The sequence below is a fragment of the Massilia sp. Leaf139 genome (assembly GCF_001424165.1).
In the GTDB taxonomy this organism is placed as follows: domain Bacteria; phylum Pseudomonadota; class Gammaproteobacteria; order Burkholderiales; family Burkholderiaceae_D; genus Telluria.
The window spans coordinates 1-115343 of sequence record NZ_LMOJ01000002.1 but is presented as its reverse complement, the minus strand read 5'-3'; the positions used below and the strand labels follow the sequence as shown (position 1 = coordinate 115343).

The following is a 115343-nucleotide window of genomic DNA, read 5'->3' as shown; positions in this document are numbered from 1 at the left end:
CGAAATTGCCGAAGCCCACGGCGGGCGCATCCTGCTGGCAAACCGCGAGGGCGGAGGCCTGGCCGTGACGATGATCCTGCCCGCCCTCACCTCTCACTAAAGGAAACCGCATGCTCAGGATTATCGGAAAGCCGACCTCGATCAACGTACGCAAGGTGCTGTGGACCTGCGTCGAACTGGACTTGCCGTTCGCGCGCGAGGACTGGAACGAGGCGCACGCGCCGCTCAACCCGAACCGGATGGTGCCGGTGCTGGTCGACGGCGATTTCGTGCTGTGGGAATCGAATACGATCTGCCGCTACCTGTGCGCACGCGCACAAGAGCAGGCCCTGCTGCCCGCCGGCGCACAGCAACGCGCCCGCGTGGAACAGTGGATGGACTGGCAGGCGACGGAGCTGAACAACGCCTGGCGCTACGCCTTCATGGCGCTGGTGCGCGCCAGTCCCGCGCACGCCGATCCGGCCCAGATCGCGGCCGGCGTCGCCAACTGGAACCGCCACGTCGGCATCCTCGACGCCCAACTGGCCGCCACCGGCGCCTATGTCGCGGGCGAGCGCTTCACGCTGGCCGACGTCGTCATCGGCCTGTCCCTCAACCGCTGGTCGATGACGCCGATGGAACGCCCGGATTATCCCCACGTGGCCGCGTATCTGCAGCGCCTGGCGGCACGGCCGGGCTACCGTGCGTGGTGCGCCAACGGCGTGCCCTGAATGCGCCCTCGAAATGCGGCTCTGGTAAGATCGCCCCTCACCCGCGCCGCCGACCATGCCTGACAACGTTCCCTTCGATCCCCGCTTCAGCCAGCCCGGCCATCCGCCGGCCACGATCACCGAATTCGAGGGCGTACGCTCGCTCCACCTCGGCACCTCCTGGGAGCAAGGCGCGATGCGCCTGGCGCGTCCGGATGCGATCGAACTCGAATACGTGCAGATGATGATGGCCTGGCTGCTGTTCCAGTCCGCGCCGAAGCACATCGTGCAGCTGGGCCTGGGCAGCGCGGCGCTCACCAAGTTCTGCTACCGCCGCTTTCCCGAGGCGCGCGTCACCGCCGTCGAACTCAATCCGAACGTGATCGCGATCTGCCGCGCCCTGTTCGAACTGCCTCCCGACGATGCGCGCCTGCGGGTGCGCGAGATGAATGCGCTCGACTTCGTGCTCGATCCGAGCAACCACGGCACGGCCGACGCGCTGCAGGTCGATCTCTACGACGAGGAAGCGCGCGGCCCGGTGCTCGACACGCCCGAGTTTTATCGGGGCTGCTTCGACTGCCTGACGCCAAGCGGCATCATGACCGCCAACGTGTTCGGGGAATTCGGCAACTACGACAAGAACCTGGAAGCGATGACGGAGGTGTTCGACGCCGTCGTCTGGCTACCCGAGGTGCACGACGCGAACATCGTCGTGATCGCCTTCAAGGAGGCGCCGCAGATCGATTTCTCTCTGCTGTTCGAACGCGCGGGCGAGATCAAGCGGCGCCTGAATTTGCCCGCGAAAAAATGGGTGGAAGGCTTGAAGGAGTGGATGCGCGACCAGCAGGGCTGAGCTGGGCGCGCCACCCCGATCCATGCCTCAATGGCAGCCGCGCGGCATGGCTTGCGGCAGAATGCCTTCGGCCGTGCAGTCCCAGGCGATGCGCTTGTGTTCGTCCATCGACGGTTCGAACACCAGCACGCCGGCGCCATCCTTGCCGTCCACACTGGTGACCACGCGCAGCACGGCGGTGTCGGGGTCGAGGCTCATCTCGCGCACGGCGCCGCCGCCTGGCGCCACGCCGGCCTGGGCCAGGGTCGGGATCTTGCCCTGCTGGGCGAGATAGGTTTCGACTTTGGCGCTGGCTGCGCGCCCGGCCGAATAGGCGCCGGCCACGGCCGCCTTCTGCTGGTAACCCTGGTAGGCGGGCACCGCCACCGCCGCCAGGATGCCGACCACGGCGATGGTCACCACCACGCCGCCCGCGCCGCCGGCCACGCCGAGGCGCGGCACGAACAGCGCCAGCAGGGTCGCCAGCAGGTGGCGCCGCGGCTGCTCGGCTTCGCGTCCGGCCGCCAGTGCGCGCACCGCCGCCATGCGTTTCACCAGCCACGGATAGTCGCCCACCAGTTCGTGGAAGGACATCCAGAAGCCTTCGGTCTCGCGCGCCTGCTCGATGAAGGCGCTCTTGTTCATGGTGCGCCAGCGGCGCCCGCCGGCCGCCAGCGCGGCCAGGCCGAATTCGGCATTCAAAGGCTGCTCGCAGGCGGCCAGGCCGTGGCGGTCGCAGGTGTATTCGCGGGCGCGCGAATAGGCCGCGCCGATCAACGGCAGCAGCGAGGCCGGCAGCAGCACGGTGCCCCAGTTCAGGTGCTTGCGCTTGATGTGGCCGATCTCGTGGCCGATGTAGAAATTCAGCGCGTCCGGATTGTCATGCAGGCCGTCGACCACGTCCGAATACAGGACGAGAAAATCGCGCCCCAGGAAACGGGTGGCGAAGGCGTTCAGCGAGCCGCCCATCTGCAGCAGGTAGGCTTCCGGCTCGCGCTCGAGTCCCAGCTTGGCGCAGCAGGCGGAAATCTGGCGTTCGAGGTCGGGGAACTGCTCGTGCGTGATGCGCACGCCGGTGCCCTTGATATAGGAAATCAGCGCCGACTGCGCGAAGCAGTAAAACAGGAAGAACATCAGCGCATAGCCGAGCACCATCCAGCCCATGCCGGCCACCAGCCCCCCCCAGGCCAGCAGCGAAAACACGAGCATCAGCGCGAACAAGGTCTTCTCGTTCTTGTAAACCAGATCCATATTGCCTCTTTCAGTAGTTTATTTGTTATCTCAACATACTAACTTATTGTTGTTGGGAAACATACTGGTAGGGCAGCTAGTGTTGCCGACTAGATACATGTGCTCCGGTCATCCTGAGAGCCTTGACATAGCACAAGTTCGCAGGAGGAACGCCGGGCAAGATTCGTCAATCACTGACACTCTTCAACGGGAACCACGATGATGCACAAGACCCTGCAACCGACCCTGCTCTCTGCCGCGCTGCTGGCCGCCTTTCCCTACGCCCAGGCGCAGACAGCCGATGAGGAAGCGGCGCAGAAGGTGGTCGTGGTCGGCTCGCGCGGTGCGGCCCGCACCGCGCTCGACACGGCGGTGCCGGTCGGCCTGGTGAGCGCGAAAGACCTGGCCTCGACCGGCAACCTGGAGCTGGGCAAGGCGCTGCAGGAGCTCGACCCTTCGTTCAACTTCAGCACCACCTTCATCAGCGACGGCACCGACATCATTCGCCCTGCCACCCTGCGCGGCCTCGGCCCCGACCAGGTGCTGGTGCTGGTCAACGGCAAGCGGCGCCACCAGCAGGCCCTGGTGAACGTCCAGCAGACGGTCGGGCGCGGCTCGGCCGGCACCGACATCAACGCCATTCCGATGGCGGCCATCGCCCGCATCGAGGTGCTGCGCGACGGCGCCGCCGCCCAGTACGGCTCGGATGCGATCGCCGGCGTGATCAACATCGTGCTGAAGGAAGGCGCCGGCAAGGGCGGCGCCAGCCTCAGCGCCGGCACCACGGCCGAGGGCGACGGCGACACCTACGGCGCCAGCGCCTGGCACGGCTTCGCGCTCGGCAATGCCGGTGGCTACCTGAACCTGGCGCTCGAGGGCCGCCGCCGCGGCGAGACCAACCGCGCCGGCCTCGACACCCTGCGCGTGAATCCGCCGCGCGTCACCCAGCGCATCGGCGACAGCCTGGCGCGCGACGCCTACCTGTGGACGAACGCCGTGCTGCCGGTCGGGCATGGCGGCGAACTGTACCTGTTCGGCGGCGCCTCGCGTCGCACGGGCGACGCGGCCGGCTTCTTCCGCCCGCGCGAGAATGCGCGCAACGTGCCGGCCGTGTATCCGGACGGCTTCCTGCCGAATATCCGCACCGAAGTACGCGACGCCTCGCTCGCCGTCGGCTACCGCGCCGATCTCGGCGGCGGCTGGAAGTTCGACACCAGTTTCAATCACGGCGGCAGCGAACTGGTATTCAACGAGCGCAATTCGATCAACGTCAGCTACTGGTACGAGCCGAACTGCGCCTGCGACATCCGCGGCGAATCGCCGCGCGAAGCCTATACCGGCACGCTCGGCTTCCAGCAGTCGACCTTCAATTTCGACCTGAAAGGCCAGGTGTTCTTCGTTGGCCAGCCGATCCTGGTGGCCACCGGTTTCGAATACCGGCGCGACAGCTACCGCATCGAGGCGGGCGAGCCGGTGTCTTACCAGTACGGCCGCACCAACAATCCGGCGATCGTCATCCGCGACCAGCTGGGCGGCATCGCCCAGGCCGGGATTCAGGGTTTTCCCGGCTATACGCCGGCCACCCAGGTTTATGAAGGGCGCCACAACACCGCCTGGTATCTCGACCTCGAGCACAAATGGAGTCCGCAGCTGACGCTCGGTTCGGCCCTGCGGCACGAGCGCTATTCAGACTTCGGCAACACGACCACGGGCAAGCTGATCGCCCGCCTCGACCCGAGCCGCGCCTTTGGCCTGCGCGCCAGCGCCTCGACGGGCTTCCGGGCGCCGTCGGTGCAGCAGAAGTTCTACAGCTCGGTATCTACCAATCTGAACAATGGGGGCGTGCTGACCGAGACCCTGACCGCGCGCGAAGGCAGCGCCGTCACCCGGGCCTTCGGCATCGCCCCGCTCAAGGATGAGACTTCGCGCAGCGCCAGCATAGGCATGGTGCTGCGTCCGGTCTCCAATTTTTCGGTGACGGCGGACGTCTACCGCACCGACATCGATGACCGTATCGTCTTCTCCAGCACGGTCGCGCCGGAGAGCGGCGCCTGCCCGACGGCCGCCGCCTGCCCGATCCGCGCCATTCTCGATCCGCTGCGCGTGGGCCAGGCCCAGTTCTTCACGAATGCGATCGATACCGAGACGCTGGGGCTGGACGTGGTGGCCGAGCACACGACGCGCAACCTGGCCGCCGGCACCTTGAAACTGTCCGGGCAATTGGGCCTGAACCGCACCACCGTGAAAGCGCGCCACTCGTCCTCGCCGGTGCTGAACGGCTTTCAACTGTTCGACGACGCCCAGGTGACGCTGATCGAACGCGGCCAGCCGCGCCAGCATCATGTGGTCGCGGCCGACTACGCGCGCGGGGCCTGGGGCGCGAACCTGCGCGCGAACTACTACGGCCGGGTGCAGGGACAGGGCTTCACGGCGCCCTTCGTGCAGACCTGGGAAGGAAAATGGCTGATCGACCTGGCGCTGCGTTTTGCTTTCACGCGCAATCTGAGCCTGACGGCCGGCGTCGACAACGCCTTCGACCGCTACCCGACGCGCTGGGACACGGCCCGCGCCGCGCCCTTCCCGCAGATGGGCTTCACGCACTGCTGGGAGACCTGCCCGTTCGGGATCAACGGCCGCACGATGTATGCGCGGGCCGAGTATACATTCTGAGGAAGAGCGGCGGCCCGCCCGGGCTGCCACGCATGCTTATTGCTGGTAGGTGTGGCCGCACTTGTGGCACAACCAGCTGCACTGCCACTGCCGGTATAGAACCGGTCATTCGCGGCTGTTGAAGCGGATCGCCTCATAGATTTTCCAGGCGCCGAACACCATGATGAGGAAGCCGATCGCGTCATGCTCCTCGCTGCGGAACAGCCCGAACCCGATCAGCGCCACCACCGACACCGCCATCAGCTTCTTCTTTTCCGGCGGGGCGGCGCGTTGCGCGAGCACGGAACTGGACACGCCGGATGTCGTCGTCGTCAGGCCGGTCAGCCGCAGGGAGTCGCTGAGATCCATGACCTCGCCGGTATGGCTCCTGGTGCTGATGAGCTGCGTACCGCCCTCATGCACCAGCTGCAGGCGCTGGGTGTGATCCGATCCACAATGCGTACACTGCATGTCCGTTCCTTGGTTTTTTTGATTAGCGCGCCGCGTGGCGGCACTCGGGCATCGCGTCGGCGGCAGGAGCCAGCACGATGCGGTCGCGGCCTGCTTCCTTGGCCTCATATAGAGCCTTGTCGGCGCGGCTGATGGCGTCGGCGAAGGGCTCGTCGGCGCGGCGGCTGGCCAGTCCGGCGGAAAAGCTGATGCGGCGGCCGTCGAGACCGGGCACCGTCATGCCGCGCACGCGCTCGGCCATCCGTTCCAGCACGGCGCGCGCATCGCCCAGCGAGGCGTCCGGCAGCAGCAACAGGAACTCCTCGCCGCCCCAGCGCGCCAGCACGTCGTTGGCGCGCAGCGAGGCGCGCGCGGCCGCCGAAAACAGGCGCAGCACGGCGTCGCCGGTGGCGTGGCCGTACTGGTCGTTCACCTGCTTGAAGAAATCGATGTCGATCAGGGCGATGCAGGTATCGGTACCCGGCGCCTGGCGGCGCTGCTCGCGCTCGAGCACTTCGTTCATGTGGCGCCGGTTGATCAGCGAGGTCAGTTCGTCGACGGTCGCCAGCACGCGGATGGTGTCGAGGGCGTCCGACAGTTCGCCCTTCTGGCGCTTCATGCGCGAACGCAGCTTGCTCATCTCGCCGCTCAGGAGCGCGGTCGACACCAGCGCGCCGGCCAGGTAACCGAAGGTCAATGCCTCGGTCAGGGGTGGATAGCGCAGCGGGTCGTGCGCCTGCAGCCACCACATGGTCGCGCCCATGCCGGCAATCGCGGCGGCCGACAGCATCAGCGTCTGGCGCGGCCGCAGGGCGAACATGCAGAACACGATGATCACGACCGTCATCGCCAGCATCGAGGCGCGCAGCGGCCCGGAAATGGCATAGGCCCAGACGGCGCACGCCAGGGAAAACGCGGCCTGGAACACGGCCAGCTGGTCGGGCGCCAGCCTGAACAGGCTGTGCGCGCGGATCAGCACATAGAAGACCAGCGCGCCGCCCGCGCCAAAGGCGGCCAGGCCGCGCGCCGCGCCGGTATGGATCACGCCCTGCTCGACCTGCACCATCAACAGACCGATGCAGATCACGTAGAGCACGCAGGTCGCGGCCCAGTACTGGAGCATGCGGTGCAGACGCGGATCGCTGCCGCAGAGCAGGATGGCGAGACGGCGCAATGCGTTCACGGCAGCGTCCTGCAGGGCATCGTTGCGGCGGGGATCCGATAAGGCATGCGGCCAATCTCTAAGAATCTGGTAAGCAGTCGTGGCGGTCGTGGCCAGCCAGCCCGCGGCGCTGTGACAGATATAGACAAGCGCGGGCGATCAAACTTTACCGAAGGCAATAAAGAATGTCGAGATATTTACTTGCGGTAACGAAACAGACCACTGGTGGTCGTTGCAATGTGACAACGACTGCTGAACAGGGGCGCCAGCGCCGCCTTAGCGCCGCTCGCGCCACCACAAGCCCAGCATCGCCAGCGCGAACAGAACCCCGAACGGCCATTGAGGCAAGGCCTGCCGGCTGGCCGCTGCCGCCGGCGCCGGCGTGCGCGCCGCATAGCGCGCGCTGGCGTCGCGCCGTTCGGCCGCCTGCCACAGCGGCCAGTCCTCAGGCGCGTACACATACACCTGGCTGCGTACCGGTTTGGATCCTCCGGTTTCCATCTGTAGCCAGCCCGGCGCGCGCGGCCAGACGGCGACGCAGGACGCGTCCACCCGATCCGGGCGGCGCTGCCAGTCGAGCGTCAACCCGAGCGCCGGGAAGCCCAGCTTGCCGCGTACGCCAAGCGCGCAAACTTCCAGGCGCTGGCCCGGCAGCGGCATCTCGCGCGGCGCCAGCCATTGAATGTCTTCCGTCCGTTCGACGCGCACCGCGTCGAGCATACCCTGCCACCACAGGGCCAGCGCGCGCGGCTCGCTGATCGCCAGACGGTGCCAGTCGGCGGCGCCCAGCCAGCCGATCCGCCCATTATTCCACTGGCGGGCCCAGAGACCCGCTTCGTTGCCCTGCCAGGGGCCGGCCTGGCGTGTGGCCGGCGCCAGCGGCGCCACCGGCAGCGGCAGCGGCCCGCCGGTCAGCTTGTCGGCCGGCTGCGCCTGCAGCGGCAGTTGCAGGCTGCGCGACCAGACGCCGGCGTCATTTGCGCTTGCGCCCAGCACCAACAAGGCGGCGCCCTGCCCGACCTGCTCCAGCAGGGCCGCGCGCGCCGGCGCGTTCGCGCGTTCGAACCAGGCGGCGTCGACCACCAGCAGATCCGGCTTCTCCATTTTTTCGCGCGCGCTCTCGCTGCGGGTAACGGTCTTACCGAGCGTGACCTGCCAGTCGACCAAGGCCCGGCTTTGCGTCAACAAATCGTTCAGCACACGCACGTCGAAGGAGGGCGCGCTGAAGCGGCCGCGTACCGCCAGCGGCCGGGTCTCGGCGACCAGCACCGGCACCGGCCCTTCGGCCACTAACCTGTTCTCGCCGTCCAGCAGGCGCGCCTTTAAAAGCAGTGTCTCGGCCAGCGGCGGCAGCCAGGACACCGTCAGGTCGCCGGCGCCGCGCGCCTCGGCCAGCAATTGTCCGTTCTCGGCCAGCAGCTGCAGGCGCGCCGGCGCCGCGCCGCTGCGGCGTACGGTCAGCGCGAACAGGCGCCCGAGCGCCAGCTGGCGCGGAAATTCCAGGCGCAGCACGGGCGTCGCGGGCGGCGTCCAGGCCAGCGGACGCGCCGGCAGATCCTGCCACTGGGCGGCGCGCAGGCCGTCGCCGTTCAGGCTCAGGCTGCGCACGCCTGCGAGCGAGGCCGGCGGGTTACGGGCATCGATCGCCAGCGTGGCGCCAGACTCGCCCGGCATGCGCAGATCCGCCGCCAGTAGCGCCAGCGCCGCGGTGGCGACCAGTGCCAGCAGCGCGTCGAAGAAGCGCCGCCGCCACAGATACAGCAGCACGCTGGCCGCGCCGATCAGGCTGATCGCAATGATCATTTGGCGCCTCCATCGATCCAGGCGCGTGTAAACGGCGTAGCGGTGACGGGCTGGGCCTGCAGCAGCACCGGCGCGTTCTCGACGCCGGCCCTCAGCCAGGCGCGCAGGGACGGGCGGCAGCGCAGGCAGCCGTCCTGCACGTCCTGGATCGCGCGCTGGGCCGCCAGGCGCTGCTCGTCGTCCTTCAGACGCTCGCGCACCCAGTCGTGCGCCGTGCGCGTCCATAAGGCCGGCAGCGCGCCCTCGTTCGAGAGCGCCGCCACCAGCGCGCGCAAGTCGCTCGGGATCGCTTCGTTCGCACCGCCCTGCTCGCGCGTATAGCTGACCGCGCCGACGACATCGCCCGTCATGCGCAGTTCTTCCCGGATCGGCGGCGGCACGAAGGCCGTCTTGTGCAGGTAGATGCGGTCGGCCTGCTGCAATTCCTTGATCGCCGCCAGCGCCTTGTATTCCGGCGCGAGCGCCGTTTTCGGCGAGATGGCGCGCAGCGCTTTCTCGGCGTCCCACATCGCCACCAGGGCGCGGCGCAGCACCTTCTTGGTCTCCTCGTCGTACAGGGTCGCGTTCTCCGCCTCGTCGTGAGCGTGGCCGAACTGGTGCAGCACGTCCATCTTGCCGGCCTCCCCTGCGTGGTCGTCGTCGTGCTCTTCGCCGCCGAACAGGTTCGATTCCTCGCCCAGGAACTGGCCGTAGCGGCGCCGCAGTTGGCCCTGGTCGAGTGCGATCGCTTCGCTGCGTTCGCGCACCGTCTCCGCGCTCATGCGGGTGGCGCGCATGTCGGCGATCAGCTGCTCGGTATCGATGATGATCTGGCGCTGGCTGCGCAGGCTTTGCGGTTTCACCAGCATCGGCATGGCCGCCGTCTGCTCGCTGTCTTCCACTTCCGGCGCCGGCAGGCGCAACGTGTAGGTGGGCGACTGCACCGTGTGGGCACGCGTGGCGTTGTCGGCCGCGCGCACGAAGAAATACAGCTCGTCGCCCGGCTCCATGCCCAGTTCGGCAAGCGTCCAGGATTTCGCCCAGTTGCGCTGGCGCGGATTGTTCGAGGCCGGCAGCGGCATTTCGCGGTCGGTGAACTTGATGTTCTCTCCGCTGCCGCGCGCCAGGGTCAGGTGCAGGGTGGCGCGCTGCACCCGGTAGTCGTCCTGCACCGACAGGGCCATGGCGGCCGACGTGGCGTCCGGTTTGAGTTCCTGGATCATCTGAACCGGCTGGGCGATGGTGATCGTCGGCGGCGCATCCGGCGTCACCTTGACGGTATACCGGGCGCCGCGCCAGCGCCAGAACAGGGATTCGGTGGCGACCAGGGTCGCGCATCGTTCGCCCACCTTCAGCGTACGGCCGTCGCTCAGTTCCAGCGTCGTCGCGCCCGCCTCCGGATTTTTCAGGCACCAGGCGAGGCTGCCGCCTTCGGGCAGGCTGATGTCGCGCGGCGCGCCGCTGCTGGTGGCGGCGCCGGTATAGGCCGGCGGCGTCGCGGTGACCGTCAATTGCGGCACGGCCGCCGCTTTGGCCGCCGCGCTGACAGGCACAGGGGCAGGCGCCGATACGGCCGGCCGCTGGCCGAAGAACCAGACCACGGCTGCCAGCGCCAGCCAGGGCAACAGCCACATGAAGCCGGTGCCGATGTGCGGATACACGGCGCGTCGCATCGCCGGCTTGTCGAGCGCGGCGTCGATCCGGGCCAGCAGGCGCTGGCGCTGCAGGCGCGCCAGCGGCGTGTCCGCTTCGATCAGCAGCGCGCTGCTGTCTTCCAGGCTCGGCACGGCCGCGTCCAGCCAGCCGCTCCAGCCGTGCGCGACCTGCCGGCGCAGGCGCGCCGCATCCCACATGCACCAGGCGACCCAGGCCAGCAGGCCCGGCAGCAGGCGCAGCGCCAGCCAGGGCAGCGTGCCGAGTAGCCACAGCGGCAGGCGCCGCAGCAGGGCCGCACGCCATAGGCGGCGCAGGATGTCAGCGTCGCCGTGCATGGGTCAGGATCCTCTCGATAGCGAACAAGGCGACCAGCGCCCACATCAGGAAGTCGCGCAGGGCGCCGCTGGCGTAGGTGCGCGCGGCAGCCGCGCTAGGGGCAAAGGCCTGCGGCGGCGCCGTATAGGGCACCGGTGCGTAATGCAGTTCGCGCCAGGTCTCCAGCAGCGCGCGCGCCGCGCCCGGGTCGGCCGGCGGCCAGGCGTTCGAGGCCCAGACCCGCCCGCGCGCGCCGTCGGCATAGCGGATGCCGCCCACCGCCTTCGATTGCGCCAGTTCCGTAAACGCGCCGGTATCGGTCGTCCACCACAGCGGCGCGCGCATGCCGGCCGGCGGCGCGTCCGGCATGTCCCAGACGATCAGTTCGGTCTTCGGCCCCGGCGTGTTCTCGAGCACGACGCGCAGCGGGCCGTCGAGCGCCGCGAACATGCGCCGCCATTCCGGCGCGCGCGCGCTGACGATGGCCACGCGCGCTTCCAAGCGCGGCACGGGCGCCGCCAGCGTACGCAACGCGACCGGCCGGCGGAAGGCCGGCAGGCCGGCCGGCATCGGGATATCGCCCAGCACCAGGAGGCGCGCCTCCGGCTTGAATTCGCGTTCGTGGGCGCCGATCCAGGCCAGCGCCTCGTGCGCCGGCAGCGGCAGGCGCGCCGCCTCGACGTAGCCGGCGGCTTTTATTTCGCGCTCGACCCAGCGCGCATCCGTCCCCTGCGCCACCACGACCGTGTCGCCGCGCCAGGGGAAGACCGGATCGGCCAGCCAGGCGATCGCACAGACCAGCAGCAGGCAGCGCACGATCAATAGCAGGATATCCGACCAGCGCCAGACGCGCATTTGCCGCGGTTCGGTACGCGGCAGGAAGCGCGCGCTGGCCAGCGGTTCGGCCTTCACCTGCACGCGCTTCTTGCGGTGCCACCAGATCGGCAGCAGCAGGGTCGGCAAGGCGAGCCACCACAGGCTGGTCATCGGCGCCCTCCATTACCGCCCCGTGGGCGCAGCCACTGGCGCAGGATCTCGCCCGGCGCCCCCTCGATGCGCGCGTTCACCAGCGGCACGTCGTTGGCGCGCATGGCGGCGTTCACGCCATCGAAATGCTGTGCGCGCTTGCGCAGATAGCCCTCGCGCAGGTCGGCGCCGAAGCGGAACACGGCAGCGTCCCGTTCCGGGTCGCGGTAGGCCGGGGCGCTATCGAAACTGCCCTCGCACTCGGCCGCGGTCTGCAGGCAGGCGGCGCGCACGTCGTGACGCATGTGGCGCAGGCGCACCAGCGCTTCCGACAGCGGCGAGGGCCAGTCGAGAAAATCGGTGGCGGCGAAAATCAGGGAAGGAGAGCCGGCGAAGCGCAAGCCGCTTTTGAGGACGGCGGCGTCGGGCAACTCGCCCTCGGCTTGCACTTGCGTCAGTTTGGCCAGCACCCGCTGCAGCTGGCGCGGGCCGCGCGCGGCCGGCACGAACTGCACCCGGCCGCCGGACAAGACCGCAAGCCCGAAGGCGTCGCCTTGCCGCTGCGCGATCGCGGCGACACAGGCCAGCAGCGTGCGCGCATAGCCCAGCTTGTCCAGGCCCGGAATGCTGCGGCTCGGTTCCGCCATCGAGGCGCTGGCGTCCAGCAGCAGCCAGACCGCCACGTGGCTGTCGCGCTCGGCCTCGCGCACGTAATACCGGTCGGCGCGCGCCAGCAGTTTCCAGTCGACGCGGCGCCACTCGTCGCCCGGCGCATAGGCGCGGTACTCGGAGAATTCGACACCGGAGCCGCGCTCGCGGCCGGCGTGCACGCCCTGCCCCAGTCCCGCCAGCACGTGGCGGATGACGAGGTCGAGGTCGGTCGTATGCGCGATCAGCGCGGAACTGGCCAGTGCCATTAGCGATCAGTCGACCCGGATCTCGGCGCGGATCGCCTGCAGGATGTCGGCCATCGCCACGCCATCGGCTTCGGCCTCGAAATTGCGCAGCACGCGGTGCGCCAGCACCGGCAGCAGCATGGCGCCGATGTCTTCGCGCGTGACGGCCAGGCGTCCGGCCATCAGGGCGCGCGCTTTCGCCGCCAGCACCAGGGCCTGGCCGGCGCGCGGGCCGGCGCCCCAGCCGACGTGTTTTTTCACAGCCGCGACGGTCGTCTCTTGCGGACGCGTCGCACGCACCAGTCTCGTGGCGTAGCGCAGCAGATGCTCGCCGATGGCGATGTCGCGCACCAGCTGCTGCAAGCGCAAGAGCGTCTGCAGATCCAGCGCCGGTTCCGCATCCTGCAGGTTCGATTGCGTCGTCATCGCCACCATCGCCACTTCTTCGTCCTCGGTCGGATAAACGACGTCGATGCGCAGCAGGAAGCGGTCGAGCTGGGCTTCCGGAAGCGGATAGGTGCCGCTCTGCTCGATCGGGTTCTGCGTGGCCAGCACGAAGAAGGGGCGCGGCAGCTTGTGGGTCTGGCCGGCGAAGGTCACGGAGCGCTCCTGCATCGCTTCCAGCAGCGCCGATTGGGTCTTGGGCGGCGCGCGGTTGATCTCGTCGGCCAGCAGCACCTGCGTGAACACGGGGCCTGGCTGGAAGCGGAACGAGCGCTGGCGCGTCGCTGCATCTTCTTCCAGGATCTCGGTGCCGACGATATCCGAGGGCATCAGGTCAGGCGTGAACTGCACCCGGCGGAACTGCATGTCGGTGGCCTGCGCCAGCGATTTCACCAGCAAGGTTTTACCGAGACCGGGCACGCCTTCGACCAGGGCGTGGCCGCCGGCCAGCAGGCAGGTCACCAGCAGGTCGACCACTCCCTCCTGGCCGATGATCACGCGCGCCATGCTGGCCTTGAGCGCCCCTACTTTCGCCACCAGGTCGCTCACTTCGGACTCGCTCCAGCTTACCGTGTCATGCTCTGCCACTTCATGCTCCCAACGCATATTGAATGATGTTCACCGCAAAGCGGGTATTGTCCACCGCGAGAAACCGTTTATTCCGAAAGTCGTAATCCCACTCGCAGCCGTAATCCTTGTTCGAGTACAGCACCCGCACTCGCCCGCCGATCTCGATCGCCTTCAGGTACTCGTGCACCAGGTCGTCGCCCCAGCCGTTGAGCTCCACCGAGGTGTTCGGCGGGCCGTCGAACTTGAAGAAGCTCGAATACACCGGGTGGTTGTTCGGGATCTTGCGCAGCGCCGAGGCGCCGAAAATCTTCGCCATTTCGGCTTCGAAGGATTTGGCGAACAGCCCGTCGACGTCGTGGTTGCAGTCGTCGACGAACACGAAGCCGCCGCCGCGCACGTAGCGCTCGAAGTTCTTGCGCTCGGCGGGCGTGAACTGCACCAGCTTGTGTCCGGCCAGGTAGCAGAACGGCGCTTCGAGCACCTTCGGGTCGGACAGCGCGATCATCCGCTCGGCCGGATCCACCTTCAGGGTGGTGTACTCGACCAGCGAATTGAGCACGTTGCTGGGCATGCGCACGTCCACATCCCAGTCGCCCGACTCGTACAGCAGGCGCGTGAAGTAAAAATCGTAACGGGCCATCTAGCGAACTTCTTTACACGGCATCCGACAAGGAGGTGAAGTTAAAGTCGCGCACCTTCATCGACGGCAGCACCATCTGGTACGGCACCTCGTCGCCGCCGATCACCTGCGCCACGCCGAGTTCCTCGACATTGTTCAGGATCGTGACCGGGCTCTCGTTGAAGCGGAAATTCTTGATCGGGTACTTGATCTTGCCGTTCTCGACATAGAAGGTGCCGTCGCGCGTCAGGCCCGTCAGCAGCAGCGACTGCGGATCGACCATGCGGATGTACCAGGTGCGGGTCACGACCACGCCTTTTTTCGTCGAGGCGATCAGCTCTTCCAGCGACTTGGTGCCGCCCGCCATGATCATGTTGCCGTGGCCGGCCGTGGCGACCTTGCCCTGCTTCTGCGCCCAGTAGCGCGAATAGTCGAGCGAGGCGATGCGGCCATTCTTGATGATGTCGGTGCGCTGGCGCGCCAGGCCCGATTGGCCGTCCCAGGGCAGCACCGGCACGTCCGTGTTCCACGGATCGGCCCAGACGTTGATCTGCTCGTCGAACAGCTTGTCGCCCAGGCGGTTCTTGCCGCCCTTCTTGGTGAGGAAGCTGCGCCCCTCGTCGGCGTCGCGCGCGCTGAAGGAGCTGAACATATTGCCCAGCACCTCGGAGGTCGCCGCCGGCTCCAGGATCACCGTGTAGCGGCCCGGTTCCAGGGCCTTGGCTTCGACCGAACGCAGCGCCTTTTCAATGGCGACGGCGGCCGCCTCGCGCGCGTCGAAACGGCTGGCGTCGGTGGCCGAACGCGTGACCCAGCCCGAGCCGCGCCCGTCTTCGGTGCGCACGGTGCAGGTGTAGGCCAGATCCGTCATTTCCTGGAAGCCGAACACGCCGTTCGAATTGGCGGTGGCATTGAAACGCTTGCCGTCGTTGAAGAAGCCGGCCGTCACCAGGCCGGCCTTCTTCGCCGCTTCGATGCTGTAGGCCGCCACTTGCGCGCGGTATTCCGGGTCGATCTCGGCGGTGGCGCGGGCGAAGGTCGGCGAGGCCTTATAGTCCTGCTTGCCGACGGCCGGCATGAATTCCGGATTCTCCGGCGCCAGGCGCGCCAGTTCCTCGGCGCGGCGCACGGCCTTTTCCAGCGACTTGTCGTCGAATTCGTTGAGCTGGGCGATGCCGGATTTTTTACCGAAGGCGACCTGCACGGTCAGCTGCATGTCTTCGTTCGAGCCCGCGGTCGAAATGCTGTTGCGGGCGAAGCGCACGTTGCCCTCGCGCTTGCCGCTGATGTCGACGCTGCATTCGTCCGCCTTCGAGAACTTGATGACGCGCTCGCAGATGCGTTGTGCTTCTTCCTTGTTCAGCTGTTTCATCGTTTTTCCTGTCTATCCCTTAAGCGATCTTGCGGGCAGTGTTAATCACGTTGATGCCGTTGAAGCGCGTCGTGCTCGAACCATGCGAGACCGCGCTGACCTGGCTTGGCTGGCCCTTGCCGTCGAAGAAGGAGCCGCCCATGCGCCAATCGCGCTCGTCGCAGATGGCGCTGCAGGCATTCCAGAATTCCTGGGTGTTCGACTGGTAAGCGACGTCTTCCAGCGGATTGGTGATCTTGCCGTTCTTGATCTCGTAGAACAGCGTGCCGCCGAACTGGAAGTTGTAGCGCTGCTGATCGATCGAGTAGGAACCGCGGCCGACGATATAGATGCCCTTCTTGACGTCCTTGACCATCTCGTCAGGCGTCAGGCGCGCCTTGCCCGCTGCGAGCGAGACGTTCGGCATGCGCTGGAACTGCACGCTGCTCCACGAATCGGCGTACGAGCAGCCGTGCGATTCCTTCTCGCCGATGATGTGGGCCTGGTCGCGCGTGGCCTGGTAGTTCACCAGGACGCCGTCCTTGATGATGTTCCACTCCTTGGCGCGCACGCCTTCGTCGTCGTAGCCGATCAGGCCGAGCGAACCCGGGCTGGTGCGGTCGGCGATGAAGTTCACGCGCTCCGAGCCGAACTTGAAGTTCTTGCTCTGCCATTTGTCGAGCGTGGCGAAGCTGGTGCCGGCGTAGTTGGCTTCGTAGCCGAGCACGCGGTCGAGCTCCGTCGGGTGGCCGACGGCTTCGTGGATGGTCAAGAACAGGTGTTCCGGCGCCAGCACCAGGTCGTACTTGCCCGGCTCGACGGATTTCGCCGACAGCTTCTCGCGCGCCTGCTTGCCGGCCAGGCGCGCGTCTTCCACGACGTCGTAGGATTTCGTGTACAGCGTGGTGACGCCGCCGGCGGCGCGCACCTTGCCGCCGCCTGCCACGTCGAAGTATTCGTAGCCCATGCTGACCGGCGAACCGAGGCCGGCGCGTGAGCGGAACTTGCCCGTGTTCTTGTCGACGGCAGTCGCGTTGATCGGCGCCCACAGACGGTGGATGTCCTGGTCGATGTAGGAGCCGTCGGTCGAGGCAAAATATTTTTGCTGGTTGATCTGGAAAAGGTTCGCCGTCATGAAGCTGGCGCCCGCTTCCAGGCCGGCCTTGTTAGCGGCGATCAGCATCTCGGCCTTGTCTTTCACCGGCACCGCGCGCCAGTCCTTCTTGATCGGCGTGGCCCAGGCGACTTCGCCCACGCCCTTCACCGGCGCCAGCTGCACGGGTTCCAGCTGCAGCTTGGCGTTGGCTTTCGCAATCGCCACGGCCTGGCGCGCGGCGGCGGCCACGGCGTCCGGGTTCATGCTGTTGGTGGCGGCGAAGCCGTAGGCGCCGCCGGCGATGACGCGCACGCCCACGCCGGTCGATTCGGTATTCGTGATGTTCTCGACGTTCAGGTCGCGCGTCGTGATGAACTGGTTCAGGTAGCGGCCGATACGCACGTCGCAGTAGGACGCGCCGGCCTTGGTGGCCGCGTTCAGGGCGGCGTCGGCCAGCGATTTCTTGAAGCTCAGCGCCATGGGGCTGAGCAGGTCTTCGGCCGCGATCGCGTTGCCGAACACCGGCACCACCATGGCGCCCGCCGTGCCGGCGCCGATTTTTAAGAAGGTACGTCGTTCCATTGTGTCTCCGTTGCCGCGGTGTCGATCGTCACGCGGCGTTTCCGCGTACGGTGGACGGCGCCGCCGTCCACCGCACAATCATCAAACCGCGTCCGACAGCGAGGTGAAATTGAAGTCGCGTACCTTCATCGCCGGCACCACCATCGGGTTCGGGCCTTCGTCGCCGCCGAGCACCACCGACTTGCCGATTTCCTCGATGTTGTTGAGCATCGAGACCGGGCTCTCGTTGAAGCGGAAGTTTTTAATGGGGTGCTTGACCTTGCCGTTCTCGACATAGAAGGTGCCGTCGCGGGTCAGGCCGGTCAGCGCCACCGATTGCGGGTCGACCATGCGGATGTACCAGGTACGGGTGACCAGCACGCCCTTCTTGGTGTTGGCGATCAGCTCGTCGAGGCTCTTGTCGCTGCCGCCCATGATGTAGTTGCCGGCGCTGCCGATGGCGCGCTTGTTCTTCTGCTTGGCCCAGTACAGCGAGTACTCGAGGTCGGCCACGCGGCCGTCCTTGATCCACTGCTGGCGCTCGCGCGGCAGCATGTTCTGATCCCATGGCAGCACCGGCACCAGCGGATCCCAGGGATCCGACCAGATGTTGACCTGCTGGTCGAACAGCTTGTCGCCGACGCGGTTCAGGCCACCCTTCTTCGACAGGAAGCTGCGGCCCTCGTCGGTGTTGCGCGCATTGAAACCGTTCATCATGAAGTTCATCAGGTCGCTGGTGGCGGCCGGTTCCAGGATGACGGTATAGCGGCCCGGCTCCAGCGCCTTGGCATCGACCGAACGCAGCGCCTTTTCGATGGCGACATCGGCCGCTTCACGCGGGTCGAAGCGCGCCAGGTCGCGCGCCGAGCGGCGCACCCAGCCCGAACCGCGGCCGTCTTCGGTGCGGATGGTGCAGGTGAAGTCGAGCGAGGTCGAAGCCTGGTGGCCGAACACGCCGTTCGAATTGGCCACCGTCTGGAAGGAGGTGGTGTCGGTCAGGAAGCCGGCGCTGACCAGGCCCTTCTTGCGGCAGGCCTCGATCGCGTAGGCGGCGGCCTGGGCGCGGATCTCGGGGTCGATGTCGGCGGTCTTTTGGACGAAGGTGTTCGAGGCCTTGTACTGCTGCTTCGAAACGGTCGGCATGAACTCCGGATTTTCCGGGGCCAGGCGCGCCAGGTCTTCGGCGCGGCGCACGGCCTTTTCCAGCGATTTGTCGTCGAACTCGTTGATGGTGGCCGTGCCCTGGCGCTTGCCGAAGGCGACGCGCACGGTGAGCGTGGTGTCGTCGGTCAGGCCGGCGGTCGAGACGGCATTGCGCGCGAAGCGGATGTTGCCGTTGCGTTCACCACCGATGCTGACGATGCATTCGTCGGCCTTCGAGAGCGACAGCACGCGGTCGCAGATGCGTTTGGTTTGTTCCTGGGTCAGGATGGTCATGGTCTTCCTTAGCCGATCTTGCGGGCGGTGTTGATCACGTTGATGCCGTTGAAACGCGCGGTCGAGGAACCGTGCGAGACGATGCTGATCTGCGGCGGCTGGCCCTTGCCGTCGAAGAAGGAGCCGCCCATGCGCCAGTCGCGCTCGTCGCAGATGCCGGCGCAGGCCGTCCAGAATTCCTGGGTGTTGGCCTGGTAGGCGACGTCTTCCAGCATTTGCCCGATCTTGCCGTCCTTGATTTCGTAGAACAGCTGGCCGCCGAACTGGAAGTTGTAGCGCTGCTGGTCGATCGAGAACGAACCGTCGCCGACGATGTAGATGCCCTTCTTGATGCCCTTGACCATGTCGTCCGGGCTCATCTTCTTTTTACCGGCCGCCAGCGACACGTTCGGCATGCGCTGGAACTGGACGTTGCTCCACGAGTCCGCATACGAGCAGCCGTGCGATTCCTTCTCGCCGATGATGTGGGCCTGGTCGCGCGTGGCCTGGTAGTTGACCAGGATGCCGTCCTTGATGATGTCCCACTGCTTGCAGCGCACGCCTTCGTCGTCGTAGGCGACGGCGCCCAGCGAACCAGGGGTGGTCTTGTCGGCGTACAGGTTGACGATCTCGGAGCCGTACTTGAATTTCTTGGTTTCCCACTTGTCGAGGGTGGCGAAGCTGGTGCCGGCGTAGTTGGCTTCGTAGCCGAGCACGCGGTCGAGTTCCGTCGGGTGGCCGACCGATTCATGGATGGTCAGGAACAGGTGTTCCGGCGAGAGCATCAGGTCGTACTTGCCCGGGGTGACCGATTTCGCGGTGAGCTTACGCTTGGCGTCGCGGCCGGCGGCGCGCGCGTCCTCGATCATGTCGTACGAATTCGTGTAGAGCGTGGCGACGCCGCCGGCGGCCTTGACCTTGTGCTCCGGACGCGCGTCCAGGTATTCGTAGCCCATGCCGACCGGCGCACCCAGGCCTTGCCTCGAACGGAACTTGCCGCTGGCCTTGTCGACCGCGGTGGCGCTGAACGGCGCCCACAGGCGGTGCAGATCCTGGTCGATGTAGGAGCCGTCGGTCGACGCGAAATACTTCTGCTGGTTCACTTGGAACAGCATCGACTGCATGAAGTTGGCGCCGCTGTCCATGCCGGCCTTGTTCGCCGCGATCAGCAGCTCGGCCTTTTCCTTGATCGGCACCGCGCGCCAGTCTTTCTTGTACGGCGTCGCCCAGCTCACCTCGCCCACGCCCTTGACCGGTGCAAGACGCACCGGCTCGGTCTGCAGCTTGGCGTTGGCCTTGGCGATGGCCACTGCCTGGCGCGCCGCGCCGGCGATGCCGTCCGGGGTCATGTCCGAGGTGGCGGCAAAGCCATAGGCGCCGTTGCAGATCACGCGCACGCCGACGCCGGCCGATTCGGTATTGACGACGTTCTCGACGTTCAGGTCACGGGTGGTAACGAACTGGTTCAGATAGCGCCCGATGCGCACGTCGCAGTAGGAAGCGCCGGCCTTGGTGGCGGCGTTCAGCGCGGTGTCGGCCAGGGCCTTCTTGGCGGCGACGGCCATGGGGCTGAGCAGTTCTTCGGCCGCGATCGCACGGCCGGCGACGGGAATGAGCATCGAGCCAAAGGCCAGCGTGCTGATGTTGAGGAAAGTACGACGTTCCATGCTGTCTCCTGAATTCCGCTTCTTCGGGGGCGGCGCAGCCGCATATGTATGTGGTGAACTCGTGGTGCCATCGCGCATTACCTGAATGGCAAACCGTTAAACATTAGCAGCAACCAATGATTTTGAATAGGCAATCTTTATACCAGTCGCAAAGTGGCTGCGAACTGGCTGTGGTATGCGGTTTTTGGGCGTACGTACGTTGTCCACCAGGTGTCCGCCTGTCCGCCCGGACACCCGCCGGACAGTGCATATGCACCGGTTTCGCTTGACTGGCCGGGTTGCTTGTTCGATCATCGGCGCGGCAACGGCCACCGCGGCCACCGGCCCATAACCCCTACGGAGACACCGACCCATGAAACGACTGATCCTGGCCGCCCTGCTGGCCGCGAGCGCCGCCGGCGCCGTGCAGGCCGACGACGCCCTGAAAGCCGTCATCGCCGGCGAACACCGCGCCACCAACGCCGCCCGCGACGGCGCCCGCCATCCTTACGAAACCCTGACCTTCTTCGGCATCAAGCCGACCATGACGGTGGTCGAACTGGTGCCGGGCGGCGGCTGGTACACCGAGATCCTGGCGCCCTACCTGCGCGACAAGGGCAAGTACATCGCCGCCGGCCAGGCGCCCGAGAAAAAGGGCGCGCAAGCCTTGCGCGCCAAGCTCGACGCCAATCCGGCCCTGTACGGCAAGGCCGTCACCGCCGTGTTCGAGCCGCCGAGCCGTTACGAGATCGCCCCGGCGGGCAGCGCAGACATGGTGCTCACCTTCCGCAACCTGCACAACTGGGTCGGCAATGGCGAGGCAGCACTGCAGACGACGTTTAAAGAGATCCACAAGGTCTTGAAGCCGGGCGGCGTGCTGGGCGTGGTCGAGCACCGCCTGCCGGCTGCGATGCAGCAGGACGAAAAGGCCTCGAGCGGCTATATGCACGAGGCTTATGTCATCAAGATGGCCGAGAGCGCGGGCTTCAAGCTGGCCGGCAAATCGGAAGTGAACGCCAATCCGAAGGACACGGCAAATCATGAGAAGGGCGTGTGGACGCTGCCGCCGGTGCTGGCCAACAAGGACAAGGATCGCGAGAAGTACATGGCGATCGGCGAGAGCGACCGGATGACCTTGAAGTTCGTGAAGCAATGATGGCCGGTTGACTCCGCAAACCGCGTGGGCTCGGGGCGCCCACCCTACACGGCTTGACGGCGACGTAGAGCCGTGTAGGGTGGGTCCCCGTGCCCACGTGTTCGACGCACGCCGGCACAGAGGTAAAAAAAACGGGGCCGCGGCCCCGTTCTGTTTTACAGCTTCGCCTTCGCCGGTTTCACCGGCGTGAACAGCAAATCGTGGAAGTCGTAGCTGAAGTCGGTCTCGGTCGACACCGCCTTCATCTTCACATGCTCGATAGCGCCTTCGTGATCCAGCGCGAAGGTGACGTAGGCGTCGGCGTTGAAGTTACGCTCCTTCCAGCGCACGATGAAGGTGTCGTGCTGGAAGTGCTCCATCTCGCCGGTGAGATCCGGCGTGCGCGTAAACGACAGGATCATCTTCTTGCCCTCGCGCTTGATGGTCATGGCGCCATACCACGGATCGGTGTACTGGCCTTCGTAGGACGCCAGCGCCAGCGAGGGCTTCGAGGCAGCGACGCGCGTGGTCGAGGTCTTCTTCAGGCGCGCCAGTTCCTCGCTGTGCCTGCGGTCTTCGTCGTCGGCGATCAGCTTGATCCAGTCGGTCGGCGCACTGCCCGTCATGTACTGGTCGAGCAGGCGGTATTGCAGGGCATTCAGGGAGCCGCCGCTTTCCGCATTGGTGAGGATGGCCACGCCCAGCTTCGATTCCGGCACCAGCAGCACGCGCGAATAGAAGCCCTGCAGCGCGCCGCCGTGCATGGCGACCAGCTGGCCCTTGTAGTCGCGCAGCTGGAAGCCCAGGCCGTAGGCGTAGAAGTTCGGACGCGCCGCCGCCAGCGGGCCTTTCGGCTGGCTGATCTTCATCGGCGTCTGCGCCGTCCACATCTCGCGCGACTGCGCCTCGCTCCACAGGCGCAGCTCCTTGCCGTCCGCGCCCTTGGCACCCTGGATACGGCCGCCGTCGAGCAGCACCTTCATCCACTTGGCGATGTCCTCGGCATTGGTATTGATGCCGACCGCACCGACCGCGTTATCGACCGGCATGGACTTCACGGCGGCGATCTTGTCGTTGATCTTGCTGTGCGCGTTGGAGGCGTTCGGGTTGCCGGCGTTTTCGGCCAGGCTGGTGGTGGTCGTATTCATGCCGACGGGCTTCAGGATGCGCTCGCGCACCGTGTCGCCCCAGGTTTTACCGGACTTCCGGGCGATGATCTTGCCGGCCACGATATACAGCAGGTTGTCGTAGGCATAGCTGTTGCGGAAGCTGGTCGCCGGTTTTACATAGCGCAGGCGCTCGATGATCTCGTCGGTGCTGAAGTTCGTCGTCGGCCACCACAGCAAATCGCCCGCCCCGAGGCCCAGGCCGCTGCGGTGGGTCAGCAGGTCGCGCACCGTCATTTCGCGCGTCACGTAGGCGTCGTACATCTGGAAGTCCGGCAGGTGTTTGACCACCGGGTCGTCCCATTTCAGCTTGCCCTCGTCGACCAGCATCGCCAGCGCGGCGGCCGTAAACGCTTTCGAGTTGGAGGCGATCTCGAACAGGGTCTGGCCGTCGACCTTGGCCGGCTCGCCGAGCTTGCGGACGCCGAAGCCGCGCGCGGCGATGACTTGTCCATCCTTGACGACGGCGATCGCAATGCCGGGCACGTCGAAGGCTTTCATCACGCGGGTGACGTCCTGTTCGAGGTCGTAGGCCGGGGCGACGGCCGACGCCGCCGGCGCTGCGGTCGTCTGCGCGATGGCGTGGGCGCCGAGGGCGGAAAACGCGATCAGGATCGCGGCTGCAATGCGGTTCATGGGTTGCACTCTTCTAGTCCTTGTTAAACGGGCCGTCTCCCGGCCCTTGGCTCATCTGCTTACTTTTCTGCTTATTTCGTCAGCGCGCGGTCGACGCTACCCTGCGTTTCCGGGTGATAGCGCTCGCGCGCGGTTTTGTAGACGTTTTCGGCCCAGGCACGATCCTCCGCATTCGCGCGCAGCGCCGCATACAGCGGCACCACGAACTTCTGGCGGCCGACGCTCATCAGGAAAGCCTGCAGCTGCGGGCGCACGGCGCGGTAGCCGGCGTGCACGGCCGCGCGGTAGAAGCGGAAGGCGACTTCGTTGTTGCCGGTCTTGGCCAGGCCGAAGGCGGCGTCGAGCTCTTTTAATCGGGCGGCGTCGGCCTTGTTGTCGATGTCGTTCAAAAACTTCATCCACTCGAGCGCGCTCCAGCCTTTGGTGTCGAGCTGCGCGGTCGGCAGCGTGCCCTTCAGCCAGGCGGCGGTCGTCGCATCGAGCGCCACCAGGCGCTGCGAGCTTGCGTACTTGGCGCCGGCCGGAATGCCGGGGCCGTACAGCCACTCGTCGAGTTCGGCCTCGCTCATCACCTGCGGGTGCTTCGCCAGCAGATTGGTGCGCAGGTAGGCGACGAACTGTTCGGTCGTCACGCTCTGGAAGGCATGGCCGTCGAACCAGCCGCGCAGGAAGGGATCGAACACGGCGCGGCCGGCGCGCTGCTCCAGGGTGCGCAGCAGCCAGGCGCCCTTCGGGTAGGCCAGGTCTTCGCTGGTGTAGGTGGCGGACGAGGTATCCGGGTCGCGCGTGAGCAGCGCCTGCTTCTCTTTCGAGATCTCCGCCAGCGAGGCGATCGCCTCTTCCTGCTCGAGCTGCAGGTTCATGGTGGCGACTTCTTCGCCATACAGCTTTTCGAGGATGCGCGTCGTCACGTAGGTCGTAAAACCTTCGTTCAGCCACCAGTGCTTCCACGAGGCGTTGGTAACCAGGTTGCCCGACCAGCTGTGCGCCAGTTCGTGGGCGATCAGGTCGACCAGGCTGCGGTCGCCCGCGATCATGGTCGGCGTCAGGAAGGTCAGGCGCGGATTTTCCATGCCGCCGATCGGGAACGAAGGCGGCAGCACCAGCATGTCGTAGCGTCCCCAGCGATACGGGCCGTAGAGCGATTCGGCGGCGGCGACCATCTTCTCGGTGTCGGCCAGTTCGTAGGCGGCGGCCTCGATCCGTTTCGGTTCGGCGTAGACGCCGGTGCGTCCGCCCAGCGTACGTGCCTCCAGTTCGCCGATGCCGATCGCCAGCAGGTACGAAGGAATCGGCTGCGGCATGCTGAACTTCCAGCCTCCCTTCCCCGTCGCCTTGGGGTCGTTATCGGCGCTCATCACGACGCGCAGGCCTTCCGGCGCGTCGATGCGGGCCGTGTAGGTGAAGCGCACCGCGGGCGTGTCCTGCACCGGCGCCCAGGAACGGGCGTTGATCGACTGCGACTGGCTGAACATGAAGGGACGCTTGCCCGACAGGGTCTGCGCGGGCGTCAGCCATTGCAGGGCACTGGCGGTGGGCGCGGTGCGGTAGTGGATGCGCACCTTCGGCGCCTGCGCCGCCAGGTCGATGCGCAGGGCCTGGCCCTTCTCCTTGTCGAACGGGGCCAGCGTGTAGTGCACCGGCGTCCAGCGGCCGCGCGCGTCCTGGGCTTCGATCTTCGAGATGGCCAGTTCGCGCGTGTCGAGCACGAGGCGGCGCGCGTCCTTGTCGAGCCAGTCGAGCGTCAGTTCGGCGTGGCCGGCCAGCGTCTTCTTCTTGAAATCGGCTTTCAGGTCGAGGTGCAGGGCGCGCGTTTTGACCTGTTCCACATTGGCATAGCTGAGCGGGTCGAAGGCAAAGGCGGTGGCGCCGTGCAGGCCGAGAATGGCGCAGGCGGTGGCGCGCAGGAGGGAGCTGGTCATGTGCTTGATGGTGAATGGCAGAGCGGAGGCGCGAGAAGAATAGCATGCGCGCCGCGGCCGCGAAAGCGCGCCCTTACGCCTGTATTGACACTGAGTGACACTGAGTGACGCTGAGTGACGCTGCGCCGAGGCCGGCTCTGCTATGATGCGCGCTCTGCCTTGATCACGTATTTATCCGCTGCTCCCATGGATGCCTTTCTTGTCGCAACCGGCATCGTCGCCCTCGCTGAAATCGGCGACAAGACGCAGCTCCTCGCCTTCCTGCTGGCCGCCCGTTTTCGCCGCCCGCTGCCGATCATCCTCGGCATCTTCATCGCCACCCTGCTCAACCACGCCTTTGCCGCCGCCGTCGGCGCCCTGGTGAGCGAACTGCTCGGCCCTTCCGTAATGCGCTGGGTGCTGGGCCTCTCCTTCCTCGGCATGGCGATCTGGGCGATGATCCCCGACCAGATCGACGAGACCGAAGCCTCGTTCGCCAAGTTCGGCGTCTTCATGACGACGCTGCTCGCCTTCTTTGTCGCCGAGATGGGCGACAAGACCCAGGTCGCCACCGTGGCCCTGGCCGCGCGCTATACCGAGATCGCCGCCGTGGTGGCAGGCACCACGCTGGGCATGATGATCGCGAATGTGCCGGCCGTGCTGTTCGGCGAGCGCATCGCGAACAAGGTGCCGCTGGCGCTGGTGCACGGGATCGCGGCGGTGATCTTCATGGGGCTGGGGATGGCGACGCTGATGGGGGCCGGGCAAGGGTTCGGGTTTTGATAGCACCCGCGGCGGTTGCGTAACGTAGGGTGGGCACCCCGTGCCCACGCGTTACGGGCGTGTCCGACATTGTTGACGGGAGCGTGTCGCTCCGCAGCGCATGCAAGTGACCGATCGCGGCACGGGCATGTCTTGCGAGCGATATGTCATCGCCGGCGAATCAATCATACGTGCGTAACGCGTGGGCACGGGGTGCCCGGTGAACCCGTCATTGTGGCCATTGGCCACAATGACCCCGTACGGTGCGCATCCGTGCGTAGCGAGACCCGGTACGTTACACCGACGCCAGCATGAAAATCCTCAACGCCAGCGCGTCATCCACTGATCGTAGAAGCCCAGATCGCGCGGGACGGCGCCGGGAATCGCGCAGATCGCGCCGGCGAATTCGTTGGCGCGTGCGAGCGTCGATTCGAGCGGCCAGCCGCGGGCGCGGCCGAGCAGGAAGATCGCGGAGAAGGCATCCCCCGCCCCGACCGTGTCGATGACAAAGGCCGGCGGGGGCGTGTCGCGGGTGTCGATCGTGACGCCGCCGGCGCCGAAATACACCGAGCCGCGATGCCCGAGCGTGACGATCAGCGCCTGCAGCCCGAACATCTGCAGCAGCGCGGCGCAGGCCGAACGGGTTTCGTCGGCCGCCATCGGCGGGTCGTTCGGGCCGAGCTGGAAGTACCAGCCGAACAGCGCCTGCAGCTCGTCTTCGTTGACCTTGGCGATGTCGGCCGCGTGCAGCGAGTCGGACACGGTGCGTTCGTCGACCTGGCCATCGCGCATGTTCACGTCGAGGAAGCGCAGGCCGGACGTCGCTGAGAGCAGCGCCTTCAGGGTGCCGCGCGAACGCTCGGCGCGCTGGGCCAGCGTGCCGAAATACAAGGCGCCGGCGTCGACCGCCTTGGCGGCGGCCAGCGCGTCCTCGCGTGCGATGTAGTCGTAGGCCTGGTTCGGCACGATGACGAAGCGGTGGCCGTGGGCGCCGCGCTCGACGATGACGCGGCCGGTTTCCTCGATGCTGTCGCGCTGCAGGCCGGCCTGCGACATGGCGAAGCGCTCGAACTCGGCCGCGATGGTCTCGCCGTTATGATCCTTGCCGACGCGCGTGATCATCAGTTGCGGCGCCATGAAGGCGGCCAGGTGGCGCGCGACGTTGAAGGGCGCGCCGCCGACGACTTGCTCGGTGGCGAAGTCGTCGACCAGGGCTTCGCCGAAGACGATGGTGGTGGCGGTAAGGTTCACGCCGCTCATGCTTCGAACGGCGCCGTGTCGCGGAACGAGGGCCGCTCGCTGAGCTTGTCGAACAACTTGGCCAGGTTCGGATAGTCGTCACGCCAGGCGATGCCGGGGAAACGGAAGGACAACCAGCCGAGCGCGCAGCCGACGGCGACGTCGGCCAGCGTATAGGCCTTGCCCATGCAGAACGGCTGCTCGCCGAGTTTGTCGGACATGACGGCCAAACCCGCATGCACCTTGCCCATCTGGCGCTCGATCCACTGCGGGCTTTGCTGCTCTGGCGGGCGCAGCGTCTTTTCCAGGCGCACCAGCACGGCCGCGTCGAGCACGCCGTCGGCCAGCGCTTCCCACACTTTGACATCCGCACGGTCGCGGCCGTTGCCGTTGGCGGGCAGCAGCTTGCAGACGGGCGTGAGGGTATCCAGGTATTCGGCAATCACGCGCGAATCGTAGAGGGCATTGCCGTCTTCCATCACCAGGCAGGGCACCTTGCCCAGCGGGTTGGACTGGTGCACCTGGGTCTCGGCGCTCCACACGTTGTCGAGCTCGAATGCGTAGTCGAGCTTCTTTTCCGCCATCACGACGCGGACTTTGCGCACATAGGGGCTGGTGTTCGAACCGATGAGTTTCATAGATGCTCGAGATGTCATGTTTAATAGGAGTATAACATCGGGCCGCTTGCCGAAAACGGCCGCGCAGGCCCGTTTCGCTGTGCCCGCAACAAGGCCCCGGGGGCGCTACGGTGGTAAAATCCGCGTTTTTGCACGGACTGCCCGCCATGACCGCTACCGCCCCACTTTCCTCCCTGTCGGCACTGTCGCCGCTGGACGGCCGCTATGCCGCCAAGACCGACAAGCTGCGTCCGATCCTGTCCGAAGCCGGCTTCATGCACCATCGGGTAAAGGTCGAGATCGCCTGGCTGCAGGCCCTGGCACAGGCGGGCTTCGACGAGATCAAGCCGTTCTCGAACGAAGCGAGTGCTCACCTCGACGCGCTGGCGGCAAATTTCAGCGAGCAGGACGCCGCCCGCATCAAGGAAATCGAAGCGGTCACGAATCACGACGTCAAGGCGGTCGAGTACTGGCTCAAGGAACAAGTCAAGGACGTGCCGGAACTGGTGGCAGCCAGCGAGTTCATCCACTTCGGCTGCACTTCGGAAGACATCAACAACACCAGCCACGGCATGATGCTCAAGGCCGCGCGCGACGGCGTCATGCTGCCGGCGCTGCAGGCCATCATCGCCAAGCTGACCGAGATCGCCCACACCAACGCGGCGCTGCCGATGCTCTCGCGCACCCACGGCCAGACCGCCAGCCCGACGACCCTGGGCAAGGAATTCGCCAATGTCGTCGCCCGCCTGCAGCGCGCCGTGAAGCGCATCGCCGACGTCGAGATCCTCGGCAAGATGAACGGCGCGGTCGGCAACTATAACGCCCACCTGTCGGCCTATCCGGGCTTCGACTGGCCGGCCTTCTCGAAGGACGTGATCGAATCGCGCCTCGGCCTGACCTTCAATCCGTACACGATTCAAATTGAGCCGCACGACTACATGGCCGAGATGTTCGACGCCATCGCGCGCGCCAACACCATCCTGCTCGACCTGAACCGCGACATCTGGACGTATGTTTCGCTGGGCTATTTCAAGCAGAAGCTGAAGGCCGGCGAGATCGGTTCGTCGACCATGCCCCATAAAGTCAACCCGATCGACTTCGAGAATTCGGAAGGCAACCTGGGTCTGGCCAACGCCGTGCTGCGCCACATGGCAGAAAAGCTGCCGGTCTCGCGCATGCAGCGCGACCTGACCGATTCGACGGTGCTGCGCAATATCGGCGTCGGCTTCGGCTACGCCCTGCTCGCCTACGACAGCTGCCTGCGCGGCCTGAACAAGCTGGAAGTGAACGCGGCGCGCCTGGAACAGGATCTGGACGCGAACTGGGAAGTGCTGGCCGAGCCGGTGCAAACCGTGATGCGCCGCTACGGCATCGAGAATCCGTATGAGCAGCTCAAGGAACTCACGCGCGGCAAGGGCATCACCAAGGAAGCGCTGCGCGAGTTCATCGGCACGCTGGCGGTGCCGCAGGAAGCTAAGGAGCTGATGTTGGCGATGACGCCGGCGAATTACACGGGCTTGGCGGCGGAGTTGGCGAAGAAGATTTAAGTGGTTCGTGCTTCATGAAAAAGCCCGCGTCAGAATATGGCGCGGGCTTTTTATTGACGCGGCGGTTATGTAACGTAGGGTGGGCATGCCCACGCGTTACGCACGGCTCCCGGTCGAAACGCAGGACGTAGTCCGCACGCTTTGCCACGCGTGGGCATGCCCACCCTACGTTACGCGACCGTTCCAGATCAATGCTGCCAGACGAGTTTCACGCCTACCTCGCGCCCCAGCTCCGCCCGCGTCGCCATCGGCCCATACTCCCCATGGCTGCCGTTCAAATTCCGCCCGACCAGCGACAACTCCAGATGACGGTTCAAACGCCAGCCGAAGCGCGCGTCCAGCGCCCAGTAGGACGGCACGGCCGGGTTTTCGAGCGCGCCCACCTTGCGCAGCCCGACCTCGAGATCGCGCTGGTCGTCGAAGCTGTAGTGCGAGCGCAGCTGCAGCGTGTGGTCGGGATCCTTGCCCGCATTGCCCGGCCCGGCGGCGTCGTTGCTGGCGGGTTTCAGGCGCAGGCGCTCGCGCAGGGCCGTGTAGCCAGCCGACATGCGCCAGGCCTCGCTCAGCTGGTAGCTGCCCCACATCTCGATGCCGGTCGCGTCCCCCTCCATCAGGCTGCCGAAGGTAAGGAAGGTGCGGGTCGGGTCGATCTCCTGGGTGCGCAGGTGGTCGTACTCGTTATGGAAGATCGTGGCCGAATACGACAGCCCGGCGAGCGGCTGGCCGCGGTAGCCGAGTTCGAACACCTTGGCCACTTCCGCCCGCACTTGCTGGCCGCCGCGCAGCAGATAGGGTGGGCGGCCGGGAATGAAAGCATCGACGTCGAGCCGGGTCGGCGCGCGCACGGTGCGCGAGAGCGCCGTCCACAGCGCATGGCGCGGGGTCAGGCGCCAGGACAGGCGCGCGGTCGGCAGCAGTTCGTTGCCGGTGTAATCGTTGCGTTCGATGCGGGCGCCGAGCGTCAGGCTGAGGTCGGGACGCAGCGCGATCTCGTCCTGGGCGAACAGGCTGGCCCAGGTCTGTTGATCCTTCGGCGGCAGGAAGGCGATGATCTCGCTGTTCGTCACCTGATCCCAGCTATGGCGGTAGTTGGCGCCCCAGACCAGGCTATGCGCGCCCCAGGCCGGCAGCGAATGCTGGAACTGCAGGTCGGCGATATTCAGCGATTCGGTGAAGGTCGGCGGCACCTGGCGCCGCGTATGGTCGAGATAGGCCTGTACGCTGAGGCGGCCGCCGTCGGCCAGCACGCGTTCCCAACGCCCCGTCAGGTTGGCGCCGTGGGTGTCGATGTCGCCCAGGCGCAGGGCGGTGCCGGTGACGGAGATCGCGCCCGGCTCGGGTTGTTCGAGCTCGCCGCGGTAGGCATTGCCGTTCAGGCTGAAGACGTCGTCGCCGCGCTCCCAGTCGGCGCGGAAACCGACTTGCGCCTGGTTCCAGGCATCGTTGACGCGCCCGCCCGCGGCCGTCTCGCCGTGCGCGAGCGTAAATGCCTTGCCATAGACGCGCCAGCTGGCCTCGCCTGCGCGGCCGCCCTGGCGGAAGGCCAGGCCGCCGCCATCGGTGGCGTTGCTCACGACGGCCAGGCTGCCCTGGGTGGCGTGCGCCGAGCGCGTGGTGATGTTGATTACCCCGTTGACCGCGTTCACACCCCACATCGTGCCGCCGGGCCCGCTGATGACCTCGATGCGTTCGACGTCTTCCAGCACCACGTCCTGCTGATCCCAGAACACACCCGAGAACAGCGGCGCATACACGGAGCGGCCGTCGATCATCACCAGCAGCTTGTTCGGCGCGCTGTTGCCCGATCCATTCAGGCCGCGCGCGCTGATAGAGTACCCACTGCCGCTGAGCTGGCCGATGTGCAGGTTCGGCGCCAGGCGCAGCGCGTCCGGCAGGCTGCGCGCGCCGGCGCGGCGGATGTCCTCACCCGTGATGACGAACACCGAGGCCGGCGCGTCGAGCAGGCGCTCGGGCCGTTTCGACACCGAGGTCACCTGGATGTTTGCCAGCTCCTCGATCGACAGGTCGGCGAAGTCGGCCCCTTGCGGATCGGCTGCATGGGCATGCTGCGCGAACGCGGCGGCAAGCAGCAGAACCAGCGCACGCAGGTTTGGGCGGCTTGGGGAACAATTGTGCATACGACTCCTCGACACGGGCTGGCCCGTTTTTATTGTGCGCTCTTTTTGGCCGGATTCACTGGGGGCAGTGTGCCGTTTCATTGTGAATCTGCGCCTGTTTCGATTTTACATTCACCCACGCCCCTGCTGTGCACGTTTAATAAACCATGCTAGTGTACGAAGAGAAACATGCAGCTGACGAGCGGTGCCCATTCTTTTTTGTTATAGTTTAGTTCTAATCAGTACTAACACGCGACGGCAACCATGCAGCGTTATTCCCTTCCCGCGATCGTCCTGCACTGGCTGCTGGCGCTCCTGATCATCGGCACCTTCACGCTGGGCCTGGTGATGACCGACATCCCGGGACTGACGCCGACCAAGCTGCGCTATTTCTCATGGCATAAATGGGCCGGCGTGACCGTGCTTGCGCTGGCCACCTTGCGCCTGCTGTGGCGCCTGCGCCGCCGCCCACCTGCCTATCCCGGCAGCATGCCCGCCTGGGAGGGCCGCGCCGCCCATGCGCTGCACGCCCTGCTGTATGTGGCGATGTTCGCGGTACCGCTGTCCGGCTATTTCTATAGCCTGGCCGCCGGCGTGCCGGTCGTGTATTTCGGCCTGTTCCCCTTGCCGACGCTGATCGAGGCCGATCCGGTACTGAAACCCGTGCTCGGCGCCCTGCACTACTGGCTGAATATGGGCCTGGCCGCCCTGGTGGCGCTGCACGTGCTGGCCGCCTTCAAGCACCTGCTGATCGACCGCGACGGCATCATGGGACGCATGCTGCCCTTTTCGACTAAATAAGGAATCAATTCAATGAAACCCGTGCGCGCACTCGCCCTCGCCTCGCTGTTTGCCAGCGCCTTCGCCGGCGCCGCCGTGCTGAAAACCGATCCGGCCAAGAGCAGCGTGGCCGCTGTCTTCAAGCAGATGAACGTGCCGGTTGAAGCGAAGTTCAAATCGTTTACGGCCCAGATCGACTACGACGCCGCCCGTCCCGAAGCCTCGAAAGCGACGGTCGAGATCCAGACCGCCAGCATGGATCTGGGCGACGCCGAGTACAACCGCGAGGTGGCGAAAAAGGAATGGTTCAATACGGCCCAGTTCCCGAAAGCGAGTTTCGTCTCGACCGCGATCAAGCCGGCCGGGCCGGGCAAGCTGAACGTGGCCGGCAAGCTCACGCTCAAGGGCAAGACCGCGGACGTGCAGTTTCCGTTGACGGTGAAGAGCGAAGCGAACAAGCAAGTATTCGAAGGACAGTTGCCGATCAAACGGCTGGCTTTTAATATCGGCGAAGGCGAGTGGAAAGACACGAGCATGGTCGCCGATGAAGTTGTCATCAAGTTCCGCGTCACTGCGGGCCAATAATTTTATTTACCAAGGGAATCCCATGAAACTCAAGCTCCTGATCGCCGCCACCCTCGCCACCAGCGCCGGCTTCGCCTTCGCCGCCGCCGACACCTATAAAATCGAACCGAACCACACCTACCCGAGTTTCGAAGCCGACCACATGGGCATCTCGGTCTGGCGCGGCAAGTTCACCAAGACCGACGGCACCATCACGCTCGACCGCGCCGCCAAGACCGGCAGCTTCGACATTACCGTCGACATGAGCAGCGTCGATTTCGGCCACGCCAAGATGAACGAGCATGCGAAGAAGCCGGACATTTTCGATGTCGCCCAGTTCCCGACTGCGACTTTCAAAGGCAACAAGCTGCGCTTCGAAGGCGAGAACCTGGTGGCCGTCGAGGGCAACTTCACCCTGCACGGCGTGACGAAACCGCTGACCCTGAACATCGCCAAGTTCAAGTGCATCCAGCACCCGATGCTGAAACGCGAAGTCTGCGGCGCCGATGCCCACGGCTTCTTCCTGCGCAGCGACTACGGCATCAACTTCGGCCTGCCGAACTTCTCGCCGGAAGTGAAACTGGCGATTCAAGTGGAAGCCGTCAAGCAGTAAAAGTCGGCCCTATAAAAAAAGCCCCGCTACCTTCCGGCAGCGGGGCTTTTTACTTGGTAGAACCTAGACCGTTGAATTAACGGCCGTCACGATCCAGGTCGCCCGGGATGGCGCGCTCGACCTTATGCCAAGCGGCACGGCTGGCCGACTTGGCCTGCTCCCACGACAGGCGCGAATTGCCCTTGGTCGTGTTCCACTCGTCGGCCAGGTAGGACTCGTTCTGCTCGTAGCTGCCTGGGTAACGGCTCTTGCCGTTATAGCCCAACGCGTATGCAGGCTGGTAGTCGTCGTAGGTGTAGCCCGGGGTGTAGTGCGACTCGGTCTGGTAGTTGTTGCGCCAGTGTTCGTCTTCCTGCGCTGGGTTGACCAGGCCGCCGACGCCCTTGCCGGCCATGCCGCCGATCGCCGCACCCACACCCGCACCGACAACCGCGCCGAGCGGGCCGCCGACGGCGCCGATCGAGGCGCCCGCTGCCGCGCCGCCGCCGGCGCCCACGCCCTTGGCCAGGTTATGGTCGCTGCGGTCGTCTTCCGGCTTCGAGTTGATGACTTCGCCTGCGCCCTTGCCGGCCGCACCGCCCGCCAGGCCGCCGATCACGGCGCCCGCTGCCATGCCGACCGGGCCGGCTGCAGCACCGATCGATGCGCCGGCGACTGCACCGCCGGCACCACCGACGCCTTGCGCCAGGTTATGGTCGCCCAGTTCGTCGTTGCCCTTCGGGTTCACGACTTCGCCCGCGCCACGGCCGGCTGCGCCGCCCGCCAGGCCGCCGACGACGGCACCGGCCGCCATGCCGATCGGGCCGCCGACGGCGCCGATCGCGGCACCGGTAGCCGCACCGGCGCTGGCGCCGACGCCCTTGGCCAGGTGGTGTTCGTTCAGGTCGTCACCGGTTTTCGGATTGACGACTTCGCCCACGCCCTTGCCGGCCATGCCGCCGGTGACGCCACCGATGGCGGCGCCGGCGATGGTGCCGACTGGGCCTGCAGCCGAACCGATGGCGGCGCCAGCCAGCGCACCGCCGACAGCACCGACGCCGGTACCGATGACGTGCGAACCGCCGTGTTCGGTCCACGAACGTTCGATGTGGGCAGCGTCTTCGTCGTTGCGGGCGTTCACGCCCATTAGGATGCCACCGCCCTTGATGCCTTCTTCATAGTGTTTAGCGCGTTCTTCAGGGATACCTGCACCGATCAGCGCGCCGATCAGGCCGCCGGTGATGCCGCCCGCGCCGGCGCCGGCCAGGGCCGCGGCCAGTGGGCCGGCGACCACCAGGCCGAAGCCTGGCAGCACGAGGGTGGTGCCGACGGCGGCGATGCCAGCCAGGACGGCGCCGATGGTGCCGCCGATGCCTGCGCCGATGCCGGCGCCTTCAGCGGCCTTGCTGCCCAGTTCGGTATCGGTATCGCCGAAGTGGGTCTTGCGGGTCGAGTCCGACATCATCAGGTTGACGTCGTCCTTGCTGTAGCCACGGTCCGAGACCGAGCTGTAAGCGCGTTCTGCGCTGGCGCGGTCCGGGAACAGGCCGGTGACCATGCGCGAATTTTGCTTATTCGTATCGTAGCTCATGATGTATCCCTTTCAAAGGTTCGTAGTGCGGTCAGGTCTTGCAACATTGGGTTGCCAGTAGCCGAACAATATGCCCCGCCGTCAGGCCCTTCTGTTCGCTGACGCACTCACTTCGGGACATTCCAGACGGCAATCAAAATCGCGAAAAAACGGGGTGCGGAACACGATTTGCAGATTCGTCGTCTAACGTTCGTTGCCGCACCGACCCGCGATGTTGGCGATCTGTAGACTTTTTCACATGGCCACCGGAATCAATTGGCCTCGGGTAGGTTTTTTTTACTATGAGGAGGAACTAAAATGCTATTCATTATCTGGATCGTCGTCGGTGGTATCCTGGGCTGGCTCGCAAGCATGGTCATGAAGACCGATGCGGAGCAAGGCATGATTCTGAACGTCGTGGTCGGTATCATCGGCGCCTTCCTGGGCGGCTGGTTGCTCTCCCCACTGTTCGGTACGGGCACAATCAATTCGGATGACTTCAGCGTTTCGTCGCTGCTGGTCTCGTTCCTGGGTGCTGTCATCCTGCTGGCTATCGTCAACCTGCTGCGTCGCGGCCGCGTGCGTTAATCAGTGGACTGCTCCACCTAACCAACGCTTCCACGCGTTGGTTTTTTTTTGCCAAAAAATCTTATGAGCGCCAGTAAAGTCACCGTTTCGATTGTCACCAGCCTGCTGACATTGTTTGCCGGCTTTCTGGCGCTCAATTTCATGCCGAGCGAAAAGCAGATCGAGACCCAGCTCGTGCGCCAGTACGACGTGCACGACGCCCAGTTCCGGCGCTCGATGGGCGTGCTGCTGGGCCCGCCCATCATCGAGGGCAACCGGGTCGAGGCCCTGGTCAACGGCGACCGGATCTTTCCCGCCATGCTGGACGCCATCCGCGGCGCCAAGGAAACGATCACCTTCGAAACCTATATCTACTGGTCGGAATCGATCGGCGAGGAATTTTCCGCAGCCCTCGCCGAGCGCGCGCGCGCCGGGGTCAAGGTGCATGTCATGCTCGACTTCATCGGCAGCATGAAGATGACGGACGAGGCCATGCAAAAGATGCGCGACGCCGGCGTGCAATTGCAGCGCTACCATAAGCCGGCCTGGTGGAAGCTGGCGCGCTTGAACAACCGTACCCACCGCAAGCTGCTGATCGTCGACGGCCGCGTCGGTTTTACCGGCGGGGTCGGCATCGCCGATCAGTGGCGCGGCAATGCGCAGGACGAAAAGCACTGGCGCGACACCCATTTCCGCGTCGAAGGCCCGGTGGTCGGCCAGATGCAGGCCGTGTTCACCGACAACTGGACGAAATCCACCGGCGTCGTGCTCGACGGCCCGCTGTATTTCCCGCCCCTGAAGGCGGTGGGCAGCATGCCGGCCCAGATGTTCTCCAGCTCGCCGACCGGCGGCAGCGCCAGCATGCACCTGATGTACCTGATGGCGATCACCGCCGCCCGCACCTCGATCGACTTGTCGGCCTCGTATTTCGTGCCGGACGAACTGACCATCCGCGCCCTGGCGTCGGCCGCCAAACGCGGCGTCAAGGTGCGCATCATCTTGCCGGGCAAGGAAATCGATGCGGGCATCGTGCGCCTGGCCTCGCGCGAACGCTGGGGCGACTTGCTGAAAGCCGGCGTCGAGATGGCCGAATACCAGCCGACCATGTACCACGTGAAAGCACTGGTGGTTGACGCGCTGATGGTCTCGGTCGGCTCGACGAACTTCGACAACCGCTCGTTCAGCATCAATGACGAGGCCAACCTGAACGTGCTCGACGCCGATTTCGCCCGTGCCCAGGTCGCCATTTTCGAGGACGACTGGAAGCGCGCGCGGCGCATGACGCTGGCCGCCTGGAACAATCGCTCCTGGACGGAGAAGCTGAGCGGCGAATTCGCGTCGCTGTTCGGCTCGCAATTGTAAATACCGTTCACGCGGGCGCTGCGCGGGGCGGAAATATATCGGTTGACGAGCTGGTAAGGGATTACGGATACTCTCGGGATGCTCCACCGGAGCCGACGTTTTCCCGAAACCATCCTGATCGATCGCGAATGAAAAAGACTCTCCTCTCGCTGGCCATCCTGACCAGCTTCGCCGCACACGCGGACGAAGGCATGTGGATGCCGCAGCAGCTGCCACAAGTAGCCCAGCAACTGAAAGCCGCCGGCCTCGAGCTGGATCCGGCAACCCTGACCAAGCTGACCGAATTCCCGATGGGCGCGATCGTCAGCCTGGGCGGCTGCTCGGCCTCGTTCGTCTCGCCGCAGGGCCTGGTGGTCACCAACCACCACTGCGTCTACAACAGCATTGCCGTCAACTCGACGCCGCAGAAAGACCTGCTGGCCAACGGTTTCCTGGCCAAGACCCTGGGTGAAGAAGTGCCGGCCTCGCCAGGCAGCCGCGTGTTCGTGACCGAGGAAGTGGCGAACGTCACCGACCAGATCATCGACGCCAAGGTCGCCAAGCTGACCGGCAAGGCACGTATCGATGCGATCGAAAAGAACCAGAAGGAAATGGTTGCAGCCTGCGAAAAAACGCCGGGCTACCGCTGCACCGTGGCCAGCTACTACGGCGGCCTCGAGTTCTACCGCCTGAAACAGCTGGAAATCCGCGACGTGCGCCTGGTGCACGCGCCACCGTCGGGCGTCGGTAAATTCGGCGGCGACACCGATAACTGGATGTGGCCACGCCACACCGGCGACTACGGTTTCTACCGCGCCTACGTCTCGAAAGACGGCAAGGCCGCCGACTACTCGGCCGACAACGTCCCATACGTGCCGAAACACCACCTGAAGATTGCCACCGAAGGCTCGAAGGAAGGCGATTTCATCATGGTGCTGGGCTACCCAGGCCGCACCAACCGCCACCGCCTGCCGTCGGAAGTGCAGTACACCTTCGACTGGAACTACCCGGCCTTCGTGCAAGCCTCGGGTGACGTGCTCGCCATCATCGAGCGCGAAACCAAGAACGACCCGGCAGCCAAGCTGAAGTACGCTGGCCAGATCGCGGGCGTCAACAACTACTACAAGAACCGCAAGGGCATGCTGACCTCCTACGAGAACAGCGATTTCCTGCAGCGCAAGACCGCCGAACACAATGCGATGAAGGCCTGGGTCAACGCCGACGCTGCTCGTAAAAAGCAGTTCGCGGGCGACATCGACGCCGTGGAAAAGCTGATCGCCGAGCGCGACAACAGCACCAAGGAAGGCTTCTACCTGGGTTACGCCCAGCCACGCTTCCTGAGCTCGGCACGTACCCTGTACCGCCTGGCCAACGAGCGCACCAAGCCGGACGCCGCACGTAAATCGGGCTACCAGGAACGCGACATGGCGCGCATGACCTCGGTCATCACCGGCCAGGATCGCACCTACGACGAAAAGGTCGACAAGGCGCTGGTGCTGCACTTCCTGACCAAGTACCTGGCCCAGCCGGCGAAAGAGCAGGACACCGCCTTCAACAAGGCCTTGGGCATCCGTTCGGGCATGAGCCAGGACGAACTGAAGGCCGCGATCGACACCATGTACGCCGGTTCCAAGCTGGCCAACAAGGACGAGCGCAGCGCCTGGCTGAAGAAGACCCCGGCCGAGTTCAAGGCCAGCAACGACAGCTTCATCAAGGCTGCCGTCGCCATGTATGACGCCGACCTGAAGGACGAAGCCAAGGGCGAAGAGCTGGGCGGCAAGATCCAGAAGGCCTACTCGGGCTACATGAAAGCCAAGATCGCCTACATGAACAGCAAGGGCCAGGCCGTTTATCCGGACGCCAACGGCACCCTGCGCGTGACCTTCGGCAAGATCATGGGCCGTGAACACGGCGCCGACGGCACCGGTTCGTGGACCGCCTTCACCACCGTGAAGGGTGTCGTTGCGAAGCACACCGGCGAAGGCGAGTTCAACGCCCCAGCCGCCCAGCTGGCCGCCATCAAGGCCAAGGACTTCGGCAAGTATGTCGATCCGGCGCTGAAGACCGTGCCTGTGAACTACCTGGCGACGCTCGACATCACCGGCGGCAACTCGGGTTCGGCAGCACTCAACAAGCGCGGCGAACTGATCGGCCTGGCCTTCGACGGCACCCTGGACTCGATCATCTCGGACTGGGACTTCAATGCGGCCAACACCCGCGACATCCAGGTCGACGTGCGCTACATGCTGTGGAACATGAAGCATGTGGACAAGGCCGACAACCTGCTGAAGGAAATGAACGCGCTGTAATGCGTTATGAGGCGCCGCGGCGCCTCGTTGAATCAAAAGCCACGCTGCCGAGAGGCGCGTGGCTTTTTTTCGTCCCGCTTAATTGACGGGCGGCGGGGCGGCCTCGCGCACCGCGGCCATGCAGGCGGTGTAATCGCCGATAAAGCGGTCGCGCAGGATGGCGTATTCCTCGAAGTTCTGGAAAGCGCGCCGTTCCGGTTTCTGGTTCAGCAAGTAGGCGGTGGCGATGACGCCATGTACATCGTCGAACCACACCACCATGCTGACGACACCGGGCGTCAAGGTGCGGTTATTCAGCGCCACGACTTCGAGCCCGCGTTCGACACGCTGCACCCTGTCGCCGGACTCCGGTGGCGCCTTCCGCTCGATCATGCGCAGCTGCGCCATGATCGCCGCCTTGTCGGCGGCATAGTGTCCGGCGACCGAGCGCTCCAGCTTGAGGTTCACGAACGGGTCGGTGCCGGGATAGGCCAGCATCACCCTCTGCCCCATCGCGACGGAGACCGACTGCTTGCCGGCGTCGGTATCGACGGTGCGCGTAAAAGGGCCCGGCACCCGGGTGAAGGAGACCGGTTTCAGGTCGTCCTGCCAGGGACAGGCGGCAGGCGAAGCCAGGGCATCGTCGGCGGCAAGCGCGGGAAGCAGGTGGAACAGCGGCGCCAGCAGCAGCGCTCGGAAGAAATTATTCATGGTGGACAGGCCCGGCGGCGGGCGGCGTGTTGTCGAACCGCCAGTATGCTGTCCGCCACATGGCTTTGCGCGCCTGGCTGCAAAGGCGCGTGACATGGCCATCGGGGTAGCGCGCCATGCTACCCGGCGGCCGCTTTCGACAGCAGGCCGCGCACCGCGCCCGCCAGATCCTCGCGCGCATACGGCTTGCTGAGCAGGTTGACGCCGTCGGCCAGGCGGCCGTTGTCGATCACGGCATTTTCCGTATAGCCCGAGGTGAACAGCACGCGGATGGCCGGATGAAGGCGCCGCGCATGCTCGGCCAATGCCGTGCTGCTCATCTCGCCCGGCATGATGACGTCGGTGAACAGCAGGTCGATGCGCGTTTCGGCGTCGAGCAGGCGGGCCGCGGCGTCGGCGCTAGCGGCCGTCAGCACCTTGTAGCCGAGCTGGGTCAGCATGGCGGCGACGTTGTCGAGGATCTCGGCCTCGTCGTCCACCGCCAGGATGGTCTCATTGCCGCCGGTGACGGGTACCGCCGTCTCGCTCTTGCGCGCCGTTACTGTTTCGTTCGTGCGCGGCAACAGGACATGCACCGTCGTGCCCTGCTCCGGCACGCTGTCGATGTCGATATGGCCGCCGCTCTGCTTGATGAAGCCATAGGCCATGCTCAGGCCCAGGCCGGTGCCTTTCCCTACGCCCTTGGTCGAGAAGAAGGGTTCGAAGGCACGTGCCTTGACCTCGTCCGTCATGCCGATGCCGCTGTCGCGCAGCGACAAGCGGACGTAGTCGAGGCCTTCATGCAGGGTGTTGGTCACGCTGGCCATCAGGCTGCCGCCCTCGGGCATCGCATCGCTGGCGTTCAGGACGAGGTTCAGGATCACGTTTTCCAGCTGTTGCGGATCGGCCTCGACATTCCATGCATCGGGCGCGATCTCGAAGCGCATCTCGACGCGCTCGCCGACGGCCCGCTTCAGGAGCAGGTCGATGCCGGTCAGCACCTCGCCCAATTGCAAGGGCGCCGGCTGCAGCGGCTGCTTGCGGGCGAAGGCGAGCAGCTGGGCCGACAGCTTGGCGCCGCGCCGCACCGCTGTCTGCGCGGACTGGCAGCGCTCCTGCACCTTGGGGTTGGCCGCGCTGAGCATCTTGATCAGGTCGACGTTGCCGTTGATGATGTGCAGCACGTTATTGAAATCGTGGGCGACGCCGCCGGTCAGCTTGCCGATCGCCTCGAGCTTTTGCGCATGCATCAGCGCCGCCTGCGTTTCTTCCAGCGAGCGCGTGCGTTCCAGCACCAGGCTTTCCAGGCGGCTGCCGTGGCGCTCGAGCTCGACCCGCGCCAGGTACTGTTCGGTCACGTCCTGGCCCTGGATGAAGACCCCTGCCAAGTCCCCGTCGGCACCGATGTTCGGCTGGAACAGCACGTCGATCACGCGTTCCTCGGCGCTGCCGCCCGGCCCCCGGCGCAGGTTCAGCTTCATGCCGCTGACCACCTGGGGCTGCTTGCTGCGGACGACCTCGTCGAGACAGTCGAACCAGCCTTGCCCTTCCAGCTCGGGCAAGGCCTTGCGGATCGGCAGGCCGACCAGCGCGCGCTTGCCGACCAGGCGCCCGAAGGCGGCATTCACGATCTGCAGGTGGCATTCGTCGTCGCCGAGCACGGCGACGAAGCCCGGCGCCTGCTCGAACAGGCTCAACAGACGAGCGTGTTCGCTGGCCAGGCGTTCGTTGGCCTGCGCCAGCAATTGCGCATGCTGGGCGGCGCGCAGGTAGACCCGGTTTACTTCCTTCAGGTACAGGCCCAGCATCACCAGCGCCGCCACCAGCGCATTGACACGTCCGATGTACCAGCCGACCGACAGGCGGGTGCCGCCCGCCATCGTGATCGCATTGTCGAAGGCCAGCGCCACCATGGCCACGCCGATCCAGGCGCTGATCGGGGTCTGGAAGCGGGTCGCACGCCACAGCATCGCGATCGCCGCCATGATCACGGCCTGGATGAAGGGGGCATAGCCGCTGTGGGTGATGCGGTTGAAGTCGCCCGCGATGTCAACCACCGGCAACAGCGGTTCGAAGGTGGTCACGCCGGCCAGCGTGGCCAGCACGGCCGCGGCCGTCCAGGCCAGGCAGCGGCGGAAGGCGGCGCCGCGGTCAGCGGAGACCCGCCCTGGCGCGCGCAGCTCGGACAGCGCGTAGCAGAACAGCATGCCGGTTGCGCTCAGGTGCCAGAAGAACCACAGCCAGCTCGTCGTCTGCCCGCCGCCCAGCAAGCGGGTGCCGGGGACGAAAGCGCCGGGCACCGACAGGAACTGGGCCGTCAGGATCGCCGCCGTGTACACCGAACCGCCCCACAAGTACAGGATGGCATGGGTGCCGATCTGCCTGAAATATCCGTACAGCAGGTAGGCTGCCACCGAATACGCGCCGATGATCGCCGTCTGGTAGGCCGGCAGGAAGGAAGGAATGGCCGGCCACTTGGTGGCCGCGATCGGCATCAGGAGCGCAGTCAGCACCGCGATGGCCAGGGCGGCGCACAGCGCCTGGCGCTGGAATGGCGGCAGCTTGCCGGCGAAGCGGTTGGCGCCGGGCGCGGCGGAAGCGGTCTGGGTCATTGCTTGCTCGTAGAGTACTGCCGTGAAAGCAAGATCCGGTCGCTGCCGACAACGGCGTCAGGGCGACGCCGTCCTTGCAAAGACATGGAGAATAGCACCTTTTGCCGGATGCCTGGTCATCCGGCAAGGCCGCCATGCACCGGGAAAACGCGACGGCGAGGACGACGCCACATCCCACACTGCGGCGCAGGATCTCAATCCAGCGCGCGGCTGGTCGGCTTGGCGAACAGGACGATGAGCCAGCCGACAAACGACACGGCTTTCCAGATGCCGAGCAGGCAGAAGAAATACACGATCCAGCGCGCCAGGTTCTCGGCGGGCCAGGCGTCCGCGCTGCGCAGCAGGAAGATGGTCAGCATGGGGCTGATCACGATCACCGGCAGGATGAACCACCATTTTTTCTCGAGCTGCGACATGCTTCTCCTTGATGATGGTTAGCGCTACAGCCTCGCAGCGGGCGCGGCGCAATGCCTCGTGCGCGCTAGCTGCTGCCGAGATAGCGTCCGGCATGATCCGGGTGCGGCAGCGCGCAGTAATCGTATTTCCCGAACAGCGCATAGCGGTTCAATGCGATGCGGTCGTACAGCCAATTCCTGAACGGTGTCGGCAGCACGCTGAATACGCAGGCCGCTTTCCATGGGAACCCGAGTTCGCGCATCACCGCAAAGAAGGCCTCGCTTTTCTCGAGGCAGGCACCGGCACGCACGACCAGCATGGTGTCGAAGTAATCGGTCGGATACGCAAAATGGGCCAGGATCGCCTGCCCTTCGGGCGACTGGACACTCGCCAGCCTGAAACGGCGCCGGTGGTCGTGCTGGATAATAAAATTACTCCACGCATTGCATAGTTTGCAGACACCGTCGAACAGGATCAGGTTTTCCCCATCGCGCAAATGCGGGATCTTGTCAGCGGCTTTCATGGTTTCTCGGCTGTTTATCCAGGTCTCGCCACAACATAAACAATCGTCCAGTACAGGTCAATGGGCCGGCAAAAAAAACGCCGCGTCGAGCGCGGCGTGGCATGCGATGGCAAGGGCGATCAGCCTTTCTTGTTCAGGCGGCTATGACGCACGCTGTACAGGAAATAAGTGGCGACGGCGGCCGCCATCCAGATGAAGAACACGCGGAAGGTCGCCAGCGGCAGATCCTTCATGATGTACAGGCAGGCGGCGATCGACAGGCCCGGGATCACATACGGCCCGAACGGCACGCGGAAGCCCACTTCGGCGTCCGGCCCCTGCTTGGCGCGGATCACCGGCACCGCGATCGAGACCACGATAAAGGCCGTCAGCGTGCCCATGCTGACCATGTCCCAAAGAAAAGTAGAGTCAACCAGGCCGGCGATCAGGCCCACCACCAAGCAGACGATCAGGGTGTTCGACACCGGCGCGCCGCTCTTCGGGTTCACCTTCTGGAAGGTTTTCGGGATCAGGCCATCGCGGCTGATCGCATACAGGATGCGGGTCTGGCCGTAGATGGTCACCAGGGTCACCGAGAACACGGAGACGACGGCGCCGGCCGACAGCACCAGCGCCGGCCAGGTTTTACCCGTGACGTTTTGCAGGATCACCGACAGGCCGGCCTGCTGGCCTTCGAACATGTGGGCCGGCTGCGCGCCCATCGCGGCCAGCGCAACCAGCATGTAGAAGGCAGTGACGATGATCAACGCAGCCAGGATGCCGATCGGCACATTGCGGCGCGGATCCTTGACTTCCTCGCCGGCGGTGGCGATGGTGTCCAGGCCAATGAAGGAGAAGAACACGGTGCCGGCGGCAGCGGTAACGCCGGCCATGCCGGCAAAGCCTTTCGAGTTATCGGTATTGAAGAAAGGCGTGAAGTTGGCGGCATCGAAACCGCTGAAGGCGATTGCGGAGAAGAAGGCGAGGATCGCCAGTTTCACGACCACCATGATGGCGTTGGTCGTGGCCGATTCCTTGGTGCCGCGCACCAGCAGGATGCAGCACATGACGATCAGGAGCACCGGCGGCAGGTTGAAATTGCCCGAGTGGACGGTCAGGTTGCTGTGATCCGAAACGAACATCGGCGAGCGCAGGTGGGCGGGGATCTCCCAACCGAAAGCGTTCTGCAGGAAGTTGTTCAGGTAGTCAGACCAGCCGATGGCGACCGCGCTCCCCGCTAGCCCATATTCGAGCAGGAGGCAGGCGGCCACGACAAAGGCCGCGAACTCGCCGACGGTGGCGTAGGCGAAGGAATACGAGGAACCCGAGGCCGGCACCCGCCCCGCCAGCTCGGCGTAGCACAGGGCGGTCAGGCCGGCGGTGATCGCGGCGATCAGGAAAGACAGGATGACGGCCGGGCCGGCTTTCGGCACCGCTTCGACCATGGTGAAGAAGATGCCGGTGCCGACCGTGGCGCCGACGCCGATCATCGTCAGCGGGAACAGCCCCAGCGTGCGGTTCAGGCCGCCACCATGGGCCTGGCTGTCTTCGTGCGCGCGCTCAGCCGGTTTGGTACGCATCAGCTTCTGGCTCAGTGTCGGATTCACGGTGTTTCCTTTGTCGCTAAATAGAGAAATGGCTGAGCTCGAAACGCCGCCAAAGTTGGCGATTATAGGGCCGATCAAGCGTTGTTGAGAAAATACTTTTCGCTAAAGCTGCATTTGCGATACTGGTTTTTGGGCTAGAATGGAGACGTTCTTTCCTAGCGACATTTTATGCGTCTGACCCGCTTTTCCGACATTGGTTTGCGCGTGCTGATTTACCTCGAGCGCGCCGGCGAACGCCCGCATCCGGTAACGGCGGCCGAGATCGCTTCCCAGTTCGCCATTCCGCACAACCACATGGTCAAGGTCGTCGGCCACCTGGCGCGCGCCGGCTGGGTGCGCGCACTGCGCGGCCGCAACGGCGGCCTGCGCCTGTCCGCCGACCCGCAAGTGCTGACCGTCGGCCAGGTGCTGCGCGAACTCGAAGGCGACGACGAACTCGTCGACTGCGAAGCGACGCGCTGCGCGCTCAGCCTCGACTGCCAGCTGCGCGGCGTGCTCAAGGCGGGCATGCGCGCCTTTTATGCGGAGATGGATCGCCACACGCTGGCCAGCATCACCGGCGGCAGCACCGGCGAGCAGATCGTCAAGATGCACAGGATGTTCTGGAGCGGAACAGACGCCAGCCCGGCTACCTGAGCCGGCGGCCCGGATACGCGCCCATCGACATGGGCGTTTTTTTGAATTTTAAACTTGCATTTGAAATGCCTTATTAATGAGGAGTACACCACGATGATCTCTGCCGCTTCCCGCCCCTACATCGATGCCAGCGTCCCCGTCCTGCGCGAACATGGTCTCGCCATCACGACCCTGTTCTACAAGAACATGCTGAGCGAGCACCCGGAACTGACGCGCGTGTTCAACATGGGCAACCAGGCCAGCGGCGCCCAGCAGGGTTCGCTCGCATCGGCCGTGTTCGCCTACGCGGCCAACATCGGCAATCCGGAAGCGCTGGGGCCCGTGGTGAAACGCATCGTCCACAAGCACGTCTCGATCGGCATCCGCGCCGAGCACTACCCGATCGTCGGCCGCCACCTGCTGGCCGCCATTTCGCAGACCCTGGGCGAGGCCGCCACGCAGCCGCTGCTCGACGCCTGGGCCGAAGCCTATGGTTCGCTGGCCAATCTGCTGATCCAGGCGGAAGCCGAGATGTACAGCACGGCCGGCATCGAGCCGGGCGAGACGCGTCCGATGCGCGTGACGGAGGTAAAGCGCGAGAGCGAGAACGTGCTGTCGATCCGTTTCGTGCCCGCTGACGACAGGCCGCTGCCGCCGTTCAAGGCCGGCCAGTATGTCAGCGTCGCCGTCGATCTGCCAGGCGGGCGCCATCAGCTGCGCCAGTACAGCCTGTCCGACGCGGCGGGCCTGGACAGCCTGCGCATCTCGGTCAAGCGCGAGGACGCGCTGGACAAGGCGCCGGCTGGCGAAGTCTCCAACTGGATCCATGCGAACGTCAAGGAAGGCAGCGTGCTGCAGGTGACGCACCCCTTCGGCGAATTCACGCCGGACACCGAGTCCGAAGCGCCGATCGTGCTGCTGTCGGCCGGCGTCGGCATCACGCCGATGGTCTCGACCCTGAACCGCATCGCGCGGGTGGCACCGCAGCGCCACGTGATCTTCGCCTATGCCGCCCGCGATAGCGCGCACCATCCGCTGCAGGACGACGTCGCCGCCGCCCAGGCGCGCATGCCGAACCTGCACGTGGTGAGCTTCTATGAAAACGTGGGCGACGCCGCCGGCGTGCTGGCCGGCCGCATGGAGATCGCGCGCCTGCCGCAGTGGGATCATGCGCAGACCGACGTCTGGCTGTGCGGCCCGTTGAAATTCATGCAGGCGCAGTGGCTGGCGCTGCTGGACGCGGGCGTGCCGGCGGCGCGCCTGCACCGCGAGGTGTTCGGGCCGGATTTGCTGGATCACTTGCTGTAATCAACGGATGGCGTGCGGGCGATGTGTCGATGCCGCCGGGGCGCATCCTTGCACCGCGCACCATAAAACATCGCCCGCACGGCATCACCGTGCCGCGATCGTCCTCACAACATCTGCACCCCACGCCCGCCCACATCGCGCTGGGCCGGCTGGCCGTACACGCGGATCGGGCCGGAGCCGCTGGTGCGCGCATACACCGACTGGCGCACGGTGGCCGAGATGCCGCCCGAACCGCTGCTGGCCAAATCTCCCTGATCCGCCGTCAGGCCGGCCAGGTCGGCGCTGCCCGAGCCGCTCACGCGCACGTTCAGCGAACGCACCGCGCCGTTGGCGTGCATCCCGCCTGAACCGCTGATCTGCGAGCGCAGGTAATCGCCGCGCACCTGCCCGAGCACGACCCCGCCCGAGCCGCTGACGCCGACGTCGGCGCTGCGCGCACGCAGTTCTCCCGCCTCGATCTTGCCCGATCCCGACACCCGCGCATCCAGCTCGGCGACCTCGCCCGACAGGCGCGCCACGCCCGAGCCGCCCAGGCGCACCGACAGCGGCTCGCCCTTCAGGTCGCGCACCGTGACATGGCCCGAGCCGCCCGAATTCAGGTGGCTCAAGCGCGGCACGGTATAAGTCACTTTCAAAGGCGTGGTGCTGCGCAGGCGGTGTTCGGTGCCGATGTGGAGGGCGCCGCCGCGCGCTTCGGTTTTCACGTACGGCAGCACATTGCTGTCGCCCTCGACCACGACCGAAGGCGCGCCGCCGACACGCACCTCGACGATCATCGAACCGCCGACATCGAGCCCGGTGAGGGCCGCCACGTTGCGCGTATCGCGCGCGGCGACGCCATTGCCCTCGATGGTCTGGCCGCTGAAGGGCGTGTAGACCTGGTAGTCCTTTCCGCCGGTGCCGGTGGGCGTGGCGATGACGACGCAGCCGCCGAGGGCGGCGATACAGGCGAGGGCGAGCAGAGTACGCATGAAGTAAAACCTTTCTTGTCGTGGGAAGGCGCGTGCGCGCCGATGATCCCACTCTAAGCCGCGCCCTCCCCGCCGTCGCCCCCGCTGCGACGGACTGCGCATTTCATGGGGTGAACGGTGATGCTCAGCGCTGGCCGAGGCGCGTCTCGCCGAACAGCGTCTTGTACTGGCGCGGCTGCGAACGCCAGTACTGCGGCGGCGCCGCCACCTGCGCGCCCAGCTCGGCGGCCGCATGCCAGGGCCAGCGCGGGTCGTACAGCATGGCCCGCGCCAGCGCCACCATGTCGGCCTGCTGCGAGTTCAGGATGTGCTCGGCCTGCTGCGGCTCGGTGATCAGGCCGACGCCGATGGTCGGCATGGTGGTCTCGCGCTTGATGCGTTCGGCAAAGGCGATCTGATAGCCGGCGCCGACCGGGATCTTCTGGCGCGGCGAGACGCCGCCGCTGGACACGTGGATGAAGTGGCAGCCAAGCTTTTCCAGTTCATGGGCGAACTGCACGCTCTGCTCGATGTCCCAGCCGCCCTCGACCCAGTCGGTGGCCGAGATGCGCATGCCGACGCACATCGCCGGCACCGCCGCGCGCACGGCGGCGAACACTTCGAGCGGGAAGCGCATGCGGTTCTCCAGCGAACCGCCGTAGTCGTCCTCGCGCCGGTTCGCCAGCGGAGAAAGGAACTGGTGCAGCAGGTAGCCGTGGGCGCCGTGCAGTTCGATCGCGTCCAGGCCGAGCGCCTGCGCGCGCAGGGCGGCGTCGACGAAGCCCTGCTTGATGCGCTCCAGGCCCGCGCGATCCAGCGCCAGCGGCGCGCTCTCCCCTTCGGCATGCGGCACAGCCGATGGCGCCACCGTCTGCCAGCCGCGCGGCTGATCCGGCGCGATGTTGGCGCCGCCCTCCCAGGGCACGGCGCTCGAGGCCTTGCGCCCGGCGTGGGCCAGCTGGATGCCGATCTTGATCGGCGAATGGCGCCGCATCGCCTCGATGACGGGGCGCAGCGCCGCCGCATGCGCGTCCGACCACAGGCCGAGATCGTCGGCCGAGATGCGCCCTTCCGGCGTGACGGCCGTCGCTTCCAGGATCAGCAGCGCCGCGCCCGACAGGGCCAGTTGGCCGAGGTGAATCATGTGCCAGTCGGTGGCCAGGCCCTCGTCGGCCGAGTATTGGCACATGGGGGCGATGGCGATGCGGTTAGCGAGGGCCAGCGGGCCGAGTTGGTAGGGGGTGAACAGCATGCTCATGGGACGGCTCCATTCTTGATCGAATGGGCCAGTCTAGCGAACATGGGGGGATTCTGCAGGCGGCCGTCACGCGGGCATGCCCGCCCTACGGTATGCGAAAGCCAGCGGCCGCCGTGTAATGTAGGGCGGGCATGCCCGCGCATAAAAACGCGATCAATCGGGAAAATAAAAACGCCGCGATGTCGCGGCGTTCTGCTCAATTCACACGCACCACCATCAAGCCGGCGCGCAAGCCAACCCTTACATCCGGGTTCGGAAACACCACCATCTCCTCCTCGTGGAAGACCGAATACACGGTCTCGCCGTCGGTGGCGATGACGTCGCCGCGCTTGAGCGAGGCGAAGTTCGGGGTCTCGCGGCTGAAACCCATCTTGAAATCGTCGGACAGCTTGACGATCTCCTGTGCCACCTTGAACACGTGCGGTTCGGTCTTCGCCGCTACCTGTTCGCCGCGCAGCAGGGCGTCGAGGGCGCTTGATGCGTCGACGAACTGGGCCATGTTGTTCTGGCCCAGCGTGCCGACCCGTCCCAGCTCCACCGTGCTGCCGGCGGCCGCATGGTGTTCGCTCGAATAATAGCTGTAGGTGCCGGCCGACTTCGGGTTCATGACGATGGCGCCAATGGCCGCCTGTCCCAGCCAGTCGATCAGCGCCTCCTTGCCGTGTTCGGCGATCAGATCCGGCACGATCGCGAACATCGGATAGTGCGAGGCGCGGATCGCCGTGTGCAGGTCGAGGTGCCAGCGCACCGGGCCGGTGCCGGCAAAGAAGGCGTCGGTCGCGGCGATCAGCTCGTCGGCCCGGGCACTCTCCGCGGTGCCGGCCAGCGCACCGCGATCCGGCTTGAACATGCGGTTCAAGTCGGCGTCGATGAAGCGCTTGCCGGCGGCGATGGCGTCGATGTTGCCGACGCAGAGCATCAAGTCCACCGCCAGCGCCTGCGGCGCGCGCGACAAGGCTTCGATCACGTGCGCGACCATTTCGATCGGCCCGGTCTCATCGCCATGCACGCCAACCGACAGCAGCACCGCCGGCCGGGTCACGGGCTGCACACCCTTCACCGTCAGGATGCCTTTCGCAGGCAGCCCGACGACGAAGCCGGCGTCGCGGAAGCGCTGCGCGACCGTGCCGAAATCGGCTTCGGCCAGCGCGCGCACCGCGTCAGGCACCAGGGAATGAACGGGTGCGCTCATCGCTTACGCTGCCAGGCGTTCCGGATTGGAGCCTTCCGACAGCGACCAGACGTCCAGCATTGCCTGTTCGAGGTCAGTGGCCGGCGCGTAGCCGCTCAAGCCCATCTCGGAGGTCACCTTGTCGACGGCGGCCAGCGCATCGCCGCTGCCGGCACGCTCGATCACCTGCAGCAGCAGGCGCTGCTGGGTGCGGCGCAGTGCCTGCATCGCGTAGTTGCGCAGCTGTTCCTGCGACTTGCTCTGCGGCGGCAGCTTCAGGCCGCGCTCGAGCGTGTCGATGCCGGCCTTTTCGCGCAGCGCCATGCCCACTTGCAGGAACTGGGCCAGCGACATGCCCGCTGGACGCTGCACCGACACGGCGGCGAACAGGAAGGTGGCCAGCGACTCGATGGTCTCGACCGACTTCCAGGCCTGCACGAAGCCCGCGTTCAGGCCGGCGTGGCCGTCGGCTTCCGACTTGGCCGGCATCAGCTGGCGCAGCTGCTCGCCGTTCGCGAACAGCGACTTCAGCTCGTCCATGCCGTCGGTACCCTGCGGCAGCGACAGCACGCCTTCGATCACGGCGCGCAGCAGCGCACGGGTGCGCTGATCGACGGCCACCGCCACTTCACGCGGCACCTTCAGGGCGTCGGCGTCGAGTGCGTCGAAGATCGGCGCCAGGTTCAGCGCCGACCAGGCGCGCCCCCAGGCCTTGACCACTTCGGCTTCGTCGACACGGTGCTCGGCGGCCAGGTCGCGGATCATCAGCGGGCCGCAGCGGTTAACCGCCTCATTGGCCAGCACGGTGGCCAGGATGGCGTTGGCCAGCGGGTGATCGAGCGGATCGCGGGTGGCGACCAGCTGCGCCGGGAAGTACGGACGCAGCACGGTTTCCGCCCATGGCTCGTCGGTCAGCGGCAGCGCGGCCAGGATGCGCTTGAAGCGGTTCTTGACGTTGGCCACGACCACCGCCAGTTCCGGCGCGGTCAGGCCGACGCCCAGCGCCTTGCGGCGTTGCAGTTCGGTGTCGAGCGGCAGCTGCTCCAGCTCGCGCGACACGGCGCCCTCGCCTTCGAGGCTGGTGATCAGGGCAGCGTAGCTGTCGACGATGGAACCGTTGACCTGCGCCTGCACTTCGCGCGTCAGCAGGCGAGTCTGCTGGGTGTTGTCGCGCAAGACCAGATCCTCCACCGCACCGGTCATCTCGTTCAGGATGCGGTTACGGTCGGCTTCAGGCAGCTTGCCGGCGTTGACTTCGGTGTCGAGCCAGATCTTGATGTTGACTTCGTGGTCGGAGCAGTCCACGCCGGCCGAGTTGTCGATCGCATCGGTGAAGATGCGGCCGCCGTTCAGGGCGAACTCGATACGGCCGGCCTGGGTCGCGCCCAGGTTGCCGCCTTCGGACACCACCTTGCAGCGCAGCTCATTGCCGTTGACGCGGATGTTGTCGTTGGCGCGATCCTTCACCTGCGCGTGGGTCTCGGTCGAGGCCTTGATGTAGGTGCCGATGCCGCCGTTGTAGAACAGATCCACAGGCGCCAGCAGGATGCGGTGCATCAGCTCTTCCGGCGCCAGCGAGGTTTCTTCGATGTCCAGGGCTGCACGCACTTGCGGCGACAGTTCGATCGAACGGGCCGAGCGCGGGAACACGCCGCCGCCCGCCGAGATCAGGCTCTTGTCGTAGTCTTCCCACGACGAACGCGGCAGCGCGAACATGCGCTGGCGTTCGGCGAAGGAGACCGCGACGTCCGGGGTCGGATCGAGGAAGATGTGGCGGTGGTCGAAGGCGGCCAGCACCTTCAGCTGGCGCGACAGCAGCACGCCGTTGCCGAACACGTCGCCCGACATGTCGCCCACGCCGACCATGGTGATCGGGGTGGTGCTCATGTCGTGGCCGATTTCGTAGAAGTGGCGTTTCACCGCTTCGAACGCGCCCTTCGCCGTGATGCCCATCTTCTTGTGGTCGTAGCCGTTCGAGCCGCCCGATGCGAACGCGTCGCCCAGCCAGAAGCCGCGCTGGACGGCGATGCCGTTGGCGATATCGGAGAAGGTCGCGGTGCCCTTGTCGGCGGCGACGACCAGGTACGGATCGTCCTGGTCGTGGCGCACGGTGTTCTCGGGCGGGACGATCGCGCCGCGCACGCGGTTGTCGGTCAGCTCCAGCAGGCTGGAGATGAACATGCGGTAGCAGGCTTCGCCTTCGGCAGCGATGACTTCACGCGCCGCGTCCTTCGGCATCTGCTTGCAGACGAAACCGCCTTTCGAGCCGGCCGGCACGATGACGGCGTTCTTGACCATCTGCGCCTTCACCAGGCCCAGCACTTCGGTGCGATAGTCTTCCATGCGATCCGACCAGCGCAGGCCGCCGCGGGCGACCGGGCCGCCGCGCAGGTGCACGCCTTCGAAGCGGCGCGAGAACACGTAGATCTCGCGGTACGGACGCGGTTCCGGCGCCAGCGACAGGTTGCTGGTGTCGAATTTGAAGATGATCTTCTCGCCGGTGTTCTGGAAGTAGTTGGTGCGCACGGTCGCCAGCGCCAGCTCGACCAGGGCAGCCATGATTTCCTCGGTGTCAGCATGGTTCACGCTCGACAGGCCGGCCTTCAGCGAGGCCAGCTTCGCGGTGCCGGCGGCGCGCTCGGACTCCGACAGGGCCGGGTCGAAGCGCTGCACGAAGGCGTTGACGAACTCTTTCACAAGGGCCGGCTGCGCACGCAGGGTCTCGGCCATGTAGCGCACCGAGAACTTCGAGCCGAGCTGGCGCCAGTAGCTAATGTAGGCGCGCACCAGCTGCACTTCGCGCATCGACAGGCCGCCTTCGATGGTGAGGCCGTTCATGCGGCCGTCTTCGGCTTCGTTGTTGAACAGGGCCGTGAACAGCTCTTCGGCCACCGGCGCGATGCCGGCTTTCACCAGCTTGTCGCCGCTTTCGTCGTCCACGGCCAGCGCGGTGACGTGGTGGCGCACGCCATCGGCGGTCGTGATCGACCAGGTCTGTTCGCGGTCGACGGCGATGCCGGCGTTCTGCAGGGCCGGCAGGATGCGCGACAGCGACAGCACGTTCTCGCCCGAGTACAGGCGGATCGAGGCGTCGCGCGCGGCATTGCCCTCGCCGCTGCCAGGTTCGATGCGCACGGCGACGCGGTCGTGGTGGCCCAGGTTCAGCAGGGCCTGCAGGTCGCGGAAGGCGACGTCCGGCGCGGTGGCGGTGACGAAGGAGACCGGCAGGTTGGCGCCGAGCTTGCGCAGGCTGCTGCGCTGGGCGTGTTCTTCGACGCCGTTGGTCATGGCGGCGAAGCGGTCATGCCAGCCGTCCAGCACGGCCAGCAGCGGCTGCTGGATGTCGGTTTCCAGGTCGAGCGGATTGCGCGCGCCATGGGCGATCAGGTAGACGCGGGCGAGCGGGCCGTCGGCGACAAGGGTGAACGAGCGCACGTCGTGCGCGCCCGAGCTGTCCTTGAGAGCTTGCGCCAGCGCGGCGGCGACCGCGGCGCTGTAGCGCTCGCGCGGCAGGTAGACCAGCGCGTTCAGATGGCGGCCATACACGTCGCGGCGGGCGAAGACTTTCGGGCGCGGCTGCTTGTACAGCGACACCACCGAACCGCAGACTTGCGCCAGCCATTCCGGATCGGCTTCCACCGTTTCGGTACGCGGCAGCGATTCGAGGATTTCGAGGAATTTCTCGGCGCGGAAGCCTTCCTGGCGCACACCGGCCAGGCTCAGGACTTTGGCCACGCGGCCGCGTGCGAACGGCAGGCGCGCCAGCGGGGTCGAGGTGGCGGCGCGGGTGAACAGGCCGACGAAGCAGTGCTCGCCGAGGATGTTGCCCTGGGCGTCGGTGTTGCGCACGCCGATGAAGTCGAGCGGCTGGTCGCGGTGCAGCGTGCCCTCGACGTCGGCCTTGACGATCGACAGGGTTTCGGCGCGGGAGGACAGGGTGCTCAGTTCGCCCGGGATGTTGGCCAGGCAGGTGCCGTAGACCGGGTGTGCGGTGTCCTTCAGGACGCCGATGCGGCTCGGGATGTCGCGCACCAGCTGCGACTGGCCCGGCTGCACTTCGTAGTAGGCGTAGCCGAAGGGCTCGAAGCCTTCGTTCTTGGCCCACTCGAGGAAGGCGGCCACTTCCTGGCCGGCCGGGGTGCCGTTGGCGGCAGCGGCGGCAGCGACTGCGGTCATGCGGTCGCCCATGGCCAGCGCGTCGCGATGCACGACGGCGGCGTCGTTGGCGACCATGCGGATGCGCGCGGTCAGCTTGTCGAGTTCTTCGAAGGCGAGTTCGTCGTTCAGCAGCACCAGCACGTAGGATTCGAGCGGTGCGCCGGCGGTGCCGACGGCGGTCATGACACCGTTCGCATCGCGCTGCACCGGCAGCACGGCGTTCATCACGCCGGCGGCCAGCACGCGTTCCTTGCGCAGCGCCATGACGAAGGAGTCGACCAGGTAAGGCATGTCCGGGTTCAGGATCAGCAGCGCAGTCGCCATGCCGCCGCGGGTATCGGTGTAGCGCAGTTGCGCGATCTGGCAGCCGTCGCCGGTGCGCTTGGCCACCTGCATGAAGCCGTCCCACAGGACGGGGGCCAGGGCCTGCGGCGCGGTACCGGCCAGATCTTCCTCGTCGAGCGATCCGAGCCAGGCGCTGATCAGGGCGCGCACGTTATCGGTCGCGCCGGCGGCCGGCTGGCTGGTCACCAGGTTCAGGGTCTGGGTACGCAAATCTTGCGGCATGTCTTTCATTGTTGCTTCTCCAAAGCGAATGTTTATCGCCCGTGCGCGCGACGGCTTGTGGCTTTGCCCGCACCAGCGTTTGTATGGACAGGGTTGTCCCGTCCAGGTTCGTGGCTTCCTTGTCCCGGAAGCGTTTGATTCGTTGTTCATATCGAGCCGGTGCGTTTGCGCCAGGCTCGGGCTTTGCTGCTGTTTTACTGTCGTACCGCGTGGAGTCCTGACTCCACGCGGTCTCACCGTTCGATCATCGGCGCCTCAACTCAAATCGTACAACCCCGGCAAACCGAGAATGCGCTCGAGCGACTCCAGCGCCGTATGGCACTCGATCGCCAGCTGCGGGTCGGCCAGATCCTTCGGCTCGACGTGATCGCGGTAATGCTTCTCCACCCACTCCACCAGCTGCGCGTACAGCGTTTCCGTCATGATCACGCCGCCATGCAGCGCCGCGGCCTGGTCGTCGGTCAGCGCCACGCGCAGGCGCAGGCAGGCGGGGCCGCCGCCGTTGCGCATGCTCTGGCGCAGGTCGAATTCGAGCAGCTCGTCGATCGGGCCGCCGCTGCCGACCAGTCCCGCCAGGTAGTTTGCCACCGCCGGGTTTTCGCGGCATTCGTGCGGCACCAACAGCGCCATCTTGCCGTCCGGTTTGGACAGCAGTTGGCTGTTGAACAGGTAGCTGGCCACCGCATCGGCCACCGGCACCATGGCGCCGGCCACGCGCACCGGCACGAACTCGGCGCCGACGCCGGCCACCGAACGGCGTAGCGCGTCGATCGTCGCCGCCTCGTCGGCGAACGCCTGCTCATGATAGAACAGGACGTTGCCGTTGCCGACTGCGATCACGTCGTTGTGGAACACGCCCTGGTCGATCACGTCCGGATTCTGCGCCGCGAACACGGTGCGCGCCGGATCGAGGCCGTGCAGGCGGGCCACGGCCTGCGAAGCTTCCAGCGTCTGGCGCGCCGGGTATTTTTTCGGGAACGGCGCCGACGGATCGAACTCGACGCGGCCATACACGAAGAACTCGACACCGGCCGCGCCATGGTCGGCGGCGAAGCGGGTGTGGTTCGCCGCGCCCTCGTCGCCGAAGGCCGGGGTGGACGGCAGCGGATCGTGCACGACGAAGTGGTCGTGGTCGCCGAAGATCGCACGCAGCGTGCGCGTGGCCTGTACGTGCTCTTCCGAGCGGTGCAGCTTGTTGTTCAGGTTCGCCGCCGTGAAGTGGACGCGGCCGTCGCGGGTGTCGGCCGAGGGGCTGACGGTGGCCGCATTGGCCGTCCACATGGGCGCGGCCGACCAGGCGCAGGACAGGATCACGGGCGCTTCGCGCCAGGCTTGCGCCAGCACGTCGGCATCGGTGCCCGAGAAGCCGAGATTGCGCAGCAGGCGGAAGTTCGGGCGCGCCTGCGGCGGCATCACGGCCTGGGCGAAGCCGCGCGCGGCCAGGTCGCGCATCTTGGCCAGGCCCTGCAGGGCGGCCAGGCGCGGGTTGGAGGCGCTGCGCACATTGCTGAACGAGGCGACGTTGCCGAACGAGAGGCCGGCGTAGTTATGGGACGGGCCAACCAGGCCGTCGAAATTGTATTCGCGAGCGTTACGCATGATTTAGAAAGTCAGTCCCGGCGACAGCTTGGCCGGCATTTCGAGTTCGGCCGTCTCGATCGAGGCGACGGGGTAAGCGCAGTAGTCCGCGGCATAGTATGCGCTCGGACGGTGGTTGCCCGACTTGCCCACGCCGCCGAACGGCGCCGAGCTGGCCGCGCCCGTGGTCGGACGGTTCCAGTTGACGATGCCGGCGCGCGCCTTGATGGCGAAGCGCTTCCACAGTTCTTCCGACGGCGACAGCAGGGCCGCGGCCAGGCCGAACTCGGTGGCGTTCGCCACCTTGATGGCCTGGTCGAAGTCTTGCACGCGCACGATCTGCAGCAACGGGCCGAACCACTCTTCGTCCGGAATGCCCTGGGCATCGGTCACGTCGACGATGCCGGCGGTGACAAAACCCGCGTTCGGATCGAGCTGGCGCATCTGCAGCAGCACTTTACCGCCCTTCGCTTCCATCTCGGCCTGGGCCTGCACCAAGCGTGCGGCGACGGCGGCGGAGACGACCGGCCCCATGAACGGCTGCGGCTCGGCCTTCGAAGCGCCCACCTGCAATTTGGAGGCGACTTCCACCAGGCGCGCGATGAAGGCCTGGCCTTGTTCGTTGTCCTGCACCACCAGGCGGCGCGCGCAAGTGCAGCGCTGGCCGGCGGAGATGAAGGCGGACATCACGGTGTGGTGGACGGCGGCGTCGACATCCTTGGTGTTGCCGCTGAGATCCCAGACGACGAGCGGATTGTTGCCGCCCATTTCCAGCGCCAGCATCTTGCCCGGCTGGCCGCCGAACTGTTTATGCAGCGCGGCGCCGGTCTGGCTGCTGCCGGTGAACAGCACGCCGTCGATCAGGGCGTTCTGGCCGAGGGCGATGCCGGTGTCGCGGCCGCCGTTGACCAGGTTCAGCACGCCGGCGGGCAGGCCGGCCTGCTCCCACAGCTGCACGGTTTTTACGGCAGTGCGCGGCGCGTATTCGCTCGGCTTGAAGACCACCGTGTTCCCGGCGATCAGGGCCGGCACGATGTGGCCGTTCGGCAGGTGGCCGGGGAAGTTATACGGGCCGAAGACGGCGAACACGCCGTGCGGACGGTGGCGCAGCACGGCATTGCCGTCGGCGACCTTGGCATTGGTTTCGCCCGTGCGCGCGCCGTACGACTGCACCGAGATGTCGACCTTGTTGGCCATGGTGGTCGCTTCGGTGCGCGCTTCCCACAGCGGCTTGCCGACTTCCTCGGCGATGATCGAGGCCAGCTCTTCCGCGTGTTCCTTCAGCAGGTCGCGAAAGCGGGTGCAAATGGCGATGCGTTCTTCCAGCGGGCGCAGCGCCCAGGCTTCGAAGGCATCGTGGGCGGCTTGCGCCGCACGTTGCACGTCCTCGCTGGTCGATTCCTTGCTGCTCCAGGTCTGGCGGCCGCTGGACGGGTCGATCGTGACCAGTTCCGCGCCGCTTCCTTCACACCATGCGCCGTTGATGTAATTCGACAGGTTAGCCATTGTTCTTCCTTACGTTGAGTGACAGCGTGCGTACCGGGTCGCCCGCCTTGACGTGCAGCTGGGCCAGCTCCTGCGCCGACAGCGCCACTTCCGCGCCGTCGAGCGTGGCCTGGGCCAGCACCATGCGGAAATCGTCGAGCAGCGTGTTCGACACCAGCAGGCATTCGGTCTCGCCTTCCGGACGGCCTTCGACGGCCACGCGCAGCACGCTGTCGCGCACCGAACGCAGTTCCTTCACGCGGCCCTGCAGCACCGGGCCGGCGTCGAAGATGTCGACATAGCCCTCGTAGTGCATGCCCTCCTGCTCCAGCAGCTTGCGCGCCGGGAGCGTGGAGCGGTGCACCTGGCCGATGACTTCGCGCGCCGACTCCGGCAGGTAGTCGACGTACAACGGCTGGCGCGGCATCAGCTCGGCGATGAAGGATTTTTTACCGACCGCAGTCAGGCCGTCGACGTGGTTGAAATCCATCTTAAAGAAGTGGCGCCCAAGGCCCTCGTAGAACGGGCTGGTGCCGTCCTCTAACAGGTAGCCGCGCATCTCGGCGATGATCTTCTCGGTGAACAGCTGCTGGAACTGGGCGATGAAGAGGAAACGGCTTTTCGAGAGCCACTTGCCGTTGTAGCCCTTACGGTAGTCCGGCTTCAGGAACAGCGAGCACAGTTCGGTCGCACCAGTGAGGTCGTTCGACAGGTACAGGGTCTCCATGCGCGTAAACACGTTCAGTTCGCGGCTGGAGTGCACCAGGGTGCCGATACGGTAGTTATAGAAGGGTTCGTTCAGGCCGACCGCGGCCTTGATGGCGCAGACGCCGGCGATGTGGCCGTTCTCGGTGTCTTCCAGCACGAACATGTAGTCGCGCTCTTCGGGCGGGATGGTGCCCTGGAACGAGGCCACGGCGCAGGCGACGCGGTCGCCCAGCATCTTGCGATCGGGCTTCAGGGTGGTCATGCCGCCGCCGACGTCGCGCGCCATGTCAAGGAGCGGGTCGAGATCCGATGCGGCAATGGAGCGAATGACGAGCATGGTGCCTCTCTCAGATTCTGACGCAGACGACGCTGTCGCCCGGCTGCACGCCCAGCGCCCCCTGTGCGGCCAGGGGCAGGCACAGGGCGTCGGAGGTGTCGCAGGGTGGACAGGCCACGGTGATGGCGCGGAAGCGCTCGGCATTGGTCGCCACCGCATAGGTGACGAGGTTATCGTGCGCGTCCGCTTCCGCTGTTTCGACGCGGCGGTGCTGCGAGCCGCAGAACGAGCGCAGCGACATTTTGTGGGCCGCCAGGATCGGGCCGCCGTCGAAGATGTCGACATATTCGTCCGCTTCGAAGCCCTCGGCGGTCAGCAGGTCGAAGGCCAGCTGGCCGCTCGGGTGGATCTGCCCCATCGCCGCCTGGGCGTCGCCCGGCAGCAGCGGCACGTACACCGGATAGTGCGGCATCAGCTCGACGATCATGGTGCGGTTGCGCGAACCGCCGATGACGCGTTCGGCGTCGAGGAAATCCATCTTGAAGAACTTGCGGCCGAGCGCATTCCAGAACGGCGACTGGCCGTCGCCATCGGTGACGCCGGCCAGCGGCACGAAGAAACGGTCGCCGAAGCGGTGCGGCGCCAGCACCGCGAACAGCAGGCGCGCGCGCGACAGCAGCGCGGCCTCGATGCCGGCACGCTCGCGGTCGCGCAGGTGGAAGCCGGCCAGCTGCGAGCAGGCCGTCAGTTCCGAGCACAGCGTCAGCGCATGCACGCTGTGCGAGATGTTCAGGTCGCGCGAAACCTGCGCGATGACGTCGTTGCGGAAGGCGAAATAGGTGCCGTTCGAGCCGGCCGAGGCGTGCACGGCGGCCGTGCCAACCACCTCGCCGCTGGCGCTGTCTTCGAGCACGAACAGGTAGGACTCCTCGCTCGGGATATCGACTTGCGCGGCAAACGAGGCGATCGAACGCTCGATGAACGCGGCGATCGTTTCGCGCGTGCGCGGCAGCGTGTGGACGCCGGGCGTCATCACGGCGGCCAGCGTTTCCAGCGCGTCGACATCCGCAAGTTCTACCGGACGGACTACATACATGGGGGCTCCCTTGGAGGATCGGTGCGGACAGGTTCTAAACGAGCACGTCCCAGCCGGAGGGGTGGGGACGCTGCCTGCCGCGCGTGAATCAGGCGGCGGCCAGGAACTCGTCGACCGCGGCGCGCAGGATGCGATCGGCCTCAAGGATCTGCGCGTCCGACACGATCAGGGCCGGCGCCATGCGGATCACGTCCGGGCCGGCGATCAGCAGCATCAGGCCCATCTTCTCGGCGACTTTGGTGATGTCCTTGGCCTTGCCCTTGAAACCTTCGGCCAGCGGCAGGCCGATCAGGAGGCCCATGCCGCGCGGCTTGCCGAACAGCTGCGGGTAGTCGCCGGTCAGCTTTTCGAGGTTGGCGAAGATCTTGGCACTGGCTTCCTTCACACGCGCCAGGAAGGCCGGCTGGTTGATCATCTCGACCACGTTCAGCGCGACGGTCGCCGCCAGTGGATTGCCGCCGTAGGTGGTGCCGTGCGAACCGACGTTCAGGTGCTGGGCGATGTCTTCGGTGGTCAGCATGGCGCCGATCGGGTAGCCGTTGCCGAGCGCCTTGGCGCTGGTGAGGATGTCCGGCGTCACGCCGGTCTGCATGTAGGCGTAGAAGGAACCGGTACGGCCCACGCCCGACTGCACTTCGTCGAAGATCAGCAGCGCGCCGGTCTTGTCGCACAGTTCGCGCAGCGCCTGCAGGTAGTCGTGGTTGCCTGGAATGACGCCGCCCTCGCCCTGGATCGGCTCGACGATCACGGCGGCGACGTCGTCGAGGATGGCGGCGCGCGCCGCCTCGATGTCGTTGTACGGGATGTGGTTGATTTCCTGCGGCAGCGGCTCGAAGCCTTCGGTGTACTTCGGCTGGCCGCCGACGGACACGGTGAACAGCGTGCGGCCGTGGAAGGACGACAGGCAGGACACGATGCGCGATTTATGCGGGCCGAACTTGGTGTGCGCGTACTTGCGCGCCAGCTTCAGGGCCGCTTCGTTCGCTTCCGCACCCGAGTTGGCGAAGAAGGCGCGATCCGCAAAAGTAGCTTCGACCAGGCTCGATGCCAGGCGCAGCACCGGCTCGTTGGTGTAGCCGTTACCGAGATGCCACAGGGTGTTGATCTGCTTGGTCATCGCGTCGACCAGCACCGGGTGGCAGTGACCCAGGCTCGAGACGGCGATGCCGGAGGTGAAGTCGAGGTAATGCTTGCCCTCCTGGTCCCACACGTCCAGCCCCGACGCCCGCACCGGCACCATCGCGGCCGGCGCGTAGGTCGGAACGAGGACTTCATCGAAGGTCTGCCGAGTGACAGGCCGCGTTGTGACACCCGATTCGAGCTTTGCATTCATGACTTTTTCCTCATCCGTTGGAGTGACTGGCGCGCCGGGACGCGGGCGCCGAACCTGGTCATTATAGGGAGAGGGTGGGGCAAGTTCTTGCTGAAGTGCGACGGGGATTTTCATTTTTGGCAGGCCTGTTTTCGGGGCAGGATGGCATTCTTGCCAATCAGGCAAGCCCCTCGGCGCGTGCCGGCTCAGCTTGCCGCGGCCGCGACAGGCATCACCGTGCGCATGATCTGCAGGCACGCCGGCCCCAGCAACACCACCAGCAGCGCCGGAAAAATACAGAAGATCAGCGGGAACAGCAGCTTGGTGGCGATCTTCCCCGCGTTTTCCTCGATTAATTGACGCCGCCGCACGCGCAGCTGTTCGGACTGGATGCGCAGGGCGAGACCAACGCTGGTGCCGAAGCGGTCAGCCTGGATCAGCATTTTTGCCAGGGCATCGACGTCCTCCACCCCGGTACGCAGAGCCAGGTTGCGCAGTGCCTTTTCTTTCGAGCTGCCCGCTCGCATTTCGAGCGTTACCAGCTGCAGTTCCTCGGCCAGCACCGGGCTTTTCAAGCCGATTTCGGCCCCCACACGCCCCAGCGCGGCGTCCATCGCGAGGCCGGCTTCGACGCAGACCGTCATCAGGTCGAGGGCGTCCGGGAAGCTTTCGAAGATCTCGCGCTGGCGCTGCGCGATGCGGCGCTTGAGGAGGATATCGGGCACATAGTAGCCGCAGGCCGCCGCCGAGACCAGCGCCAGGAAAGTGACGCCGGCGACGCGGTCGGGATCGTGGCGCAGCACCAGCCAGGCAAGCAGCGGCAATCCGAGCGTGAGTGCGGTTTTACCGGCATGGAACAGGCCGGGCGTGGCCGGATCGCGCCAGCCGGCGTTGATGAAACGCAGGCGTACGGGCGAACTCTCCCAGCCGTCCGCCGGCACCGAGAGCTTGGCCAACGGCTCGGCCAGGCGTGCCAGGCGCTGGCGCCAGCCTTCGGCACGGGCCGTGCGTCGGGTATCGCGCTCGTCCAGTGCAGACAGGCGTGCCTGGATCGGATTGCGCGTCAACAGCAGCATGGCCAGCATCGCGATACCAAAGATGGCGACGAACAGTGCGCCCAGGATGAGCAATTGTGCGTTGGTCATCGTATTTCCTTACATGCGGATGCGCACGATCTTGCGAATCGCAAGCACTCCGAACAACATCATTCCCAGGGCCGAATACAGCATCTTGCGGCCGCCCGGATCGGTCCACAGCACGCCCATCGTTCCCGGATTGGCCAGGTACATCATGAAGCCCGCTCCAAAAGGCAAGAGGCACAGCACCCAGGCCGAGATGCGCCCTTCCGCCGACAAGACGCGCACCTGGCCGGCCAGCTTGTGGCGGTCGCGGATGATGTTGGCGATCGACGCCAGCAGTTCCGTCAGGTTGCCGCCGCTTTCGCGCTGGATCAGCACGGCCACCACGAAGTACTGCAAGTCCATGCTGGGCACGCGCTGGGCCAGGTTGTTGAGGGCATCGCCCATCGCGACGCCGAAATTGACTTCATCGAAGGCGGCCTTGAATTCTTCCCCCAGGGGCGCGGCGACTTCGTCGGCCACCAGCTTGAGCGCCGTCGGAAAGGCATGGCCGGCGCGCATCGCGCGGCTCATCATGTCCAGCGCTTCCGGCAGCTGGCGTTCGAAGCGAACCATGCGTGCGGCGCGCGCACGCGCAAGCCGCAGCAGCGGCAGGCTGGCGCCGCCCGATGCAGCCAGGGGCAATGCGAGCAGCGGCAGGTGCAGCCATACCGCTGCGATCAATCCCGCCATGAAGCCGATGGCGCATACGGCGACCAGGGGCGCCACCAGCTGCTGCGAACCCGCCTGCTGCAGCATGCGGTCGAGCCGGTGTACGCCAGGCAGGCGGCGCAGCAGCCGGTCGAGTTCCGGATCCTCGCTGTAGCGCCGCTCCTTGACGATGGTGACGTCGGAGCGCTGCGCTTCCGCGCCGATGACGCCGCGCAGGCGGCGCGCGATGCGCTCGGCTTCGGGACTGCGGTGCGCCTGCCAGCCGGCATACGCTCCCCACACCAGCAGCATGACGGCCGCGAACAGCAGCGCCACGAACAGGAGGAAAGTGAGATCCATGCGGCTTTCCCTAGCGCGGTTCGAACACGTGGGCAGGCAAGGTCACGCCGAAGGTACGCAGGCGCTCGGCGAAACGCGGACGCACACCGGTCGCGCCCGAATGGCCGATCACGCTGCCGTCGTCGGCCACGCCGGTCTGCTTGAAGGCGAAGATCTCCTGCATGGTGATGACGTCGCCTTCCATCCCCGTCACTTCCGAGATCGACAGCACCTTGCGCTTGCCGTCGGTCAGGCGCGTGACCTGCACCACGACGCCGACGGCGGAACTGATCTGCTGGCGCATTGCCTTCGGCGGCAGGTTCCCTGCCGCCATGCTGATCATGTTTTCCAGGCGCGTGAGGGCGTCGCGCGGGGTATTCGCGTGGATGGTCGCCATCGAGCCCTCATGGCCGGTGTTCATCGCGCCCAGCATGTCGAGCGCTTCGGCGCCGCGCACTTCGCCCAGGATGATGCGGTCCGGGCGCATCCGCAAGGCGTTTCGCACCAGCGCGCGCTGGGTCACTTCGCCCTTGTCCTCGATGTTCGGCGGGCGGGTCTCGAGGCGCACCACGTGCGGCTGCTGCAGCTGCAGTTCGGCCGCGTCCTCGACCGTCACGATGCGCTCGTTCTTGCCGATGAAATTCGAGATCACGTTGAGCATGGTGGTCTTGCCGGAACCGGTGCCGCCCGAGATCAGGATGTTGACCTTGGCCTTGCCCAGGCCCTGCAGTACCTCGGCCATCTCGGGCGTCATACTGCCGTAGGAAACCAGGTCGGCCAGGCGCAGCGGATCGGCCGAAAAGCGGCGGATCGACATCACCGGGCCGTCGATCGCCAGCGGCGGAATGATCGCATTGACGCGCGAGCCGTCCGGCAGCCGGGCGTCGACCATCGGGCTCGATTCGTCGATGCGGCGGCCCACGCGTGAGACGATCTTGTCGATGATCTTCATCAAGTGGGCGTCGTCGGTGAAGGTGACGTCGGTCAGTTCGAGCTTGCCGCGGCGCTCGACATACACCTGCTTGTGGGTATTGACCAGGATGTCGGAAACGGTCGGGTCTTCCAGCAGCGTTTCGAGCGGGCCGAAGCCGAGCATCTCGTTCTGGATGTCGCGCGTGAGCGTCTTGCGCTCGGCATCGTTGATGACGACCATCTCCTCTTCCAGCAGGCGCTCGACCAGGAGGCGCAACTCCTGGCGGATCTGATCCTGGTTCAGGCGCTGCATGCTCTCCAGGTCGACGCGGTCGAGCAGCGCCTCGTGGATGCGGGACTTGAGCTGATGGTAGGCGCGGTTGTCGATCGGGCCGCTGCGCTGGGCCGTCGGGCGCGGCGCGCTGTTGCCGAGACGTTCGCGCAGGGAATAAGCCGGGGTATTCATGGGTGGATCCTGGGAATCAGACATCGGTGATGCGGCGCTTGAACAGGCGCGTCATCAGGCTGGTTGGCGCCACCGGCGCACTCTCTCCGGTCAGGCCGCGCGCCATCTCCGTCAGCGCGTTGCTCAGCGGGCTGTCGGGCATCAGGCGCGTGACCGGCACGCCCTGGTTGACCGACTTCGCCGCCGCGTCGTAGTGGTTCGGCATGGTGCGCAGGATCGGGGTGTCGAACGCCTCTTCCAGATCCTTCAGCCGGATGTCGCTGTTCTTGTCGTGGCGGTTGACGATCAGCTCGACCTTGTCCTTGCCGTAATCGAGGTTGCGGAAAACGCTCAGGAGGCGCTTGCCGTCGCGGATGTACGGCAGCGTCATCTGCAGCACCGGGTAGATCGTGTCGGCATGGTCGAGCGCGCGGATGCTCACCGGGTCAAGGCTGCGGCCGACGTCGAGCACGATGAAGTCGTACTGGCGGCGCGCCAGCTTGACGATGGCGTCGATGTGCTCGGGCTTGACGTCGCTGGCGTGGGCCGGATCCGAGGGCGCGGCCAGGATGCCGTAGTTCGGCGTGACGGCGACCATGCTCGAAGCCAGGAAGGATGGATCGAGGCGGTGGATCTGGGTCGCCACGTCGGACAGGGTCGCCAGCGGCTTGCTGTCGGAAACGAACAGCGAGGCGTCGCCGAACTGCAGGTTCATGTCGATCAGCGCCACCTTCTTCGTGCCGCCGGCCGACAGCGCATAGGCGAGGTTCGTGGCCAAGAAAGTCGAGCCGCTGCCGCCCTTGCAGGAAATGAAAGCCAACACCTTGCCAGGCGCACCGCCCTGGCTGCCCAGCTTGTCGGCGGCGCGGTCGAGCGCTTCGTCCAGGGCGGTGCCGGCCTGCGGCGGCAGCACTTCGCGCACGCCGGCTCGCATCGCGCGCAGCAGGAACTCCTGCGACAGGTCGGCCGAGAGCACGATAAAGGCGAGCTTCGGGAACAGGTGGCCGAGCCGTTCGATCTGCTCGAGGTCGCCTTCTACGATGCGCGGCGCATCGACCACCAGCACGTCGGGAATGGCTTCGTCGGCCAGGGTCGCCAGGCGCGCCGGAGCCCCGGGAATCATGTCGACTTCGTCGGTTTCGGGGCGGGCGCGCAGCTGGCGCGCCAGGTCGATCAGGTGGCGCTCGTCGCGCGACAACACAGCGATTTTCATGTCGGCCCTTTCACTTGCTGCCAAAGGTCAGGGTGTCCGTTTGCGATACCGGCGCGGCATACGAACGCTGGTAGTTCACATACGCGGCCACCGCGGCGCCGGCGTCGGCGCCGGTATCCGGCCGCGGCTGTGCCGGTAGCGCCTGGCTGGCCAGGATGGCGCGCACGCTGGCGCCGCCGGCCGAGGGAGTGGCGGCAACGCAGCCGCCCAACAGGGACGAGATGGCCAGCGCGCCGGCAATGTTCGAAAGACGGTTCATGGTTTTTCCTTGGCTGCGCCGGGCTGGGCGTGGCTTTCGTGCTGACCGTTGAGCAGGAACTCGGCACGGGTAGGCTGCCGGTACTCGTCGGTCGGCAGACGTGGCGCTTCCGGCAGCGGCTTGGCCAGGCGCGGCGTCACGATGAAGACCAGCTCGGTGCGGTCGTTCTGGAAGTCGCTGCTGCGAAACAGCGCGCCCAGCACCGGCACTTCGCCCAGCAGCGGGAAGCGCTTGATGCTGCTGGTGACGTTATTGCGAATCAGGCCGCCGATCGCAAAGCTTTGGCCGTCCTGCAGCTGCACGGTGGTGGTCGCGCGGCGGGTCGTGAAGGCCGGCAGGATGGCGGTTGCGTTCGACGAGCCGTTGACGCTGACGCCGATTCCTTCGCGGTTCAGTTCCGACACTTCCGGCGCCACGCGCAGGTTGATGCGTCCGCCGCCGAGCACGGTCGGCGTGAACTTGACGGCCACGCCGTATTCCTTTTCCTCGAGCGTGATGGTGTTGGCGCCGCCGGCCGCGTTCTGCGCCACCGGAATGAAGATCTTGCCGCCGGCCAGGAAGCTGGCTTCCTGGCCGCTGACGGCCATCACGGTGGGCTCGGCCAGGATCTTGACCAGGCCGTCGCGGTTCTCGCCGTCGATGGCGAACTGCTTCATGCCGTTGTTCTTGACGTCGCTGATGAGCCCCCCACTGCCGCTCAGCAGGTTCGACAGCAGGCCATAGGTCCAGCCTCCGCTGATTTTGCTGTAGCCGGCGGCCGCGCCCAGCTTGTCGACCAGCGACTTCGACACTTCGGCGATCTTCACTTCCAGCATCACCTGCTGGGGCGCGGCGATCGACAGCAGGTTCAGCACTTTGGCGGCGCCCGCGGCGGCAGGTGCGGCGCTGACCGCGGCTGCACCCACGCCCGCCGGCGACGGGCTGCCCGCTGCCGCGGCAGGTGCGGCGCCCTCCTGGTAGGCATTCGCCAGGGCCATCAGCTGGGCCGCCACTGCGGCGTCGCTGACCATGCCCGACAGCACCAGCGCATTGCCGCTGCTGCCGATGCGAATCTCCTTTTCCTGCGGGAACAGGGTGTCGAACTGGGCGCGCAGGGGCGCGGTGTCGATGCCGACCACCAGATCGAGCACCGTCGAGCGGCCGTCGCGGCCGGCAACGATCAGGTTGGTGGAGCCGACGCTGCGCGCCACGATCACGACCTCGTTCGCGTTGGGGACGACGACATTGGCCACGTCCGGTGCGCCCACGGTCACCTGGGACGCAGGGCTGCAGAAGCGTTTCAGGACGGATTTGCCGCGCACCAGTTCGAGGCGCCCGCCCTGGCTATTGCCGCGCAGGTCGATGCAGTCGGGCGTAGCCGCATGGGCGGCGCCGAAGGACAGCGCCAGCGCGCAGGCCAGCAAGGTCTTGTTGTTCAGGGAAGTCATGGTCATGTCAGTTCAATGCTTGCGAAGAGGCGTCCAGGCCGCGGATCACGAGGACGGCGTCGGCGCGCGGCGTGCGCGCAGGAGCCGGCGCCGCCATGCGCACCGGGGCCGGGGCCGGCGCCGCGGCTTCAAGACGCGGGGCGGCGAGCGGTGCCGGCGCAGCCGGCGGCAGGCCCAGCACGGACTCGCGTGTCGCGCCGGCCGTGTTGGCCGGCTGCGGGTCGACCTGGTTGCGCAGCACCAGCGACAGCGAACCGATGCTGCGCGCCAGGTCGAGCTTTTCGACCTGATCCGGCGCCAGCTCCAGCGTCACGGCGTTTACCACGCGCGGCTTGGTATCGTCGCGGTTCGATTCCTGCGCCACCGCCAGCACCAGGATCCGTTCCAGCACGATCTTCGAGATGGACGGTGAACGCGCACCGAGGTCGTTGCCAGTGCTTTCGAGGTTGACCAGGATGTCGACATAATTGCCCGGCAAGGCGAAACCGGCGACGCCGACGACGTCGTTGACCCGCACCGTCATGGCGCGCTTGCCGGCGGCGACGACGGCCGACAGGCCGCCCATGGTGCCGGCCGGCGCCAGCTTCGTTTCGACGACTGGCTCGCCCTTGCCGATGTTGGCGCGCACGACGCGGTTTTCCAGCACTTTCAAGTCGGTGATGGCGCCCTCGGGTACGGAAGCGGCGGGCCAGTCGACCAGCTGCAGATTGGCCGCGGCCAGGCGCGTGCCCTGGTTGAGGTCGATCGTGGCGACCGCGATGCGGGTGCCGGCCGCGCCCTGCTCGCTCATCCACTTGGCAGCCACCAGCACGGCCGCCAGCGCGAGGAATAGTGCCGCGCCGACGATCAAGAGTGCTTTCGAATTACGCATCAGTCGTTCTCCATCTTGCCGCGTTCGCGGCGTTCCAGTTCCAGGGTGCAGCCGGCGCCATGGCCGGTCGCGAAATAGTTATCCCACGCCCAATCGAGCGTGCGGCGCGACAGGCAGGGCGCTTCTTCCTCGTAGCGCGCCAGGTCGCGCAGCTGGCGCAGCAGGTCGCGCGGGTAGCAGGCCAGCAGTGGGACGCCGTGGCGGCGGTGGCAATCGAGCAGGTAGTCGAAAACGCCGGCATCGAAGGCGACGCCGGCGCTGCGGCAGGCCTGCTCGAACAGCCGCGCGTATTCCGCGTTCGAGGCGGCAGGCACTTCGATCTTGTAGCCGAGGCGGCGCAGGAAAGCGCCATCGGACAGGCGCTGCGGCACGAAATTCGAGGAAAACACGACAATCACGTCGAAGGGCACCTCGAAACTATGGCCGGTGTGCAGGGTCAGGTAATCGACATTGCGATCCATCGGCACGATCCAGCGGTTCATCAGGGCGTCCGGGGTGCAGCGCTGGCGGCCCAGGTCGTCGATGATGAAGATGCCGTTGTTCGACTTCAGGTGCGGCGGCGCCTGGTACAGGCGGGTGTGCGCATCGAAATGCAGGTCGAGCATGTCGAGCGTGAGTTCGCCGCCGGCCAGGGCCGCAGGACGGCGCAGGCCGCGCACCCAGCGCATGTCGGGCGCGCTGCCGCGGTCGAAGCCACGCTCGCCCGCGATGTCGGCGGCGCCGCTCAGCGGACGGTGCTGGACGGCGTCGTATAGCGGTACGGCTTCGCCGTCGACCATGATTGCGTAGGGAACGGCGATCGCGCCGCTGAGCAGGTCGCGCAGGCGCTCGGCCAGGTAGGTCTTGCCGCTGCCCGCCAGGCCGTGCAGGAACAGCGCGCGGCCCGAATTCATGGCGGCGCCCAGCTGCGCCAGCACGCGCGGGTTGACGACGATGTCGCCGAAGACGGCGTCCATCTGCTGGCGCGTGACGTGCACGCCGGCGACGCTTTGCGCCTGCACTTGCGCGGTATAGGCGGCCAGGGTGACCGGCGCCGGGCCGGCATAGGCATTCCGGGCCAGCACCGCGGCGGCGCGTGCGCGGCCGGCCTCGGTCAGCAGATAGGACAGGTCGGCGTCGGTGCCGCTGTTGCCGACGCGCGCCACTTCGCACAGCTTTTCCGCGCGCAGGAAGGCGACCAGCGGATCGATCACGCCGACGTTGAGTTTCAGGTGCGCGGCCAGTTCCGGCAAGCGCATCTGGCCGCGCTGGTGCAGCACCTTGGCCAGCAGCTCGGCCAGGAACAGGAAAGGCAGGCCGGTGTCCTCGACCGTGCGCGGTGCGCGCAGTTCGGCCGGCGCCAGGCTGGACAGCGTGCTCACAGCGGCAGCTCCCCGAAGGCGTGCAGCCAGAGTACGCAAGGAACGCTGGCCGCGGCGATCGCGACCGCATAGGGCAGGCGGCCGCTGGCGCTCGCCGGTGCCGGCACAGCAATGCTGCCCGACAGCGCAGAGACGCTGGTGTGCAGCGCCATGTGGCAGGCATTGCCGATCAGCTGGCGCAGCTTGCGCTGCCAGGCGGCGAAGGCCAGCGCCAGCACACCGCCGGCTACCAGCGTGAACAGCGCGATCGTCAAGATCTGGCCGGCGCCGACGAAGGCGCCGACCATCGCCAGCAGCTTGACGTCGCCCGCGCCCATCAGGCGCAGCGCGTACATCGGCAGCAGGAAGGCCAGGCCCAGGGCCAGGCCGCCGCTGGCGAAACCGATTCCCAGGCCGCCGATCGGTGTGCCGAACAGCCCTGCTCCCGCCGGCAGCAGCGTATGCAACGCGAGCGCGGCCAGCATGCCCGGGAACACCAGGGCGTTCGGGATGCGGCGCGCGCGCACGTCGTGCCAGACGGCGGCCGCAAGCAGCGCAAGCAGCAGGATCAGGGGGAGCAGTGCCAAGGAAGGACTCCGGTGAAAATAAAAATCCGGAACGGTGGCGTTCCGGATTGGTGGCGTGCCGGCGGCACGCCGGTGACGCGATTACTTGACGGTCGGGGAGATCTTGGCGGCCAGCGCGCCGAACATGCTGCTGATGTTGCCGCCCAGCAGAGTCACAGCGGTGATGATCACGCCGGCGATCAGGGATGCGATGAGGGCGTATTCGATTGCGGTGACGCCGTCTTCTTCTGCGATGAAGTTTTTGATGAAGTTCATGATGTGGCCTTTAAGAGAAATTGAAAAATTGCTTGGCTTATGCGCTTGTCCATGCAGCCAACACTGCGATGAAGCCAACGACCGCGAGCAGGGCAACCAGGACGATGTACGACGTGGCCGGGGTTCCGGTGCGTTCATACTGCTGTTCCTGCAAGTCTTCCTTGTCGTACACGTTTGCTCCTGTCTGTTGCCGCCGCATCGTGCTTCGATGCGCAGCGCATGAACAGCATCTTATGATTTGACCGGATTCATCACATCCGTCAAATATACCTTTCGGCGTAGGAGCTTCGGCCAGGCCAACCAGGACAAATGTCCTGTCTCTCCTGCTGGCCGCGTCAGGACAAGGCGTTGCGCGTGGCGTAGACGTAGAGTTCGAGGCGGTTGGCGACGTCGAGCTTCTGGTAGATCGTGCTCAGGTGGTTGCGCAGAGTGCGCTCGGAAATGAAGGCGCGCTCGGCCAGTTCCTTGTTGAGGGCGCCCTTGCCGGCCACGATCATGCCGATCACTTCGCGTTCGCGTGCCGTCAGCGAGGCGATGCGCTGGCTTTCCGGGTTGGCCGGCGGCGGTGCGGTGAGCTGGCCGAGCAAGGCCTGCATGAGCGACTGTTCGATCCAGAGTTCGCCGTTGTGCACCTTGCGCACGGCCGCCAGCACATCCTCGGTCGGGGCTTCCTTGCCGACCACGCCGCGCGCACCGAGCTTCACTGCCTCGGTCAGCGTGGCCTGGTCGCGGTTGGCGCTGAAAATGACGACGCGCGTGCCCTCATTGGCCAGGAGCGCGGGCAGGATGGCGAGCGAGCTGCTGCCCTTCAGGTCGAGGTCGAGCAGGACGATGTCGGGCCGCAGCGCCGTGCACAGCGCGGTCGCTTCGGCCGCGTCGCCGGCGCTGCCGGCCAGGGTAAAGGCCGGGGCTTCGGCCTGGATCAGGCGCTCGAGGCCCCACAGCATCGTCTTGTGGTCGTCTACCAGCAAAATGCGGATGGTCATGCTTGTCTCCGGTGTCGTTCAGGTGGCCACGCGGATGCGCAGCCGCGTCTGCCCCTGCGCCGTCTCGATGGCGAGCGTACCGCCGACGGCGCGTACCCGTTCGGCGATCGATTGGGGCAGGAAGGGGGCCGGCGCGGCGCCCGGTCCCTGGGGATTGGTGATGTCGATCTCGAGCGTGCCGGCATCGCCCGACAGGGCCACCCGGGCGCTGCGCGCATGGGTGTGCTTGCAGATGTTGCTGACGCCTTCGGTCACGATCTGGAATACCTCCGCCGCCATGCGATCGTTGATGGGCGGCGCGCCCGCCGCATCGAGCGTCACCTCGACATCGTAGAAGGAACGCACCTGGTTCAACTGGCGGCGCAGGGCGATCAGCAGTTCCGGCTCTTCCTGGCGCCCATGGCGAAAGCGCTGCGCGAACTGGCGCATGTCGCCGATCACGTCGGTGCTCATCGCCAGCAGGCGGTCGAGGTCGGCCGTCAGTGGATTGTCGTCGCCGGCCCGGCTGCGGATCGCCGCCACCGCGTGGCGCAGGCCGATATAGGGCTGGATCGTACTGTCGTGCAGGTCGCGCGCGATGGTCTGGCGCTCGCGGAAGGCCGCGTCGGAGGCAAGGCGGTCGAGCAGGTTGATGGTTTCGATGACCGGGAAAGCCTGCTGCACGATATGGTGCAGGAAGGTGGCGTCGCCGCGGCGCAGCGCCGCCCCGGAGGTCACGAAGATGCGCCCTGCGCCCTTGCGCAGCGGCAGTGCGGCGCTGATGAAGCGTTCGGTATCGAGCAGGTCGGCGATGCTTGCGCAGGCGACCGTTTCCGCTGCGCTGCCGGTTCTGGCCGGAAGGATCGCCATTTGCCCTGCATCGGGCAGCAGCAGGCTCTTGCCCTTGTGATAAAGCACGACGCCGTCGCCGGGCGCGAGCAAGGGCTGGACATCGGCGTCCTCGATCCGGCTGCGGCGGATCGCGCGCCCGCTCCTTGGATGATGGACGGTATGCAGCATCCAGCGGCCGCTGCCGTCCTGCATCAGCAGGACGCAGGTCGTGCCGCCGAAAAAGCGCAGGATCTTGCCCATCAACGAGTCGAGCGTGTGCTGCACGCCGAAACGGGGATTCGACAGCCGGCTGACGTCGCGCAGCAGTGCCAGGCGGCGGCGCTGATCGACCAGCAGGCCGCCCCAGAACGCGATCATGTAGCCCAGTGCCAGCAAAAACGTGGTGCGCAGCAGCAGCAGGTAGAGCGTTGTCGCACCGTGTGCGCCGAGCACGGCGGCAGTGACCACGGCCGCCGCCCCCAGGGTCAGGCGTGCGCCCGCATCGAAGCCATGGCGGAACGACGCGGCCAGGATCGCGAAGAAGAACAGGGTGAAGAAGGGGCTGGGTGCACCACCGCTGGCATATACCATCAGCCCGTACCAGCCGATGTCGACCCAGTAGATCACCGGGCCATGCCAGAAACCGGCCCGCGATCGCGCCACGCATAGCAGCACCAGGCTGTGCAGCGCATAGGCGACGAAGATCAGCCACATCCAGCGTCCCGCCAGCACCACCGTATGGGGGCCGATATATAGGGTCAGGAGCGTCGAGACCGACAGAAGGAAGCGCATGCCGAACACCATCCAGGCCTCCGCGCCCGGCGAGGCGGCACCGGCGCCGCCGTGCACCGTCCACCTGGCCAGGCGAAAGACTGCTTCGAGACCCATTGCTTGCATGTTGTTCAGACCCGACAGAGACAGAAAATCAGTAAAAACCAAACATAGCAGAATATTGCCATGTAGAATCTCGAAGAATACATTAAGCGTCGTCAAATTTACGCAAAGTTGTCATTTTCATGAGATTTAATTCGTTCAATCGTCAATCCGGCGCCACAATTGTCGAAATGGCGATTATTGCACCGGTTTTTTTGCTGATACTGCTGGCCTTGGTTGAATTCAGCCTGATGTTCTTTTCGACCCTGACGATGCAGTACGCGGTGCGCGAAGGTGCGCGTTATGCCGTGACCGGCCAGAGCAATCTCGACCCGAATACCGCCAGCCAGCAGCGCTACGCCGCCGTCATCCAGAACATCCGCGATCATTCGCTGGGCATGTACGACCGTCTGGCGCCCGTCATTTCGGTGAACGGCACCGCGTATTCGAGCAGCACCTACAGCAGCGGCATGTTTGGCGCTCCGGGCAGCCTCATCGTGCTGCAGATCGACTGCGACTGGGTCGTCACGACGCCGCTCCTCTCGGGGTTCTTCACCAATGGCAAATACCATTTTGCCGTTGCCGCCACCATGCGTAACGAGTTCTTCCCATGATCGGCCATCGTCGCCGCCAGCGCGGCCTGGCCGCCGTCGAGTTCGCCCTGCTGCTGCCGATCCTGCTGATGCTGCTGTTCGGGATGATCGACGCGGCGCGCGCACTGCAGGCCAACATCATCATCACCAACATCAGCCGTGAAGGCGCGAACCTGGTCGCGCGCGGCAATACGCAGCTCGAGACCGGCAGCCAGGAGATCATGTACGCACTGATGGCGAGCGCACCGCCGCTGAACGTGAACCAGCAAGGCATGGTCTACATCACGCGCGTGATGGGCGTGGTGAAGAGCGGCGTCGCCACCAGCGTGGTGCTCGACCAGTACCGCTGGGACGACGCCGCCCGCAATCTGGGCTACCGCAGCTCCAGCTATCAGCCCGCCAGCCGCGTCTACGGCTGCACCGCCTGGATCGGCCCCCAGTGCAGCGGGATCGGCAGCACGAGCCGTCCAACGGTCTCGACCATGAGCGGCCAGCTGGCCGACGGCGAGGTCGTGCACGTCGTCGAAACCTTCTACCGCTACGACATGCTGCTCGCGACGGCCGCGACTTCCGCCCTGAGCCTGCCCGCGCTCGGGCCCGACCTGTATTCGATGACGGTGTTCTGACATGCTTCCAAACCTCCGGCGCCAGCGCGGTGCCATCGCCATCATGACCGCCCTCGGGATGCTGGTGCTGCTGGCTGTGGTCGGCCTGGTCATCGACGGCGGCCTCGCCTATCTCGTCAAGGCGCGCCTGAACGCGGCCGTCGACTCGGCCGCCGTGGCCGCCGCGCGCGCCGTCCCGGCCGGGAATAACCAGACCGAACAGACAGCCAGCGCCCAGGCCGCTGCCGCCGAGTTCTTCGCGGCGAATATCCCGAACGGCTACATGCTCTCGCAGCCGAGACTGACCGGTACCGACGTCAGCTTCAGCGGCGGCACGGTCACCATCGACGTACGCGCCGAGGCGCCGATGCCGGTGTCGGTCATGCAGGTACTGGGATTTACGGAACTGACGCCGCGCGCCTATGCACAAACCATCCGGCGCGACCTGGACATGGCCTTCGTAGTCGATAACTCCGGTTCGCTATACGACAACCGCGTCGCGGTACGCGCCGCCGCCAAGAGTTTTCTGAACAAGTTCAACGTCACCCAGGACCGGGTGGCGCTGATCCAGTTCGGCTCCGGCGCCGAAGTCGACAACCCGATCAATACCTCGGCGCGCGGTTTCAACCGCACGTCCATGCTGAGCAAGATTGACGCCTATAGTTTTCCGGGCACCACGTCCTCCGTCGAAGGCATGTGGCACGCGCGCGACCAGCTGAACCGGATTCCCCTCGTAAACCGCTCGGCCATGCGCGTCATCGTGTTCTTTTCCGACGGCGCGCCGACCGGGTTCGGGGCCGCCCTGAACTTCAACGCGGCGGGCGATTGCAAGGATCTCGCAGGCAATCCCATTGCCGGCGTGATGAACAACGACGGCGCCGGCCTGAACCGCCTTGACGACAGTAATCCTGTGCTGATCAGCACGAAATGCGACATCTATCGCGACGGCGTCTTGTACGTCAAAAAATTGCCTGAGTTTTATAACGCGCACGACAACAAGCGTGAGTTTCCGATCGTGACCAGCTATCCGCGTCCCGTGACGGCCGACCTGAATTTGTCGAGCTATGTGCAAAACGTCGATCGCGCCTCGCGCAATCTGCCCGAAGCAGTCGCCGACAAGGCACGCGACGAAGGCATTTTCGTCTTCACGCTGGGAATGGGTAATTCCTTGAAGGTCAAGAGCGGCGTCGATAACGAAACCGGCGAAAGCCTGTTGAAATGCATGGCCAACGTGGCCGACGCACCGGCACGCTGCTACAAGCCGGAAAAGCCTGTCGGCATGTACTGCTACGCCGCGACCGAAGCCGACCTGACGCCCTGCTTCTCGCGCCTGGCATCGGCCATCCTGCGCATTTCGAAGTAAAGCTATTCGGCAAGCCTTCTCTGGCGCTCTTCGCGCGGCGTATTGCCGAACAGGGCGCCAAACGCCGTCGAAAAGTGCGACCCCGACGAAAACCCGCACATCAGCCCCACCTGCACGATCGAGTAATTCGTATCAAGCAGCAGCTGCCGCGCCCGGTTCAGGCGCAGTTCCAGGTAGTAGCGCGACGGTAAACTCCCAAGATACTGTTTAAATAGCCGCTCCAGCTGCCGCCGCGACACCCCCGCCAGCTGGGCGATCTCGTCGGTCGAGAGCGGCTCCTCGATATTCGCTTCCATCAAGGTCACCGCCTCGGTCAGCTTCGGCTGCAGGGTGCCGAAGCGCGCCTGCAGGGCGACGCGCTGGCGCTCTTCCCTGCCGCGCACGCGGTCGACGCAGAGCAGCTCTTTCACGGGCGCCTGTACGCTCGATCCGAACACGATGTCGATCAGGGTCAGCGCGAAATCGACCGAGGCGGCGCCGCCGCAGCAGGTCAGGCGGTTGCCGTCGATTTCGTAGAGGTGGGGGGTGAAGGTCGCCTGGTCGGCGCGGCTGTCGGCGTCGGCGTAGAGCGACCAGGGCAGCGCGGTGCGCACGCCGTTCAGGGCGCCGGCTTCGGCCAGCCACAGGACGCCGGCGCCGACGCCGCCCCAGAAGGGGGCGGCGCGGCAGCGTTCGACCAGGGCACGGAAGTTGGCGGGTTTTAGTCCGGCCTGCGCTTCGTCGGCGGCGAGCAGCACCAGGTGCCAGTGGCGCTGGGCGTCGCTGGTGAACTTGTCGGGGCTGCGCACGTCCACGTGCAGGCGCTCGGGGCCGAGGATTTTCGCGGCCTGGCGCAGCGGTTGTACCAGGCCCGACCAGGTCAGGGCGTCCGGTTCGCCGGCGTTCACCAGCAGGATGCGCAGCGGCCGTTCCTGCGCCAGGACGGACAGTTCAGGTTGCGGCATCGGGGCAGATTTCGAACGTCATCACTCGGGGGCAAGCGCGGCGGCGGGCCGTCTTTCGGAATTCCATTGACTGACTATCATACCGGAGATCAAGAGCAGGCCGCCCAGCCAGCCCCTGCCCGTCAAGGCTTCACCCAGCCAGAAGTAGCCGAAGAAGGCGGCCGCGGCCGGCTCGAAGGCGTAGACGACGGCCGCCTCGTTGGCCGTCGTGCGCGACTGGCCCCAGGTCTGCAGCGAGATGATGGCGGCGGTGGCGACCACCCCGAGATAAGCGAAATTCCAGCCGTGTGCGCCGATGCTGGTCATGCTCGCGCCGATCCAGGCGCTGCGGACGGCGGCCTCGCCCGGCAGCTCGCGCGCCAGCAGCCAGACCAGGGCGCACAGGGCGACGGTGCCGATTTGCGTGGCGGTGATGGTGAGCAGGCCCGTGGCGCGCCGGGTGCGCAGTTCCATCACCTTGATATACACGCCGAAGCACAGCGCGCTCATCAGGGCGAGCGAGTCGCCGGTGCCCCAGGCGCCGCCGTCCCAGCACAGGGCGGCCAGGCCCGCGATCGACATGACCAGGGCCAGGACGATGCGGCGCTCGGGCAGGCGTCCGGCCAGCACGCCCAGCAAGGGCACGACCAGCACGTTCAGGCCGCAAATAAAGGCGTTGCGGTTGGAGCTGGTCAGGGCCAGGCCCTCGACCTGGAACACGAAGCAAAAGAACAGCAACACGCCGAGGATGGCGCCGGAGCGCACGTCCGATCCTTTCGCGCGCCACAGGAAGGGAAACAGGATGACGGCCGCCAGCGCGAAGCGCACCAGGATGATCCAGACCGCCGAGAAATGGCCCGTCAGATCCTTCATGGCGGGGAAGGTCGTGCCCCAGACCAGGGTGACGAGCAGCAGGGCGAGGATGCCGTGGAGGTGGCGGGTCATGGACAATAATGGCGGATCGGCAAGAACGCGTATGGTACGCGCCTCGGCAGTAAAAGGCGAACCGGAGCCCGGGGAGCGCACGGAGACGGCTATAATCGCAGCCCATGGGGGAACGATATTTAAAGAGCGTCCGTTTATTGGCCGAATGCCTGCAAGGCTTCGAACGCTACTCGGGCGAATCGGTGCGGCATTACGGCTTGACGCATGCACAATTCGACATTATCGCCACGCTGGGCAATACACCGGGCATGAGCTACAAGGAACTCGGCGAACGCACCCTGATCACCAAGGGCACGCTGACGGGCGTCATCGAGCGCCTGGAACAGAAAGGCATCGTGCGGCGCGAGCGCAGCAGCGACGACAAGCGCTCCTTCCACGTCTGCCTGACCGAGGCCGGCGATGCCGTGTTCCGCGAAGTGTTCCCGAAAGTGATTGCTCACGGCAAGCAGTTGTTTGCCGGATTCAGTAGTGCCGAGTTCGACGAGATGGATGCGGTGTTGCGCAAGCTGCGCGAGCGCATCGGCCAGGCCGGCCGCCCGTCCCCACTCCTTTCCCCGACATCACATCAACAAAAGGAAGAATCTTGAAAACCACCCTGCTCGAAGGCATGACGCCTGCCCATTTCGACAAGCACATCATCGGCAATATCCTGCTCGAAGTCGCCCCGGTCGAGGAAGTGCGCCAGCACAAGATGCTGATCGGCGTGCGCAACGAAGCCGGCGAAATCTACCGCCTGATCGGCGCGGCCAAGATCAACAGCTTCATGAACGCCGTCGAAGAACTGGCCGACCTCGGCCTGGTCGACGAGCTGGAAGACACGGAAGAGCCGAAGGACGGCTGCGACGCCATCTTCAGCGAGCCGTAAACCGCGGCTCCTTCCGGCGTTGTAAAAGTGCCCTAAGGCAAAGTTTGCTGGGTTACGTCTGTACATGAGGGTATAATTTTTCGATGGACAGACTCGACGCCCTCAACAGTATCGCGGCCCAGGCCACCCGCGGCGAACTCAGCTTTCCGACCAATGTCGACGCCACGCTGCGCCTGCAGCAAGCCCTGAACGATCCCGAATGCCACGCCGACGCGGCGGCCCGCCTGGTGCAGGCCGAGCCGCTGCTGGCGGCGCGCACCGTCGCCATCGCCAATTCCGTAACCTATAACCGCTCCGGCAACGACGTCACCAACGTGCGCGCGGCCGTGCAGCGCGTGGGTTTCCGTACGCTGGGCGCGCTCGCGGCCAGCGTCATCGTGCGCCAGCTGAGCAGCGAAATCACCGATCCGCACTTGCGCCAGCGCGCCGACGCCCTCTGGCGCCACTCGGCCCACGTTGCCGCGCTGGCCCAGGTGATCGCGCGCCGGGTTTCCTTCGTCGATCCGGAGACGGCGATGTTCGCCGGGATCGTCCATGAAGTCGGCGGCTTTTATATGCTGTCGCAGGCGCACTTGTACCCGGGCCTGCTCGATGGCGATGGCAGTGCCGACGACTGGCTGGAACATGGCGAAGTGGCGGTCGGCCGCGGCGTGCTGCTGCGCCTGGGCGTGCCGACGCCGGTGATGGGCGCGATCGAAGCGATGTGGAACGGCATGCGCGCGCTGCCGCCGGAAACCCTGGGCGACACCCTGCTGTTGGCGAACGACCTGTCGCCGGTGGCCTCCCCCCTGCTGGAGCGGCCGGGCGCAACCACGGTTGCGGCGGCGGCCTCGATCGATTTCGCCGTGGGCGACGGCACGTTGGCGCGCGTCATGGAAGAATCGGCGCACGAAGTGCAGAGTCTGACGTCGGCCTTGTTGTAGGGTGGACGGGTCGCCGTCCACGCGTCAACCATCTCCCCTTCCGCACCCTCTCCGCTTTATTGCCGCAACGCGTGGACGGCTCAGCCGTCCACCCTACGGTCAAGCCGCGTCCAATGAGGGCAATATCCCGGATTGCTCACGCCGGGCTCGGGCGAGCACGAATGCCGCCATAAAACCGATCCCTGCGAGGCCCCATACGGCGGCCGCGACAATCTCGAAGGTATTGCGCAGTTCCGGGTTCGAGACCGCCAGGATCGGCAACAGCAAGGCGCGGATCATGCAGATGGCGGCCATCGTGGCCAGGCCAAGGCGTTGCAGCGGCGGGCGCCGAACCCAGCCGAGCACCGACGCCGCGTAATAGCCGCAGGTAGCCATGAGTGCGGCAATGACGACGCAGCTGACAGGCGCGAACCATGTTCCGGCCTTGTACGAATCGACGACGCTCGCCGGCGCATTGAAGAACACGAGCCAGGACAGGCCGGCGACCAGGGCGCCGAGATGAATCGCGACACCCGCCGATGAAACGAGGACAGCCAGTACAACCAGGATGTTTGTGATGTGCACGGTATGGATCGGGTAGCTGAGCGGTATTGACACCGATTCTATCTCGGTAGCCTGCTCCCGCCGTACAAAAAAATAACGGCTGCGCGCGAACGGATGATGGGACTTCGATCCGATGCACCAAAAAAAATGCCCGCTCAGGGAGCGGGCAAAGTCCAAAACTAGGGATGTCCTGAAAGAGACGAGTCCATATTACTTCCCGGTTCCCGCACACTCTGTGCGCCAGTTCACATTTGTGACATTTTCTCGACATTTGTGTCCGCTGGCGGAAGGGGCAAAAAAAAACCCGCTCCGAGGGGGAGCGGGTGAAGTCCAAAACTAGGGATGTCCTGAAAGAGACAGTTCCACTATACGGTTCCGCCCTCCCGCGCCTCTGTGCGATAACTCACACATGAGAAGGAAATGTCACATTCAGACAATTTCCTTTGTAAAAATCGATTAAGCGATGAAGCACAGGCGCCACGCCCGATCCCCGGAATGAAAAATGCCGCCCGTTTTGCAGCAGGGCGGCATTTTTATTGAAGCGGACGCTTAGACGACGGCGCCGTCCGTTTCGTCCTTTTCCTTGACCGGCTTGATCAGGTCTTCGCGCTTGACGCCGAACCACATGGCCAGCGCGGCGGCGACGAACACCGACGAATAGATACCGAAGCAGATACCGATCGTCAGCGCCATTGCGAAGTGGTGCAGCGACGGGCCGCCGAACAGCAGCATCGACAGCACCATCATCTGGGTCGAGGCGTGGGTGATGATCGTGCGCGAAATGGTGCTGGTGATCGCGTGGTCGATGACCTCGGTCACACTCATCTTGCGCTGCTTGCGGAAGGTTTCGCGGATCCGGTCGAAGATGACGACCGATTCATTGACCGAGTAACCAAGCACCGCGAGCACGGCCGCGAGCACCGTCAGCGAGAATTCCCACTCGAAGAAGGCGAAGAAGCCGAGGATGATGACGACGTCGTGCAGGTTCGCCAGGATGGCGGCGACGGCGAACTTCCACTCGAAACGCACGGCCAGGTAGATCACGACGCCGACCACGACCATGATCAGCGCGTTCAGGCCGTCGGTGGCCAGTTCGTCGCCGACCTGCGGGCCGACGAAGTCGACGCGCTGCAGCGTCACCAGCTCGGCGCCGGCGGCGTTGGCGCAGGTGGTGCGCGCCACTTGCTGGCCCTTTTCAAGCACGGAGATCTGCTTCGGCGTACCCGCTTCCGACGCGCAGATCGCATTGAAGGCTTCCGAGGACACGGTGGCGCCGGCAGCGGTTTTCACCGGCGGCAGGCGCAGGATGATGTCCTGGGCGGTGCCGAAGCTGGCCACCTCCGGCGCTTCATGGCCGATCCCGCGCAGCGTGGCGCGGATCTTTTCCTGGTCGGCCGCGTGCGGATAACGCAGTTCCATCACGGTGCCGCCGGTGAATTCGACCGAGAAGTGCAGGCCCTTGGTCACCAGGAAGAACACGGCGGCCACGAAGGTCAGCGCCGAGATCACGTTGAAGATCAACGCGTGGCGCATGAACGGGATGTCCCGTTTGATTTTGAAAAATTCCATGACGATTCCTAGTCTTTAATTCTTTTCAGCAGGCAGGCCTGGCTTCCAGACGGTGCCGATGGACAGCTTGGTCAGTTTCTTGCCGCGGCGGCCGTACCAGAGGTTGGCGATGCCGCGGGCGACGAACACGGCCGAGAACATCGAGGTCAGGATGCCGAGGGTGTGGACGACGGCGAAGCCGCGCACCGCGCCCGAACCGAAGATCAGCAGCGCCAGGCCGACGATCAGGGTGGTCACGTTGGAGTCGAAAATCGTGTCCCAGGCATGGCTGAAGCCGTTCGTGATCGCTTGCTGCGGCGTCGCCCCGGCACGCAGTTCCTCGCGGATGCGCTCGTTGATCAGCACGTTCGAATCGATGGCCATACCGAGCGCCAGCGCGATAGCGGCGATGCCCGGCAGGGTCAGCGTTGCCTGCAGCATCGACAGCAGGGCCAGCAGGAACATCACGTTGGCCGCCAGTGCGATCGCGCTGAAGACGCCGAACATGTGGTAGTAGACGATCATGAAGAAGGCGATCGCAGCGAAACCCCAAACCGTCGAATGCAGGCCGCGGCTGATGTTTTCGGCGCCCAGCTGCGGGCCGACCACGCGTTCCTCGATGAATTCCATCGGCGCCGACAGCGCGCCCGAACGCAGCAGCAGCGCCAGTTCGTTGGCGTCCTCGATGGTGCCGATGCCGGTGATCTGGAAGGTCGAGCCGAGTTCGCCCTGGATGGTCGGGGCCGTCGGCACCGTGTATTTGCCCTTCTCCTTCAGCAAAATCGCCATGCGCTTGCCGATGTTTTCGCGGGTGGCCAGGCGTACCTTGCGGCCGCCGTCGCCGTTCAGGTCGAGCGAGACGGCCGGCTGCTGGTTCTGGTCGAAGGTGGCGACGGCGCTGGAGATGTAGTCGCCGGTGATGATGATGTCTTTCGACACCACGACCGGGGCGCCGCGGCCTTCGGTGAACAGTTCCGAGTTCAGCGGGATGGCGGCCGACAGTTCGGTGCCCGGGGTGATGGTCGAATCGACCATGCGCATTTCCAGGGTCGCGGTGCGGCCGATGATGTCTTTCGCACGGGCCACGTCCTGCACGCCCGGCAGCTGCACGACGATGCGGTCGGCGCCCTGGCGCTGGATGACCGGCTCGGTCACGCCCAGTTCGTTGATCCGCTTGGACAGCGTGGTGATGTTCTGGTTCACGCCTTCTTCGACGGTGCGCTTGAGCGCTTCCGGCTTCAGGGTGACGAGGAGTTTCAGGTCGGTGCCGTCGGCGGCGTCGGCGAAGGCCAGATCCTGCACCTGGGCCGACAGGGCGTTGCGGGCGGCGCTGCGGGTGGCTTCGTCGCGGAAGCTGACTTCCACGGTATTGCCGCTGCGCTCGATACCGGTATGGCGCACGTTCTTGTCGCGCAGGATGCTGCGCACGCTGGCCTGGGTGCCCTTGACCTTGGTTTCCAGCACGGCCTTGGAATCGACTTGCAGCAGGAAGTGGACGCCGCCGCGCAGGTCGAGGCCGAGGTTCATCGGCAGCGCGCGCAGGGATTGCATCCAGGCCGGGGTATTCTTGACCAGGTTGACGGTGACGATGTAATCGGGGTCGGTGGCGTCGCGGTTCAGCTGGCGCTCGAGCGCGAGCTTGGCCTTGAACTGGGCATCGGTGGTGGCGAAACGCGCACGCACGGCCGTCGAGTTGCCCGAGCCTTCCAGGCTGACCTGGTTCGCGGGAACACCTTCGCGTTTCAGCACGTCCGCGACCCGGGACGTGGTCTCGCTCGTGATCTTGACTGTCGTCTTGCCGGTCGTGACCTGCAACGCCGGCGATTCGCCAAAGTAGTTAGGCGCCGTGTACAGCGCACCCAGCAGGAGCGCGACAGCGATCAGTATGTATTTCCAGACGGGATAGCGATTCATAGTGTTCCAGCGTTGGGGTATTGAAGCGGCGCGGCCCTTCTATATAGAGAGGCCGCGGCGCGGGCTTACAGGGACTTGAGCGTACCCTTCGGCAGCAGCGTGGTGACTGCGTTCTTCTGCACGACCATTTCAGTGCCGGCTGCGATTTCCAGGGTCACGTAGGCGTCTTTCACCTGCACGACGCGGCCCAGGATGCCGCCGGCGGTGACGACTTCGTCGCCCTTGGCCAGCGCGTCCATCATTGCTTTCATTTCCTTCTGGCGCTTCTGCTGCGGGCGGATCATCAGGAAATACATGACCACGAACATGATCAGCAGTGGCGCGAAGGTCGTCAGGTTGCCCATCAGGCCAGGGTCGGCAGCGGTGGTGGTTTGCGCGTACGCGGTGGAAATGAACACAAGGACTCCGATTGTGAGATAAAAAAAACAGCGCTGTATTCTAGCACCGGCGAACTGCCAGCGGCCATTCCACGGTATGTGGGAATGACATTCATAAATTGCAAGTTGGAAATTAAGGAAATTCGTTGGCGACGGCGTGCCGTAGGGTGGGCATGCCCACGCGTTGTCGCGCGTGAGAGCAAGATCGCGTGCACCGGACACGGCCGGAAATCGGCCCGCCGTTGCGAGCGCGATTTTTGTGGATTGCCGCGGCACGTACGCGTGGGCATGCCCACCCTACGGTGCACGACGGCCAGCGATTTAAATCCCGCGGGCGCGGTCGGCCGCGAACTGCAGGCGGAAGGCGTGGAACCCATCCGCATCGATCGCATCGCGCATTTCCTGCATCAGGTTCAGGTAATAGTGCAGGTTGTGGATCGTGTTCAGGCGCGCACCGAGGATCTCGTTCGAGCGGTGCAGGTGGTGCAGGTAGGCGCGCGAGAAGTTCTTGCAGCAGTAGCAGTCGCAGGATTCGTCCAGCGGCGCCGTGTCTTCCTTATAACGCGCGTTCTTGATCTTGACGTCGCCAAAGCGCGTGAACAGCCAGCCGTTACGGGCGTTCCGGGTTGGCATCACGCAGTCGAACATGTCGACGCCGTTCGCCACGCCTTCGACCAGGTCTTCCGGCGTGCCGACGCCCATCAGGTAATGCGGCTTGTTTTCCGGCAGGCGCGGGCCGACGTGGGCCAGGATGCGCTGCATGTCTTCCTTCGGCTCGCCCACCGACAGGCCGCCGATCGCCAGGCCCGGGAAGTTGATGTCTTCCAGGCCGGCCAGCGATTCGTCGCGCAGGTGCTCGTACATGCCGCCCTGGACGATGCCGAATAGCGCGTTCGGATTGCCGCCGCCGGTGAATTCGTTCATCGAGCGCTGGGCCCAGCGCAGCGACATGCGCATCGACTTCGCCGCTTCTTCGGCGGTAGCGGCGCGGCCGTCGATTTCATAAGGCGTGCATTCGTCGAACTGCATCACGATGTCCGAGTTCAGCGCGCGCTGGATCTGCATCGACACTTCCGGCGACAGGAATTTACGCGAGCCGTCGATCGGCGAGGCAAAAGTGACGCCCTCTTCCGTGATCTTGCGCATCGCGCCCAACGAGAACACCTGGAAGCCGCCCGAGTCGGTCAGGATCGGCTTGTCCCAGCCCATGAAGCCGTGCAGGCCGCCGAACTTGTTGAACACGTCGATGCCCGGGCGCAGCCACAGGTGGAAGGTGTTACCGAGGATGATCTGGGAGCCGACGGTCTTCAGTTCGACCGGATCCATCGCCTTGACGGAACCATAGGTACCGACCGGCATGAAGATCGGCGTCTCGATGGTACCGTGGTTCAGGGTCAGGCGGCCGCGGCGCGCGTGCGACAGGCCGCTGGTGTCTTTTTTAAGAAGCGTAAATTCGAGCATCGTATTTATTGACGAGATTGGGTGGTCAGCAGCATGGCGTCGCCATAGCTGAAGAAACGGTATTCGTTGGCGATCGCATGGGCATAGGCCTTGCGGATTTCGGCATAGCCGGCAAAGGCCGACACCAGCATCAGCAAGGTCGACTTCGGCAGGTGGAAATTGGTGATCAGGCGCGTGACGGTCTTGAACTTGTAGCCGGGCGTGATGAACAGGGCGGTATCGGCGCTGCCCGCGACCAGCTCGCCCGTTTGCGAGGCCGATTCCAGCGCGCGCAAACTGGTCGTGCCGACGGCGACCACATCGCGCCCGGCCGCCTTGGCGGCGCACACGGCGTCGACCGTCTCCTGCCCGATCGTGTACCACTCAGTGTGCATGTGGTGCTGCGAGAGGTCTTCCACGCGCACCGGCTGGAAGGTGCCGGCGCCGACGTGCAGGGTGACGTAGGCGAAGTTGACGCCCTTCTCTTTCAGCTTGTCGAGCAGCGGCTGATCGAAGTGCAGGCCGGCGGTCGGCGCGGCCACTGCCCCCGGCTCTTTCGAATACACGGTCTGGTAGCGCTGCTCGTCGAATTCGTCGGCCGTGTGCTCGATATACGGCGGCAGCGGCAGGCGGCCGTGGGCTTCGATCAGCTCGAAAACATCGCCCTCGAAATGCAGGGTGAAGAACTCGCCGGCGCGCTCGCCGGTGGTAACGTCAAAAGCGTCGGCCAGGCGGATGCGGTTGCCGGGCTTGGGCGACTTGGAGGCGCGCACCTGGGCCAGCACGGTACGGTTGTCCAGCACGCGTTCGACCAGGACTTCGACCTGGCCGCCGGTTTCCTTAACGCCGAAGAAGCGCGCTTTCAACACGCGCGTGTTGTTCATCACCAGCAGGTCGCCGGGCTGGAGCTGGTCGACGATGTCGGCGAAGTGGCGGTCAAGGATCTGGTCGCCATCGAGCTGCAGCAGGCGCGAGGCGCTGCGGTTCGGCAGCGGCAATTGCGCGATGCGCTCGGGCGGCAAATGGAAATCGAAGTCGGAGAGCGAGTACATAAGCAAGTGCGTTCTGTTCAATTCTGGGAAAATGAGTGCTGGCGCCCTTACAATATGGCCCCAAATGCGTACGGCGAACCCTCTATTTTACGCTGTTGCACGCCAAACTGCTGTATCTATGCCCGCTCCCAAGACGCCACCCGCCCCGAAAACGACACAAACCAAGCTCGCCAAGCTCGGCCTGCGCAGCGACATGGACTTGATCCTGCACCTGCCGCTGCGCTACGAGGACGAGACCAAGATCGTGCCGATCCGCGAGGCCTGCCTGCGCGGCGGCCATGTGTCGCAGGTCGAGGGCGTCGTGATCAAGAACGAGATCGCCCTGAAACCGCGGCGCCAGCTGCTCGTCACCATCGCCGACGACAGCGGCGAGCTGCTGCTGCGCTTCATGAATTTCTACGGCAGCCAGGTAAAACAGCTGGCTGAAGGCGTGCGCGTGCGTGCCCGTACCGAGATCAAGCACGGCTTCTTCGGCGCCGAGATGGTGCACCCGACCTATAAAGTGGTGAACGAGAACGCGCCCTTGCCGACCTCGCTCACGCCCGTGTATCCGTCGGGCGAAGGCCTGTCGCAGCCGATCCTGCGCCGCGCGATCGCGGAAGCGATGCGGCGCGTGAACTGGGTCGACACCGTGCCGGCCGCGATCCGCCGCCAGATGGGCCTGATCGACTTCGAACCGGCCGTCAAACTGCTGCACTATCCACCCGTCGACGTGGACGAATACGCGCTGATGGAAAAGTCGCATCCGGCCTGGACGCGCATGAAGTTCGACGAACTGCTGGCGCAGCAACTGTCCCTGAAACGGGCCCAGCGCGCACGGCGCGACAAGGGCGCGCCCCAGTTGCGCGCGCTTGGCCGGATGACCGAAGGTTTGCTGGGTGTGCTGCCCTTTAGCCTGACCGGCGCCCAGCAACGTGTGCTGCAGGAGATCCGCGCCGACCTGCGCGAAGGCTATCCGATGCAGCGCCTGCTGCAGGGCGACGTCGGCAGCGGCAAGACGGTGGTGGCCGCGCTGGCCGCGGCGCAGGCGATCGACTCCGGCTACCAGGCCGCGCTGATGGCGCCGACCGAGATCCTGGCCGAACAGCATTTCAGGAAGATCGCGGCCTGGATGGAACCGCTCGGCGTGAAGGTCGCGTGGCTGACGGGCAGCTTGAAGAAGAAGGACAAGGTGGCGGCCAGCGAGATGGTCGAATCGGGCGAAGCGCGGCTCGTGATCGGCACCCACGCGCTGATCCAGGACACGGTGCAGTTCGCCAAGCTGGGCCTGGTGATCGTCGACGAGCAGCACCGCTTCGGCGTCGGCCAGCGCCTCACCCTGCGCAACAAGGGCAGCGAGGGCCTGGTGCCGCACCAGTTGATGATGTCGGCCACGCCGATCCCGCGCACGCTGGCCATGACGTATTACGCCGACCTGGAAGTGTCGGTGATCGACGAACTGCCGCCCGGCCGCAGCCCGATCGTCACCCGCGCCATCGACCAGAACCGAAGGGACGAGGTCATCGAGCGCGTGCACGCGGCCGCGCTCGAAGGACGGCAGGTGTACTGGGTCTGTCCGCTCATCGAAGAGTCGGAGGCGCTGCAGCTGCAGACGGCGACCGAGACCTACGAGACCCTGGCCGAAGCTCTGCCCGACCTGCAGGTGGGGCTGGTGCATGGCCGCATGAAGCCGGCCGAGAAACAGGCCGTGATGGATGCGTTCACCGCGCGCGAGGTGCACGTGCTGGTGGCGACCACCGTCATCGAAGTCGGGGTCGACGTGCCGAATGCCTCGCTGATGGTGATCGAGCACGCCGAGCGTTTCGGCCTGTCGCAGCTGCATCAGCTGCGCGGGCGCGTCGGGCGCGGTTCGGCGGCCAGCGTCTGCCTGCTGCTGTACCAAAGCCCGCTCGGCCAGGTGGCCAAGCAGCGGCTGCTGACGATGCGCGAGACCACCGACGGTTTTGAAATTGCGCGGCGCGACCTGGAGATCCGCGGGCCGGGCGAATTTTTGGGGGCGCGCCAGTCGGGCCAGGCCATGCTGCGCTTCGCCGATCTCGAGACCGACCAGTGGCTGGTCGAACATGCGCGCGACATCGCCGCCAGCCTGCTCGAAAGCGAGGTCGGGCCGAACGTGGAGATCGTCGATGCGCACCTGGCGCGCTGGCTCGGCGGGCGCGAAGAGTTTTTGAAGGTGTGAGCTCTTAGCGTTGTGCGCGCAGGATCACGATGCCATCCGTTCTCACACCGCTTTTGCTGCGCTCGAGGATATCGACCTCGAGCGCGATCTTGATCGCCAGGTATTCCGAGTTCGGGCCGAAGAAGGAGCCCGACGCGGCATACCCTTCGCTCGCCTTGCGCGCCACGTCATAGTAGGGATAACGGCAGGTGACCGGCTTGCAGTTCACGATCCGGTTTCCCTCCCGGATGCCGTGGCGCAGCCGGAACAGCTTGTGCACTTCAACGCGCGGATCGTCGCCGTCGTCGAGGTTGTTTTTCAAGGGGATCTCATACGTGCGCACTTTGCCCTGGATCTCGATATTGAACGTCAGCGTCCCTTGCAGATCCGGCAGCGTCGCGATGCTCACCTGCGCATTGGTGATCGGCGCCGGCTTGTGCTTGTTGTCGTCGCCCCGCATTCCGCCCAGTCCGCCCGAGAGGAAGGACTGGCTCGGCGCGGACTGGACGTAGCGCATCTGCGCTGCGGGAAACGGAGAGAAGCGGCTCTGCAAGGCGTCCATCTGTAACTGGACTGCCGCCGGCGCGCCTTCCCTGCGCATGATCTCCGCGAAATTCAACTGGAAGTGACGGACGATGAAATCGTAGGATTCGTAACCGACCGCCACGGCGCCCGTCTGGGGATTGCGCCCCCACCACAGGCCGCTCGGCCCCTCGACCTTACCGACCTCCGTCCACTCGGCGGGACGAATATTGCGCGTCACATCGTCGACGCGCTCGATACCCGTGAGCACCCCATTCCGGAATGCCGCCCGATACCGGTCGACGTACATTCCGCGCTGACGGGCAGAATAGAGCACGGACACCCCGCACAGCGTCTTGTCGGAGAGCTTGCCGTCCGCATCCGTGTACGACCAGAACGGGGCCTTGCAGGGCGGCGCCGTGGTGGTGGCGGGAACGAGCATCGGCGTGCGCTGCGCGCCCGACTGGGGGCTGGCGTGGGCGTTGGCGGCAAACAGGGGCAGCAGCGCGAGCGCCAGCATAGGGAATCGTTTCATCGGCGGTTCGTTATCGTCAGTGTTGGTTGATTAACGATAACAAATATACATCAGTCGCCGAACCGGGGCGCATGCATGGGTTCGTAGGGTGGGCGGGTCACCCGCCCACCCTACGGGTCAAGCACGCGGCATCACTCGACTTTCGTCAGCTCCACCCCATCGACCGTCATCTTCCACGTGTCGCCCACGCGATGCGGCGGCTTGCTGACGACGAAGGTCGAGCGCACCAGCATGACGCCGACGTCGAAGTTATCGCCATTAAAACCCTGCAGGTCGACGCTGAGATCCATCTGCTTGCCGGGGCGGTTGCGCATGTACTTGACCTTGCCGTCCTTGGCCATCTGGATGCGCATGTCCTTGCCCTGCCAGTCGCCGACATAGGCCATCTTGTCGGCAGGGACGGGAACCGGCGCCGCGTGGGCGGCGAACGGCAGCAGGCAGGCGGCCAGGACGGCGGCGCGAAGGAAGTGCATGGTCAAGCTCCAGGAAGGCGAAGGGAATCGGAACAGCGGCTCCGAGTATTCGCCCCCATGATAGGATGTCAACATACAGACGCGAGGTAAACGCCACGCCGCGTTGCGGATTCACCGCAGCTAGGCGGCCCGTTTCGGACGGAAGACGCTCGCGTCCAGATAAAAGGCCCGATCCTGATCCGGCCACCAGCCCGGCACGCCGAGCACCGGCAGCGGGGTGAAGCCCGCGGTCGCCAGGCCCTCGTCGCGCAGCGTCCGTGCCACCGTGGCGTCAAGCCAGGCCCGCCGGGCAGCGGCGTCGAGCCCGAAGTACTCGTCCGCGGCGAACACGATGCGCACGTGCGCCGTGATCGCCTTGCGCGGCGCAACGAGCTTTTCCATCAGCGCGTGCCCGAACAGCCACAACTCGGCATCAGGGCCGAACATGGCGCGCTTTTCGAACAGCGCGGCTTCCCAGCAGTGGGCGCGCAGTTCGTCAACCAGTTCGCGCCCCTCGCTCGATGCGCGCACCACCAGCAGCGCCGCGTTCTCATCGAAAATGGTGGCGGCGTCGCGCGCCGGGCCACGCGCCTTGCTGCCGCCGGACGCTTCGATCTGCGCCGCCTGCAGGGCGTTCAGTTCGCGCTTGATAGACGGGAAGGTCTGCCACACAAGGCCATTGAAGAAGTCATGCAGGTTGTCGCGCGTCGGGACATTGCCGGTGGCGCTGATGAACGCTTCATACGCCGTCCCTTCGGGCAGTGACTCCTGCGGCACAAAGGCGAGCGGCAGGCCGCGGTGGTTGCGCAGCGCCAGCAGCGCGGCCTGGCGGTTGAAGGCGCCGGCGAACTCCCCGTCCTCCAGCCCGAGGGCATCGAAGGCCGGGCGCACGGCGTCATACCATGGCCGCGACCAGTCGATCAGCGCAAGGTCGGACAATTGCGCGGACAACTGCGCGGACAACTGCGCCGACGCCACTTAGACCATCTTCCAGTCGATGCGCTCGCCCGCATTGAGCGGCACCAGCTGGTGCTCTCCCATCGGCACGGTGGCCGGCAGCGTCCACGATTCGCGCGTCAGGGTGACCGTGCCTTCGTTCCTCGGCATGCCGTAGAAGGCGGGGCCGTTGAAGCTGGCGAAGGCTTCCAGTTTATCGAGCGCGCCGGCGTCGGCGAAGGCTTGCGTGTACAGCTCCATCGCGTGCAGCGCCGTGTAGCAGCCGGCGCAGCCGCAGCTCGACTCTTTCGCGCCGACCGCGTGCGGGGCCGAGTCGGTGCCGAGGAAGAAGCGCTCGTCGCCGCTGGTGGCGGCCGTCACCAGCGCCAAGCGGTGTTCTTCGCGTTTCAGCACCGGCAGGCAGTAATAGTGCGGCCGGATCCCGCCTTTGAAAATCTCGTTGCGGTTGTAGAGCAGGTGGTGCGCGGTGATCGTCGCGGCGATCGGGCCTTCGGCCTCGGCCACGTACTGGGCCGCATCTTTCGTCGTGATGTGTTCGAAGACGATGGACAGGGCCGGCAGGTCGCGGCGCAGCGGGCGCATCACGCGTTCGATGAAGACGGCTTCGCGGTCGAACAGGTCGATGTCGTGGTCGGTCACTTCGCCGTGCACCAGCAGCGGCATGCCCACTTCCTGCATCACTTCCAGCACCTTGTAGCAGTTGCGCAGGTCGGTCACGCCGGCATCCGAATTGGTGGTGGCGCCGGCCGGGTAGAGCTTGACCGCGTGGATGAAACCGCTGTCCATCGCGCGCCGGATCTCATCCGGATCGGTGTTGTTAGTCAGATAAAGCGTCATCAGCGGCTCGAACTGCATCCCCTCCGGCAGCGCTGCCAGGATGCGCTCGCGGTAGGCCGCGGCGGCAGCGGTCGTCGTGACTGGCGGCTTCAGGTTCGGCATCACGATCGCACGCGCGAACTGGCGCGCCGTATGCGGCAGCACGCTGGCCAGCGCCGCGCCGTCGCGCAGGTGCAGGTGCCAGTCGTCTGGACGGGTGATGGTGATGGATTGCGGGATCTCGATGGTGGACATGGCGGCTCTCGGATTGCGGGACGGCGTCATTTTACCTGTATAGGGAATGGCGCGCCGCGCCCGCCGTCGCCGGCGACAACCCATGATCAGGATGGCAATACGCCAGGCGCCCGGCCCTTAATGGATGATCTTGGCCAGGAACTCGCGCGCCCGCTCCGAGCGAGGGGCGCTGAAGAAGGCGTCCTTCGGGCTGTCCTCGACGATGCGGCCGTGGTCCATGAAGACGATGCGGTCGGCCACCTTGCGCGCAAAACCCATTTCGTGGGTAACGACCATCATCGTCATGCCGTCCTGGGCCAGTGTCACCATCACCTCCAGCACTTCGCCGATCATTTCCGGATCGAGGGCGGAAGTCGGCTCGTCGAACAACATCGCCACCGGATCCATGGCCAGCGCGCGCGCGATCGCCACGCGCTGCTGCTGGCCGCCGGAGAGCTGGGCCGGGAACTTGTCCTTGTGCGCCAGCAGGCCGACCCGATCCAGATAGCGCAGGCCGCGCTCGATCGCCTCGCCCTTCGCGCGCCCGAGCACGCGCACCTGCGCCAGCGTCAGGTTTTCCGTGACCGACAGGTGCGGGAACAGTTCGAAGTTCTGGAACACCATGCCGATCTTCGCGCGCAGCTTGGGCAGATCGGTCTTGCGGTCGGTGACCAGCACGCCGTCGACGCGGATCGCGCCCGCCTGCACCGGCTCCAGGCCGTTGACGGTCTTGATCAGCGTCGACTTGCCGGAACCGGACGGGCCGCACACCACCACCACGTCGCCGCGGGCCACCCGGGTGCTGCAATCGGCGAGCACCTGGAAGTCGCCGTACCATTTGCTGACCTTGTCGATTTCAATCATTTTTTTATCATTCCTGCCACACCTTTGACCGTGCTTGACAGCACTAACAGCCCCTAGGATACTGCGGAACTTGCCAAGATACTCAGAACGATCCCTCGTTCGCACGCAGAACCACCCTTATTATCCAGCCAGGCTGCCCACGACCACGAATCCGGGCAGGCCAGGCCGAACGCGCAGGCCGACTACAGGAAGCAGTCCATGAACAATCGAAACCGTCTCACCACTTATATCCTGATCGGCCTCGCGCTGGGGATCGTCGTCGGCTACTTCGTCAACGTGAACGCCGCGAATCCCGCCGGCTTCGCCGACACGATGTCGCTGGTGACGACGCTCTTCCTCCGCCTGATCAAGATGATCATCGCACCGCTGGTCTTCGCGACCCTGGTGGTCGGCATCGCGCGCATGGGCGACGCCAAGGAAGTGGGCCGCATCGGCGTCAAGGCGCTGGGCTGGTTCGTGATCGCCTCCGTCATCTCGCTGTCGCTGGGCCTGATCCTGGTGAACCTGTTCCGTCCGGGCGACGCGATGGCCCTGGCCGGCAACCTGCCGCCGGTCGGCACCTCGTCGGGCATCACCACCACCGGCCTGACCCTGAAGGAATTCATCACCCACCTGGTGCCGTCCTCGATCGCCGACGGCATGGCCAAGAACGAGATCCTGCAGATCGTCGTGTTCTCGCTGTTCTTCGGCACCGCCGCCGCCGCGGTCGGCGCGCGCGCCACGCCGATGATCGACGCCATCGACGGCGTCGCCCACGTCATGCTGAAAGTGACCGGCTACGTGATGAACTTCGCGCCGATCGCGGTGTTCGCGGCGGTGGCCGGCATCGTCGCCAAGAGCGGCTTGGGCGTGCTGCAAACCTACGGCATCTTCATGGCCGAGTTCTACCTCGGCATCGTGCTGCTGTGGGTGATCCTGATCGGCATCGGCATGGCCTTCCTCGGCCCGCGCGTGCTGCGCCTGATCGGCCTGCTGAAGGAACCGACCCTGCTGGCCTTCTCGACCGCTTCGTCGGAAGCGGCCTTCCCGAAAACCCTGGAAGGCCTCGAGAAATTCGGCGTCAAGAACCGCCTGGCCGCCTTCGTCCTGCCGATCGGTTACTCGTTCAACCTCGACGGCTCGATGATGTACTGCACCTTCGCCGCCGTCTTCATCGCCCAGGCCTACGGCATCGACCTGCCGATGTCGACCCAGATCATGATGATGCTGGTGCTGATGCTGACCTCGAAGGGCATGGCCGGCGTGCCGCGCGCTTCGCTGGTCGTGATCGCCGCCACGCTGGCCCAGTTCAACATCCCGGAAGCGGGCCTGCTGCTCCTGCTGGGCATCGACCACTTCCTCGACATGGCGCGTTCGGCCACCAACGTGATCGGCAACGGCATCGCCACCGCCGTCGTCGCGAAATGGGAGGGCGACCTCGAGGAGCCGGTGCCGCACAAGGACGTCGCGACTTCGCCGCTGCGCTAATCAGCAACAAGGACACACGGGGCCTTCCAGCGATGGGAGGCCTTTTTTTATAAACAAGCATGGAGACAAGAAGATGAAACAGCTCGTCGCGGCAGGAATGCTGCTTGCACTGAACGGCGCCCACGCCGCTACCCAGACCGTCGATTGCGGCCGCCTGCTCGACGTGAAAAGCGGCACCTGGCGCGAGCGCGTCAGCATCGTGATCGAAGACGGCACCATCAAGTCGATCGGCCCCACGACGCCTGGGGCCGGCCACATCGACCTGTCGAAGCAATCCTGCCTGCCCGGCCTGATCGACATGCACGTGCACCTGACCGGCGAGACCGCGCCGGCCGTCGAGGCCTACCGCGACCGCCTCACCGCCGACCCGGCCGACCTGGCCTACCGTTCGGTCAAGTATGCCGAGCGCACCCTGATGGCGGGTTTTACCACGGTGCGCGACCTGGGCGCCGAGCAGGCGCTGAACGTGTCCTTGAAACGCGCGATCGCGGCGGGCGCCATTCCCGGCCCGCGCATGTTCACGGCCGGTAAATCGATCGCCACCACCGGCGGCCATGCCGACCCGACCAACAACCTGTCGCACTTCCTGGGCGAAGCCATCGGCACGCCGGGCCCGAGCGAAGGCGTGATCGACAGTCCCGAAGGCGGCAGGCAAGCCGTGCGCGCCCGCTACAAGGAAGGCGCCGACCTGATCAAGATCACCGCCACCGGCGGCGTGCTGAGCCAGGCGCCGAACGGCCAGAACTCGCAGTACACCGAGGACGAACTGCGCGCCATCGTCAGCACCGCCAAGGACTATGGCTTCCGCGTGGCCGCGCACGCGCACGGCGCCGAAGGCATGAAGCGCGCGCTGCGCGCCGGCGTCGACTCGATCGAGCACGGTACCCTGATGGACGACGAGACCGTGGCCCTGTTCAAGAAGACCGGCCACTGGTACGTGCCGACCATTTCGGCCGGCCGCTACGTCGCCGACAAGGCCAAGGATCCATCGTACTACTCGGCCCTCGTGCGTCCGAAGGCCGCCGCCATCGGCCCGCAGCTGCAGGCGACCTTCGCGCGCGCGCACAAGGCCGGCGTGAAGATCGCCTTCGGCACCGACGCCGGCGTGTTCCCGCACGGCGAGAACGCCAAGGAGTTCGGCTACATGGTCGAAGCGGGCATGAGCCCGATCGATGCGATCCGCGCCGCGACCGTCAACGCCGCCGCGCTGCTCGACCAGCCGCAGCGCCTGGGCATGGTCGCGCCGGGCTTCGCGGCCGACATCGTCGCGGTCGAGGGCGACCCGCTGCGCGACGTCAAGTTGCTCGAACAAGTCAAGTTTGTAATGAAGGACGGCGTCGTCTACAAGAAGCTGTAAGGCGCCCTAGTTTTTAGTTGAAGGAGAAGTCCATGCTGTTCCAGAAAACCGCCCGCTCGGCTGCTGCGCTGTTCGGGTTCCTGTTCTGCCTCTCGCTGGCAGCGCAGGCCCAGACGTCGACACTGCCGAACGTGACCATCCTCGCCACCGGCGGCACGATCGCCGGCACCGGCGCCACCAGCACCACCACGGTCGGCTACACGGCGGCCACGGTCGGCATCCAGACGCTGATCCAGGCCGTGCCCGAAATGACGAAGATCGCCAACGTCAGCGGCGAGCAGGTGTTCCAGATCGCCAGCGAGAACATGGGCAACGAGCACTGGCTGCTTCTCGCCAAGCGCGTCAACACCCTGCTGGCGCAGCCGACCGTCGACGGCATCGTCATCACCCACGGCACCGACACGCTGGAAGAGACGGCATATTTCTTGAACCTGGTCGTCAAGAGCAGGAAGCCGGTGGTGGTGGTCGGCTCGATGCGTCCGTCGACGGCATTGTCGGCGGACGGCCCGATCAACCTGTACAACGCGGTGATGCTGGCCGGTTCGCAGGAGGCCATCGGCCGCGGCGTGCTGGTCGCGATGAACGACCAGATCAACGGCGCGCGCGATGTCACCAAGTCGAACACGACGACCACCGACACCTTCAAGGCGTCGGAACTGGGCATGCTGGGCTACATCCAGGGCGGCAAGCCGTATTTCTATCGCACGGCGACGCGCAAGCATACGGTGGAGACGGAGTTCGACGTGATGAACCTGTCGACCCTGCCGCAAGTGGAGATCGCGTACGCGCATGCGAACGTGGGGCCGGTCGCGGTCGAGGCGCTGGTGGCATCGGGTGCCAAGGGCTTGATCCACGCGGGTGTCGGCAACGGCTCGCTGCCGGCCAAGGTGCGTCCGGCGCTCTCCGCCGCGCGTAAGAAGGGCGTGCTGATCGTGAGGTCAAGCAGGGTCGGCCAGGGCATCGTGGCGCGGAATGGCGAGGCGAACGACGACGAGCTGGACTTCGTGGCGGGGGATAATCTGTCGCCGCAGAAGGCGCGTATCCTGCTGATGCTGGCGCTGACCAAGACGACCAATACGCGGGATATTCAGAAGATGTTTTCGACGTATTGATGCGTGCAGGGCGTTGTGGCGTGGGATGCTAGCGGCGCTTTGAATCCCACGTGGGCACGGGGCGCCCACCCTACGGGACACGTTAACGATTCGTAGGGGTGGGCGTGGCCAATGGCCTCGCCCACGGCCTTACCGGGCGCTCCGTGCCCACGCGGATTCCCGCTTCACTCCCCCTGCAACTCCAGCGGCGGACTCGCCAATTCCTCATCCGGCCGCGCCTGCTGCCGTTCCCACATCTGCGCATATAAACCCTGCGCCGCCAACAAGCTGCCGTGCGTACCGCGCTCGACGATCCTGCCGTGGTCGAGCACGATGATCTGCTGTGCGTCGGCGATGGTCGACAGGCGGTGCGCGATCACCAGTGTGGTGCGATTCCGGGCGATCTCCTTCAACTGCGCCTGGATTGCCTGTTCCGACTTCGAATCGAGCGCGGAGGTGGCCTCGTCGAAAATCAGGATCGCCGGATTCTTCAGCAGGGTGCGGGCGATCGCCACGCGCTGCTTCTCCCCGCCCGATAATTTCAAACCGCGCTCGCCCACCATCGTTCCGTACCCGTCCGGCAGGCTCTCGATGAAGTCGTGGATCGAGGCGGCGCGCGCGGCGGCGACGATGTCGTCCTTGCTCGCGCCGGGCCGGCCATAGGCGATGTTGTATTCGATGGTGTCGTTGAACAGCACCGTATCCTGCGGCACGATGCCGATCGCCGATCGCAGCGAGGCTTGGGTGACGCTGCGGATGTCCTGGCCGTCGATGCTGATCGACCCCTTGTTCACGTCGTAGAAGCGGAACAGCAGCCGCGACAGGGTCGATTTACCGGAACCGCTGTGGCCCACCACGGCGGTGGTGGTGCCGGCCGGGATGGTGAAATCGACGTCGAACAGGATCTGGCGCTTCGCCTCGTAGCTGAACTCGACATGCGAGAAGGCGACGCTGGCGCCTCGGGTGGCCAGCGGCTGCGCGTCCTTCGAATCCGCCACTTCGCGGTTCTGGTCGAGCAGGCCGAACAAACGTTCCATGTCGGCCAGCGCCTGCTTGATTTCGCGGTAGATCACGCCCAGGAAGTTCAGCGGGATGTACAGCTGGATCATGAACGAGTTCACCAGCACCAGGTCGCCCAGGGTCATGGTGCCGGCGATGACGCCTTCGGTGGCGCGCCACAGGATCAGCGTCACGGCGGTCGCGATGATCAGCGACTGGCCGGTGTTCAGCACCGACAGCGAGGTCTGCGAGCGCACCGCCGCGTTCTCGTAGCTTTGCAGACCCTGGTCGTAGCGCTTGGCTTCGTAGTCCTCGTTGCCGAAGTATTTCACCGTCTCGTAGTTGATCAGCGAGTCGATGGCCTTGGTGTTGGCTTTCGAATCGAGGTCGTTCATCGTGCGCCGGAAGTGGGTGCGCCATTCGGTGACGACGACCGTAAACGTGATGTAGGCGGCCAGCGCCACCGCGGTGATGATCGAGAACCACTTGTCGTAGTTGATCACCAGGTAGCCGAGCACCAGCGTGATCTCGACCAGGGTCGGCAGCACGTTGAAGAGCGAGTAGGAGATCAGCGAATTCACGCCGCGCGTGCCGCGCTCGATATCGCGCGTCATGCCACCGGTTTGGCGGTTCAGGTGAAAGCGCAGCGACAGCGCATGCAGGTGCCTGAACACTTTCAGGGCGATCGTGCGCACGGCGCGCTGGGTGACGCGCGCGAACAGGAACTCGCGCAGTTCCGTGAACACCGTGGTCGACAGGCGTAGCAGGCCGTAGGCCACCAGCGCGCCCAGCGGCAGCACCAGCAGCGCCTGCGGGTGGGCCGGGTCGATGGCAAGCTGGTCGATCAATGTTTTCAGCACCAGCGGCACGCCGACGTTGGCCATCTTGGCGCCGATCAGCGCGCCCAGTGCGGCAATTACGCGCCATTTGTAGACCCACAGGTAGGGGAACAGGGTTTTCAGGGTTGCCCAGTCGGTACGCTGCCGGTCTTTGCTGTCAGGCGGTGAGAGGGAACTAGGTGAAGAGCGTCGCATGGCAGGGATCCGGGATCTATGGTTCAATTCGGGACGATTGTAGCTTTTCACGAGAATTCAAGATGACCACGCCAGAAAACACCGCGCCCGCCAGCAGCAACCCGAACACGAACCGTCTGCCGGAAGGAAAAATGCCGCAGCTGCGCGTGATGCCGGGCCCGCCCGATGCGAACGTGTATGGCGATGTCTTCGGCGGCTGGATCATGGCCCAGGTCGACATCGCCGGTTCGCTGCCGGCCACCCGCCGCGCCAACGGCCGCGTCGCCACCATCGCGGTGAATTCCTTCCTGTTCAAGAACCCGGTGTTCGTCGGCGACCTGCTGTCGTTTTACGCCGATATCGTCAAGGTAGGCAACACCTCGATCACCGTGTATGTCGAGGTGTATGCCGAGCGCAACCGCCTGCAGTCGAACATCGTGAAAGTCACCGAAGCGACGCTGACCTATGTCGCCACCGGCCCCGATCGCAAGCCGCGCCAGCTGCCGCCGATCGAATCGCTGATCTCGCACCAGTAAACGATGCTGGAGGCGCGCCGCGGCTTCCTGCTCGACGCGGCGCGCCTGGCCGCGGCCGCCACGGCGGGCACGTCTTTCAATGCGCAGGCCGCGGGCAGCTCGTATCCCTTCTCGCTTGGCGTCGCCTCCGGCTCGCCGCTGCCCCATTCCGTCATCCTCTGGACGCGCATCCTGCCCGATCCGCTGAACGCGGCATCGGCGCCGCCACTGGCCCTGACGCTGCGCTGGGAAGTGGCCGAGGACGAGGCTTTTCGCAAGATCGCCGCGGCCGGCAGCGCGGTCGCTTCTCCTGCCCTGGCGCACAGCGTGCACGTCGATGCGGTCGGCTTGCAGCCGGCGCGATGGTACTGGTACCGCTTCATGCTGGGCGACGCCGTCAGTCCGGTCGGTCGCACGCGCACCGCGCCGGCGGGCGACGCCTTGCCCTCTTCGCTGAAACTGGCGGTGGCCTCCTGCCAGCACTGGGAGTTCGGCCACTACGCCGCGCACCGCCACATCGCGGCCGCCGCGCCCGACCTGGTCGCCTTCCTCGGTGATTACATCTATGAGTGGGGCCCCTACCAGCTGCGCCATCCGCAGCGCGCGATCCGCAGCGACGAATCGTTCACGCTGGCGCAGTACCGCGCGCGCTATGCGCAATACAAGAGCGACCGCGACCTGCAGGCGGCGCACCAAGCCGCGCCCTGGATCGTGACCTGGGACGACCACGAGGTCGCCAACGACTACGCCGGCGACATCGACGAGCGCTTGTCCGGCGGCTTCGCCGCGCGCCGCGCCGCCGCCTACCAGGCCTTTTACGAACACATGCCGCTGCGCCTACCGCCGCCGAATGGACGCTTCGGCAGCCTGCGCATGTATCAGCGCCACGACTGGGGCCGCCTGGCGCGCTTCCACGTGCTCGACAACCGCCAGTACCGCTCGGCCCTGCCCTGCTCGAAACCGGGACGCGGCGGCTCGAACGTGGTACTGGCGCGCGCCTGCGAAGCCCTGCGCGACCCAAGCCGCACGATGCTGGGGGCCGAACAGGAAGCCTGGCTGGCGCAGGGCCTGCACTCCTCGCGCGCGCACTGGAACATCCTGGCCCAGCAGACGCCGCTGGCGCAGTCGAGCGGCGTGCCGATCCGCGCGCCCGACGACGGCCGCTTCTGGACGGATGGATGGGATGGCTATCCGGCGGCGCGGCGGCGCCTGCTCGACACGCTGGCCAGTAGCGGCGCGAAGAATCCGCTGGTGCTGGCGGGCGACGTGCACACCTTTTATGCGAGCACATTGCGGCGCGATTTCAATCGGCCGGTGTCGAAGGCGAACCCGGTGCTTGCCGCGGAATTGTGCGGCACCTCGATCACCTCGAGTTCACGGCCGCAGGGACGCACGCAGGAGAATGTCGAGCGCAATCCGCACATGCTGTACGGGCGCAGCGACCGGCGCGGCTACATGCTGGTGGAGCTGACGCCGCGCGGGGCGCAGGCGCGTTTCATGGGCTTGGACGATGTGCGCGATGCGGGCTCGGGGCAAGCGGAGCTGGCGGCGTTTGCGGTGGGGGCGGGGCGGATCGAGCGGGTGTGAGCGTATCGTTCGACCGGTGCGATTCGAACGTTTTTATCGCGGTGCGGATGATGCGGACGCGTGGGCTCGGGGAGCCCACCCTACGGTGCGCAAGCACCCGCGGCAGGTGCAAAGCGTAGGGGTCATTGAGGCCAATGGCCTCAATGACGGGTTCACCGGGCTCTCCAAGCCCACGCGGATCAACGGGTGATCACCCCAGGTGCCGATTAGATGGTCAGGCGCTCTGCTTCTCATCCCGCAATTCACGCCGCAGGATCTTGCCGACATTGGTCTTCGGCAGCGTATCGCGGAACTCGATGGTGCGCGGACGTTTATAACCGGTCAGCTCTTCCTTGCAGAACTCCATCAGCGTCTCGACGGTGAGCGACGCGTCCTTCTTGACCACATACAGCTTCACCGCTTCGCCCGAGTGTTTATCCGGCACGCCGACGCAGGCTACTTCCAGCACGCCCGGGTGCGAAGCGACGACGTTCTCGACTTCGTTCGGGTACACATTGAAGCCCGAGACCAGGATCATGTCCTTCTTGCGGTCGACGATGCGGGTGTAGCCGCGTTCGTCCATGATGCCGATGTCGCCGGTCTTCATGAAGCCGTCCGCCGTCATGACCTTGGCCGTCTCGTCGTCGCGCTTCCAGTAGCCGGCCATCACCTGCGGGCCGCGCACGGCGATTTCGCCGGACTGGCCGAAGGGGACAGGTTTGTCCGCTTCGTCGAGGATCAGCACTTCGGTCGACGGCAGCGGCAGGCCGATGGTGCCGGTGAAATCGGTGATGTCGCAGCGGTTTGCGGTGACCACCGGCGAGGTCTCGGACAAGCCATAACCTTCGACGATCGGGGTGCCGGTGATCTTGAGCCACTTGTCGGCCACCGCCTGCTGCACCGCCATGCCGCCGCCCGGGCACACCAGGTAGGTGGAGTGATCCAGGTTGGCGAAGGCCGGCTGGTTGACCAGGCCGTTATACAGCGTGTTCACAGCCGGGAACACGTTGATCTTGTACTTGCCCAGTTCCTTGATGAAGCCGTCCATGTCGCGCGGGTTCGGGATCAGGACGTTCATCGCGCCCAGGCGCATGCCCAGCAGCGCGCAGACGGTCAGCGCATAGATGTGGTACAGCGGCAGCGCGCACATGAATTCGAGCTGCTTGTCGCTTGGTGCGCGGCCCAGCGACGGGCCGAACCAGGCTTCGTTCTGCAGCACGTTGGCCAGCACGTTGCGGTGCAGCAGGACGGCGCCCTTCGAGACGCCCGTGGTGCCGCCGGTGTACTGCAGGAAGGCGATGTCGTCGTGGCCGAGTTTCACGGGCTTGAAGGTCAGGCGCGCGCCTTCGGCCAGCATTTTCTTGAAGCCGATCGCGCCCGGCAGCGACCAGGCCGGCACCATCTTTTTGACTTTACGGACGACGAAGTTGACGATCGTGCCCTTCACGCCGCCGAGCAGGTCGCCCATGGTGCCGACGATGACGTGCTTCACCGGCGTGTTGGCGATCACCTGTTCCACCGTGTGGGCGAAGTTTTCCAGCACCACCAGCGCCTCGGCGCCCGAGTCCTTCAGCTGGTGCTGCAGTTCGCGCGGGGTGTAGAGCGGGTTGACGTTGACGATGGTATAACCGCCGCGCAGGGCCGCCGCCATCGCCACCGGGTATTGCAGCACGTTGGGCAGCATGATCGCCACGCGCGCACCCGGCTGCAGGCCGCGGCTTTGCAGCCAGGCCGCCATCTGCGCCGACAGGCGATCGAGCTCGCCGTAAGTCAGCGTCTTGTCCATGCAGGCAAAGGCGTTCTGGGCCGCGTACTTGCGGAAGGACTCTTCCAGCAAATGGGTGAGTGAGCGGTACTGCGTCGGGTCGATCTCCGCCGGTACGCCCCCCTGGTACGACTTGAGCCAAAACTTGTCCATCTGTGCCTCGCCTTCTTAAAACTTTGTGTCCAATAAAAATGCAAAGCCGCCCGTTTTGACGGGCGGCTTTGCCAGCCGGACGCAATGCGACTAACGCGTCGTCAAGCTGCTTGCTTTTGCTTCTGCTGCTGTTCGTCGCGCAGCGCGCGCCGCAGGATCTTGCCGACGTTCGTCTTCGGCAGTTCGTCGCGGAATTCGATGAACTTCGGCTTCTTGTAGCCGGTGAACTGCTGCTTGCAGTAGTCCATCAGCACCGCTTCGGTCAGGGCCGGATCCTTCTTGACCACGAAGACCTTCACTGCCTCGCCCGAGTGCTCGTCCGGCACCCCGACGACCGCGCATTCGAGCACGCCCGGGTGGCCGGCGATCACGCCTTCGAGTTCATTCGGGTAGACGTTAAAGCCCGACACCAGGATCATGTCCTTCTTGCGGTCGACGATTTTCACGTAGCCGCGTTCGTCCATGGTGCCGATGTCGCCCGACTTGAAGAAGCCGTCGGCCGTCATGACCTTGGCCGTTTCGTCCGGACGGTTCCAGTAGCCGGCCATCACCTGCGGGCCGCGGATCGCGATCTCGCCGGGCTGGCCCAGCGGTACCGGCTTGCCGTCGTCGTCCAGGATGGCGATGTCGGTCGACGGCACCGGCAGGCCGATGCTGCCGGTGAAACCGGTTTCGTCCGAGCGGTTGCAGGTGGCGACCGGTGCGGTTTCCGACAGGCCGTAACCCTCGATGATACTCTTGCCGGTGATCTGCTTCCACTTGTCGTTGACCGCCTGCTGCACGGCCATGCCGCCGCCGTTCGCGGTTTTCAGCTGCGAGAAGTCGAGGCTGGCGAAGTCAGGGTGATTGACCAGCGCGTTGTACAGGGTGTTCACAGCCGGCAGCATGGTGAACTTGTACTTGCCCAGTTCCTTGATGAAGCCCGGGATGTCGCGCGGATTCGGGATCAGGACGTTCAGGGCGCCGGTGCGCATGCCGAACAGGGCGCAGGCCGTCAGCGCGAAGATGTGGTACAGCGGCAGCGCGCAGATGATGGTCTGGAACTCCACGTGCGGCGGCTGCGCCAGCGCCGGCTCGCCCCAGGCTTCGGTCTGCAGCACATTGGCGATCACGTTGCGGTGGGTGAGCGTGGCGCCCTTCGAGACGCCCGTGGTACCGCCGGTGTACTGCAGGAAGGCGATGTCGGACTGGGTCAGCGCCGGTTTCGAAAACGGCATCTTGGCGCCCTGCGCCATGGCATCCTTGAAGCGCACCATGTTCGGCAGCGCGAACTCGGGCACCATCTTCTTCACGTTACGCACGACGAAGTTGACCAGCATGCCTTTGGCGCCGCCCAGCATTTCGCCCATGCTGGCCACGACCACGTGGCGCACCGGCGTATTCTTGAGCACCTGCTCGACCGTGTGCGCGAAGTTCTCGAGCACGATGATCGCTTCGCTGCCCGAATCCTTCAGCTGGTGTTCGAGTTCGCGCGGCGTGTAGAGCGGATTGACGTTGACGACGGTGTAGCCGGCACGCAGGATGGCGGCGATCGCGACCGGGTACTGGAGGATGTTCGGCATCATCACCGCCACCCGCGCGCCCTTACTCATGCCACGGCTTTGCAGCCAGGCGCCGAGGCGCTTCGAGCACGCGTCGAGCTCGGCATACGTGAGGAACTTGTCCATGCAGACGTACGCGTTGTTTTGCGCGAACTTCTGGAAGGACTCTTCCAGCAGGTGGACGAGCGAGGTGTACTGTTCGGGATTGATTTCCGCGGGTACGCCAGGGGGATACGACTTCAGCCAAAGTTTGTCCATCAGGTGCCTCTGTCTCCAATAGGATTGTCATCGTCCGTGGGCGCAATTTCGCAACGCGAACGACACCCACGCCGTACATTATGCGTTTGTTATTGATGCTATCGGGCAGCGCCCGCATAAGCAAGCGCTTTTGGCGAGATTGGAACAGGCACTCTACGGCAGGGTTTATGGCATGGCCGCATTGGTGCGTTGCACCATGAAATTCGCCGGTGGCGAACTCACGTCGATCAGCTTCAGTGCCGCCTGCCGCTCGCCCTTGTCCAGCTTCGCCAGCCGGTTCACTTTACTGTAAAACGCGCGGAAATCCTTTTCCTTTCTGAGCATCGCGCGGAAGGCCGGCACGTAGTCGTTATAGGTGGCGATCGAGGCCAGGTGCGCATTCGAGAGCGGCTCGGCGAAGAAGCGGTCGTAGCCGGCATAGCCGCCCCAGTTCGCCTTCAGCACCTGGTATTCCTCCTTCAGGGCGATGAACAGGCGCGCCTTGCCGATGCGCTTTTGTTCGTCGGGGATGATGGCGGCGTAGGTGCGTTCCAGCTCTTTCCGGTACTTCAGCAGCAATGCCAGGAAATCCTTGCGCCGCACCGAATAGCGCGCGTAACCATCGCGCATCGCCGGATTGCCGAAACGCTCCAGCCACAATTCGACGCCGGCCTCTTCCACCGCGCTGGCGAAGGATTCGTTGAAGCGCGAATCGCCCTGCACATAGGTCACCTGGTGCGCCAGTTCGTGGAAGATCATGCGCGCCAGTTCGGCATCGGGATAGTTGATGAAGGTGGAAATCAGCGGGTCGCTGAACCAGCCGAGGGTCGAATAGGCACTCACGCCGCCGACTTCGACGTCGCGGCCTTCGGCGCGCAGTTGCCTGGCATAGGCCTGCGCGTCTTCCTTGCTGTAGTAGCCGCGGTAGTTCACGCAACCGGCGACCGGGAAACACCATTGCAGCGGTTTCAGGGACAATTCCGGCGTGGCGACGACGTTCCACAGCACGTACTGGCGTTTCAAGGCGGCGTAGTTTTTATAGCTGCCGTTGTCGGGCAAGCCCATTTGCTGGACGGCGAAGCGGCGGATCTGGCGCGCCGTTTCCAGGCGATGGCGCAGCGTCGTGTTGGTGGCCGGATCGGCCAGCCAGTCATCGATGGGTCGTGCGTCGGAGAGGAGTTCGAGTTGGCCCTGGGCGGCCTGGGTGTAGTAATTCAGAGTAGAACAACTGGCAAGCATGCCGGCAGCGGCGCCCAGAACGAGCGCGCGCCGGAACAACGAGGAGAGTTTAGGGGATGGAATCTTCATGTCCGGGTCGCGGTGCGGCTTTTTCGACCTGCACCAGGGTGTCGTAGAAAGTGGGCGCCCGACCCATGTCGGTCAGGCGCTGGCTGGTCACTTCGTTGGCGTTCTTGCCGTCCTTGGCGAGTTTCTTCCACCAGATCGACAAGCCCACCACGAGGCCCGGTCGCGCTTTCTCGGTCACGCGCGCCTTGGCAATAAAAGAGCCGCGGTCGTTAAAAATACGCGCCATGTCACCGTGGGCGATGCCGCGCATTGCGGCGTCGTTCGGGTGGATGTCGAGGTGCGGCTCGCCCTCGGTTGCGCGTAGGCTCTGTACATTGACAAAGGTTGAGTTCAGGAAGTTCCGTGCCGGCGGAGAAATCATCCCCAACGGATATTTCTTCGCTAATTCAGGATTCGAAGCCGCCGATTCGTAGGGGGCAATATAGGCCGGCAGCGGATCGAGGCCATCCTGCGCCATCGATGCCGAGTAAAACTCGCACTTGCCCGAGGGTGTGGGGAAACCGCCCTCGGCAAAAGGCGCGTCGGGCATGTTCAGCTTTTGCCAGCCCTTCTGCTTCAGCGCTTCCCAGTCGAAGTGGATTGCGCGCGTGTGGGTTTTGTCGAAGGCTTGCGCGGCCAGTTCGTCGTCGGATTCGGTGAAGCAGTCATCCGTAAAACCCATGCGCGCGGCCAGCAGGCGGAAGATTTCGCTGTTCGGCTTGGCTTCGCCCATCGGTGCAATGGCGGCGTTGTTCGCCATCATGTACAGGTGGCCATAAGCCAGGTGCGCATCGACGTGTTCGAGCTGGGTCGTGGCCGGCAGCAGGATGTCGGCGTAATCCGCGCTGTCGGTCTGGAACTGTTCCAGCACCACCGTGAACAGATCCTCGCGCTCGAAGCCCTGCTGTACCTTGGCCGAATCCGGGGCAATTGCCAGCGGGTTGGCGTTGTAGACGATGACGGCTTCCACCTGCGGGCCGAACTCCGGCGACGCCGGTTTCAATAAATCGTCGCCGATGGTGGTCATGTTGATCGTGCGCGGCGTGCGGCCGGCCAGCAGATCCGGGCGCTGCAGCTTGGCTTTGTTGGCCGGGAAGGACCCGGAGGTGGAGAGCTGGATGCCGCCGGCCGCATGGCGCCAGGCGCCGACCAGGGCCGGCAGGCAGCTCATGTTGCGCACCGCCATGCCGCCGCCGCGCGCACGCTGCACACCATAGTTGCAGCGGATCGCCACCGGCTCGCCGCGCTGCGCCGTACTTCCGTACAGGCGCGCCAGATCGACGATTTCCTGCGCGCTGATGCCGCAGGTCTCGGCGGTGCGCTCCGGCGTCCACTCGGCCGCGCGTTCCCTCAGTTCCTCGAAGCCGAGCGTGTAGTTGGCGATGTAGTCGTGGTCGAGCAGGTCTTCCGCGATCAGCACGTGCATCAGGCCGAGCGCGAAGGCGGCGTCGGTGCCGGGCAGCAGCGCGATGTGCTCGTGACATTTTTCGGCCGTCAGCGAGCGGTAGGGGTCGATGGCGATCAGCTTGGCGCCGCGGCGCTTCGCTTCCTGGGCGCGCATCCAGAAGTGCAGGTTCGAGGCGATCGGATTGCCGCCCCAGATGAGGATCAGCTTGGCATCCTGGAACTGCTCCATGTCGGTGCCGATCGAGGCGCCGATCGTGTATTTGTAGCCGGTGAAGCCGGCGGTCGCGCAGATCGTCCGGTCGAGCAGCGAGGCGCCCAGCTTGTTAAAGAAGCGCATCGACATCGCTTCGCCCTGTACCAGGCCCATGGTGCCGCAATAGCTGTAAGGCAGGATGGCTTGCGGATCGTGTGCCGCGATCGGTTTCAGACGCGCGGCGATTTCATCGAGCGCGGCGTCCCAGCTGATGCGTTCGAACTTCCCTTCTCCCTTCTTGCCGACGCGGCGCATCGGGTAGAGCACGCGATCCGGCGAATAGGTGCGCTCGACATAGCGCGCCACCTTCGTGCACAGCACGCCGGCCGTGGTCGGATGCTCCGGATCGCCGCGCACTTCGGTCGCCACACCGTCTTCGACGGTGACGAGCAGGGCACAGGTATCGGGGCAATCGTGGGGGCAGGCAGCGCGGACTTGGGTGATGGACATCGGGTTCAATTCTCGGGAAAAACGTCGACAAACCAATACTTTATCTGATTCAGCCGGGGCCGGTGGCCGACGCCGTTACCGGGTATGGATTTCCCATGTTGAGGCGGGCTACAATGGTTTACAACACTTGCATTCATGTCCATGCAAACAGGGAGAACAAGATGAGACTCGTGGAACCTATCCTGGCGTTTCAGACGGAACTGGAGCACATCCGCCGCGACCTGCACGCCCATCCGGAACTCTGCTACGAAGAACACCGCACTGCCGACACCGTCGCCGCGCGCCTGGAAGACTGGGGCATTCCGACCGTACGCGGACTGGGCGGCACCGGCGTGGTCGGCATTGTCAAAAACGGCACATCGAACCGCGCGATCGGCCTGCGCGCCGACATGGATGCGCTGCCGATGCAGGAACTCAACACATTTGACCATGCGTCGCGCCACCCCGGCAAGATGCATGCATGCGGCCACGACGGCCACACGGCGATGTTGCTGGGCGCAGCCCACTATTTGTCGCGTCACCGCAACTTCGACGGCACGGTCTACCTGATTTTCCAGCCGGCCGAGGAAGGCGGCGCCGGCGCCCGGCGCATGATGGACGATGGCCTGTTTGACCAGTTTCCGATGGATGCCGTCTATGGCATGCACAACTGGCCAGGTCTGCCCGCGGGCAGCTTCGGCGTAATTCCGGGGCCGATGATGGCGTCGAGTAACGAGTTCCGCGTGGTCGTCAAAGGCAAGGGCGCGCACGCGGCGCAGCCGCACCGCGGCATCGATCCGGTGATGGTGGCGGTGCAGATCGCGCAGGCCTGGCAAACGATCGTCTCGCGCGAAAAGAATCCGCTCGAGACGGCCGTGCTATCGATCACGCAAATCCACGCCGGCAGCGCGACCAACGTGATTCCCGACGAAGCAGTCATGATCGGCACCGTGCGCACCTTCTCGAACGCCGTACTCGACCTGATCGAGACGCGCATGGAGCAGATGGCGAATGCGATCGCCGCCGGTTTCAATGCGGGCATCGACTTCGGCTTCAAGCGCAACTACCCACCGCTGATCAACCATCCCGAGCAGACCGCGTTTGCCATCGAGGCGATGCGCGCGGTCGTGGGCGTCGCCAACGTGAACACGGCCGTCGAGCCGACCATGGGGGCGGAGGATTTTGCCTTCATGCTGCAGGCGAAGCCGGGATGCTATGTGTTCATCGGGAATGGCGACGGCGAGCACCGTGCAGGCGGACACGGGCTGGGGCCATGTCAGCTGCATAACGGGAGTTATGATTTCAATGACCAGCTGTTGCCGATCGGGGCGAGTTATTGGGTGCGCTTGGTCGAGACCGGATTGCCGGTGGGGTGAAATAGAGGCGCCACCACGCGTGGGGTGTTGACGCGGGCATGCCCGCCCTACGGTGCACCGCAGCCCGTGGCCGATGCGTACCGTAGGGCGGGCATGCCCGCGTTTCGTGCCCATGCTTACCGCAACGCCAGCAACGCCTATCTGCTACGGCAACACATCCGCCCCATGTCCCACCCGCTGCCCCGGATTGATCCGCTCCAGCGCCAGCAAGGCCGCCGCATGATCCGCCCCACCCAACAGGTCTTCGATCATCTCGTAACTACGCGTGGCCGCCGCCGTCATCGGCAACACCAGCCCCGCCTCTCCCGCCGCCGCCAGCACGTTGCGCATGTCCTTCAACTGGCTTTTCACCTGCCCGCCCGGCACGAAATTCCGATCGAGCATGCGCTGGCCATGCACTTCCAGGATGCGGCTGCCGGCAAAGCCGCCGCGGATCGCCTCGCGCACGGCGGCCGGATCGGCGCCGGCTGCCTGCGCCAGCAGCAGGGCTTCGGCCACGACGTTGATGGTGGCGCCGACGATCAGCTGGTTGCACAGCTTCGCCACCTGGCCGCTGCCGCCCGGCCCGACCAGCTGCGCACTGCCGAGCACGGCGAACAGCGGCGCCGCCTCGTCGAAATCGTGCAGGCTGCCGCCGGCCATGATGGCAAGCGTGCCCCCCTCTGCGCCGCCGACGCCGCCCGACACCGGCGCGTCGAGAAAGCGCATGCCCTGCTCCACCAGGCGCGCATGGCAGCACAGCGCCTCGTCGTGACGCGTCGAACTCATGTCGATCCACAGGGTGCCGGGCGCCATGCCGGGCAGCGCGGCCTCGATGACTTCTTGCACAACCGCGCCGTCGGCCAGCATCGACACGACGATCTTCGCTCCTGTGACAGCATCAAGGGTCGATGCGCCGGCGACGGCGCCGCTTGCAGTGAGCGCCTGCGCCTTGGCCGGGTTCCGGTTCCAGGCACGCAGCGGATACCCCGCCGCACAAAGGCGAGTGGCCATCGGCCCGCCCATCAGTCCGATACCAAGAAATGCGACAACTGGAAGCGCCATACGGTTCCCTTGTACTATTTGATGAGCGATCACGTGGTTTTGTTAATACTAGTACAATAATTGAACGCACCAGCATGGATTGGTGCCCTACTGACGATCGCAATTACGAAAGCAATTATGTTCTCTATTCAAAAAATCGGGGCCATTCTTGGGGTGGCCGCTGCCCTGGTGGCCACGCAGGCCGGCGCCGCCGACAACGGCTGGGTCGACTCGGCATCCTTCGAATTCGGCACGGGCGCCAAAGTACGCATGGCGCGCGTGGCCGTACAGAAGAACTGGGAGTCGCGCTGGTTCGCCTCCAACGGCCGCCATCTGTCCGGCTACTGGGACTTGTCGGCCGCCTATTGGCGCGGCACCGCCTACCGCAACCAGCCGGGACAAGAGCAGAACATCGCCGTGGTCGGCATCACGCCGGTGGCGCGCTACCAGCGCGACGACAAGCTCGGCTGGTATGTCGAGGCCGGCATCGGCGCCAACCTGTTCTCCGAGCTGTACAACAACGACGACAACCGGCTTTCGACCGCCTTCCAGTTCGGCGACCACCTCGGCATCGGCTACGTCACGCCGACCAAGTGGGATTTCAGCGTCAAGATCCAGCACTATTCGAACGCCAGCATCAAGCGCCCCAACAGCGGCGTGAATTTCCTGGTAGTCGGCGCGCGCTACCAGTTCTGAAACGGGGTTGGAGGGCGCGAGCGGACGCTGTCGGTACGGCGTCCGCTTGAAATCGGCATCGCATGATTTATGTGACAATCCGAACAAGCATGCGCACCCGTGCGTGCCAAGTCGGATGAGGCCCGTTTGGATAGTTCCACCGTCAAGACTTATTTGCCCTGGCTCGTCGCTACTGCCCTGTTCATGGAGCAGCTCGACGCCACGGTCGTCAACACCGCCATTCCCAGCATCGCAGCCAGCCTCGGCGTCACGCCGCTGAGCCTGAAGTCGGTCGTCACCAGCTATATCCTCGGCTTGGCCGTCGGCATTCCGGTCAGCGGCTGGATGGCCGACCGCTTCGGCACGCGCCGCGTCTTCCTGATCGCCATCGGCATTTTCACCCTAGCCTCGGTGCTGTGCGGGCTGGCGCCCAGCGCCAACATGATGACGGCGGCGCGCCTGCTGCAGGGTCTGGGTGGGGCGATGATGATGCCGGTCGGTCGCCTCGCCATCGTACGTACCTTCCCCAAGTCCGAACTGCTGGGCGCGATGAACTTCGTCATCATCCCGGCCCTGATCGGCCCGCTGCTGGGCCCGACCGTGGGCGGCCTGATCGTGCACTGGACGTCCTGGCGCGCGATCTTCTTCATCAACGTGCCCTTCGGCCTGATCGCCATGTACCTGGTCTGGCGCCACATGCCGGACTACCACGGCGACGCGCGCCGTCCGCTCGACGTGATCGGCCTGATCCTGTTCAGCTCCGGCACCGCCATCCTGTCCTGGCTGCTGGAAGTGTTCGGCGAGCATACGCTCAGCACCACCACCATGAGCCTGCTGCTGGCGCTGTCGATCGGCCTGCTCGCCGCCTATGCGCTGCACGCCAGCCGCATCCAGTTCCCGCTGCTGCGCCTGGCGCTGCTGCGGGTGCGTACCTTCCGCATCTCGGTGGTCGGCGGTTTCGTCACGCGCCTGGGCGTGGGCGGCCTGCCCTTCCTGCTGCCCTTGCTGTACCAGCTCGGGCTCGGCCTGCCGGCCTGGCAGTCGGGCTTGCTGATGATGCCGTCGGCGGCCGCCGCCATGGGCATGAAGCTGATCGCCCCGAAAGTGCTGGCCCGCTTCGGCTACCGCCAGGTGCTGGTGTTCAACACCCTGTTCATCGGCCTGACGATCGCGTTATACGGGATGGTGGGACGCGACACCCCGCTGGCGGCCATCGTCGCCATCAGCTTGATGCAGGGCTTCTTCAATTCGCTGCAGTTTTCCAGCATGAACACGCTGGCCTATGCCGATATCGAGGCGGGCGACACCAGCATGGCGAGCACGATTTCAAGCTCGTTCCAGCAATTGTCGATGAGTTTCGGCCTGGCGGCAGGCTCGCTCGTCACCGCCTGGTTCCTGGGCCGCGTGCCGCAAACGAACCAGGCGCTGGTGACCGGCGCCCTGCACCACGCGTTCTGGGCGCTGTCCATCATGACGATCGTATCGGCGGGGATTTTCTGGCGGCTGCGGCGCCAGGACGGCGACAGCATCAGCCGCGGCCGTGCCGTCGCCAAGGAAGCCGAACCGGTAGCGCAATAAGGCAGTTCAAATGCCGGTGGCCGGCGTTTCCGTCGTCAGGCGCGCCAGCAGCCGTTCGCGGTTATTCATGACGAAGCCGATGAAGACGTGTTCCTTGATCGCCAGGCGCACGATCCCGGGCAGGAGCGGATAGCAGAACACGGCGACTTTGCGCACCGCCTCGTCGTTCGCCAGCGCCGCGCGCGCGGCCGGGGCGCTGCCGCCCAGCATCGGCATCAGCGAGGCGCGGTGGCGCGAGACGATGGCGTTGAAGGGCGCACTCAGCTTGTCGGCCAGGGCGGTTTGGTCGGACAGGGTATCCATGGGCTTCTCCAGAGTGAATAAACTAGGAAGTTTGCCGCTTGGAAAATTATCCGGGATGAGCTGAAGCAATCGGCCGGCGTCTGTACCCGGGTCGATGCCGAATACAGACGCGGAATTTGTCTAGGGAGGATGCGGCAGCCTGCGGCTGCGTTCCGGGAACCGCGATCGCCGGGCGGTAGCGGGTGACGCTTACTCCACCGTTTCCAGCACGGCAGCAGGCTTGTTCGCCGGTTTCCGGCTCACCTTGCGACGGCGCCAGGTTAGGGCCGCCAGCACGCCGCCTGCACCGATGCCGGCGATCGGCCAGGGTACCGGGGATGGGTCGGCCTCTGGCGTAAAACCGCTGTCCTGCAGGGCTGCCGGGAAGGGACGCGCGTCAACCGGGACGATCTTCCAGTCGGCCTGGTCTTCCGGCACCCGTGCGCGGAATTCGTTGAAGGAGAACACCGGCGCCGAGCCGGGCGCGCGGCTGGAGGGAATCTGCGGAATCCGTACCAGCACGATCGCCTCGATATCGTCGCGCAGCTGCTTTTCATAAGCGGACAGCGCGCGCCCCGGTGCGCCGTTGGCGCCGACGATGCGCAGCAGATCCTGGCCCATCGCGTCGAACGCGACCGCCGGCAGCAGCCGGGTCTGCTCTTCGTTCAGGTAATCGTAGATGTTGCGGCCGCTGCTGAGGCTGGCGTCCTTGGCCGCCACATAGGCGTACGCGCCCAGCGATTTCAGGGGCGCCGTCGGCCCGCGCTCAGGGAGGTGCCAGCCGAGCGCCTTGAAGACGTCGACGCTGATGCCGGTGCAGTTGGCGGCGGCGTGGCGGTAGCGGAAGTCGTGCCGATAAAAGTGGTTGAACACGCGCTGCACGCCGCCCTGGTAGGCGACGGCCGCGCGCGCATTATTCAGGACGGCAACCAGCATGACCGATGGGCGGTAGTACTGCTGCCCGCTGTTCAGATCCATCAGGTAGTTATCCATCGGTACCGTCGCGGCGAGGATGCCCTTCTCGCTGACGGAGTCCAGGTTATAAAAATTGTTGACGGCCCATTGCGACCAGTCACCCTTGGCGCCGAAGCGGCCAGTCGCGATGGCGAAATGGCCGCCGAGCGATTCGTCGTCGTCGCCCTGGGCGCCGTTGAGCATGACGCCGAGTACCGGCTTGTCCTGCCAGGCACGCGCCTGGCCGGGACGGCGTTCCCATAACAGGCGCGTCTCGATGCCGGCGTTGGGCTTGCCGGGTTCGCGTACGAAGGCGGTCAATTCGTCTGCGTTGTTCAGAGGGCGGCTGTTGAGTTGTGCGCTGTCGATCGCGAAATCGGCGGGCCAGATGGTGCGCGCGGTGAACACCGGCTGTCCGTTTGCCTGGCCGACGGTGCCGCGTATCCGTACCTCTCGTCCTTTGAAGTAAGCGGCGCTGGCTTCGTTGAAATAGGAGCGGTTGGTGGAGAGCTTCGGGGCCAGTTTCAATGCGAGCTCCTGGCCGGCGGCGGTGCGTACGCCTTGTGCGCCTGGCAGGATGGTCGCGCCCTCGAGGATGTTCGGGGCGCCGATCCAGACTATCGAAGGTTGGGCCAGCCGCGCTGCCTCGGGCGTTGTTGCCCATTGCGCGACATCGCCGTTCCTGTCGCCGCCCTTCGTGAAACCGGCAGCGGCTGCCGCGCTGGCCGGTACGGCAATCAGCTCGTTCTCGAAATACCAGAGGTTTTGTTTGGGGATGGGGCAGTCAGCGCATTGTCCGCTGCGCAGACGGAAACCGTCGGCGGGCAGCAGTCCGATCGATTCGCCCTGCAGTGCATTTTTGACGCCGGCAGGGGTGCTTGCGTCGGCCTGAGCAGCGATCAGGAGGAGTCCAGCGGCAATACTGAGGAGGGTGCGTTGCATGCTCATTCCCGTTTCGGCAAAAGTAAAAACCTAGCCTTAATGATGCCGTAGGGAATTGATATATGCCATTAAAAATGAATAGGTGAACAATAAGAGACAAAATGCAGGTGTTGAAGACCTACAAATTAAAAGCGATAGACGAAAAAAAACCCGCTGATCGTAATCAGCGGGTTTTTCTCTTATAACTAGCCTGACGATAACCTACTTTCACACTGGTTGCAGCACTATCATCGGCGCAAAGTCGTTTCACGGTCCTGTTCGGGATGGGAAGGGGTG

General features: G+C 65.5%; 97 protein-coding genes (1 of these 97 running past the window's edge). 30 read left to right on the top strand and 67 right to left on the bottom strand.

The features are described from left to right. The 3 genes in view from ASF77_RS06965 to ASF77_RS06955 are tightly spaced (at most 55 nt apart) and all read left to right on the top strand, a layout consistent with a single transcriptional unit that may run on beyond the window. Positions 1–100: the end of a PAS domain-containing sensor histidine kinase gene (locus tag ASF77_RS06965; protein WP_056336759.1), read on the top strand. The gene continues 1241 nt to the left of window position 1, outside the view; 100 of the gene's 1341 nt are visible here — the last part of the coding sequence; its start codon lies beyond the left edge, outside the window; its stop codon occupies positions 98–100. Between the two features lie 10 nt (positions 101–110). Further along, a complete protein-coding gene (locus ASF77_RS06960; RefSeq protein WP_056336756.1) occupies positions 111–710 on the top strand; it encodes a glutathione S-transferase family protein in 600 nt (199 codons plus the stop codon). 55 nt (positions 711–765) lie between these two features. Continuing rightward, complete coding sequence (locus ASF77_RS06955; RefSeq protein WP_056336753.1) at positions 766–1542, top strand: spermidine synthase; 777 nt, start codon at positions 766–768, stop codon at positions 1540–1542. A 27-nt stretch (positions 1543–1569) separates the two neighbouring features. Here the strand turns inward: ASF77_RS06955 and ASF77_RS06950 are convergent, their stop codons facing one another. Beyond that, positions 1570–2772: a M48 family metalloprotease gene (locus ASF77_RS06950; RefSeq protein ID WP_056336750.1), complete on the bottom strand. Its 1203-nt coding sequence runs from the start codon at positions 2770–2772 to the stop codon at positions 1570–1572. 198 nt (positions 2773–2970) lie between these two features. On the opposite strand from ASF77_RS06950, the gene ASF77_RS06945 reads away from it, so the two are divergent. Continuing rightward, complete coding sequence (locus tag ASF77_RS06945; protein ID WP_056336749.1) at positions 2971–5421, top strand: TonB-dependent siderophore receptor; 2451 nt, start codon at positions 2971–2973, stop codon at positions 5419–5421. Between the two features lie 105 nt (positions 5422–5526). Here ASF77_RS06945 and ASF77_RS06940 read toward each other — a convergent pair whose 3' ends face one another. The 12 genes from ASF77_RS06940 to ASF77_RS06885 form a co-directional block, all read right to left on the bottom strand. Further along, a complete protein-coding gene (locus ASF77_RS06940; protein ID WP_056336746.1) occupies positions 5527–5871 on the bottom strand; it encodes a hypothetical protein in 345 nt (114 codons plus the stop codon). Between the two features lie 22 nt (positions 5872–5893). After that, the gene (locus ASF77_RS06935) at positions 5894–7033 is read right to left on the bottom strand and encodes a diguanylate cyclase (protein WP_056336743.1); all 1140 of its coding nucleotides are present in this window, start codon (positions 7031–7033) and stop codon (positions 5894–5896) included. A gap of 255 nt (positions 7034–7288) precedes the next feature. Further along, entirely contained in the window at positions 7289–8815 is a 1527-nt protein-coding gene (locus ASF77_RS06930; protein WP_056336739.1) for a hypothetical protein, read from the bottom strand. Next, positions 8812–10785, bottom strand: coding sequence for a DUF4175 family protein (locus ASF77_RS06925; protein WP_056336736.1), 1974 nt, complete (start codon positions 10783–10785; stop codon positions 8812–8814). The genes ASF77_RS06930 and ASF77_RS06925 overlap by 4 nt, the downstream gene beginning before the upstream one ends. Then, on the bottom strand, positions 10769–11752 hold the full coding sequence (locus tag ASF77_RS06920) for a hypothetical protein (protein WP_056336733.1): 984 nt from the start codon (positions 11750–11752) through the stop codon (positions 10769–10771). Before ASF77_RS06920 ends, ASF77_RS06925 begins: the two co-directional genes overlap by 17 nt. Next, on the bottom strand, positions 11749–12648 hold the full coding sequence (locus ASF77_RS06915) for a DUF58 domain-containing protein (protein WP_056336730.1): 900 nt from the start codon (positions 12646–12648) through the stop codon (positions 11749–11751). Before ASF77_RS06915 ends, ASF77_RS06920 begins: the two co-directional genes overlap by 4 nt. A 6-nt stretch (positions 12649–12654) precedes the next feature. Then, the gene (locus ASF77_RS06910; protein WP_373961802.1) at positions 12655–13578 is read right to left on the bottom strand and encodes an AAA family ATPase; all 924 of its coding nucleotides are present in this window, start codon (positions 13576–13578) and stop codon (positions 12655–12657) included. An 82-nt stretch (positions 13579–13660) separates the two neighbouring features. Beyond that, on the bottom strand, positions 13661–14281 hold the full coding sequence (locus tag ASF77_RS06905; protein WP_056336725.1) for a DUF4159 domain-containing protein: 621 nt from the start codon (positions 14279–14281) through the stop codon (positions 13661–13663). Between the two features lie 13 nt (positions 14282–14294). Beyond that, positions 14295–15632: a TldD/PmbA family protein gene (locus ASF77_RS06900; RefSeq protein ID WP_056336722.1), complete on the bottom strand. Its 1338-nt coding sequence runs from the start codon at positions 15630–15632 to the stop codon at positions 14295–14297. 19 nt (positions 15633–15651) lie between these two features. Next, entirely contained in the window at positions 15652–17289 is a 1638-nt protein-coding gene (locus ASF77_RS06895) for a TldD/PmbA family protein (RefSeq protein WP_056336718.1), read from the bottom strand. Positions 17290–17370: 81 nt separating this feature from the next. Beyond that, on the bottom strand, positions 17371–18705 hold the full coding sequence (locus ASF77_RS06890; protein WP_056336715.1) for a TldD/PmbA family protein: 1335 nt from the start codon (positions 18703–18705) through the stop codon (positions 17371–17373). Between the two features lie 8 nt (positions 18706–18713). Then, entirely contained in the window at positions 18714–20351 is a 1638-nt protein-coding gene (locus ASF77_RS06885) for a TldD/PmbA family protein (protein ID WP_056336712.1), read from the bottom strand. A 352-nt stretch (positions 20352–20703) separates the two neighbouring features. Between ASF77_RS06885 and ASF77_RS06880 the strand changes: the two genes are divergently transcribed. Continuing rightward, the gene (locus ASF77_RS06880) at positions 20704–21486 is read left to right on the top strand and encodes a class I SAM-dependent methyltransferase (RefSeq protein WP_056336709.1); all 783 of its coding nucleotides are present in this window, start codon (positions 20704–20706) and stop codon (positions 21484–21486) included. A 155-nt stretch (positions 21487–21641) separates the two neighbouring features. Here the strand turns inward: ASF77_RS06880 and ASF77_RS06875 are convergent, their stop codons facing one another. Then, positions 21642–23267 carry a serine hydrolase gene (locus ASF77_RS06875; RefSeq protein WP_056336705.1) on the bottom strand — a complete coding sequence of 542 codons (1626 nt, stop codon included), beginning with the start codon at positions 23265–23267 and terminating at the stop codon, positions 21642–21644. 71 nt (positions 23268–23338) lie between these two features. Further along, positions 23339–25189: a M1 family metallopeptidase gene (locus tag ASF77_RS06870; protein ID WP_056336702.1), complete on the bottom strand. Its 1851-nt coding sequence runs from the start codon at positions 25187–25189 to the stop codon at positions 23339–23341. Between the two features lie 186 nt (positions 25190–25375). Between ASF77_RS06870 and ASF77_RS06865 the strand changes: the two genes are divergently transcribed. Beyond that, positions 25376–25951: a TMEM165/GDT1 family protein gene (locus ASF77_RS06865; protein WP_056336699.1), complete on the top strand. Its 576-nt coding sequence runs from the start codon at positions 25376–25378 to the stop codon at positions 25949–25951. Positions 25952–26251: 300 nt separating this feature from the next. On the opposite strand, the gene ASF77_RS06860 is transcribed toward ASF77_RS06865, so the two are convergent. Together ASF77_RS06860 and ASF77_RS06855 are read right to left on the bottom strand one after the other, a co-directional pair. After that, positions 26252–27190: a PfkB family carbohydrate kinase gene (locus tag ASF77_RS06860; RefSeq protein ID WP_056336696.1), complete on the bottom strand. Its 939-nt coding sequence runs from the start codon at positions 27188–27190 to the stop codon at positions 26252–26254. Continuing rightward, positions 27187–27807 carry a glutathione S-transferase C-terminal domain-containing protein gene (locus tag ASF77_RS06855; protein ID WP_056336694.1) on the bottom strand — a complete coding sequence of 207 codons (621 nt, stop codon included), beginning with the start codon at positions 27805–27807 and terminating at the stop codon, positions 27187–27189. The genes ASF77_RS06860 and ASF77_RS06855 overlap by 4 nt, the downstream gene beginning before the upstream one ends. A 146-nt stretch (positions 27808–27953) precedes the next feature. Here ASF77_RS06855 and purB point away from each other — a divergent pair, with 146 nt between their 5' ends. Beyond that, a complete protein-coding gene (gene purB / locus ASF77_RS06850; protein ID WP_056336691.1) occupies positions 27954–29333 on the top strand; it encodes an adenylosuccinate lyase in 1380 nt (459 codons plus the stop codon). Between the two features lie 188 nt (positions 29334–29521). On the opposite strand, the gene ASF77_RS06845 is transcribed toward purB, so the two are convergent. Further along, the gene (locus ASF77_RS06845; protein WP_082493621.1) at positions 29522–31471 is read right to left on the bottom strand and encodes a TonB-dependent siderophore receptor; all 1950 of its coding nucleotides are present in this window, start codon (positions 31469–31471) and stop codon (positions 29522–29524) included. Positions 31472–31714: 243 nt separating this feature from the next. Here ASF77_RS06845 and ASF77_RS06840 point away from each other — a divergent pair, with 243 nt between their 5' ends. The 3 genes from ASF77_RS06840 to ASF77_RS06830 are packed head-to-tail and all read left to right on the top strand — an operon-like array spanning position 31715 to position 33407. Continuing rightward, positions 31715–32251 carry a cytochrome b gene (locus ASF77_RS06840; protein WP_056336688.1) on the top strand — a complete coding sequence of 179 codons (537 nt, stop codon included), beginning with the start codon at positions 31715–31717 and terminating at the stop codon, positions 32249–32251. 12 nt (positions 32252–32263) lie between these two features. Next, positions 32264–32815: a YceI family protein gene (locus ASF77_RS06835; RefSeq protein WP_056336685.1), complete on the top strand. Its 552-nt coding sequence runs from the start codon at positions 32264–32266 to the stop codon at positions 32813–32815. 22 nt (positions 32816–32837) lie between these two features. Next, entirely contained in the window at positions 32838–33407 is a 570-nt protein-coding gene (locus ASF77_RS06830) for a YceI family protein (protein ID WP_056336681.1), read from the top strand. 76 nt (positions 33408–33483) lie between these two features. Here ASF77_RS06830 and ASF77_RS24840 read toward each other — a convergent pair whose 3' ends face one another. Next, positions 33484–34977, bottom strand: a complete 1494-nt coding sequence (locus ASF77_RS24840) for a hypothetical protein (protein ID WP_229445294.1) — start codon at positions 34975–34977, stop codon at positions 33484–33486. A gap of 297 nt (positions 34978–35274) precedes the next feature. On the opposite strand from ASF77_RS24840, the gene ASF77_RS06820 reads away from it, so the two are divergent. The 3 genes from ASF77_RS06820 to ASF77_RS06810 all read left to right on the top strand — a co-directional run bounded on the left by ASF77_RS06820 (position 35275) and on the right by ASF77_RS06810 (position 39173). Continuing rightward, positions 35275–35544, top strand: a complete 270-nt coding sequence (locus ASF77_RS06820; RefSeq protein ID WP_056336677.1) for a GlsB/YeaQ/YmgE family stress response membrane protein — start codon at positions 35275–35277, stop codon at positions 35542–35544. Between the two features lie 63 nt (positions 35545–35607). After that, positions 35608–36885, top strand: coding sequence for a phosphatidylserine/phosphatidylglycerophosphate/cardiolipin synthase family protein (locus ASF77_RS06815; protein ID WP_056336673.1), 1278 nt, complete (start codon positions 35608–35610; stop codon positions 36883–36885). Between the two features lie 128 nt (positions 36886–37013). Further along, the gene (locus ASF77_RS06810) at positions 37014–39173 is read left to right on the top strand and encodes a S46 family peptidase (protein WP_056336670.1); all 2160 of its coding nucleotides are present in this window, start codon (positions 37014–37016) and stop codon (positions 39171–39173) included. Positions 39174–39251: 78 nt separating this feature from the next. On the opposite strand, the gene ASF77_RS06805 is transcribed toward ASF77_RS06810, so the two are convergent. From ASF77_RS06805 to ASF77_RS06785, 5 genes are all read right to left on the bottom strand, one after another. After that, positions 39252–39863, bottom strand: a complete 612-nt coding sequence (locus ASF77_RS06805; RefSeq protein ID WP_056336667.1) for a hypothetical protein — start codon at positions 39861–39863, stop codon at positions 39252–39254. A 119-nt stretch (positions 39864–39982) separates the two neighbouring features. After that, positions 39983–42454, bottom strand: coding sequence for an MASE4 domain-containing protein (locus ASF77_RS06800; RefSeq protein ID WP_056336664.1), 2472 nt, complete (start codon positions 42452–42454; stop codon positions 39983–39985). Between the two features lie 194 nt (positions 42455–42648). Further along, positions 42649–42870 carry a hypothetical protein gene (locus tag ASF77_RS06795; protein ID WP_056336661.1) on the bottom strand — a complete coding sequence of 74 codons (222 nt, stop codon included), beginning with the start codon at positions 42868–42870 and terminating at the stop codon, positions 42649–42651. A gap of 65 nt (positions 42871–42935) precedes the next feature. After that, positions 42936–43373 carry a thiol-disulfide oxidoreductase DCC family protein gene (locus ASF77_RS06790; RefSeq protein WP_056336659.1) on the bottom strand — a complete coding sequence of 146 codons (438 nt, stop codon included), beginning with the start codon at positions 43371–43373 and terminating at the stop codon, positions 42936–42938. Positions 43374–43492: 119 nt separating this feature from the next. Further along, the gene (locus ASF77_RS06785) at positions 43493–44959 is read right to left on the bottom strand and encodes an APC family permease (protein ID WP_082493620.1); all 1467 of its coding nucleotides are present in this window, start codon (positions 44957–44959) and stop codon (positions 43493–43495) included. A gap of 168 nt (positions 44960–45127) precedes the next feature. On the opposite strand from ASF77_RS06785, the gene ASF77_RS06780 reads away from it, so the two are divergent. Further along, entirely contained in the window at positions 45128–45595 is a 468-nt protein-coding gene (locus ASF77_RS06780; protein ID WP_056336656.1) for an Rrf2 family transcriptional regulator, read from the top strand. Between the two features lie 93 nt (positions 45596–45688). Beyond that, on the top strand, positions 45689–46882 hold the full coding sequence (locus ASF77_RS06775; RefSeq protein ID WP_056336653.1) for a globin domain-containing protein: 1194 nt from the start codon (positions 45689–45691) through the stop codon (positions 46880–46882). 104 nt (positions 46883–46986) lie between these two features. Here ASF77_RS06775 and ASF77_RS06770 read toward each other — a convergent pair whose 3' ends face one another. The 22 genes from ASF77_RS06770 to ASF77_RS06670 form a co-directional block, all read right to left on the bottom strand. Next, positions 46987–47853, bottom strand: a complete 867-nt coding sequence (locus tag ASF77_RS06770; RefSeq protein WP_056336650.1) for a head GIN domain-containing protein — start codon at positions 47851–47853, stop codon at positions 46987–46989. Between the two features lie 124 nt (positions 47854–47977). Next, positions 47978–49090, bottom strand: coding sequence for an NADH:flavin oxidoreductase/NADH oxidase (locus ASF77_RS06765; protein ID WP_056336649.1), 1113 nt, complete (start codon positions 49088–49090; stop codon positions 47978–47980). Between the two features lie 196 nt (positions 49091–49286). Continuing rightward, on the bottom strand, positions 49287–50282 hold the full coding sequence (locus tag ASF77_RS06760; RefSeq protein ID WP_056336646.1) for a succinylglutamate desuccinylase: 996 nt from the start codon (positions 50280–50282) through the stop codon (positions 49287–49289). Positions 50283–50285: 3 nt separating this feature from the next. Then, a complete protein-coding gene (locus tag ASF77_RS06755; protein WP_056336643.1) occupies positions 50286–54995 on the bottom strand; it encodes an NAD-glutamate dehydrogenase domain-containing protein in 4710 nt (1569 codons plus the stop codon). 246 nt (positions 54996–55241) lie between these two features. Beyond that, positions 55242–56585 (bottom strand): N-succinylarginine dihydrolase, encoded by a 1344-nt coding sequence (gene astB / locus ASF77_RS06750; RefSeq protein WP_056336640.1) that lies wholly within the window; start codon positions 56583–56585, stop codon positions 55242–55244. A gap of 3 nt (positions 56586–56588) precedes the next feature. Beyond that, on the bottom strand, positions 56589–58070 hold the full coding sequence (gene astD / locus ASF77_RS06745; protein ID WP_056336637.1) for a succinylglutamate-semialdehyde dehydrogenase: 1482 nt from the start codon (positions 58068–58070) through the stop codon (positions 56589–56591). Continuing rightward, the gene (gene astA, locus ASF77_RS06740) at positions 58063–59094 is read right to left on the bottom strand and encodes an arginine N-succinyltransferase (protein ID WP_056336635.1); all 1032 of its coding nucleotides are present in this window, start codon (positions 59092–59094) and stop codon (positions 58063–58065) included. Before astA ends, astD begins: the two co-directional genes overlap by 8 nt. A gap of 10 nt (positions 59095–59104) precedes the next feature. Then, positions 59105–60130 (bottom strand): arginine N-succinyltransferase, encoded by a 1026-nt coding sequence (locus tag ASF77_RS06735; protein ID WP_056336633.1) that lies wholly within the window; start codon positions 60128–60130, stop codon positions 59105–59107. Positions 60131–60218: 88 nt separating this feature from the next. Continuing rightward, a complete protein-coding gene (gene astC, locus ASF77_RS06730; protein ID WP_056336630.1) occupies positions 60219–61463 on the bottom strand; it encodes an acetylornithine/succinylornithine family transaminase in 1245 nt (414 codons plus the stop codon). 185 nt (positions 61464–61648) lie between these two features. After that, entirely contained in the window at positions 61649–62587 is a 939-nt protein-coding gene (locus ASF77_RS06725) for a type II secretion system F family protein (RefSeq protein WP_056336627.1), read from the bottom strand. Positions 62588–62596: 9 nt separating this feature from the next. Continuing rightward, the gene (locus tag ASF77_RS06720) at positions 62597–63571 is read right to left on the bottom strand and encodes a type II secretion system F family protein (RefSeq protein WP_056336624.1); all 975 of its coding nucleotides are present in this window, start codon (positions 63569–63571) and stop codon (positions 62597–62599) included. 10 nt (positions 63572–63581) lie between these two features. Continuing rightward, positions 63582–64928 (bottom strand): CpaF family protein, encoded by a 1347-nt coding sequence (locus ASF77_RS06715; RefSeq protein WP_056336621.1) that lies wholly within the window; start codon positions 64926–64928, stop codon positions 63582–63584. A 16-nt stretch (positions 64929–64944) separates the two neighbouring features. Continuing rightward, entirely contained in the window at positions 64945–66120 is a 1176-nt protein-coding gene (locus tag ASF77_RS06710; protein ID WP_056336620.1) for an AAA family ATPase, read from the bottom strand. Positions 66121–66130: 10 nt separating this feature from the next. After that, the gene (locus ASF77_RS06705) at positions 66131–66379 is read right to left on the bottom strand and encodes a hypothetical protein (protein WP_056336617.1); all 249 of its coding nucleotides are present in this window, start codon (positions 66377–66379) and stop codon (positions 66131–66133) included. After that, positions 66376–67812: a type II and III secretion system protein family protein gene (locus ASF77_RS06700; protein ID WP_229445292.1), complete on the bottom strand. Its 1437-nt coding sequence runs from the start codon at positions 67810–67812 to the stop codon at positions 66376–66378. Before ASF77_RS06700 ends, ASF77_RS06705 begins: the two co-directional genes overlap by 4 nt. A gap of 1 nt (position 67813) precedes the next feature. Next, positions 67814–68677: a Flp pilus assembly protein CpaB gene (gene cpaB, locus ASF77_RS06695; RefSeq protein ID WP_056336611.1), complete on the bottom strand. Its 864-nt coding sequence runs from the start codon at positions 68675–68677 to the stop codon at positions 67814–67816. Next, the gene (locus tag ASF77_RS06690; protein ID WP_056336608.1) at positions 68677–70038 is read right to left on the bottom strand and encodes a hypothetical protein; all 1362 of its coding nucleotides are present in this window, start codon (positions 70036–70038) and stop codon (positions 68677–68679) included. The genes cpaB and ASF77_RS06690 overlap by 1 nt, the downstream gene beginning before the upstream one ends. Next, the gene (locus ASF77_RS06685; protein WP_056336604.1) at positions 70035–70604 is read right to left on the bottom strand and encodes a prepilin peptidase; all 570 of its coding nucleotides are present in this window, start codon (positions 70602–70604) and stop codon (positions 70035–70037) included. The genes ASF77_RS06690 and ASF77_RS06685 overlap by 4 nt, the downstream gene beginning before the upstream one ends. Before the next feature lie 81 nt (positions 70605–70685). After that, the gene (locus ASF77_RS06680; RefSeq protein WP_056336601.1) at positions 70686–70859 is read right to left on the bottom strand and encodes a Flp family type IVb pilin; all 174 of its coding nucleotides are present in this window, start codon (positions 70857–70859) and stop codon (positions 70686–70688) included. 37 nt (positions 70860–70896) lie between these two features. Then, the gene (locus tag ASF77_RS25105; protein ID WP_267875182.1) at positions 70897–71031 is read right to left on the bottom strand and encodes a hypothetical protein; all 135 of its coding nucleotides are present in this window, start codon (positions 71029–71031) and stop codon (positions 70897–70899) included. Positions 71032–71194: 163 nt separating this feature from the next. Continuing rightward, complete coding sequence (locus tag ASF77_RS06675) at positions 71195–71845, bottom strand: response regulator transcription factor (RefSeq protein WP_056336598.1); 651 nt, start codon at positions 71843–71845, stop codon at positions 71195–71197. A gap of 18 nt (positions 71846–71863) precedes the next feature. Next, a complete protein-coding gene (locus tag ASF77_RS06670; protein WP_056336596.1) occupies positions 71864–73543 on the bottom strand; it encodes a sensor histidine kinase in 1680 nt (559 codons plus the stop codon). 128 nt (positions 73544–73671) lie between these two features. Here ASF77_RS06670 and ASF77_RS06665 point away from each other — a divergent pair, with 128 nt between their 5' ends. From ASF77_RS06665 to ASF77_RS06655, 3 genes are read left to right on the top strand one after another with little or no spacing between them, the layout of a single operon-like run. Further along, on the top strand, positions 73672–74142 hold the full coding sequence (locus ASF77_RS06665; protein WP_056336593.1) for a TadE/TadG family type IV pilus assembly protein: 471 nt from the start codon (positions 73672–73674) through the stop codon (positions 74140–74142). Further along, the gene (locus tag ASF77_RS24830; RefSeq protein ID WP_056336590.1) at positions 74139–74747 is read left to right on the top strand and encodes a TadE/TadG family type IV pilus assembly protein; all 609 of its coding nucleotides are present in this window, start codon (positions 74139–74141) and stop codon (positions 74745–74747) included. Before ASF77_RS06665 ends, ASF77_RS24830 begins: the two co-directional genes overlap by 4 nt. 1 nt (position 74748) lies before the next feature. Continuing rightward, on the top strand, positions 74749–76089 hold the full coding sequence (locus ASF77_RS06655; RefSeq protein WP_056336587.1) for a vWA domain-containing protein: 1341 nt from the start codon (positions 74749–74751) through the stop codon (positions 76087–76089). A gap of 2 nt (positions 76090–76091) precedes the next feature. On the opposite strand, the gene ASF77_RS06650 is transcribed toward ASF77_RS06655, so the two are convergent. Both ASF77_RS06650 and ASF77_RS06645 read right to left on the bottom strand, forming a co-directional pair. Then, complete coding sequence (locus ASF77_RS06650; protein ID WP_056336584.1) at positions 76092–77033, bottom strand: GlxA family transcriptional regulator; 942 nt, start codon at positions 77031–77033, stop codon at positions 76092–76094. Between the two features lie 21 nt (positions 77034–77054). Further along, positions 77055–77957 (bottom strand): DMT family transporter, encoded by a 903-nt coding sequence (locus ASF77_RS06645; protein ID WP_056336582.1) that lies wholly within the window; start codon positions 77955–77957, stop codon positions 77055–77057. Between the two features lie 104 nt (positions 77958–78061). Here ASF77_RS06645 and ASF77_RS06640 point away from each other — a divergent pair, with 104 nt between their 5' ends. The 3 genes from ASF77_RS06640 to ASF77_RS06630 all read left to right on the top strand — a co-directional run bounded on the left by ASF77_RS06640 (position 78062) and on the right by ASF77_RS06630 (position 79745). Beyond that, entirely contained in the window at positions 78062–78544 is a 483-nt protein-coding gene (locus tag ASF77_RS06640; RefSeq protein WP_056336579.1) for a MarR family winged helix-turn-helix transcriptional regulator, read from the top strand. After that, positions 78541–78822, top strand: a complete 282-nt coding sequence (locus tag ASF77_RS06635) for a hypothetical protein (RefSeq protein WP_056336576.1) — start codon at positions 78541–78543, stop codon at positions 78820–78822. Before ASF77_RS06640 ends, ASF77_RS06635 begins: the two co-directional genes overlap by 4 nt. Before the next feature lie 83 nt (positions 78823–78905). Beyond that, positions 78906–79745 (top strand): HDOD domain-containing protein, encoded by an 840-nt coding sequence (locus tag ASF77_RS06630; RefSeq protein ID WP_056336574.1) that lies wholly within the window; start codon positions 78906–78908, stop codon positions 79743–79745. A gap of 99 nt (positions 79746–79844) precedes the next feature. Here ASF77_RS06630 and ASF77_RS06625 read toward each other — a convergent pair whose 3' ends face one another. The 6 genes from ASF77_RS06625 to queA all read right to left on the bottom strand — a co-directional run bounded on the left by ASF77_RS06625 (position 79845) and on the right by queA (position 86619). Continuing rightward, positions 79845–80465: a hypothetical protein gene (locus ASF77_RS06625; RefSeq protein ID WP_056336571.1), complete on the bottom strand. Its 621-nt coding sequence runs from the start codon at positions 80463–80465 to the stop codon at positions 79845–79847. Positions 80466–80837: 372 nt separating this feature from the next. Beyond that, positions 80838–81857: a protein translocase subunit SecF gene (gene secF / locus ASF77_RS06620; RefSeq protein ID WP_056336568.1), complete on the bottom strand. Its 1020-nt coding sequence runs from the start codon at positions 81855–81857 to the stop codon at positions 80838–80840. 15 nt (positions 81858–81872) lie between these two features. Continuing rightward, positions 81873–83750, bottom strand: coding sequence for a protein translocase subunit SecD (secD, locus tag ASF77_RS06615; RefSeq protein WP_056336565.1), 1878 nt, complete (start codon positions 83748–83750; stop codon positions 81873–81875). A 65-nt stretch (positions 83751–83815) separates the two neighbouring features. Next, complete coding sequence (yajC, locus tag ASF77_RS06610; RefSeq protein WP_056336563.1) at positions 83816–84148, bottom strand: preprotein translocase subunit YajC; 333 nt, start codon at positions 84146–84148, stop codon at positions 83816–83818. Positions 84149–84448: 300 nt separating this feature from the next. Further along, positions 84449–85588: a tRNA guanosine(34) transglycosylase Tgt gene (tgt, locus tag ASF77_RS06605; RefSeq protein WP_056336560.1), complete on the bottom strand. Its 1140-nt coding sequence runs from the start codon at positions 85586–85588 to the stop codon at positions 84449–84451. A gap of 5 nt (positions 85589–85593) precedes the next feature. Next, a complete protein-coding gene (gene queA / locus ASF77_RS06600) occupies positions 85594–86619 on the bottom strand; it encodes a tRNA preQ1(34) S-adenosylmethionine ribosyltransferase-isomerase QueA (RefSeq protein WP_056336557.1) in 1026 nt (341 codons plus the stop codon). Positions 86620–86737: 118 nt separating this feature from the next. Between queA and recG the strand changes: the two genes are divergently transcribed. Continuing rightward, positions 86738–88798 (top strand): ATP-dependent DNA helicase RecG, encoded by a 2061-nt coding sequence (gene recG, locus ASF77_RS06595; RefSeq protein ID WP_056336554.1) that lies wholly within the window; start codon positions 86738–86740, stop codon positions 88796–88798. Positions 88799–88802: 4 nt separating this feature from the next. On the opposite strand, the gene ASF77_RS06590 is transcribed toward recG, so the two are convergent. The 5 genes from ASF77_RS06590 to ASF77_RS06570 form a co-directional block, all read right to left on the bottom strand. Beyond that, positions 88803–89819, bottom strand: coding sequence for a hypothetical protein (locus ASF77_RS06590; RefSeq protein ID WP_056336550.1), 1017 nt, complete (start codon positions 89817–89819; stop codon positions 88803–88805). A gap of 146 nt (positions 89820–89965) precedes the next feature. After that, the gene (locus tag ASF77_RS06585; protein WP_082493617.1) at positions 89966–90307 is read right to left on the bottom strand and encodes a hypothetical protein; all 342 of its coding nucleotides are present in this window, start codon (positions 90305–90307) and stop codon (positions 89966–89968) included. A gap of 120 nt (positions 90308–90427) precedes the next feature. Then, complete coding sequence (locus ASF77_RS06580) at positions 90428–91264, bottom strand: DUF3025 domain-containing protein (RefSeq protein WP_229445291.1); 837 nt, start codon at positions 91262–91264, stop codon at positions 90428–90430. After that, positions 91265–92314 (bottom strand): dihydroorotase, encoded by a 1050-nt coding sequence (gene pyrC, locus ASF77_RS06575; RefSeq protein WP_056336548.1) that lies wholly within the window; start codon positions 92312–92314, stop codon positions 91265–91267. It lies immediately after the preceding gene. Positions 92315–92431: 117 nt separating this feature from the next. Then, complete coding sequence (locus ASF77_RS06570; protein ID WP_056336545.1) at positions 92432–93157, bottom strand: amino acid ABC transporter ATP-binding protein; 726 nt, start codon at positions 93155–93157, stop codon at positions 92432–92434. A 198-nt stretch (positions 93158–93355) separates the two neighbouring features. Here ASF77_RS06570 and ASF77_RS06565 point away from each other — a divergent pair, with 198 nt between their 5' ends. The 3 genes from ASF77_RS06565 (at position 93356) to ASF77_RS06555 (ending at position 97093) form a co-directional block, all read left to right on the top strand. After that, the gene (locus ASF77_RS06565) at positions 93356–94624 is read left to right on the top strand and encodes a dicarboxylate/amino acid:cation symporter (RefSeq protein ID WP_056336542.1); all 1269 of its coding nucleotides are present in this window, start codon (positions 93356–93358) and stop codon (positions 94622–94624) included. A gap of 73 nt (positions 94625–94697) precedes the next feature. Next, positions 94698–95981, top strand: coding sequence for an amidohydrolase family protein (locus ASF77_RS06560; protein ID WP_056336539.1), 1284 nt, complete (start codon positions 94698–94700; stop codon positions 95979–95981). 32 nt (positions 95982–96013) lie between these two features. Next, a complete protein-coding gene (locus ASF77_RS06555; RefSeq protein WP_056336535.1) occupies positions 96014–97093 on the top strand; it encodes a type II asparaginase in 1080 nt (359 codons plus the stop codon). Between the two features lie 164 nt (positions 97094–97257). Here ASF77_RS06555 and ASF77_RS06550 read toward each other — a convergent pair whose 3' ends face one another. Next, positions 97258–99105 (bottom strand): ABC transporter ATP-binding protein/permease, encoded by a 1848-nt coding sequence (locus ASF77_RS06550; protein WP_056336532.1) that lies wholly within the window; start codon positions 99103–99105, stop codon positions 97258–97260. 62 nt (positions 99106–99167) lie between these two features. Here ASF77_RS06550 and ASF77_RS06545 point away from each other — a divergent pair, with 62 nt between their 5' ends. Both ASF77_RS06545 and ASF77_RS06540 read left to right on the top strand, forming a co-directional pair. Beyond that, positions 99168–99620, top strand: a complete 453-nt coding sequence (locus tag ASF77_RS06545; protein ID WP_056336529.1) for an acyl-CoA thioesterase — start codon at positions 99168–99170, stop codon at positions 99618–99620. A gap of 3 nt (positions 99621–99623) precedes the next feature. Then, positions 99624–101186, top strand: a complete 1563-nt coding sequence (locus ASF77_RS06540; protein WP_056336527.1) for an alkaline phosphatase — start codon at positions 99624–99626, stop codon at positions 101184–101186. 214 nt (positions 101187–101400) lie between these two features. Here the strand turns inward: ASF77_RS06540 and ASF77_RS06535 are convergent, their stop codons facing one another. The 4 genes from ASF77_RS06535 to ASF77_RS06520 form a co-directional block, all read right to left on the bottom strand. Then, the gene (locus ASF77_RS06535) at positions 101401–103083 is read right to left on the bottom strand and encodes a long-chain-fatty-acid--CoA ligase (protein WP_056336524.1); all 1683 of its coding nucleotides are present in this window, start codon (positions 103081–103083) and stop codon (positions 101401–101403) included. A gap of 101 nt (positions 103084–103184) precedes the next feature. Next, the gene (locus ASF77_RS06530; RefSeq protein WP_056336521.1) at positions 103185–104882 is read right to left on the bottom strand and encodes a long-chain fatty acid--CoA ligase; all 1698 of its coding nucleotides are present in this window, start codon (positions 104880–104882) and stop codon (positions 103185–103187) included. A gap of 165 nt (positions 104883–105047) precedes the next feature. Continuing rightward, on the bottom strand, positions 105048–106169 hold the full coding sequence (locus tag ASF77_RS06525) for an aminopeptidase (protein ID WP_229445287.1): 1122 nt from the start codon (positions 106167–106169) through the stop codon (positions 105048–105050). Next, a complete protein-coding gene (locus ASF77_RS06520) occupies positions 106150–108258 on the bottom strand; it encodes a molybdopterin-dependent oxidoreductase (RefSeq protein ID WP_056336518.1) in 2109 nt (702 codons plus the stop codon). The genes ASF77_RS06525 and ASF77_RS06520 overlap by 20 nt, the downstream gene beginning before the upstream one ends. A gap of 161 nt (positions 108259–108419) precedes the next feature. Here ASF77_RS06520 and ASF77_RS06515 point away from each other — a divergent pair, with 161 nt between their 5' ends. Then, positions 108420–109613 (top strand): M20 aminoacylase family protein, encoded by a 1194-nt coding sequence (locus ASF77_RS06515; RefSeq protein WP_056336515.1) that lies wholly within the window; start codon positions 108420–108422, stop codon positions 109611–109613. A 144-nt stretch (positions 109614–109757) separates the two neighbouring features. On the opposite strand, the gene ASF77_RS06510 is transcribed toward ASF77_RS06515, so the two are convergent. After that, a complete protein-coding gene (locus tag ASF77_RS06510) occupies positions 109758–110657 on the bottom strand; it encodes an NAD(P)-dependent oxidoreductase (RefSeq protein ID WP_082493616.1) in 900 nt (299 codons plus the stop codon). A gap of 117 nt (positions 110658–110774) precedes the next feature. Between ASF77_RS06510 and ASF77_RS06505 the strand changes: the two genes are divergently transcribed. Together ASF77_RS06505 and ASF77_RS06500 are read left to right on the top strand one after the other, a co-directional pair. After that, complete coding sequence (locus ASF77_RS06505; RefSeq protein WP_056336512.1) at positions 110775–111332, top strand: acyloxyacyl hydrolase; 558 nt, start codon at positions 110775–110777, stop codon at positions 111330–111332. Positions 111333–111458: 126 nt separating this feature from the next. Then, positions 111459–112889, top strand: a complete 1431-nt coding sequence (locus tag ASF77_RS06500; RefSeq protein ID WP_056336509.1) for a DHA2 family efflux MFS transporter permease subunit — start codon at positions 111459–111461, stop codon at positions 112887–112889. 6 nt (positions 112890–112895) lie between these two features. Here the strand turns inward: ASF77_RS06500 and ASF77_RS06495 are convergent, their stop codons facing one another. After that, positions 112896–113192 (bottom strand): hypothetical protein, encoded by a 297-nt coding sequence (locus ASF77_RS06495; RefSeq protein ID WP_056336506.1) that lies wholly within the window; start codon positions 113190–113192, stop codon positions 112896–112898. A gap of 189 nt (positions 113193–113381) precedes the next feature. Next, positions 113382–115067: a hypothetical protein gene (locus ASF77_RS06490; protein ID WP_156648766.1), complete on the bottom strand. Its 1686-nt coding sequence runs from the start codon at positions 115065–115067 to the stop codon at positions 113382–113384. Positions 115068–115343 lie beyond the last annotated feature (276 nt).

Excerpts from the sequence above, each read along its gene's own strand:
- ASF77_RS06960 (WP_056336756.1), top strand. The coding sequence starts at position 111 with ATGCTCAGGATTATCGGAAAGCCGACCTCGATCAACGTACGCAAGGTG.
- ASF77_RS06955 (WP_056336753.1), top strand. The coding sequence starts at position 766 with ATGCCTGACAACGTTCCCTTCGATCCCCGCTTCAGCCAGCCCGGCCAT.
- ASF77_RS06950 (WP_056336750.1), bottom strand. The coding sequence starts at position 2,772 with ATGGATCTGGTTTACAAGAACGAGAAGACCTTGTTCGCGCTGATGCTC.
- ASF77_RS06945 (WP_056336749.1), top strand. The coding sequence starts at position 2,971 with ATGATGCACAAGACCCTGCAACCGACCCTGCTCTCTGCCGCGCTGCTG.
- ASF77_RS06940 (WP_056336746.1), bottom strand. The coding sequence starts at position 5,871 with ATGCAGTGTACGCATTGTGGATCGGATCACACCCAGCGCCTGCAGCTG.
- ASF77_RS06930 (WP_056336739.1), bottom strand. The coding sequence starts at position 8,815 with ATGATCATTGCGATCAGCCTGATCGGCGCGGCCAGCGTGCTGCTGTAT.
- ASF77_RS06925 (WP_056336736.1), bottom strand. The coding sequence starts at position 10,785 with ATGCACGGCGACGCTGACATCCTGCGCCGCCTATGGCGTGCGGCCCTG.
- ASF77_RS06920 (WP_056336733.1), bottom strand. The coding sequence starts at position 11,752 with ATGACCAGCCTGTGGTGGCTCGCCTTGCCGACCCTGCTGCTGCCGATC.
- ASF77_RS06915 (WP_056336730.1), bottom strand. The coding sequence starts at position 12,648 with ATGGCACTGGCCAGTTCCGCGCTGATCGCGCATACGACCGACCTCGAC.
- ASF77_RS06910 (WP_373961802.1), bottom strand. The coding sequence starts at position 13,578 with ATGGCGCGCGTGATCATCGGCCAGGAGGGAGTGGTCGACCTGCTGGTG.
- ASF77_RS06905 (WP_056336725.1), bottom strand. The coding sequence starts at position 14,281 with ATGGCCCGTTACGATTTTTACTTCACGCGCCTGCTGTACGAGTCGGGC.
- ASF77_RS06900 (WP_056336722.1), bottom strand. The coding sequence starts at position 15,632 with ATGAAACAGCTGAACAAGGAAGAAGCACAACGCATCTGCGAGCGCGTC.
- ASF77_RS06895 (WP_056336718.1), bottom strand. The coding sequence starts at position 17,289 with ATGGAACGACGTACCTTCTTAAAAATCGGCGCCGGCACGGCGGGCGCC.
- ASF77_RS06890 (WP_056336715.1), bottom strand. The coding sequence starts at position 18,705 with ATGACCATCCTGACCCAGGAACAAACCAAACGCATCTGCGACCGCGTG.
- ASF77_RS06885 (WP_056336712.1), bottom strand. The coding sequence starts at position 20,351 with ATGGAACGTCGTACTTTCCTCAACATCAGCACGCTGGCCTTTGGCTCG.
- ASF77_RS06880 (WP_056336709.1), top strand. The coding sequence starts at position 20,704 with ATGAAACGACTGATCCTGGCCGCCCTGCTGGCCGCGAGCGCCGCCGGC.
- ASF77_RS06875 (WP_056336705.1), bottom strand. The coding sequence starts at position 23,267 with ATGAACCGCATTGCAGCCGCGATCCTGATCGCGTTTTCCGCCCTCGGC.
- ASF77_RS06870 (WP_056336702.1), bottom strand. The coding sequence starts at position 25,189 with ATGACCAGCTCCCTCCTGCGCGCCACCGCCTGCGCCATTCTCGGCCTG.
- ASF77_RS06865 (WP_056336699.1), top strand. The coding sequence starts at position 25,376 with ATGGATGCCTTTCTTGTCGCAACCGGCATCGTCGCCCTCGCTGAAATC.
- ASF77_RS06860 (WP_056336696.1), bottom strand. The coding sequence starts at position 27,190 with ATGAGCGGCGTGAACCTTACCGCCACCACCATCGTCTTCGGCGAAGCC.
- ASF77_RS06855 (WP_056336694.1), bottom strand. The coding sequence starts at position 27,807 with ATGAAACTCATCGGTTCGAACACCAGCCCCTATGTGCGCAAAGTCCGC.
- purB (WP_056336691.1), top strand. The coding sequence starts at position 27,954 with ATGACCGCTACCGCCCCACTTTCCTCCCTGTCGGCACTGTCGCCGCTG.
- ASF77_RS06845 (WP_082493621.1), bottom strand. The coding sequence starts at position 31,471 with ATGCACAATTGTTCCCCAAGCCGCCCAAACCTGCGTGCGCTGGTTCTG.
- ASF77_RS06840 (WP_056336688.1), top strand. The coding sequence starts at position 31,715 with ATGCAGCGTTATTCCCTTCCCGCGATCGTCCTGCACTGGCTGCTGGCG.
- ASF77_RS06835 (WP_056336685.1), top strand. The coding sequence starts at position 32,264 with ATGAAACCCGTGCGCGCACTCGCCCTCGCCTCGCTGTTTGCCAGCGCC.
- ASF77_RS06830 (WP_056336681.1), top strand. The coding sequence starts at position 32,838 with ATGAAACTCAAGCTCCTGATCGCCGCCACCCTCGCCACCAGCGCCGGC.
- ASF77_RS24840 (WP_229445294.1), bottom strand. The coding sequence starts at position 34,977 with ATGAGCTACGATACGAATAAGCAAAATTCGCGCATGGTCACCGGCCTG.
- ASF77_RS06820 (WP_056336677.1), top strand. The coding sequence starts at position 35,275 with ATGCTATTCATTATCTGGATCGTCGTCGGTGGTATCCTGGGCTGGCTC.
- ASF77_RS06815 (WP_056336673.1), top strand. The coding sequence starts at position 35,608 with ATGAGCGCCAGTAAAGTCACCGTTTCGATTGTCACCAGCCTGCTGACA.
- ASF77_RS06810 (WP_056336670.1), top strand. The coding sequence starts at position 37,014 with ATGAAAAAGACTCTCCTCTCGCTGGCCATCCTGACCAGCTTCGCCGCA.
- ASF77_RS06805 (WP_056336667.1), bottom strand. The coding sequence starts at position 39,863 with ATGAATAATTTCTTCCGAGCGCTGCTGCTGGCGCCGCTGTTCCACCTG.
- ASF77_RS06800 (WP_056336664.1), bottom strand. The coding sequence starts at position 42,454 with ATGACCCAGACCGCTTCCGCCGCGCCCGGCGCCAACCGCTTCGCCGGC.
- ASF77_RS06795 (WP_056336661.1), bottom strand. The coding sequence starts at position 42,870 with ATGTCGCAGCTCGAGAAAAAATGGTGGTTCATCCTGCCGGTGATCGTG.
- ASF77_RS06790 (WP_056336659.1), bottom strand. The coding sequence starts at position 43,373 with ATGAAAGCCGCTGACAAGATCCCGCATTTGCGCGATGGGGAAAACCTG.
- ASF77_RS06780 (WP_056336656.1), top strand. The coding sequence starts at position 45,128 with ATGCGTCTGACCCGCTTTTCCGACATTGGTTTGCGCGTGCTGATTTAC.
- ASF77_RS06775 (WP_056336653.1), top strand. The coding sequence starts at position 45,689 with ATGATCTCTGCCGCTTCCCGCCCCTACATCGATGCCAGCGTCCCCGTC.
- ASF77_RS06770 (WP_056336650.1), bottom strand. The coding sequence starts at position 47,853 with ATGCGTACTCTGCTCGCCCTCGCCTGTATCGCCGCCCTCGGCGGCTGC.
- ASF77_RS06765 (WP_056336649.1), bottom strand. The coding sequence starts at position 49,090 with ATGAGCATGCTGTTCACCCCCTACCAACTCGGCCCGCTGGCCCTCGCT.
- ASF77_RS06760 (WP_056336646.1), bottom strand. The coding sequence starts at position 50,282 with ATGAGCGCACCCGTTCATTCCCTGGTGCCTGACGCGGTGCGCGCGCTG.
- ASF77_RS06755 (WP_056336643.1), bottom strand. The coding sequence starts at position 54,995 with ATGAAAGACATGCCGCAAGATTTGCGTACCCAGACCCTGAACCTGGTG.
- astB (WP_056336640.1), bottom strand. The coding sequence starts at position 56,585 with ATGCGTAACGCTCGCGAATACAATTTCGACGGCCTGGTTGGCCCGTCC.
- astD (WP_056336637.1), bottom strand. The coding sequence starts at position 58,070 with ATGGCTAACCTGTCGAATTACATCAACGGCGCATGGTGTGAAGGAAGC.
- astA (WP_056336635.1), bottom strand. The coding sequence starts at position 59,094 with ATGCTCGTCATTCGCTCCATTGCCGCATCGGATCTCGACCCGCTCCTT.
- ASF77_RS06735 (WP_056336633.1), bottom strand. The coding sequence starts at position 60,130 with ATGTATGTAGTCCGTCCGGTAGAACTTGCGGATGTCGACGCGCTGGAA.
- astC (WP_056336630.1), bottom strand. The coding sequence starts at position 61,463 with ATGAATGCAAAGCTCGAATCGGGTGTCACAACGCGGCCTGTCACTCGG.
- ASF77_RS06725 (WP_056336627.1), bottom strand. The coding sequence starts at position 62,587 with ATGACCAACGCACAATTGCTCATCCTGGGCGCACTGTTCGTCGCCATC.
- ASF77_RS06720 (WP_056336624.1), bottom strand. The coding sequence starts at position 63,571 with ATGGATCTCACTTTCCTCCTGTTCGTGGCGCTGCTGTTCGCGGCCGTC.
- ASF77_RS06715 (WP_056336621.1), bottom strand. The coding sequence starts at position 64,928 with ATGAATACCCCGGCTTATTCCCTGCGCGAACGTCTCGGCAACAGCGCG.
- ASF77_RS06710 (WP_056336620.1), bottom strand. The coding sequence starts at position 66,120 with ATGAAAATCGCTGTGTTGTCGCGCGACGAGCGCCACCTGATCGACCTG.
- ASF77_RS06705 (WP_056336617.1), bottom strand. The coding sequence starts at position 66,379 with ATGAACCGTCTTTCGAACATTGCCGGCGCGCTGGCCATCTCGTCCCTG.
- ASF77_RS06700 (WP_229445292.1), bottom strand. The coding sequence starts at position 67,812 with ATGACCATGACTTCCCTGAACAACAAGACCTTGCTGGCCTGCGCGCTG.
- cpaB (WP_056336611.1), bottom strand. The coding sequence starts at position 68,677 with ATGCGTAATTCGAAAGCACTCTTGATCGTCGGCGCGGCACTATTCCTC.
- ASF77_RS06680 (WP_056336601.1), bottom strand. The coding sequence starts at position 70,859 with ATGAACTTCATCAAAAACTTCATCGCAGAAGAAGACGGCGTCACCGCA.
- ASF77_RS06675 (WP_056336598.1), bottom strand. The coding sequence starts at position 71,845 with ATGACCATCCGCATTTTGCTGGTAGACGACCACAAGACGATGCTGTGG.
- ASF77_RS06670 (WP_056336596.1), bottom strand. The coding sequence starts at position 73,543 with ATGGGTCTCGAAGCAGTCTTTCGCCTGGCCAGGTGGACGGTGCACGGC.
- ASF77_RS06665 (WP_056336593.1), top strand. The coding sequence starts at position 73,672 with ATGAGATTTAATTCGTTCAATCGTCAATCCGGCGCCACAATTGTCGAA.
- ASF77_RS24830 (WP_056336590.1), top strand. The coding sequence starts at position 74,139 with ATGATCGGCCATCGTCGCCGCCAGCGCGGCCTGGCCGCCGTCGAGTTC.
- ASF77_RS06655 (WP_056336587.1), top strand. The coding sequence starts at position 74,749 with ATGCTTCCAAACCTCCGGCGCCAGCGCGGTGCCATCGCCATCATGACC.
- ASF77_RS06650 (WP_056336584.1), bottom strand. The coding sequence starts at position 77,033 with ATGCCGCAACCTGAACTGTCCGTCCTGGCGCAGGAACGGCCGCTGCGC.
- ASF77_RS06645 (WP_056336582.1), bottom strand. The coding sequence starts at position 77,957 with ATGACCCGCCACCTCCACGGCATCCTCGCCCTGCTGCTCGTCACCCTG.
- ASF77_RS06640 (WP_056336579.1), top strand. The coding sequence starts at position 78,062 with ATGGGGGAACGATATTTAAAGAGCGTCCGTTTATTGGCCGAATGCCTG.
- ASF77_RS06630 (WP_056336574.1), top strand. The coding sequence starts at position 78,906 with ATGGACAGACTCGACGCCCTCAACAGTATCGCGGCCCAGGCCACCCGC.
- secF (WP_056336568.1), bottom strand. The coding sequence starts at position 81,857 with ATGGAATTTTTCAAAATCAAACGGGACATCCCGTTCATGCGCCACGCG.
- secD (WP_056336565.1), bottom strand. The coding sequence starts at position 83,750 with ATGAATCGCTATCCCGTCTGGAAATACATACTGATCGCTGTCGCGCTC.
- tgt (WP_056336560.1), bottom strand. The coding sequence starts at position 85,588 with ATGCTCGAATTTACGCTTCTTAAAAAAGACACCAGCGGCCTGTCGCAC.
- queA (WP_056336557.1), bottom strand. The coding sequence starts at position 86,619 with ATGTACTCGCTCTCCGACTTCGATTTCCATTTGCCGCCCGAGCGCATC.
- recG (WP_056336554.1), top strand. The coding sequence starts at position 86,738 with ATGCCCGCTCCCAAGACGCCACCCGCCCCGAAAACGACACAAACCAAG.
- ASF77_RS06590 (WP_056336550.1), bottom strand. The coding sequence starts at position 89,819 with ATGCTGGCGCTCGCGCTGCTGCCCCTGTTTGCCGCCAACGCCCACGCC.
- ASF77_RS06585 (WP_082493617.1), bottom strand. The coding sequence starts at position 90,307 with ATGCACTTCCTTCGCGCCGCCGTCCTGGCCGCCTGCCTGCTGCCGTTC.
- pyrC (WP_056336548.1), bottom strand. The coding sequence starts at position 92,314 with ATGTCCACCATCGAGATCCCGCAATCCATCACCATCACCCGTCCAGAC.
- ASF77_RS06570 (WP_056336545.1), bottom strand. The coding sequence starts at position 93,157 with ATGATTGAAATCGACAAGGTCAGCAAATGGTACGGCGACTTCCAGGTG.
- ASF77_RS06565 (WP_056336542.1), top strand. The coding sequence starts at position 93,356 with ATGAACAATCGAAACCGTCTCACCACTTATATCCTGATCGGCCTCGCG.
- ASF77_RS06560 (WP_056336539.1), top strand. The coding sequence starts at position 94,698 with ATGAAACAGCTCGTCGCGGCAGGAATGCTGCTTGCACTGAACGGCGCC.
- ASF77_RS06555 (WP_056336535.1), top strand. The coding sequence starts at position 96,014 with ATGCTGTTCCAGAAAACCGCCCGCTCGGCTGCTGCGCTGTTCGGGTTC.
- ASF77_RS06550 (WP_056336532.1), bottom strand. The coding sequence starts at position 99,105 with ATGCGACGCTCTTCACCTAGTTCCCTCTCACCGCCTGACAGCAAAGAC.
- ASF77_RS06545 (WP_056336529.1), top strand. The coding sequence starts at position 99,168 with ATGACCACGCCAGAAAACACCGCGCCCGCCAGCAGCAACCCGAACACG.
- ASF77_RS06540 (WP_056336527.1), top strand. The coding sequence starts at position 99,624 with ATGCTGGAGGCGCGCCGCGGCTTCCTGCTCGACGCGGCGCGCCTGGCC.
- ASF77_RS06535 (WP_056336524.1), bottom strand. The coding sequence starts at position 103,083 with ATGGACAAGTTTTGGCTCAAGTCGTACCAGGGGGGCGTACCGGCGGAG.
- ASF77_RS06530 (WP_056336521.1), bottom strand. The coding sequence starts at position 104,882 with ATGGACAAACTTTGGCTGAAGTCGTATCCCCCTGGCGTACCCGCGGAA.
- ASF77_RS06525 (WP_229445287.1), bottom strand. The coding sequence starts at position 106,169 with ATGAAGATTCCATCCCCTAAACTCTCCTCGTTGTTCCGGCGCGCGCTC.
- ASF77_RS06520 (WP_056336518.1), bottom strand. The coding sequence starts at position 108,258 with ATGTCCATCACCCAAGTCCGCGCTGCCTGCCCCCACGATTGCCCCGAT.
- ASF77_RS06515 (WP_056336515.1), top strand. The coding sequence starts at position 108,420 with ATGAGACTCGTGGAACCTATCCTGGCGTTTCAGACGGAACTGGAGCAC.
- ASF77_RS06510 (WP_082493616.1), bottom strand. The coding sequence starts at position 110,657 with ATGGCGCTTCCAGTTGTCGCATTTCTTGGTATCGGACTGATGGGCGGG.
- ASF77_RS06505 (WP_056336512.1), top strand. The coding sequence starts at position 110,775 with ATGTTCTCTATTCAAAAAATCGGGGCCATTCTTGGGGTGGCCGCTGCC.
- ASF77_RS06495 (WP_056336506.1), bottom strand. The coding sequence starts at position 113,192 with ATGGATACCCTGTCCGACCAAACCGCCCTGGCCGACAAGCTGAGTGCG.
- ASF77_RS06490 (WP_156648766.1), bottom strand. The coding sequence starts at position 115,067 with ATGCAACGCACCCTCCTCAGTATTGCCGCTGGACTCCTCCTGATCGCT.